90 protein-coding genes (1 of these 90 cut by a window edge) are annotated in these 96,310 nt (G+C 61.3%); 30 read left to right on the plus strand and 60 right to left on the minus strand.

What is annotated here, in order from left to right:
• Positions 1 to 1,066, minus strand: the 5' portion of a protein-coding gene (locus ACQ5BM_RS09470) for a carboxy terminal-processing peptidase (RefSeq protein WP_429810360.1). 1,052 nt of this gene lie to the left of the window's left edge; 1,066 of the gene's 2,118 nt are visible here — the first part of the coding sequence; its start codon is at positions 1,064 to 1,066; its stop codon lies beyond the left edge, outside the window.
• 438 nt (positions 1,067 to 1,504) lie between these two features.
• On the opposite strand from ACQ5BM_RS09470, the gene ACQ5BM_RS09475 reads away from it, so the two are divergent.
• Positions 1,505 to 3,622, plus strand: coding sequence for an NAD(P)-binding protein (locus ACQ5BM_RS09475; protein ID WP_429810362.1), 2,118 nt, complete (start codon positions 1,505 to 1,507; stop codon positions 3,620 to 3,622).
• Between the two features lie 221 nt (positions 3,623 to 3,843).
• Here the strand turns inward: ACQ5BM_RS09475 and ACQ5BM_RS09480 are convergent, their stop codons facing one another.
• On the minus strand, positions 3,844 to 4,146 hold the full coding sequence (locus ACQ5BM_RS09480) for an alkylphosphonate utilization protein (RefSeq protein WP_173515036.1): 303 nt from the start codon (positions 4,144 to 4,146) through the stop codon (positions 3,844 to 3,846).
• A 273-nt stretch (positions 4,147 to 4,419) separates the two neighbouring features.
• Between ACQ5BM_RS09480 and ACQ5BM_RS09485 the strand changes: the two genes are divergently transcribed.
• On the plus strand, positions 4,420 to 5,799 hold the full coding sequence (locus ACQ5BM_RS09485; protein WP_429810364.1) for an enoyl ACP reductase FabMG family protein: 1,380 nt from the start codon (positions 4,420 to 4,422) through the stop codon (positions 5,797 to 5,799).
• A 757-nt stretch (positions 5,800 to 6,556) separates the two neighbouring features.
• On the opposite strand, the gene ACQ5BM_RS09490 is transcribed toward ACQ5BM_RS09485, so the two are convergent.
• From ACQ5BM_RS09490 to ACQ5BM_RS09500, 3 genes are all read right to left on the minus strand, one after another.
• Positions 6,557 to 7,117, minus strand: a complete 561-nt coding sequence (locus tag ACQ5BM_RS09490) for a TetR/AcrR family transcriptional regulator (protein ID WP_429810366.1) — start codon at positions 7,115 to 7,117, stop codon at positions 6,557 to 6,559.
• Positions 7,118 to 7,120: 3 nt separating this feature from the next.
• Positions 7,121 to 7,465 (minus strand): DMT family transporter, encoded by a 345-nt coding sequence (locus tag ACQ5BM_RS09495; protein WP_429810368.1) that lies wholly within the window; start codon positions 7,463 to 7,465, stop codon positions 7,121 to 7,123.
• 366 nt (positions 7,466 to 7,831) lie between these two features.
• On the minus strand, positions 7,832 to 8,476 hold the full coding sequence (locus ACQ5BM_RS09500) for a glutathione S-transferase family protein (protein ID WP_429810370.1): 645 nt from the start codon (positions 8,474 to 8,476) through the stop codon (positions 7,832 to 7,834).
• A gap of 210 nt (positions 8,477 to 8,686) precedes the next feature.
• Between ACQ5BM_RS09500 and ACQ5BM_RS09505 the strand changes: the two genes are divergently transcribed.
• Entirely contained in the window at positions 8,687 to 8,935 is a 249-nt protein-coding gene (locus ACQ5BM_RS09505; protein WP_429810372.1) for a DUF982 domain-containing protein, read from the plus strand.
• Positions 8,936 to 9,134: 199 nt separating this feature from the next.
• Here the strand turns inward: ACQ5BM_RS09505 and ACQ5BM_RS09510 are convergent, their stop codons facing one another.
• From ACQ5BM_RS09510 to ACQ5BM_RS09535, 6 genes are all read right to left on the minus strand, one after another.
• Entirely contained in the window at positions 9,135 to 10,181 is a 1,047-nt protein-coding gene (locus ACQ5BM_RS09510; RefSeq protein WP_429810374.1) for an ABC transporter ATP-binding protein, read from the minus strand.
• A 13-nt stretch (positions 10,182 to 10,194) separates the two neighbouring features.
• Entirely contained in the window at positions 10,195 to 11,901 is a 1,707-nt protein-coding gene (locus ACQ5BM_RS09515) for a glycoside hydrolase family 32 protein (RefSeq protein WP_429810375.1), read from the minus strand.
• Between the two features lie 2 nt (positions 11,902 to 11,903).
• Positions 11,904 to 12,797, minus strand: coding sequence for a carbohydrate ABC transporter permease (locus ACQ5BM_RS09520; RefSeq protein WP_173515028.1), 894 nt, complete (start codon positions 12,795 to 12,797; stop codon positions 11,904 to 11,906).
• On the minus strand, positions 12,790 to 13,722 hold the full coding sequence (locus ACQ5BM_RS09525) for a carbohydrate ABC transporter permease (RefSeq protein WP_429810378.1): 933 nt from the start codon (positions 13,720 to 13,722) through the stop codon (positions 12,790 to 12,792). The genes ACQ5BM_RS09520 and ACQ5BM_RS09525 overlap by 8 nt, the downstream gene beginning before the upstream one ends.
• 66 nt (positions 13,723 to 13,788) lie before the next feature.
• Positions 13,789 to 15,081 (minus strand): ABC transporter substrate-binding protein, encoded by a 1,293-nt coding sequence (locus tag ACQ5BM_RS09530; protein WP_429810530.1) that lies wholly within the window; start codon positions 15,079 to 15,081, stop codon positions 13,789 to 13,791.
• 53 nt (positions 15,082 to 15,134) lie between these two features.
• Positions 15,135 to 16,133, minus strand: coding sequence for a LacI family DNA-binding transcriptional regulator (locus ACQ5BM_RS09535; protein ID WP_429810380.1), 999 nt, complete (start codon positions 16,131 to 16,133; stop codon positions 15,135 to 15,137).
• Positions 16,134 to 16,704: 571 nt separating this feature from the next.
• On the opposite strand from ACQ5BM_RS09535, the gene nuoH reads away from it, so the two are divergent.
• From nuoH to ACQ5BM_RS09550, 3 genes are all read left to right on the plus strand, one after another.
• A complete protein-coding gene (nuoH, locus tag ACQ5BM_RS09540; protein ID WP_429810531.1) occupies positions 16,705 to 17,691 on the plus strand; it encodes an NADH-quinone oxidoreductase subunit NuoH in 987 nt (328 codons plus the stop codon).
• Positions 17,692 to 17,822: 131 nt separating this feature from the next.
• Positions 17,823 to 18,389, plus strand: a complete 567-nt coding sequence (locus ACQ5BM_RS09545) for an NADH-quinone oxidoreductase subunit I (RefSeq protein ID WP_429810382.1) — start codon at positions 17,823 to 17,825, stop codon at positions 18,387 to 18,389.
• 35 nt (positions 18,390 to 18,424) lie between these two features.
• Entirely contained in the window at positions 18,425 to 18,865 is a 441-nt protein-coding gene (locus ACQ5BM_RS09550) for a CBS domain-containing protein (protein WP_429810384.1), read from the plus strand.
• 60 nt (positions 18,866 to 18,925) lie between these two features.
• Here ACQ5BM_RS09550 and nuoG read toward each other — a convergent pair whose 3' ends face one another.
• The 16 genes from nuoG to ACQ5BM_RS09630 form a co-directional block, all read right to left on the minus strand.
• Positions 18,926 to 21,499 carry an NADH-quinone oxidoreductase subunit NuoG gene (gene nuoG, locus ACQ5BM_RS09555; protein ID WP_429810385.1) on the minus strand — a complete coding sequence of 858 codons (2,574 nt, stop codon included), beginning with the start codon at positions 21,497 to 21,499 and terminating at the stop codon, positions 18,926 to 18,928.
• Positions 21,500 to 21,530: 31 nt separating this feature from the next.
• Positions 21,531 to 22,796 carry an NADH-quinone oxidoreductase subunit NuoF gene (nuoF, locus tag ACQ5BM_RS09560; RefSeq protein ID WP_429810387.1) on the minus strand — a complete coding sequence of 422 codons (1,266 nt, stop codon included), beginning with the start codon at positions 22,794 to 22,796 and terminating at the stop codon, positions 21,531 to 21,533.
• 4 nt (positions 22,797 to 22,800) lie between these two features.
• Positions 22,801 to 23,313 carry an NADH-quinone oxidoreductase subunit NuoE gene (gene nuoE / locus ACQ5BM_RS09565; protein ID WP_429810389.1) on the minus strand — a complete coding sequence of 171 codons (513 nt, stop codon included), beginning with the start codon at positions 23,311 to 23,313 and terminating at the stop codon, positions 22,801 to 22,803.
• Between the two features lie 16 nt (positions 23,314 to 23,329).
• Positions 23,330 to 24,544: an NADH dehydrogenase (quinone) subunit D gene (nuoD, locus tag ACQ5BM_RS09570; protein WP_429810391.1), complete on the minus strand. Its 1,215-nt coding sequence runs from the start codon at positions 24,542 to 24,544 to the stop codon at positions 23,330 to 23,332.
• Between the two features lie 92 nt (positions 24,545 to 24,636).
• Positions 24,637 to 25,173 carry an NADH-quinone oxidoreductase subunit C gene (locus ACQ5BM_RS09575; protein WP_429810393.1) on the minus strand — a complete coding sequence of 179 codons (537 nt, stop codon included), beginning with the start codon at positions 25,171 to 25,173 and terminating at the stop codon, positions 24,637 to 24,639.
• Positions 25,170 to 25,673, minus strand: a complete 504-nt coding sequence (gene nuoB / locus ACQ5BM_RS09580) for an NADH-quinone oxidoreductase subunit NuoB (RefSeq protein WP_173515017.1) — start codon at positions 25,671 to 25,673, stop codon at positions 25,170 to 25,172. The genes ACQ5BM_RS09575 and nuoB overlap by 4 nt, the downstream gene beginning before the upstream one ends.
• The gene (locus ACQ5BM_RS09585) at positions 25,661 to 26,026 is read right to left on the minus strand and encodes an NADH-quinone oxidoreductase subunit A (protein WP_429810395.1); all 366 of its coding nucleotides are present in this window, start codon (positions 26,024 to 26,026) and stop codon (positions 25,661 to 25,663) included. The genes nuoB and ACQ5BM_RS09585 overlap by 13 nt, the downstream gene beginning before the upstream one ends.
• A gap of 154 nt (positions 26,027 to 26,180) precedes the next feature.
• Positions 26,181 to 27,617, minus strand: coding sequence for an NADH-quinone oxidoreductase subunit N (locus ACQ5BM_RS09590; RefSeq protein ID WP_429810397.1), 1,437 nt, complete (start codon positions 27,615 to 27,617; stop codon positions 26,181 to 26,183).
• Complete coding sequence (locus ACQ5BM_RS09595; protein ID WP_429810398.1) at positions 27,614 to 29,089, minus strand: complex I subunit 4 family protein; 1,476 nt, start codon at positions 29,087 to 29,089, stop codon at positions 27,614 to 27,616. Before ACQ5BM_RS09595 ends, ACQ5BM_RS09590 begins: the two co-directional genes overlap by 4 nt.
• An 8-nt stretch (positions 29,090 to 29,097) precedes the next feature.
• Complete coding sequence (locus tag ACQ5BM_RS09600) at positions 29,098 to 30,858, minus strand: Na(+)/H(+) antiporter subunit D (RefSeq protein WP_429810400.1); 1,761 nt, start codon at positions 30,856 to 30,858, stop codon at positions 29,098 to 29,100.
• Positions 30,851 to 31,105 (minus strand): hypothetical protein, encoded by a 255-nt coding sequence (locus ACQ5BM_RS09605; protein WP_429810402.1) that lies wholly within the window; start codon positions 31,103 to 31,105, stop codon positions 30,851 to 30,853. Before ACQ5BM_RS09605 ends, ACQ5BM_RS09600 begins: the two co-directional genes overlap by 8 nt.
• Entirely contained in the window at positions 31,102 to 32,565 is a 1,464-nt protein-coding gene (locus ACQ5BM_RS09610) for a monovalent cation/H+ antiporter subunit D family protein (protein ID WP_429810403.1), read from the minus strand. Before ACQ5BM_RS09610 ends, ACQ5BM_RS09605 begins: the two co-directional genes overlap by 4 nt.
• 4 nt (positions 32,566 to 32,569) lie before the next feature.
• The gene (nuoK, locus tag ACQ5BM_RS09615) at positions 32,570 to 32,872 is read right to left on the minus strand and encodes an NADH-quinone oxidoreductase subunit NuoK (protein ID WP_077965613.1); all 303 of its coding nucleotides are present in this window, start codon (positions 32,870 to 32,872) and stop codon (positions 32,570 to 32,572) included.
• Positions 32,872 to 33,372 carry an NADH-quinone oxidoreductase subunit J family protein gene (locus ACQ5BM_RS09620; protein ID WP_429810405.1) on the minus strand — a complete coding sequence of 167 codons (501 nt, stop codon included), beginning with the start codon at positions 33,370 to 33,372 and terminating at the stop codon, positions 32,872 to 32,874. Before ACQ5BM_RS09620 ends, nuoK begins: the two co-directional genes overlap by 1 nt.
• 296 nt (positions 33,373 to 33,668) lie before the next feature.
• Complete coding sequence (locus tag ACQ5BM_RS09625; RefSeq protein WP_429810407.1) at positions 33,669 to 34,664, minus strand: ABC transporter permease; 996 nt, start codon at positions 34,662 to 34,664, stop codon at positions 33,669 to 33,671.
• A gap of 46 nt (positions 34,665 to 34,710) precedes the next feature.
• Positions 34,711 to 35,481 (minus strand): ATP-binding cassette domain-containing protein, encoded by a 771-nt coding sequence (locus ACQ5BM_RS09630; protein WP_429810409.1) that lies wholly within the window; start codon positions 35,479 to 35,481, stop codon positions 34,711 to 34,713.
• A gap of 172 nt (positions 35,482 to 35,653) precedes the next feature.
• On the opposite strand from ACQ5BM_RS09630, the gene ACQ5BM_RS09635 reads away from it, so the two are divergent.
• From ACQ5BM_RS09635 to ACQ5BM_RS09660, 6 genes are all read left to right on the plus strand, one after another.
• A complete protein-coding gene (locus tag ACQ5BM_RS09635) occupies positions 35,654 to 36,634 on the plus strand; it encodes an NAD-dependent epimerase/dehydratase family protein (protein WP_429810410.1) in 981 nt (326 codons plus the stop codon).
• A gap of 47 nt (positions 36,635 to 36,681) precedes the next feature.
• The gene (locus tag ACQ5BM_RS09640) at positions 36,682 to 37,674 is read left to right on the plus strand and encodes a sugar-binding protein (protein WP_429810412.1); all 993 of its coding nucleotides are present in this window, start codon (positions 36,682 to 36,684) and stop codon (positions 37,672 to 37,674) included.
• 184 nt (positions 37,675 to 37,858) lie between these two features.
• Positions 37,859 to 38,755, plus strand: a complete 897-nt coding sequence (locus tag ACQ5BM_RS09645) for an NAD-dependent epimerase/dehydratase family protein (RefSeq protein WP_429810414.1) — start codon at positions 37,859 to 37,861, stop codon at positions 38,753 to 38,755.
• A 131-nt stretch (positions 38,756 to 38,886) separates the two neighbouring features.
• Positions 38,887 to 39,582, plus strand: a complete 696-nt coding sequence (locus tag ACQ5BM_RS09650; protein ID WP_429810532.1) for a FadR/GntR family transcriptional regulator — start codon at positions 38,887 to 38,889, stop codon at positions 39,580 to 39,582.
• 140 nt (positions 39,583 to 39,722) lie between these two features.
• Positions 39,723 to 39,938, plus strand: a complete 216-nt coding sequence (locus ACQ5BM_RS09655; RefSeq protein WP_429810416.1) for a hypothetical protein — start codon at positions 39,723 to 39,725, stop codon at positions 39,936 to 39,938.
• On the plus strand, positions 39,935 to 40,189 hold the full coding sequence (locus tag ACQ5BM_RS09660) for a hypothetical protein (RefSeq protein ID WP_429810417.1): 255 nt from the start codon (positions 39,935 to 39,937) through the stop codon (positions 40,187 to 40,189). The genes ACQ5BM_RS09655 and ACQ5BM_RS09660 overlap by 4 nt, the downstream gene beginning before the upstream one ends.
• Here ACQ5BM_RS09660 and ACQ5BM_RS09665 read toward each other — a convergent pair.
• The 10 genes from ACQ5BM_RS09665 to ACQ5BM_RS09710 form a co-directional block, all read right to left on the minus strand.
• On the minus strand, positions 40,162 to 40,587 hold the full coding sequence (locus ACQ5BM_RS09665) for a DUF4168 domain-containing protein (RefSeq protein ID WP_429810419.1): 426 nt from the start codon (positions 40,585 to 40,587) through the stop codon (positions 40,162 to 40,164). The genes ACQ5BM_RS09660 and ACQ5BM_RS09665 overlap by 28 nt on opposite strands.
• A gap of 305 nt (positions 40,588 to 40,892) precedes the next feature.
• On the minus strand, positions 40,893 to 42,452 hold the full coding sequence (gpmI, locus tag ACQ5BM_RS09670; protein WP_429810421.1) for a 2,3-bisphosphoglycerate-independent phosphoglycerate mutase: 1,560 nt from the start codon (positions 42,450 to 42,452) through the stop codon (positions 40,893 to 40,895).
• Positions 42,453 to 43,406, minus strand: a complete 954-nt coding sequence (locus ACQ5BM_RS09675) for a LysR substrate-binding domain-containing protein (RefSeq protein ID WP_429810423.1) — start codon at positions 43,404 to 43,406, stop codon at positions 42,453 to 42,455.
• Between the two features lie 37 nt (positions 43,407 to 43,443).
• Entirely contained in the window at positions 43,444 to 44,949 is a 1,506-nt protein-coding gene (locus tag ACQ5BM_RS09680) for an ethanolamine ammonia-lyase reactivating factor EutA (RefSeq protein ID WP_429810425.1), read from the minus strand.
• A gap of 42 nt (positions 44,950 to 44,991) precedes the next feature.
• Positions 44,992 to 46,212 (minus strand): hypothetical protein, encoded by a 1,221-nt coding sequence (locus tag ACQ5BM_RS09685; RefSeq protein WP_429810427.1) that lies wholly within the window; start codon positions 46,210 to 46,212, stop codon positions 44,992 to 44,994.
• 235 nt (positions 46,213 to 46,447) lie between these two features.
• The gene (locus ACQ5BM_RS09690) at positions 46,448 to 47,302 is read right to left on the minus strand and encodes an NAD(P)-dependent oxidoreductase (RefSeq protein ID WP_429810429.1); all 855 of its coding nucleotides are present in this window, start codon (positions 47,300 to 47,302) and stop codon (positions 46,448 to 46,450) included.
• A gap of 118 nt (positions 47,303 to 47,420) precedes the next feature.
• Positions 47,421 to 48,425, minus strand: coding sequence for a Bug family tripartite tricarboxylate transporter substrate binding protein (locus tag ACQ5BM_RS09695; protein ID WP_429810431.1), 1,005 nt, complete (start codon positions 48,423 to 48,425; stop codon positions 47,421 to 47,423).
• Between the two features lie 40 nt (positions 48,426 to 48,465).
• Positions 48,466 to 49,470, minus strand: a complete 1,005-nt coding sequence (locus tag ACQ5BM_RS09700) for a Bug family tripartite tricarboxylate transporter substrate binding protein (protein WP_429810432.1) — start codon at positions 49,468 to 49,470, stop codon at positions 48,466 to 48,468.
• Positions 49,471 to 49,639: 169 nt separating this feature from the next.
• On the minus strand, positions 49,640 to 50,170 hold the full coding sequence (locus ACQ5BM_RS09705; protein WP_429810434.1) for a tripartite tricarboxylate transporter TctB family protein: 531 nt from the start codon (positions 50,168 to 50,170) through the stop codon (positions 49,640 to 49,642).
• Complete coding sequence (locus ACQ5BM_RS09710; protein ID WP_429810436.1) at positions 50,167 to 51,678, minus strand: tripartite tricarboxylate transporter permease; 1,512 nt, start codon at positions 51,676 to 51,678, stop codon at positions 50,167 to 50,169. The genes ACQ5BM_RS09705 and ACQ5BM_RS09710 overlap by 4 nt, the downstream gene beginning before the upstream one ends.
• A gap of 563 nt (positions 51,679 to 52,241) precedes the next feature.
• On the opposite strand from ACQ5BM_RS09710, the gene ACQ5BM_RS09715 reads away from it, so the two are divergent.
• From ACQ5BM_RS09715 to ACQ5BM_RS09730, 4 genes are all read left to right on the plus strand, one after another.
• Positions 52,242 to 52,829 carry a chromate transporter gene (locus ACQ5BM_RS09715; RefSeq protein WP_429810438.1) on the plus strand — a complete coding sequence of 196 codons (588 nt, stop codon included), beginning with the start codon at positions 52,242 to 52,244 and terminating at the stop codon, positions 52,827 to 52,829.
• Entirely contained in the window at positions 52,822 to 53,361 is a 540-nt protein-coding gene (locus ACQ5BM_RS09720) for a chromate transporter (RefSeq protein ID WP_429810439.1), read from the plus strand. Before ACQ5BM_RS09715 ends, ACQ5BM_RS09720 begins: the two co-directional genes overlap by 8 nt.
• A gap of 156 nt (positions 53,362 to 53,517) precedes the next feature.
• The gene (locus tag ACQ5BM_RS09725) at positions 53,518 to 54,384 is read left to right on the plus strand and encodes a phosphate ABC transporter substrate-binding protein (protein WP_429810441.1); all 867 of its coding nucleotides are present in this window, start codon (positions 53,518 to 53,520) and stop codon (positions 54,382 to 54,384) included.
• 42 nt (positions 54,385 to 54,426) lie between these two features.
• On the plus strand, positions 54,427 to 55,470 hold the full coding sequence (locus tag ACQ5BM_RS09730) for an amidohydrolase family protein (RefSeq protein ID WP_429810443.1): 1,044 nt from the start codon (positions 54,427 to 54,429) through the stop codon (positions 55,468 to 55,470).
• Between the two features lie 14 nt (positions 55,471 to 55,484).
• On the opposite strand, the gene ACQ5BM_RS09735 is transcribed toward ACQ5BM_RS09730, so the two are convergent.
• Complete coding sequence (locus tag ACQ5BM_RS09735; RefSeq protein ID WP_429810445.1) at positions 55,485 to 55,778, minus strand: hypothetical protein; 294 nt, start codon at positions 55,776 to 55,778, stop codon at positions 55,485 to 55,487.
• 148 nt (positions 55,779 to 55,926) lie between these two features.
• On the opposite strand from ACQ5BM_RS09735, the gene ACQ5BM_RS09740 reads away from it, so the two are divergent.
• The 3 genes from ACQ5BM_RS09740 (at position 55,927) to ACQ5BM_RS09750 (ending at position 58,707) form a co-directional block, all read left to right on the plus strand.
• Entirely contained in the window at positions 55,927 to 57,036 is a 1,110-nt protein-coding gene (locus ACQ5BM_RS09740; protein ID WP_429810446.1) for a zinc-dependent alcohol dehydrogenase, read from the plus strand.
• A 23-nt stretch (positions 57,037 to 57,059) separates the two neighbouring features.
• Complete coding sequence (locus ACQ5BM_RS09745) at positions 57,060 to 57,737, plus strand: RraA family protein (RefSeq protein WP_429810448.1); 678 nt, start codon at positions 57,060 to 57,062, stop codon at positions 57,735 to 57,737.
• A 109-nt stretch (positions 57,738 to 57,846) separates the two neighbouring features.
• On the plus strand, positions 57,847 to 58,707 hold the full coding sequence (locus ACQ5BM_RS09750) for an alpha/beta fold hydrolase (protein ID WP_429810450.1): 861 nt from the start codon (positions 57,847 to 57,849) through the stop codon (positions 58,705 to 58,707).
• 21 nt (positions 58,708 to 58,728) lie between these two features.
• On the opposite strand, the gene ACQ5BM_RS09755 is transcribed toward ACQ5BM_RS09750, so the two are convergent.
• Entirely contained in the window at positions 58,729 to 59,664 is a 936-nt protein-coding gene (locus ACQ5BM_RS09755; RefSeq protein WP_429810452.1) for a LysR family transcriptional regulator, read from the minus strand.
• A 167-nt stretch (positions 59,665 to 59,831) separates the two neighbouring features.
• Here ACQ5BM_RS09755 and ACQ5BM_RS09760 point away from each other — a divergent pair, with 167 nt between their 5' ends.
• On the plus strand, positions 59,832 to 60,428 hold the full coding sequence (locus tag ACQ5BM_RS09760; protein WP_429810454.1) for a HupE/UreJ family protein: 597 nt from the start codon (positions 59,832 to 59,834) through the stop codon (positions 60,426 to 60,428).
• Between the two features lie 143 nt (positions 60,429 to 60,571).
• On the opposite strand, the gene ACQ5BM_RS09765 is transcribed toward ACQ5BM_RS09760, so the two are convergent.
• The 7 genes from ACQ5BM_RS09765 to ACQ5BM_RS09795 form a co-directional block, all read right to left on the minus strand.
• Entirely contained in the window at positions 60,572 to 60,772 is a 201-nt protein-coding gene (locus ACQ5BM_RS09765) for a hypothetical protein (RefSeq protein WP_429810456.1), read from the minus strand.
• A 176-nt stretch (positions 60,773 to 60,948) separates the two neighbouring features.
• Complete coding sequence (locus tag ACQ5BM_RS09770; RefSeq protein ID WP_429810458.1) at positions 60,949 to 61,884, minus strand: ABC transporter substrate-binding protein; 936 nt, start codon at positions 61,882 to 61,884, stop codon at positions 60,949 to 60,951.
• Between the two features lie 232 nt (positions 61,885 to 62,116).
• Entirely contained in the window at positions 62,117 to 63,070 is a 954-nt protein-coding gene (locus tag ACQ5BM_RS09775) for a LysR family transcriptional regulator (RefSeq protein WP_429810459.1), read from the minus strand.
• Between the two features lie 30 nt (positions 63,071 to 63,100).
• Entirely contained in the window at positions 63,101 to 64,105 is a 1,005-nt protein-coding gene (locus ACQ5BM_RS09780) for an FAD-binding oxidoreductase (RefSeq protein ID WP_429810460.1), read from the minus strand.
• 2 nt (positions 64,106 to 64,107) lie between these two features.
• Positions 64,108 to 64,938: an IclR family transcriptional regulator gene (locus ACQ5BM_RS09785; protein WP_429810462.1), complete on the minus strand. Its 831-nt coding sequence runs from the start codon at positions 64,936 to 64,938 to the stop codon at positions 64,108 to 64,110.
• Between the two features lie 79 nt (positions 64,939 to 65,017).
• The gene (locus ACQ5BM_RS09790; protein WP_429810463.1) at positions 65,018 to 65,539 is read right to left on the minus strand and encodes a hypothetical protein; all 522 of its coding nucleotides are present in this window, start codon (positions 65,537 to 65,539) and stop codon (positions 65,018 to 65,020) included.
• A gap of 88 nt (positions 65,540 to 65,627) precedes the next feature.
• Positions 65,628 to 66,914, minus strand: a complete 1,287-nt coding sequence (locus tag ACQ5BM_RS09795; RefSeq protein WP_429810465.1) for a Rieske 2Fe-2S domain-containing protein — start codon at positions 66,912 to 66,914, stop codon at positions 65,628 to 65,630.
• Positions 66,915 to 67,142: 228 nt separating this feature from the next.
• On the opposite strand from ACQ5BM_RS09795, the gene ACQ5BM_RS09800 reads away from it, so the two are divergent.
• From ACQ5BM_RS09800 to ACQ5BM_RS09820, 5 genes are all read left to right on the plus strand, one after another.
• On the plus strand, positions 67,143 to 67,460 hold the full coding sequence (locus ACQ5BM_RS09800) for a non-heme iron oxygenase ferredoxin subunit (RefSeq protein WP_429810467.1): 318 nt from the start codon (positions 67,143 to 67,145) through the stop codon (positions 67,458 to 67,460).
• Between the two features lie 77 nt (positions 67,461 to 67,537).
• Entirely contained in the window at positions 67,538 to 68,311 is a 774-nt protein-coding gene (locus tag ACQ5BM_RS09805; protein ID WP_429810469.1) for a class II aldolase/adducin family protein, read from the plus strand.
• A 208-nt stretch (positions 68,312 to 68,519) separates the two neighbouring features.
• Entirely contained in the window at positions 68,520 to 69,269 is a 750-nt protein-coding gene (locus ACQ5BM_RS09810) for an IclR family transcriptional regulator (RefSeq protein ID WP_429810470.1), read from the plus strand.
• A 184-nt stretch (positions 69,270 to 69,453) separates the two neighbouring features.
• On the plus strand, positions 69,454 to 70,692 hold the full coding sequence (locus ACQ5BM_RS09815) for a cupin domain-containing protein (protein ID WP_429810472.1): 1,239 nt from the start codon (positions 69,454 to 69,456) through the stop codon (positions 70,690 to 70,692).
• Between the two features lie 3 nt (positions 70,693 to 70,695).
• The gene (locus ACQ5BM_RS09820) at positions 70,696 to 72,210 is read left to right on the plus strand and encodes an ethanolamine ammonia-lyase reactivating factor EutA (RefSeq protein WP_429810474.1); all 1,515 of its coding nucleotides are present in this window, start codon (positions 70,696 to 70,698) and stop codon (positions 72,208 to 72,210) included.
• Between the two features lie 67 nt (positions 72,211 to 72,277).
• Here ACQ5BM_RS09820 and ACQ5BM_RS09825 read toward each other — a convergent pair whose 3' ends face one another.
• Positions 72,278 to 73,891, minus strand: coding sequence for an FAD-dependent monooxygenase (locus tag ACQ5BM_RS09825; RefSeq protein WP_429810475.1), 1,614 nt, complete (start codon positions 73,889 to 73,891; stop codon positions 72,278 to 72,280).
• Between the two features lie 243 nt (positions 73,892 to 74,134).
• On the opposite strand from ACQ5BM_RS09825, the gene ACQ5BM_RS09830 reads away from it, so the two are divergent.
• The 3 genes from ACQ5BM_RS09830 to ACQ5BM_RS09840 all read left to right on the plus strand — a co-directional run bounded on the left by ACQ5BM_RS09830 (position 74,135) and on the right by ACQ5BM_RS09840 (position 76,963).
• Positions 74,135 to 75,124, plus strand: a complete 990-nt coding sequence (locus tag ACQ5BM_RS09830; RefSeq protein ID WP_429810477.1) for an ABC transporter substrate-binding protein — start codon at positions 74,135 to 74,137, stop codon at positions 75,122 to 75,124.
• A 97-nt stretch (positions 75,125 to 75,221) separates the two neighbouring features.
• The gene (locus ACQ5BM_RS09835; protein ID WP_429810479.1) at positions 75,222 to 75,914 is read left to right on the plus strand and encodes a class II aldolase/adducin family protein; all 693 of its coding nucleotides are present in this window, start codon (positions 75,222 to 75,224) and stop codon (positions 75,912 to 75,914) included.
• Between the two features lie 32 nt (positions 75,915 to 75,946).
• Entirely contained in the window at positions 75,947 to 76,963 is a 1,017-nt protein-coding gene (locus ACQ5BM_RS09840; protein ID WP_429810480.1) for an amidohydrolase family protein, read from the plus strand.
• A gap of 542 nt (positions 76,964 to 77,505) precedes the next feature.
• Here the strand turns inward: ACQ5BM_RS09840 and ACQ5BM_RS09845 are convergent.
• The 11 genes from ACQ5BM_RS09845 to ACQ5BM_RS09895 all read right to left on the minus strand — a co-directional run bounded on the left by ACQ5BM_RS09845 (position 77,506) and on the right by ACQ5BM_RS09895 (position 92,181).
• On the minus strand, positions 77,506 to 78,342 hold the full coding sequence (locus ACQ5BM_RS09845) for an ABC transporter permease (protein ID WP_429810482.1): 837 nt from the start codon (positions 78,340 to 78,342) through the stop codon (positions 77,506 to 77,508).
• 10 nt (positions 78,343 to 78,352) lie between these two features.
• Positions 78,353 to 79,162, minus strand: a complete 810-nt coding sequence (locus tag ACQ5BM_RS09850) for an ABC transporter ATP-binding protein (RefSeq protein WP_429810484.1) — start codon at positions 79,160 to 79,162, stop codon at positions 78,353 to 78,355.
• 24 nt (positions 79,163 to 79,186) lie between these two features.
• Complete coding sequence (locus ACQ5BM_RS09855) at positions 79,187 to 80,158, minus strand: ABC transporter substrate-binding protein (protein ID WP_429810486.1); 972 nt, start codon at positions 80,156 to 80,158, stop codon at positions 79,187 to 79,189.
• A gap of 210 nt (positions 80,159 to 80,368) precedes the next feature.
• A complete protein-coding gene (locus ACQ5BM_RS09860; protein ID WP_429810534.1) occupies positions 80,369 to 81,118 on the minus strand; it encodes an SDR family NAD(P)-dependent oxidoreductase in 750 nt (249 codons plus the stop codon).
• Between the two features lie 43 nt (positions 81,119 to 81,161).
• A complete protein-coding gene (locus ACQ5BM_RS09865) occupies positions 81,162 to 81,989 on the minus strand; it encodes an NAD(P)-dependent oxidoreductase (protein ID WP_429810488.1) in 828 nt (275 codons plus the stop codon).
• Positions 81,990 to 82,013: 24 nt separating this feature from the next.
• Positions 82,014 to 83,774 carry a hydantoinase B/oxoprolinase family protein gene (locus tag ACQ5BM_RS09870; RefSeq protein ID WP_429810489.1) on the minus strand — a complete coding sequence of 587 codons (1,761 nt, stop codon included), beginning with the start codon at positions 83,772 to 83,774 and terminating at the stop codon, positions 82,014 to 82,016.
• Entirely contained in the window at positions 83,761 to 85,833 is a 2,073-nt protein-coding gene (locus tag ACQ5BM_RS09875; protein ID WP_429810491.1) for a hydantoinase/oxoprolinase family protein, read from the minus strand. Before ACQ5BM_RS09875 ends, ACQ5BM_RS09870 begins: the two co-directional genes overlap by 14 nt.
• Positions 85,834 to 85,966: 133 nt before the next feature.
• On the minus strand, positions 85,967 to 86,947 hold the full coding sequence (locus tag ACQ5BM_RS09880; protein WP_429810492.1) for a LysR family transcriptional regulator: 981 nt from the start codon (positions 86,945 to 86,947) through the stop codon (positions 85,967 to 85,969).
• Positions 86,948 to 86,967: 20 nt separating this feature from the next.
• Positions 86,968 to 87,897, minus strand: coding sequence for a LysR family transcriptional regulator (locus ACQ5BM_RS09885; RefSeq protein ID WP_429810494.1), 930 nt, complete (start codon positions 87,895 to 87,897; stop codon positions 86,968 to 86,970).
• A 217-nt stretch (positions 87,898 to 88,114) separates the two neighbouring features.
• The gene (locus tag ACQ5BM_RS09890; RefSeq protein ID WP_429810496.1) at positions 88,115 to 90,493 is read right to left on the minus strand and encodes an OmpA family protein; all 2,379 of its coding nucleotides are present in this window, start codon (positions 90,491 to 90,493) and stop codon (positions 88,115 to 88,117) included.
• Positions 90,494 to 91,269: 776 nt separating this feature from the next.
• On the minus strand, positions 91,270 to 92,181 hold the full coding sequence (locus ACQ5BM_RS09895) for a LysR substrate-binding domain-containing protein (protein WP_429810497.1): 912 nt from the start codon (positions 92,179 to 92,181) through the stop codon (positions 91,270 to 91,272).
• Between the two features lie 121 nt (positions 92,182 to 92,302).
• On the opposite strand from ACQ5BM_RS09895, the gene ACQ5BM_RS09900 reads away from it, so the two are divergent.
• Both ACQ5BM_RS09900 and ACQ5BM_RS09905 read left to right on the plus strand, forming a co-directional pair.
• A complete protein-coding gene (locus ACQ5BM_RS09900) occupies positions 92,303 to 93,556 on the plus strand; it encodes an aromatic ring-hydroxylating oxygenase subunit alpha (RefSeq protein ID WP_429810499.1) in 1,254 nt (417 codons plus the stop codon).
• Positions 93,546 to 94,631: an FAD-binding oxidoreductase gene (locus ACQ5BM_RS09905; protein ID WP_429810501.1), complete on the plus strand. Its 1,086-nt coding sequence runs from the start codon at positions 93,546 to 93,548 to the stop codon at positions 94,629 to 94,631. The genes ACQ5BM_RS09900 and ACQ5BM_RS09905 overlap by 11 nt, the downstream gene beginning before the upstream one ends.
• A gap of 286 nt (positions 94,632 to 94,917) precedes the next feature.
• On the opposite strand, the gene ACQ5BM_RS09910 is transcribed toward ACQ5BM_RS09905, so the two are convergent.
• Complete coding sequence (locus tag ACQ5BM_RS09910; protein WP_429810503.1) at positions 94,918 to 96,045, minus strand: S-(hydroxymethyl)glutathione dehydrogenase/class III alcohol dehydrogenase; 1,128 nt, start codon at positions 96,043 to 96,045, stop codon at positions 94,918 to 94,920.
• Positions 96,046 to 96,132: 87 nt separating this feature from the next.
• The coding region (locus tag ACQ5BM_RS09915; RefSeq protein ID WP_429810535.1) for an electron transfer flavoprotein subunit alpha/FixB family protein at positions 96,133 to 96,310 on the minus strand (178 nt) is incomplete at its 5' end.

Consider the following 96,310-nt stretch of genomic DNA (forward strand, 5'->3'; position numbering starts at 1 on the left):
TGCGCGTGGTTTCCCCCACTTTCACAGGCAGCACCCGCTTCTGGGCCGCCTGCTTTTCGAGGCTGATTTTGTCACGCACCAGGGTCACCACGCGATGTGTGGCATCTGCTCCGGCATCCGCCGGCAGGATGTCCAAGCGCACGACGGATCCTTTTTTCCCGCGTATCATTTGCACGACTTCATCAAGGCGCGTGCCCACCACTTCTTTTATGGGCCCATCCCTGCCCTGGCCAACGCCGGTAATGCGGTCTCCGACCGCAAGCTTGCCGGACAATTGCGCCGGCCCCCCAGGCACGAGCTCACGGATGGTCGTGTAATCGTCGCGTTCCTGCAGAACCGCTCCGATACCGACCAGCGAAAGCTTCATTGCGATATTGAAATCGGCCGAAGCGGCGGCGCCGAAGTAGTCCGTGTGCGGGTCGACCGACGTCGTGTAGGCGTTCATGAACGACTGGAAGACGTCATCGCTCTTATACTTGTAGGCACGATCGAGAGCGTTTGTGTATCGTTTGGCGAGCGTCTCGCGAATAGCCGCATCGTTCTTGCCGCCCAGTTTCAACCGCAACCAGTCGCTTTTTACGCGTTTGCGCCAAAGCTCATTGCTCTCGGCTTCCGATTGCGGCCAAGGCGCGGTGTCGCGCATCACGGAATAGCTCTCCTGCGCGCTGAAATCGAAGTTCTGCTTAAGCAAGTCGCGCGCGTAGCTCATGCGGTCGACAACGCGCTTCTCATAGGCGTTGAAGATCTCAAACGGGATCGACAGATCTTTCTGCTTGATAGCGTCGTCGATCTCGCTGCGCTTAGACATGAACCTGTCGATGTCCGCTTGCAGGAAGAGCACGCGGTCCGGATCGAGTGACTTGATGAACCGATCCATGATCGTGGCCGACAAGGCGTCGTCGAGCGCAACCGGCTTGTAGCTGAAACGCGTAAGAAATTTCGCACTCAGCTGGGCAGCTTGTGCCTGTTGCTTAACCGGCTCCAAAACGGGCGGAGGGGCAACTTCGGCATAGGCGGACTGCACGAGTGCAAGAAATGCACCAAGGAAGACGTGTGATATGCGCATTCAGCGTTGACCCAATTCTTAAATGCCGAGTGTCGATGCCAATCTAGGTGAAACAATTATGGTTTTTTGGCAACCGGGTGGATCATATGCGGCAGCGAGTGTTCGACGCATGCGCGCGCAAACGCGCCATTAAGTCCGACATCGCAACCGAAATTCGACATCGGAGTGCGGTTTCCTGCTGCCGCAGGCAGACTTGAACGATTGCGACAGCTCCCTCGCCCGCGAGACAGGTTGCGTGCTTTCCCGGCTACAAATGAAGAGCCACGCCGCCTGTGCCGGGATCATGACGAAGCGAAATGACATCAAAACAATTTGCCATTGATGAAACTATACAATTGTATAGCAATGATCTTGCGAGGCGGCCGCGCCCGGTTAATCTGGGCTCGCCACGCTTTGCGGCTGGCCGCCGAAAACAAATTCTTACTCATGGTAGTGACGATGTCCCGAGACCCCCGCTTCGACATTCTCTTTGAACCCGTCAAGATCGGCCCCGTCACGGCGCGCAACCGCTTCTACCAGGTGCCGCACTGTTCCGGCATGGGCTACCGGTATCCGAACGCGGAGGCGCAACTGCGCGGTATGAAGGCCGAGGGTGGCTGGGCAGTCGTCTCTACCCAGGAGGCGGAAATCCATCCAACCTCCGACCTGACGCCGGCCAACGAAGCGCGTCTTTGGGACGAGGGCGACCTGCCCGCACTCTCCGCAGTCGCCGAGCGCATCCATCACCACGGCAGCCTGGCGGCCATCCAGCTCGTCCATAACGGTTTGCATGTCGCCAACCGTTTCAGCCGGATGATCCCGCTTGCCCCGTCGCACGCCATCACCGACAGCCTCGACCCCGTCCAGGCGCGCGCCATGGATAAGACCGATATTGCAGACATGCGCCGCTGGTATCGCAACGCCGCATTGCGTGCCAAGAGAGCCGGTTTCGACATCATCTATGTCTATGCCGGTCATGACATGAGCGTGCTGCAGCACTTTCTGTCGCGCCGCCATAACCAGCGCAGTGACGAGTATGGCGGCTCCTTCGAAAACCGGCTGCGGCTGTTCCGGGAGATCATGGAGGATACGCGCGAAGCGGTCGGCGATACCTGTGCGCTCGCCGTGCGCCTCGCAGTCGACGAATTGATGGGCCCCTCCGGCATCACCAGTGAAGGAGAAGGCAAGGACATCATCTCGGCGCTCGCCGATCTTCCCGACCTCTGGGACGTCAACCTTTCCGACTGGTCCAACGACAGCCAAACGGCGCGCTTCTCCGAGGAAGGTTACCAGGAGCCCTATACCCGTTTCGTAAAGTCCGTCACGACCAAGCCGGTGGTCGGCGTCGGGCGCTATACCTCGCCGGACAGCATGGTGCGGGTGATCCGCCAGGGCATTCTCGACTTCATCGGCGCGGCACGGCCGTCGATCGCCGATCCTTACCTGCCGAAGAAGATCGAGGAGGGACGCGTCGACGATATCCGCGAATGCATCGGCTGCAATATCTGCGCGTCCGGCGACAATACCAACGTGCCGATGCGCTGCACGCAGAATCCGACGATCGGCGAAGAGTGGCGCAAGGGCTGGCATCCGGAAATCATAGCGCCGTCACAGGCGCCCGAGCCGGCGCTCATTATCGGTGGTGGCCCGGCCGGCCTCGAAGCGGCGCGGGCTCTTGCTCAGCGCGGCGTCGACGTCGTACTCGCGGAAGGAAGCGGAGAATGGGGTGGTCGGGTCGCGCGCGAATGTCGCCTGCCTGGACTTGCGACCTGGGGCCGTGTGCGCGACTGGCGCGTCAGTCAGCTAAGCACGCAGGTGAATGCCCAACTCTATCTGCACAGCCCGTTGAGCGCCGACGACGTTCTGCAATACGGCATGCCTCACGTCGCGATTGCCACCGGCGCGCGCTGGCGATGCGACGGCGTCGGCCGCACGCACCGGCAACCCCTCGACTTCCTTTCGCAGGGCGCTCTCCTTTCGCCCGATGCCCTTCTTGTCGATCGCGCCGCGGCCGTGTCCGTCGATGGTCCGGTCGTAATCTTCGATGACGATTGCTTCTACATGGGCAGTGTGCTTGCTGAGCTGCTGGCCAGGGCTGGCCGAACCGTAACCTTCGTGACGCCCGAATCTCAGGTGTCACCGTGGAGCAAAAACACGCTCGAACAGGGAAGTGTGCAAAGGCGTCTCATCGAGCTTGGCGTGGACATCATGCCGACCATGGGACTTTCCGGCCGCACGAAGGACCGCCTGGAGCTTGCCTGCATCTACAGCGGAAAGACGCGACAGATCGACTGCGGTACACTCGTTCCGGTCACCGCACGGCTACCCGATGAAACCTTGTGGCATGAGCTGAAAGCGCGCGAATCGGAATGGGCCGATGCTGGCATCAAGACCGTTGTCCGGCTGGGCGACTGCCTGGCACCCGGTCTCATCGCTGCCGCCGTCTATTCGGGCCACGAATATGCCCGAACCTATCAGGAGCACGTCGACAGGGACATGGTCCCCTTCCGGCGCGAAGACATTGCAAGGCTTCACGGCAGGCTTGGCGAGATTGGAACCGTCGCTACGCCAAGATAGGACCTGGGCACTGGCGACGATCCGCCCCTGCGGTCCGTGCATGCAGTTCGGGAGTGCGAACCACTTCCCACCGGTCGATGTCCAGAGCGCCAATCCAAACGACCGTGTCGCGGCGCTTGCCGGATGAGCGCCGACATTCGGAATCTACCGGAAGGAACCGGCCGGTTGGCAGCAAAACGGCGCCGCGGTCACGGGACAGCAAAACGCCGAAAAGCCAACGCTCAGCGCTTGCGGACGAACTCGGTACGTAGCACAAGACCCTTGATCGTATCGTGGCGGCAGTCGACCTCTTCCGGGTTGTCCGTGAGCCGGATCGACTTGATGACCGTTCCCTGCTTGAGCGTCTGGCCGGCGCCCTTGACCTTCAGGTCCTTGATCAGGACGACGGAGTCGCCGTCTGCGAGAACGTTGCCCGATGCGTCGCGCACCTCGGCAGCCTTTGCCTTTTCTGCAGCGATTTCGGAGGCGGGTCGCCACTCGCCTGTTGCCTCGTCATACACATAGTCGTCGTTCTGATCGCTCATTTTTTCCCTGCATCGTATCGAATTGCGCCATGACCCATGGTCATGCGGACGGCTCCAACCGGAGCGGCTGGTGAGAGCCTCTACATCGGATGCAGCGCCGAGGCAAATCTCGGCCGAGTTGGCGTCAGATACCGGGAAGCTCTTCCGCGACTTCACGTTTTGAAATGAACGGTCATTTAAAATGACTTCCTATTGCGGGCTATTGTGGTCATGTGACGATCAAAGTTCGTCTGAGCCACCGCTCGACAACCAACGGACCGAAGAGCTGACCGCATGGAAAACCCGATCGCATTGAACCGCCTTGCCGAAAACAATGTCTTTCGCAAAGGAGATGTTTTCGTCCTCTTCGGCGAACTGTTCGGTCGCGGATACGCGACTGGCCTGCTCGACGAAGCCCGGCGGGTTGGAATGGAGATCGTGGGGATCACGGTCGGACGGCGCGACGAGAACAATGTGCTGCGCCCTCTTAACGCCGAGGAACTTTCCGCCGCCGAAGAGCGGCTGGGGGGCAAGATCATCAACATCCCCCTGATGGCCGGCTTCGACCTTGACGCTCCGGCCGGCGGCCCAACCCCGACCGACCTTCTCGCGGACATGACGCTGGAGAGCTGGCAAGACGACAGGCTCGACTGGGACTACATCAAGCAGTGCCGGGAGCTCGCAACTGCCCGGTTCACGAATTCGCTCAAACAGGTCATGGCCGTCCTCGACGGAATGATTGCCGACGGCCGCAACGTCTTTTTTGCCCATACGATGGCAGGCGGCATCCCGAAAGCGAAGGTCTTCCTGGTCATCGCCAATCGAATCTACAAGGGTCGCGGTGCCCGCCACATGTCGTCGCAAGCCCTGCTCGACAGCGACATGGGCAAGCTCATCCTTCAGAATTTCGACGAAGTTTCCGCGATCACCTTCCGCCATCTCATCGACTTCAGCACGGCGATCCGGGAGCGCATCGAGGCATCGGGCGGCCAGGTCCGCTATACGGCCTACGGCTACCACGGAACGGCAGTCCTGATTGATGGGAGCTACCGTTGGCAGACCTATACCAACTACACGCAAGGCTACGCCAAGATGCGGCTCGAAGGCATCGCGCAGGAAGCCTGGGCGGCGGGTATCAAGGCGACCGTCTACAACTGCCCCGAGATCCGGACCAATTCGTCCGACGTCTTCACGGGCATCGAGCTCCCGCTGATACCGCTGCTGCTTGCGTTGCAGAAGGAGAACGGCGGCCAGTGGGCAGAGTACCAGTGGCAGGCCTGCCAGCAGCTTCTGGCAGACGGCTTCACGATGAAGGATGTGTTCCAGAAGATTACCGACATGCAGGCCAACGAGGTCATGCGTCCCTTTTACGACTTCTCGGCCTGGCCCATGGCCAACAGTCAGGCACAGTCTGACCTGACCATCGGCACGTCCAACGAGATCACACAGATGCATCGCGACAGCAAGGTGATGATCAGCGACCACCTGAGTGCTCTGGTGGTGGAGGCGACGGGGCAGCTGATTTTCGGCGCCTCTTCAGAACCGTCCGGTCCCGTCCAGTGGCTCAACCACGATATCGTGGCGCGCAGGCTCAACGCTTCCCATCTGCAATGGGAGCCTTCGGCTCCATCGAATGCGCAGGAGGCGAAGGATACTCAGGTCGAGATGGCCTGATACCTTCCCAGCCTGGATCGGACGCCAATATCTCTCAGGAGGCTTCAAGAGCCCGAGATTGCACCTATTGCAGCAGTCTTCGCTTTGGCCTGTGATCGGTATGATCCACTTCGTCAGGATGTCCCGAAAAGATCGTTGTCTCTGAAGATCGGAGACGACTTCTCCATCGATTCCCTGGATTGCGCCGGCCGCGTGCATGATCCCTCCGCGCTACTTCGGAATGATTAAAGACCAGCCTCCTCTACCTGATGTAGAATCAGGGACTTCTAAAATATTGGAGGAGTGCAATATGCGGAAGAGTACCCTGTGCGCCTTAACGGCGCTGACCCTCTCCACATGTGCCGTTGCCCATGCGGAAACGAGTACCGGGCAGATTACGGGCCACAAATTTAGAACCACGGAGAATTGCGAGCGCCAGGCTCCCGTCGGCAAGTTCGATCAAAGATGCGACATCCCGGCTGCCGGATGGCGTGGAGCCGAGGGCATTTGGCTCCCAAATGTTTCCCAAGGTGCCGGGTAAACAAGCACCAAATCACAAGCGTCATCGTGCGCAGGGGCAGCCTATGCCGCCTTCCGGCTGGGTCTGAAGACCATCCGCTCAAAGCAAGCTTTACCTGGGCGAAGCCGTCGCTCCATCCTGGACGCGGACGGCCCGCCTGCACGGTTTGGGAGCCGCCGAGGCATCGAGACGGACAGCGGACTGACGTCAAAACTGTGGATCTTGCGGCTTCGATCTGATCCCAGAACTCCCGTGAGATCAGCGGGGCTTGGCGGTCAGCGACAGCAAGTGCTCCCTCAACCCGTCGAGCTCGAGCCCGCCGACCTTTGAATCGGCCGTCACGTAGGAGAGCCATGCGCCGTCGGCCGCCAGCCGGACCACATGAAGTGTTAGGTCGTCATCCGTGGCTCTGTGCCGCTCTAATCTTTCGCCGAACCATTCAGCCCATCGGCAGCGCAGCACCGAATCGCTTATCACCGCCACGAACAGGGTCGACCATGGAGTTTCGAAGCCAAATGCGTTTCCGACAAACACAGATTGCACATAGGCGCGTGTGAAGCTTCCGTAAGGGACCGGATCCTTCGCGATGGATGAATCTATTTCCGCGTCGAGTTTCTCAAGTAGCGCGTCGACCATGCCGTCCAGCAACGCCTGTTTCGACGGGAAATGGTGGAACAGCCCTCCCTTCGTGACCCCGGCACTATCGGCGACGGCCTGCACCGTGACGCCGGAAATTCCCTGATCCGCAGCGATCTTCGCAGCGCATTCGAGCAAGGCACGTTGCACCTGTTCCGGCTGCTTCTTTCGATTGTAGCTCATCGCCTAGTGCACCGTCGTCTGCGAGAATAGGTTGATCACGAAGACGCCAGAGACGATCAAGGCAATGCCGACGATCGCCGCGAAATCGAGAGCCTGCCTGAATATCACATAGCTGACCGTCGCCGTCAGGATGATGCCGGCCCCACCCCAGATGGCGTAAGCAATGCTCAGCGGGATCGCCTTGATCGCGTGGGTCAGGGAGTAGAACGACCCGGCATAGAGCGCCACCATCGCAACTGTCGGCCACAGGCGCGTGAACTGCACGGACTTCTGCAAGAATACAGATCCTGCAACCTCCAAGATGATTGCGAGCCCCAAAGCCGCATAGGCGAAGACGGCGGAGTTCATGGCCTGCCCCTTTTTTAACCGGATGCGATAAACATACCGCGCGGTCGGTTTCTTTGCAAGAGGTCGTTCTTTGCCGGGCATCCTCGAGACCTATCTCGGCAAACCGGAGATCGATCACAAGTTCGAGCGAGCGATCCGGGGCTATTCCCTTGCCTGTCTGGTGCTGGTCGGTCGAGGCAGCCTCGACCATGTCCTGAAGACGGTTACCGCCGACATCGGCGCCTACTCAGCGCGTGACCGACACGCCTTGCGACAGGGAAGTATCGCGCGCGGACATCGTCACCGAGACCGTCTGGGAGCCGGTGGCGCCGTATCAATGTTGAGGACCGAAGGCCCTGGGGGCACCCCTTCAACGCGCTCGCTGGCTTAAATCGTGTCGAAGTTGCGCGCCCATAGTTCGCGCAAGTCGGGATCCGCGTCGACACGCAGCGCTATACTGAGCAGCTTTGGGCAATTTGCCGCCAGCCAGTCACGTCCCGGTCGCCAGCGCGTCATCGCCGCAATCCAGATGTCAAGCGCCGAGAACGGCTCTCCTAGGGCCCATGGCGCAGGTGCAATCTCGTTCTCCCACTGTCGCCACAAGTCCATGCGGCGTTCGAGCACTCGGCGCCGCAACTCGTCAGGCATGCTCGGAGCCCAGCGTTCCGGGTAGTCGGCGTAGGTGAAGGTCCCATACAGGGCAGTCACGAGCCAGATCAGACGACGGAGAAAGACAGGGCGAAGGGGGTCGCCTACCGGCGGTGCAAGTCCGGCTTGCGGATAGGTCTCCGCAAGATGAAGTAGTATGGCCGCGCTCTCCGTCATCACCGTGCCATCGGGAAGTATGAGCACCGGCACCTGTGCGAGCGGGTTGACGGCGAGAAGGCGGTCCCGGGCCGATCCGGGCTTATCGAACCCCGTGACGTCCTCCAGCGTATAGGGCAGCCGCGCGCGCACCAGCACCGCTTCGACAAGAACGGAGCCCCAGCCCGGAACGCCGTAGAGGCGATAATGTGCTTGCGTATCGGCCATCGTCATTTTCCTCAAGGCGCAAGGTGCCATTTTGATCGCCACCCCGCAAGGTTGTGCCGGAAAATGCTCGAGCTTCCAGAATGCCTCAAACATCGGTGCATGCCAGGATTGAGATCAGAAGCGGTCGCGATCGAACTGCCGATCCTCTCCGCATGACCAAGGAACAAATTTCCAGGCCAGGCGTTCTGCGCCGAACCGGAGGTCACGCAAATGCAAGCTATGATTTGGGACCACCCCGTCAGGGTTGGCGAGAAAGGCGAGCGCTACATCAACGGGCCACAGGACGCGCTGCAATATCTCAGCGAAATGCCGCAAGGCGGATGGTTCTACGAGCGGGCAAGAAATCGCTGCCATGCTGCCCTGGAGCGCGGAGACGAGCTTCAACTCTCGCGGAAAGCCTTCATTGGCGCGGCCATCGAATCGTCGTTCCCGATCTCAGACGCCGACGTTCCATCCTAAGGCGCAACCTGGTCGCGCGAACGCCCTCCTCCCTGCATTGAAGCAGTCCCCCTTCGATCATGCACGTGACCTGAGCCCGCAGCCACACGGGTACCGCCGGATTGCCGCAGGCTCTCTCGCCTGCCGCCCACGCTATTGAACGCTTTGGGCCAGAACCGCGCCTACGGACAAACGCGGTGTGGCTGAAGGTCCCGGCGGGTCAATTGATCCGCGTGCCATCGGCGGCGAACAGATGGATCTTGTCCGTCTTTGGAGCGACGTGGATCTGCTGATCGGGTTCGAGGTCCACCCGGCGATGCAGTACGATCCCAGCCATCTGCGTGCCGATCCGGACCGAAAGATGCGTTTCTGCTCCCGTCGGTTCGACCGTGAGCACGGTTGCCGGGACTCCCGTTTCGGCAAGGTCGAGGTCTTCCGGGCGGATGCCGTAGGTGTGGGTGGCGCTGTGGCCGATAGGAGCCGGCAGCGGCAAAAAGAGCCCGTCCTCGATACGGAAGCCACCGTCGCTTATGGCGCCCTCAAAGAGGTTCATCGCTGGTGATCCGATGAAGGTGGCAACGAAGGTATTGCCAGGGCGATCGTAAAGCTCGAGCGGCTTGCCGATCTGCTCTATACGGCCGGCGCGCATGACGACGATCTTGTCGGCCATGGTCATCGCCTCGATCTGATCGTGCGTGACGTAGACGATGGTCGTCCCCAACCGTCGGTGCAGGTCCTTGATCTCGCTACGCATGGTTACACGCAGCTTCGCATCGAGGTTCGACAGTGGCTCATCGAATAGAAACACCTTCGGGTGACGCACAATAGCGCGCCCCATGGCGACGCGCTGGCGCTGGCCGCCGGACAGCTGCTTCGGTAGACGGTCGAGCAACGGTTCGAGGGCAAGGATGCCGGCAGCCTCGTTCACGAGCTTGTCGATCGTCGCCTTGTCGCGGCCCTGGAGTTTCAAGGCGAAACCCATGTTCTCCGCGACCGTCATATGTGGATAGAGCGCGTAGCTCTGGAACACCATGGCTATGTCCCGTTCCTTTGGCGCCACCTCGTTGACGACGCGCCCGTCGATACGGATCTCACCGCCGCTGATATCCTCCAGGCCGGCCAGCATGCGCAGAAGCGTGGACTTGCCGCATCCCGAGGGTCCAACGAGCGTGACGAACTCACCGTCCTCGATATCCACGGAAACGCCGTGGATGACGGAGGCTGCGCCAAATTGTTTCAGAACGCGATCGATCGCTACCGATGCCATTTTTCTTCCTCCCTCAAAGCTTGAGTTGCCAGATTTTTGCGCTCACCTCGGCAGCGGTCAGCGTTGCCGAACGCGCCACGGAAAAACCGGGGATACGCTTGGTGCCGGTCCAGTGCCCATTGTCGGCGAAAACTTCGATCGAGCCGGCGTCTAGGAAGATGCGCAACTCCGAAGGCTTGGCGCCGGAGGCGAGATAGCGCGGAGGCGCTTTCCCAGTACCGGCATCGAAGACGATCGCCAGACCATCGCCATCAAGCTTCACGCCGAGCTCGACGTCCGGATGATCGAAAGTGAGCGCAAACGCGGCACCGGGCTTGGGTAGCGAGAGCACGATCTCGACCGCGCCGTTGCCGAGCGGAACCGTCTCGCCGGCGCCAAGCGCCGTTTCATCGAGCAGCGTGTGGCGGAGGCTCTCGGCTGCTGCGACAGGCGGCGTCAGAACAGCCTCCCCATCGAGAAGCACACGACGCGGCAGGGTCATGGCCGTCGGAAAGTCGTCCTTCTTGGAAAAGTCCGTCCAGTTGGCGAGCCAGGCAATGCCGACCGGCTCGTCACCATCGACGAAGGCCTGGAAGGCATAGGCGTCAGAGCCGAAATCCAGTTCCTGCTCGAACTGTGCCGTGAAAGAACGGCCATCGAAGCGGCCAACAGTGACGGAGGTGAGGTTGCGGCGTCCGGTGGCGGGGTCCCGGCTCGTGAGCAAGCCGAAGATCAGCGCCCAGCGGGTATCCGGGTCTTCGGCCCTGCCGCCGACCGGCACCATGCAGGGGCATTCCGCCGCGGTCATACCGAAACGGTCCTCGCGATGAATGATGTCAAGGAACGTCCAGCCGACGGCACCGTCGGGGTCTGTCGTCTCATAGAGCAGGACGACGCCGCCCGCCCTGTCGCGGCTGCCGAGCAGCATCTTCCAGCGACCGTCCGGGCCCTTGAACACATAAGGGTCGCGGAAATCGGTGGTGAGGTTCAGGCCATCCGGACGCACTGGCAGGACCACCTCTGATGGACCGGCGACGATACCGTCGCGGCTGAGGGCGGAAAGCTGGATCTGTTCTTCCGGCTCGCGGTCACGGACATGCTCGGTGTAGAAGACACGGATCTCCTCCCCCTTTGAGCCGGAAATGGGGATGGCCGATCCGGAGAAGGCGCCGCCGCGGCCGTCGTCGGTCTCGGAAAGGTGGTCTGCCGGGAAGAGGAACATCGGCAGGTGCGTCCAGCGGATGAAATCCTTTGAGACGGCATGGCCCCAGTGCATGGTGTTCCAGCGCAGGCCGTGCGGATAGTGCTGGTAGAAGAGATGACCGCGGCCGGCAAATCGGCCAAAGCCGTTCGGGTCGTTCATCCAACCGAAGGGCGGCCGGAAGTGATATCCGGCCGGCAGCTGCGGCGGTGCCGTGCGGGCATCATGGAAGAGCACACGAATCCCCTCCTCCAGTACCATCTGCGGACGAAAGGCATAGGCGACGGAAACAGCCGTGGTGGTGGTGTCACAGGCGAGCACCGTGTGCCCGCCTGCCTCCAGCGCGACCGCGAAGAATTCGAACTCCGCTACGCGGTGGGTCGACGGAGAGGCAATGTCATTGCCGTCAACGGTGACGAAGAGCTTGGCCTCGCTGCCAGCCGCGCGCGCCTTCAACCAGAGATGCAACACCGTCCCGGCAGGAAGGTCGGCCTCTATGATTTCAAGTGCTGCGCTCACGGGTTTTGCTTGGAGAGTCATAGTCAACCTTTCACGGCAGAGCCGACGAACGAGCTTACGAACCAACGCTGGAATGCGAGGTAGAGGATGAGGACGGGGATCATCATCAGGACGGACGCGGCCATGGCCCGGTCCCAGTAGATGCTGTCCTGTCCGAAGAAGGTCGCAATCGCGACGGCAATCGGCCTTGCATAATCGGTCTGGGTGACGAGCGTCGGCCAGAGATACTGGTTCCAGCTTTCGATCCCCATGAGGATCGAAACCGTCGCAAGCGCCGGCAGGCTGAGCGGCATGTAGATCGAGCGATAGATGCGAAAGATCGAGGCCCCGTCCATTTCTGCCGCTTCGTAGAGTTCCTTCGGCAGTTGCGCGAAGAACTGATAGAAAAGGAAGACGTAGAGCGGGCTCGCCACCCAAGGCAGAATCTGTACGGCGAAAGTATCCGTCAAACCCGCCCGTGACATCATGACGACGAGGGGCATGATGATGCTTTCTTGCGGGATGACATAGAGCGCGACGACGAGCGCAAGCAGGATGGCTTTGCCGCGCAGTGAGCCCCAAGCCAGCACAAAGCCTGCCATGGAATTGATGATCAGTCCGGAAACGACCGTGACGACGAGGATCACCAATGAATTGAAGAGATAGCGGCCATAGGCGAGTTCGCCGGAGAAATTGGCGATCTCCCTATAGTTCGAGAGCGTCGGATCATTCACCCAGAAGGCTCGGAAGCTGCCCATGTCGGCGAGGATGCGGAAGCGATCATCTTTGAGGCTGGCGATGAGCAGCATGAAGAGCGGCGAGATCATCACCAGCGCGATAATGAAGATGCATACCGTCTGGACGATACGCAGGCCGGTCTTGCTGTTGCCCCGGGATATGGCCAGCGGGGCGGGCTGGCTGAGCACGAGATCAGACATCGAAGCGCCTCAGGAGTTTGCGCTGGACAAGCGCGATCAGGAGAACGATGACGAACAGGATGACGGAGACCGCGGACGCGTAACCGAGCTTCTGTTCCTCGAAACCGGCGCGCACCATGTAGTGCACCACGGTTTCCGTGCTTTCCTTCGGCCCACCCTGGGTGAGGATCGCCACCTGGGTGTAGAGCTTGAAGGCCTGGATCGTGGTGATGACCAGCACGAAAACATGGGTGGGGCGCAGCCCCGGCATGGTGACGTGCCAGAACCGGCGGAGCGCGCTTGCCCCGTCGATGCGGGCGGCGTCGTAAAGCTCTTCCGGAATGCCCTGCAGGCCGGCGAGGTAGATGATCATCTGGAAGCCATAGGCCTGCCAGGCGGAGAGCAACACGATCGAGAACATCGCCCAATTCGGGTCGCCAAGCCAATCGATCGGCTGGATCGCACCGCCGGAAAGGAAACCAACGATCTGGTTGAGAGGACCGCTCGGATACTGGAACAGCGTGCCCCAGATCACGCAGACCACCACCATGGAAGTGATCGCCGGCAGGAAGAACATGCCGCGCAAAAGATTGCGCATCGGCAGTTTCTGGTGCAGCAGCAGCGCTGTCAGGAAAGCAAGGCCGCATTGAACGGGCAGCACCCAGACCGTGAAGCGGGTGACGTTCCAGAGCGACGTCCAGAACAGCGGGTCGGTGAAGACCCGCTGAAAGTTCAGGAGGCCGACGAAGCGCACCGGCGTCGGACGCGGCACGAGCGGTTGGTTGGTCATCGCCGTCCAGAAGGACAGAAGGAACGGCGTGATCAGGAAGGTTGCGAGCAGCAGTACGGCGGGCGCGATCATGGCAACTTCCTGCCAGAACCGCTGCCGGTCGTGCCGCCTGCCCGTGCGCGGAATGACCGGCGCGGACGTCTGTTGCAAAGTCATGGTCTCCTCCTCAATCCTCCCGAGTGGCTGCGAGGCCGGCCAACTCATCGGCCCCGCGAAAGCGCCTTAGTGCTGTTCGTCGAAGGGCGGATAGCCAGCGTTGTCCTCGATATCCTGGTCGATTTTCTTGGCTGCCGCCGTCAGGGCTTCCTGCGCGTCGCCACCGTTGAAGATCTTGTCGACCGCCTGCATGAAGGCCGAGGTAATCGTCGGATAGGCCGGGTGCGGCGGACGCGCGACCGCCGTCTTCGAGGCCTGTTCGAAGGCCACCGCAAGCGGTCCGCCTTCTGCGTAGAGTGGCGATTCCGCCGCGAAGCTCTTGAGGCCCGGGTAGGCCGACTGGGTCTTGGCGTAGTCGCGGTATCCCTTGTCCTTCAAGAGGAAACTCAGGAACTTGCCGGCAGCCTCGGGGTTCTCGGACGTCGCCGAAATGCCCCAGATCCAGGTACCATTGGGGCTGACGCCCTTGTTGCCAATCTTCGGCAGCGGCATGACGACGATATTGTCCTTCATCGCCGCGGCGGCCTCGGCGTAGAACCAGTGCCCGCCCATCGCGAGTGCGGCCGGCTGACCTTCGGCATAAAACTGGTTGGTGCCGGACGACGTGGGAACGACCCAGCCATTTTTCACCCAGGTTTGCATCATGGTGAGCGCCTTGACGCAGGCTTCGCTATCGAGCGTGCCGCTCGCCGTCCAGGACTTGCGATCGATCAGATCGCAGCCGGCGCTTTCGAGGAGCGGGCCGTAAGCATAGGTAATCCACTCTGTCTTGATGCCGTAACCGCGAAACGTGTCGATCGGCCACTTCACGCCTTCGAGCTTGGAGAGTTTTTCGAGATAGCCTTCGAACTCCTCGCGCGTCCAGGCGTCATCGACGGATTTTGGAATGCGCGCGCCGATGGCCTCGAGGTATTTCTTGTTGCCGTAGAGGACGACCGAGGAATCGGTGAGGCCGATCGCATAGAGATCCTTGTCGATCGGATAGGTACCCTGCGAGATGTTCGAGCTCGTCATGTCATCGAGGAGATCCTGATCAACGAGCGGCTTGATCGGCTGCAGATAGCCAGACCAGACGTAGTTCGCCAGGAACGGCGCGTCGAGTTCCATTACGTCCGGAAGCTGCTTGGCCATTACCGCGGCGCTGAACTTTTCATTATAGGCGTCGTGCGGTGCGTAGATCATCTCGACGTCGATATCCGGATTTGCCTCCTCGAAACGTTTGGCGACATCGCCGTAGGCTTTCACCCAGCCCGGATCGCCCTGGTGCATGACATGAATGACACTCTTTGCCTCGGCCATACCGGCAGCGCCAAGGAGCGCCGCAGTGGCAAGAAGCGTGCTAAGTAAACGATTACCCAATTGCGCAGTCATGAAAGTTCTCCTCCGTTTGAATGCGATTGAAACGCTGATTCCTAGACTGATGCCCGTTCGACCAGATGGAAGGGCAATTTCCGCAGATGCGGCGGTTCAGGTTGCCCCGCCAGGAGGATCTCCATGGCGAGGCGCCCCATGGCGCGGTGCGGCAGGGCCATCGTGGTCAATGGCGGATCCAGCCGGGAGGCGAGTTCGACCTGGTTGTCAAAACTCGCCACTGCAATATCGTCAGGAATGCGGCAGCCAGCGCGGGCAAGCGCCGCATAGACTTCCATTGCCACGCGATCGTTGCCGCACAGTATGGCGTCCGGCTTTTGACCGGAAGCAAGCAGCGCGTCCACATGTGAAGCAACAAGACTTGGCGCGCGGTCGCTGTAGACGCTGCGGCGCACGGCCGGGAACACACCGAGTGGCTCAATGCTCGCCTCCTCCAGCGCATCGCGAAAGCCCTTCTCGCGCAGCGTGCCAGCGAGAATGCCGGGCAGGTTGATGAAGGCGATGCGGCGTCGGCCGGCGGCCAACAGATAGCGGATGATTTCGCGCGCCCCACCCTCTTCGTCGGGGACCAGCGACGTCACTCGCCCCTCAGCCTCACGGCAATTGATCATCACGCCGACTGTGCCGGCCAGTGTCCCGGGTAAATCAACGTCCTTGTGGTACATGGCGGCGTAGGCGACGGCGCGCGGCCGAAATTGCTGCACTTCGTCGAGCACCGAGCCGATCGACTGTCCGGTGCTGTGATTGACCGCGAAGACGGCCATGCCGGCGCTGCGGGCCGCGCCGTCCAATCCGCGAACGATCTCGGTGGCAAACGGCGAGGTAATCAGCCCATCGGAAACGACGCCGACGAGCGGCAGCCACCCCTGCCGGACGCCACGAGCGGCGAGGTTCGTGACATAGCCAAGTTCCTCGGCAATCGCCTTGACCTTCTGGCGTGTTTCATCCGACATGCGGGCGGAGCCGCCATGCAATGCGCCGGAAACCGTCTTCACCGAGACGCCCGCACGCTCCGCAATGTCAGAAAGCGAGATTGTCACCTTGGCTCTTTCTGCTGGGTTATCGATTACCCAATAATCCAGACATGTGGTCATTGTCAAGCACCACGCACGGAACCGGCAGGCTTTGGACGCATCCGTCGCCGCTGGGCTCGATGCTCTGGGACGAGGCGGCGGCGTAAAAGGAAGAAAGACCAAAGCCGGCGGCCCACCAAGAACACGATCGCGACGAGCAGCAACAGGCTCGCTCGACGGCGGCTTTCACCGTCAAGCACACGACCGGAAACGCGCTTGTCCACGGCCGCTGTTTCGTGAGAAAATCGAAAAAGCTGGAAGCGCCCGAAGCCCTCAACGGGGAAGTTGGGCCAACTCCAGTCGCATATCAGCCTGTTGACCACAGCGCCGCGCGTCTTATCAGACGCGCAAAGGTCGCTGTAGCATTTTGAATTGCTGCATGTTCTTGTCCTTTAATCGGGACGATAAAAAGAAACATGCAGTAGAGCGCGTCGCGATCCTTCAAATTCGCTTCTTGCGCTTTAAGGTTTTGATATTCCGCATGTCGTGGGCGCAAAATCGCTGCGCATGCGCGACATGCTCAAGATGGCCGCGGAACATGGAAGTTCTCTTAGCCCTTGGCCTGATCGCCATCAAGATCGCGTTGCTGATCGCAATGCTGCTTCTCCTGCCTCTGCCTTTGACCTGGCTTGAACGCAAGATTGCCGGCCACATGCAGCAGCGGATGGGTCCCATGCGCGTCGGGTGGCATGGGCTGCTGCAGCCCGTGGCGGACGGGATCAAGCTCCTGACGAAAGAAGACCACATTCCCGCAGAGGCCGACCGTTTCCTGTTCAAACTGGCGCCAATCCTGGCGCTCGCGCCACCCTTTGTCGTCTTCGTCGCCATTCCCTTCGGCGAGACCATCTCAGTGCTCAATGCCGAGATCACCCTCTACGTTTCCAACCTGAACGTGGCGCTGCTTTTTGTGTTCGCGGTGATCGGGCTGGAAGTCTATGGCGTGATCTTCGGAGGCTGGGCCGCCAACAGCAAATACGCGGTCCTGGGCAGTCTCAGGACCTGCGCCCAGATGATCAGCTACGAAATCCCCATGGGTTTCGCGGTCATCGGTGTCGTCATGCTGGCACAGTCGATGAGCCTCGTGGACATCGTGCGCGCCCAGAGCAACCTCTGGAACATCGTCTATCAGCCGATCGGTTTTTTCGTCTTCTTCGTCGCGGGATTGGCCGAAGCGCAGCGCATTCCCTTCGACCTGGCCGAGGCGGAAGGGGATCTCGGCGCCGGGTTCCACACCGAGTACAGCGGTATCCGATTCGCGTTCTTCATGGTCAGCGAATACGTCATCGTGCTTTTGGTATCGGTCCTCTCCGTCATCCTGTTTTTCGGCGGCTGGAACGGCGTCTTGATCCCATTGCCACCGCTTCTGTGGTTTGCGCTCAAGGTGGCATTCTTCATTTACGTATTTATGTGGTTCCGCTTCACCTTGCCCCGCTATCGTTATGACCAACTGATGGCGATCGGATGGAAGGTCTTGCTTCCTCTGTCGATGGCGAACATAATTATCACTGGTATTGCTTTTGCTTAGGAGCCGTGGCGGCTTCTCCGCGTGCTTCCCCGGATCGGTGTCGATCCCAGGAAAGAACGCGCAGCAATCGAAGGGACTACAGCGACCCTGCTGCGGTGGAATAACGCACGCCGCTGTAGAACGACGCGACGATGTCACGCGTAGTCGACAGAGCTGGAACATGGATCGGCTGGGCCCTTTTTGGCGATCTGGCAAAAGCCTTCATGCTGACCTTTGGCTATATGTTCTCCAAGCCGGTGACCATGCAGTATCCGGATAAGGAGAAATGGCTCCCCTACTCGCGCTATCGCGGCCATCACTTCCTGAAACGCGATGAAGAGGGCGAGATCAAATGCGTCGCGTGCGAACTTTGCGCTCGCATCTGCCCCTGCGATTGCATCGAGGTCGTCCCCTATGAGGACGAAAACGGCAACCGCCACCCGGCAAAATTCGAGATCGACACGGCTCGGTGCCTGTTTTGCGGCCTATGCGAGGACGCCTGCCCGGCGGACGCCATCGCGCTTGGCCAGCAGTATGAGTTCTCGAGTTTCTCGTCACGGGACCTCGTGATCGGACGTGACGATCTGCTTGGCAAACCCGGAAAAGCAATGACCGGCGGTGGCGTCGTGGCCGCACGTCTGAATACAGAAGAGGACGTGCTGGTCGAGACGAGCGAGCCGCATGGCTACAACTGGTGGCGCAACATCCGGCGAACGTGAAGGATTGAACCGGGGCGCGAAGATAGGAGGCTCACATGTTTGTCGGTGAAATCGTGAAGGACAAGGGCGTCGGCGTGATCGCAGTCGCTCCCGACCAGACGATGGTGGAGGTCCTGCGGCTCTTTCGTGACAACAATATCGGATTCGTTGTCGTCAGCCACGCGCCCGGAAGGTATCTCGGCACGCTGTCGGAGCGGGATTGCTGCAACGCGCTTGCGGAATACGGCCCCGAGGCAGCGCTGATGCCCGTTGCCGACATCATGAACCGCAATGTGGCGATCTGTTCGGCTCTCGATGGCCTGCCCCTGGTAATGTCGATCATGACCCAGCGGCGGACGCGTCATGTGCTGGTGATGGAGGAGGACGCCATCGTCGGCGTCGTCAGCATCGGCGACGTGGTCAAGCATCGGCTGGATGAAGCGCAGCGCACGGAGCGGCACCTGCACGAATATATTGCCGGGGCCGGCTATCATTGATGAAGCTTCGCGCCGGCTGGATGAAGACGCTGCGCCTTGCGGGCGCTTCGTGACCAACCCTCATGCTCCGCGCCAGATCCGGGTCCTACCGTCGGCTTCGCGCGCAGCTTGCGCCCTTTGGACCTCGACCGGACACGGGTATTCGCCTCGCCGCATCAAGCTGTTGAGGCGCAAAGACCGATAGTTTTCGGGAACGAAGACAAGGCCCGTGGGAAACGCCTTCTCGACTTTGAGCTGCGCCGTCAGCGCACCGCGGGGCGAACGAACGACCACCTGATCGCCATCCGAAAGGCCAAGCTGCGCAGCGTCCTCGACGCTCAACGCGACATAGGGATCGTTCGCGACCGTGTTCAGGATCTCCGAGCGCTGTGAAAGATAGCCATTGTGGAACAGGCAGTTGCCCGTGATGAGCATGAGCCCGTCGCCCTTCCGCGAGACAGGTGGCGGAACGCGGAAAGCACCCGCCGGCGGTGGCGGGCCCGCCTTGGTGAAGGCGCCGTCGGCGCCAAGCCCTGGCCAAGTCAACGCCTGATAGGCCGGAATCAGCCGGGCGATCTCTTCGAAAACCTCGACCTGCGTCGAATGCTGCAATGTTTGGCCGCGCAACGCTGCGACAAAATCGAAGATCGCGAGATTGCCTCGCGCCTCGAAGACCGGTTCCCGGAACTTACGCACCTGCTGGACGCGCCCCTCATTGTTCGTAAAGCTGCCCGGTTCTTCACCGTAGCCCGCCGCCGGCAAGACGACTTCGGCGAGACCCGCCGTCTCCGTCAGGAAACTGTCCTGCACGATCAGCAGATCGACGGCAGCGAGTGCCCGGGCGACGAACTCCCGGTCCGGATAGGCGATCATTGGGTCGGTTCCGACGAGATAGAGCACGCCCATCTGCCCAGCGGCGCAGAGATCCAGCATCCCGTCGAGATCAGCGCCCTGTTCAGGGCGGATTTCGGCCGCCCAGTTCTGGGCAAGAGCGGCCCGCACCGGGTCGTCGGCGACCGCCTGCAGCCCCGGCAAGGCCCCCGCTACGGCGCCCATGTCCCACGCGCCCAATTGGTTGGCGCGGTCGAACAAAATCTGCAAAGCCGAGGTCTTGCCGAGGAGACGGAGAAGTTGCAACAGGTTGCTGAGCTGCTGCAACGACGCGGGCGCTTCGGACGACCTCAGGAGGTCGACACTGACAAGCACCGTGACGGTGCCGCCTTCGTTGAGCGCGGCGGCCAGACGATCCGGTCCGTCGCTGCCATTGCTCGCCGGCCGGCCGTTTGTCGCTCCGAGCTCGTCAAGAGCGTCGCCCGGCAGTTTCTCACCGGCCGCCACAGCAAGTCGAGCGACCACGGCCGCAATGTTCGCGGCCTCTCCGCCGGGGGGCACGCGAACCACTACATCGGCATCGGCGTCGAGACGCGACGGCCGCGTTGTGAGCATGAGCAATCCGGTGCGCCGCCGCCGGGCAGCATCCCGCAGCAGATATTCGGTAACCGGATTTTCCTCCGTCACATTGCCGCCGATGACAAGCACGCGGTCGACGCCGATCACCTCCTTCAGCGGCGCACGCGTGTAGTTCGCCATCAGCGGGGCGAGCGCATCGAAGGGAGTGGACCAGCGCGACGAGCAGTCGATGTTGTTGGTTCCAAAAACCGTGCGCATCAGTTTCTGGAACTGATAGAGCACCTCGTTCGGCAGGCGCGGCGAGACAATTCCGCCAGCCGCCTTGCTTTCGACCGCTGCCAGCCGCCGCCGCAGATAGGCTCCTGCTTCATCCCAGGAAACTGGAACCAGGATGCCATCGCGGCGGATCATCGGTCGCTTGATCCGATCGTGTCCCTCGATGAAGTCGAGGCCGAAGCGGCCACGCACACAGAGCGTTTCGCGGTTGACGCCGTGCTCCTCCTTGGAGCGGACCCGCATGAACTCGCCTTTGCGCGCCCCGACGGTCAACTGGCAGCCGGTGCCGCAATGCGGGCAGACGGTGTCGGTCTCGGCGAGGTCCCAGGGGCGTGCCTTGTAGCGATAGGGGAAACTCATCAGTGCGCCGACCGGGCAGACCTCGATGCAGTTGCCGCACTGGTCGCAGCTGGCGAGACTGCCCTCGAACCCGGTGACGGCCGTATCCATGCCTTTCTCGACGGTGCCAAGGGCGACCGCGCCGACGACTTCCTCGCACATGCGCACACAGCGCTGGCACTGGATGCAGCGGTTGACATTCATGATGACGACTGGGCTCAGCCGAATGTCGCGGGAGTGGAAGACACGCTTGGGATCACGAAAGCGGCTTTTCCCCGGACCATAGGCCATCACCATGTCCTGAAGTTCGCATTCGCCGCCCTTGTCGCAGATCGGACAGTCGAGCGGGTGGTTGGCGAGCAACATGTCGAGCATGGATGAACGCGTATCATCAATCAGCGGCGTGTCGGTTCGCACGACCATGCCGTCCGTGACCGCGGTGGCGCAGGAAGGCTGTAGCCGGCGCAGTCCCTCGATCTCGACGAGACACATGCGACAGGAGGCGAGCGGCGGCAGGCGTTTCAAGTAGCAGAAGGTCGGAATCTCTATGCCCAGTCGCTCCGCGGCCTGCAGCACCGTCGTGCCGGCATCAACGTCGAGTGTCTGTCCATTGATCGTAACGCTTACCATGACTTACTCGCGCCCTCGCCGAGGGCGTCCCTCAAACAAACGGGCAGCGCCGCTCCTCGATATGGGCGACGAACTCATCGCGGAAGTGCGTCAGCGAGGCCCGCAGGCCCATCGCCGCGCCGTCACCCAAGGCACAAAAGGTATTGCCGAAAATGCCCTTGCAGAGCATGTCCAGCTGCTCCATGTCGCCGGGCGCGCCCTCGCCAGCTTCGATCCGGCGAAGCACTTTCACCACCCAGTTCAAGCCCTCGCGGCAGGGCGTGCACTTGCCGCAGGACTCGTGGTGAAAGAACTCGATGATCCGGGTGGCGACCTTGACCATGCAGGTCGTGTCGTCAACAACGATCACCCCGGCCGAGCCGAGCATAGAGCCAACAGCGGCAAGCGAGTCGAAATCCATCCCGACATCCAGGCCCTGCTCCGGGATCACCGGCGCGGAAACCCCGCCTGGTATCACCGCCTTGATCTTGCGCCCGGTCAGTGGCCCGCCGGCATGGTCCTCTACGAGTTCGCGAAGCGGAATTCCCATCGGCAATTCGTAAAGCCCCGGTTTGCGCACATGCCCGCTGACGCAGTAAAGCTTCGGGCCGGGGCTCTTCTCGGGTCCGATGCCACGGAACCAATCGGCGCCGCGCGCCACGATATGCGGCACACAGACCAGGGTCTCGACATTGTTGATGACCGTCGGGCTGGCATAGAGCCCCGCGACCGCCGGGAACGGCGGCTTCAACCGCGGCTGCGCTCTCTTGCCCTCAAGCGAGTCGAGCATCGCAGTCTCCTCGCCGCAGATATAGGCGCCCGCGCCGCAGTGGACGTACACGACGAAATTGAAATCCGACCCGAATATCCGCGCCCCGAGATACCCCTTGGCCTCGGCCTCTGCGATCGCCTGTTCCAGGCGTCGGATCGCCAGCACGTACTCCCCGCGGACATAGACATAGGCGACCTCGGCCCCGATCGCGTAGGCGCTGATGGCCATGCCTTCGATCAGTTGGTGCGGGTCCCGCTCCATGATGAGTCGGTCCTTGAAGGTGCCGGGCTCTCCCTCGTCGGCGTTACAGCAGAGATATTTCGGCTTGTCGGCCCGCTTCGGCACGAAGCTCCATTTCATTCCCGTAGGAAAGCCGGCTCCGCCCCTGCCCCGAAGATTCGATCTTTTTATGAGCTCAATGACGTCGTCGGGCGTGTATTCCTTGAGCGCCTTCTCCAGTGCCCGATAACCGCCGCCAGCCTCATAGGTGGAGAGGAGATATCCATCCGGCACGTTCACGTTTTTCAAAAGGACCGGCTCGAACATGATGCTATTCCCCCGGTGGTTCCGCAGCAGCAAGATCGGCGCCGATCGTGCGGGGCACCGTCGCGCGCAGCCCGGCGAGGAGCGCATCGATCCGCGCAATGTCGAGATTGCCGTGATAGTCGTCGCCGACTTGCATCACCGGGGCCATCTCGCAGGCCCCGAGGCATTCGACGGTCGAGAGCGTGAACAGGCCATCCTGTGTGGTGCCGCCCTTCTCGATCCCGAGAACGTCCTCCAGATGCCTCAGCAGATCCTCCGATCGCCGCAGCATGCAGGAAACATTGTCGCAGAGTTGCAGATGAAACTTCCCCACCGGCTCAGTGTGGAAAAGCGTGTAGAAGGTCGCAAGCTCGTAGACCCAGATCCGCTCGACGCCGAGGATTTCTGCCACCTCCTCCAGCACCGGCCCAGGCAAATGACCATGTTCCCGCTGCGCGATCAGAAGCGCGGGCATGATCGCCGAGCGCCGATCGGGGTACCGCGCCGCCGCCTGTTCGATCTTTTCGCGTATCGTCATCACGTCCAAATCCCCGCTACTTGTCCACCTCCGCCATCACGGGATCGAGGCTGCCGAGCACGGCGATCATGTCCGCCAGATAGCGGGCGTTCGTCACCCCGAAGACTGCCTGGAGGTTGACGAACGAGGGCGCCCTGACCTTCATGCGGAACGGCTTCGGCGAGCCGTCGCTGATGATGTAGAAGCCGAGCTCGCCTTTGGGCGCCTCGATTGCCGAATAGACCTCGCCCTTCGGCACGTTGAAGCCATAGGCCGACAGGTCGAAATGCTGGATCAACGCCTCCATCGAACAATGTACGCGCTCCTTGTCGACGGGGAAGGCGACGGTCGGCATGTCGATCTGGAACGGTCCCTCGGGCATCTGCTCGATGCATTGTTCGATGATCCGAATGCTTTCACGCATCTCATCGACCCGGCACCGCCAACGGGCATAACAATCGCCCTCCTCGCGGGTGACGACATTGAATTCAAGCCGGTCGTAAATCTCGTAAGGCTCGTCACGGCGGATGTCCCAATCGACGCCGGAGGCCCGCAGGTTGGGGCCACTCAGGCCGAGATCAATGGCGTCCTCGGCAGCGATTACGCCGATGCCCTGAGTGCGTTGGAGGAACACCCGGTTGTTCTCGAGCAGCCGCTCGTAGTCGCGGATCCGGTTCGGGAAGATGTCGCAAAACTCCCTGATCTTCGGAAAGAACCCCTCAGGCAGGTCCTCGCGCACGCCGCCGACCCGACAGAAGGAGGTGTGCATGCGCGCACCGGTGATCATTTCCAGGAGATCCATGATCATTTCGCGCTCGCGCATGACGTAAAGCAGTGCGGTCATGGCGCCGAGATCCATCGGCAGCGCACCGGTGATCAACAGATGACCGGAGATGCGCGCGAGTTCTGCCATCATCACGCGGATATATTGCGCCCGGATCGGCGCCTCGATGCCGAGCAGCTTCTCGACCGCGAGCGCGAAGGCCAGGTTGTTCGACGGTGGACAGAGATAGTCGAGCCGATCGGTCAGCGGGAAGATCTGGGTATAGGTAAAGCTCTCCGCCAGCTTTTCGGTGCCGCGATGCAGGTAGCCGATATGGGGATCGACGCGCTCGACATACTCGCCGTCCAACTGAAGGACGAGCCGGAGGACCCCATGGGTGCTGGGGTGCTGGGGTCCGAGGTTGAGAAGCACTTCCTTGCTATTGAGCGCTTCACCTTCCGGTCTCGTGAGCTCGGTGACTTCGGTCATCTCAACTTTCCGGCGTCGATCGGCTTGCGTAGTTCACGATGATTTCGGATCCGTCCAAACCGCAAACCGCGCACACCTTGCCTTCTCCCTCCCTATGGTATGTCCCGGGTGGAGAGGTCGGGCTGTGTCGGCGGCGGACCTTCGGCACCAAACGGGTTCAGCTTGTCCTTGTAACCCCTGAGTGGGAAATCCTTGCGCTGGGGAAAGCCCTCGAAGCCCTCCCACATGTAGATCCGGCGCAAATCGGGATGTCCCATAAATCGGATGCCATACATGTCCCAGGCCTCGCGCTCGTGCCAGTTGGCGGTGCGCCAGACCCCGGTGACAGAGGGGACTTCGGGCGGATCGCCAAGCTGACACTTGATGCGGACCCGCCAACGATTGGGCAGTGAATAGAGGTGGTACACCGCCTCGAAGCGCGGTGTTTCGGGATAATGGTCAACCCCGCAGATGTCGGAAAGGAAGTTGAACCGGAGCTCCGGCTGGTCTTTCAGGAAACGGCAGAACTCGACGATCTTTTCAGGCGGAACGGCAAAGACATCGATGTCATGCACGGTGCCGAGATCCTCGATCGCTTGCCCGAAGCGCTCCAGGATCGGAGCGCGATTGAGAGACGGCTCCACACTCATGATGCCGCAGCCCGATCGAGAGGCGTTCCGGCGAGCGCGCGGGACCTCTTGATCTTCTCTTGCAGCAGCAGGAAACCGTGCATCAGCGCCTCGGGGCGCGGTGGGCAGCCAGGCACGTGCACATCGACCGGCACGAAGGTTTCAGAGCCTTGCACGACGGCATAGGTGTTGTAGACGCCGCCCGATATGGCACAGGTGCCCATGGCGATCACCCAGCGCGGCTCCGGCATCTGGTCGTAGAGCCGGCGCACGACAGGAGCGAATTTTCGGGTGACGGTGCCGGCGATGATCATCACGTCGGACTGCCGCGGCGAAGGGCGGAACACCACACCGAACCGGTCGAGATCGTAGCGCGCGCAACCCGCCGAGATCATTTCGATGGCGCAGCAGGCGATCCCGAAGGTTTCGGGCCACAGGGCCGATCTTCGGCTCCAACTGATGACGCTGTCGGCCGTGGTGAACAGGACGCTATCCTGGATCGTGTTTCCTATTCCTCCCATTCCAGCGCTCCTTTCAGCCAGGCATAGGCGAAACCCACGAGAAGCAGCACGATGAAGACGAACATCTCAAGATAGCCGACGATACCAATCTCTTTGAGGACGACCGCCCAGGGGAAGAGAAACATCGCCTCGACATCGAAGACGACCAAGAGGATCGCGAGGATGAAGAACTGCACCCTGAATCGCCCACCGGCTGCCTCGCCTGATGGGTCCATGCCGCATTCATAGGGCATGTTCTTTTCGGGGTAAGGATTGGACGGCCGCAACAGCGAGGAAACAAAAAGTGTTCCCCCCGCCACCAGAACAATTCCGGCGATCATGATAAGAACCGGCAGGAAATCCGCTGCAGACATGGCGCGCAGCCCTGTCATCTGTCGGGGGGCGTTGCACAAGCCGCGATCGGCTCCTTCGGGCCGGTAACGCGGTCGCCCCAGGAAGCGACGAAGGGCATTCCTTTCCTAAACCGCTAGTTTATTCCGTCGGATAGGCCAATGCAAATCCGATCGCTCAGCCGCCGAAAGCTGACTGCTGCGCCAGCCTCAGGAACCACGCAGGAAACAAACCGATGCCGACAGTGCCGGCGGCGGTGACGGCGAGAGCGGCGCCGACCAGGGGCGTCAGCGCCGGCTCGAACTCCCGCGCCGGCTCGCGCATGAACATCACCATCACGATACGGATGTAGAAATAGGCGGCAACGGCGCTCAAGAGCACTGCGATCACGGCCAGCAAGACGAAACCACGTTCGACAAGCGCCACCAGCACATAGAACTTGGCGAAAAATCCGGCTGTCGGCGGAATGCCCGCGAGCGAGAACAGATAGAGCAACATCAACAATGCCAGCCCCGGATGCATCTTGGCGAAACCCGCGTAGTCGTCGATAACCTCGCCCGAGAAATTGCCGTTCCGCATCATGATGACGGCACCGAAGATACCGAGATTCATGAAGGTGTAGATCAGCAGGTAGAGCATCACGCTGGCGATCCCGTCGGCACCGCCGGCCACGATGCCGAAAATGGCAAAGCCGGCATGGGCGATGCTGGAATAGGCGAGCAGGCGCTTGAAATTATCCTGCACCAGCGCCACGAAACTGCCGAGCGCCATCGTCACCACCGCGATCACGGCCAATATGATCCAGACGTTGGAGCCTGCAACCAGCGGGTTGAGGAACACTCTGAGGATCACCGCGAAGCCCGCCGCCTTGGGCCCGACGGACATGAAGGCGGTTATCGTCGTCGGTGCGCCCTCGTAGACATCCGGCACCCACATGTGGAACGGCACCGCGCCAATCTTGAAAACCAGTCCGGCGACGATGAAGACCACCGCCAGCAGCAGGCCCGGATCGAGCGGATCGGCGGTGACGGCCGCCGCCATCCGGTCCAGTTGCGTCGTGCCGGTGAGGCCGTAGACCAGCGAGACGCCATAGAGAAAAATCCCGGTCGAGACCGCGCCGAGGATCACGTATTTCAGCGCCGCCTCGTTTGACCGTTGTTCACGCCGCAGGAAGCCGGTCAGCACGTAGGTGCAGAGCACCATCAATTCGAGGCCGACATAGATCGACAGGAGATCGATGGCCGAGGCCATGATCATCATTCCAGAAAGTGCAAGGAGCAACAGGACGTAGTATTCGCTGCCGCCGATCCCCTCAATGTCGGCATAATTGCGCGAGAGCAGAAACGTCAGGACGATCGCCAGGTAGAACAGCGATTTGAAGAAGACGGAGAACGGGTCGGCGACGAACATGCCCGCATAGGCCGAGGGCCCGCCCGACAGCGTGAATGTTGCCAGGGCGGCAAAGAGCACGACTGCGACCGAGGCCCAGACAAGGGTGGCTTCCTGTCCCTTCGGCACCAGTTGTCCGACGATCAGCAGGATGCAAGCTCCCGCAACCACGGTGATTTCGGGCAGGCTCGCGAGGATCGAGGAAAGGAGCGCTGCGGCGGTCATGGGGCGCTCCCCTTGTCTTGGACCTGCTGCAAGAGATGCATCGCCGAGCTATCGATGATGGCGAGAAAAGGCTTCGGGTAGAGCCCGACCCAAAGCACGAAGACGGCAAGCGGCAAGATCGCTGCCATCTCGCGGCCATTGACATCGCGGACCTTAAAGCGCGCACCGACGCTCGCCGGGCCAAGCGCTACCCTCCGATACATGCCGAGCAGATAGGCCGCACCCAGCAATGCGCCCAAAACCGCGACCGCGCCAAGAGCAAGGTTGGCCGCAAACCCACCCGACAGCACCAGCAACTCGCCGACGAACGCGTTCGTCCCCGGCAGTGCCATCGAGGACAGCACGAACAGCGCCAGAAATCCGGTGTAGACCGGCGCCACCTTCATCAAGCCGCCATAGTCGGCGATGCTGCGGGTGTGGGTACGCTCGTAGATCAGGCCAACGAACAGAAACAGCGCGCCGGTCGTCACGCCGTGATTGAACATCTGCAGGATGCTGCCCTGGAGCCCGAGCGGGTTGAGGGCAAAAATCCCAAGCGTCACGAAACCCATGTGGCTGATGCTGGAATAGGCCACCAGTTTCTTCAGATCGTCCTGCGCCAGCGCAAGCAGGCCGCCGTAGACGATCGCGAGTGCCGAGAGCGCCATCATCAGGGTCGAATAGTATACCGAGGCCTCCGGCAGCATCGGCAGCGAAAACCTCAAGAACCCGTAGGCGCCCATCTTCAGAAGCACGCCGGCGAGGATGATGCTGCCCGCCGTCGGAGCCTGCACGTGGGCGTCCGGCAGCCAGGTATGGAGGGGAACCATCGGCACCTTGACCGCAAATGCCACGAGGAAGGCGAAGAACAGCCAGGACTGGACGCCGAACGGCAGGTCAAGCGCCATCAAGGCGAGGATGTCGAAGGTCCTGCCGCCCTCGAAATACAGCACGATGATGCCGACCAGGAACAGGAGGCTGCCCGCCAAGGTGTAGAGGAAGAACTTGAACGCCGCATAGACCCGACCGTCGCCGCCCCAGACGCCGATGATCAGATACATCGGGATCAGCATCGCTTCCCAGCAGACGTAGAACAGAAAGAGGTCAAGGGCCGAAAACACACCCAGCATCAGGGCCTGCATCGCCAGCAGGCTGATCGTGAACTGCTTCACCTTGCGGTCGATGGCGATCCATGAGGCGAGCACCGAGATCCAGCCCAACAGCGCCGTGAGAAACACGAAGAGCGCGCTGATTCCGTCGATGCCGAGCGCAAAGGTAATGCCGAGCGCCGGCACCCATGGCCGCCTCTCGACGAATTGCATCCCGGAGGTCCCGGTGTCGAAACCGGCAAGCATCGCGATGGTGAGCGCCAGGTCGAGGAAAGTAACGGCAAGTGCCGCCCATCGGACGAGATCATCGCTGCGTAGGAACATAACGACCGCTGCCCCGGCGGCGGGTACGAAGACGATCAGGCTGAGCAGAGGGAATGCCATCACACCCCCTACTGCCACACGACGGCAAAAACGGCGACCGCCGCGATCACACCGGCGATCATGGCCAGCGCGTAGTGCGTGACGACGCCGGTCTGCAGACGCCGGAGTGCGCCACCGCCAACAAGGATCGCGCGGGCGAGGCCATTCACGGCGGCATCGACGCCATTGAGATCGACCCGCAGTCCGGCCCGCGCCGTCCCGTGCAGGAGCGGCAGCGCAACGGAGTCGGACACGTTGCTCACCGCCTTTTCATAGCGCGCCACCGGCTTCTCGGCGAACCACAGGAAAGCCTGCGCGCCCTTTCGGTAGAACCAGTCCGTGTCGATGCTAACAGTGTTTTCCGGATCGAGCGCTTTCAGGAACAGGACGAAGCCCAGAGCGGTAAACATCAGCAGAGCGAGGCTCTCGGTGACATGAGCGCCGGTATAGGGCTCGAAGGCGACAGGATAGGGAAGGAGCGCGTAGAGCGGTTCAGGGAACACGCCAATCACGATGCAAAACGCCGCGGCAATAGCCATGGCAACCAGCATGTTGCGAGGCGGCTCGCGCCCTCCCAGCTTTCGATCGTGTCCGAAAAACATGTAATACGGCAGCTTGAGGCCGGTGTGCAGGAACGTCCCCGACGATGCCATCGTGAGCGCCAGAACCACGAGCGCCCGGTGGTCCTGCCCGGCGGCGGCTATGACCATCGACTTGGTGACGAAACCCGAAAAGAACGGAAAGGCCGAGATCGCGAAGGCACCGACCATGTAGAGGGCAACCGTCAGCGGCATGGTCTTGTAGAGCCCGCCCAGTTCGGTGAGCTTGCGCCGCCCAGTGACCTCGATCACCGCCCCTGCCCCCATGAAGAGAAGCGCCTTGTAGAGGATATGGGCGAAGGCGTGGCTGGTGGCGCCGTTCACGGCCATCTCGGTACCGATACCGATGCCCGCCACCATGTAACCGACCTGGCTGACGATGTGATAGGCGAGCAGCCGCCGACAGTCGTTTTCCAGCACCGCATAGACGACCCCATAGAGCGCCATCACCGTGCCGAGCCAGACGAGAAGCTCGGTCCCCGGGAACGCGCGCGCCAGCACGTAGACGGCCGTCTTGGTGGTGAAGGCGCTCATGAACACCGCCCCCGTGACGGTCGCTTCAGGATAGGCGTCGGTCAACCAGGCATTGAGCGGCGGCACCGCGGCATTGAGGAGGAAGCCTGCAAGGATCAGATAGCCGCCGGTATCCATCGTTCCCGCAATCGGGCCGAAGAGCAGCGAGCCGGCGGCGAACCCGTGAAGCACGATGCCGCCGAGCAGAACGACACCACCCGTGACATGAACCATCAGATAGCGGAAGGCGGCACGGATCGCCCGTTCGCCCCCTTGCGCGAAGACCAGATAGGCCGAGGCGAGCGCCATGCCCTCCCAAAAGAGGTAGAGCGTCAGGTAATCGCCGGCGAAGACCACGCCGAGCGCGCCGCCAACATAGACGAAGGCTGCCACATGCTGGCCCGCCGTGGGCAGATGCAGCGCGTAGATCGTGCCGATCAGCGCCATGATGGTGAAAACGGTGGCAAAGACGATGCTGAGCTTGTCGACCTTTGCAAACAGGATTTCCTGCCCGATGAATTGCCCCGCGCCATGACTGCCTGGCTCCATCGTGAGGACCGCGACGATCGCCAAAGCGGGAACCAGCACCAGATAGGCCTTGCGGATCGCCCCCTTCAGGAACGGGATCGGCACGGCGCCGAGAATGAACAGAAGGGCGGGATGGACAAAGTCAATCATAATAGTCCTCACGCCGCATGAGCCCGCCCTGATGGCCGAGGAACTTGGAAACGAAAATGAGCAGCACGCAGGAACCGAAGCCATAGGCGGCAGACCAGCCAGGCAAGCGGTCCCAGAGATATTCGGCATGTTCGCGCGGAACCAGAAGATCGGCGACGACGACCAGAACGAGCACGAGATAGAACAATCGGCGGCGTGACCTCGCGTGGCCCTCGTCGCCAAAGAAATCGACGATACGCTTGATCATCTGACCACTCCTTCCGCCAATGCGAGGAAGTAACCGGGGAAGATGCCCATCAGCACCGACAAGGCGGCGGTCGCGACCAGCGGGATCGTTACCAGCGGAATTTCACGGACCGGCTCCACCGCTCCCGGTGCCTCCGCTTTGAAAAAAGCGATATAGCTCACCGGCAGGAAGTAGGCGGCGTTGAGGACCGAGCTCGCCAAGAGGACGGCCAGGAAAGCCATTTCGCCCGCTTCGACCGAGCCGAGCGTCAGATACCACTTGCTGACGAAACCGGCGGTCGGCGGCACCCCGATCATGCTGAGTGAAGCGACGAAGAAGGCCCCCATCGTCCAGGGCAGCCGGCGGCCAATGCCGGCCATGTCGCTGATGTTTCGTTTTCCCGAGGCGCAGTAGATCGATCCGGCGCAGAAGAACAGCGTGATCTTGGAGAAGGCGTGCACCGCGATATGAAGGATACCGCCGACCATCGCGATGGGGGATAAAAGCACAGCGCCCAGCACCACGTAGGAGAGCTGGCTGACGGTAGAATAGGCGAGCCGCGCCTTGAGGTCATCCCGCGTCAGGGCGTAGATCGACGCCATCAAGATGGTGAAGGAAACGAGATAGGCGGTTGCAATTCCGAGCCCCAACCTGCCGACCAGATCCACGCCGAAGACATGGAACACGACCCGCAGCACGCAGAACACACCCATCTTTACCACCGCCACGGCATGCAAGAGCGCACTGACCGGCGTCGGTGCAACCATTGCAGCAGGCAGCCAGGCATGCATCGGCATCACCGCGGCCTTGGCGAAGCCGAAGAGGTAGCAGAAATAGATAATCGTCAGCAGCGGCGCCGAGGCATCGGCCTTCGCCAACAACCCTCCGGGTAGAAAGTCGAGTGATCCGGCGATTTGGTAAGTCAGCGCCAGCGCAGCGAGAAGCACGCTCTTCGACGCCCCCATCAGGTAGACGAGGTACTTGCGGCTTCCTGCCCAGGCCTCTTCGTCCTCGTGGTGATAGACGAGCGGATAGGTTACGAGGCTCAGCACTTCGTAGAAGATCACCAGCGTGAACAGATTGGCGGCAAAAGCACCACCGACTGCCGCCGCGAGACTGGTTGCAAAACAGGCGAAGAAGCGGGTCTGCGCGTGCTCGTTCAGGTGCCGCATGTAGCCGATGGAATAGACCGCCGCGACAATCCAAAGGAGCGACGAGACGGTGGCAAACACCATGCCGAGCGCATCGACCCGGAAAGCAAAGTCGATCCCCGGCAGAATCTCGAACAGGCGCAGTTCGACGGTGCCACCCGCGAGCACGGTGGGCGCCATCGAGATCACGATCGCGAACATGGCGACCGCAGCCGGAGGCGAGACAGCGTCCCGGATTTTCTCATGCTTGTTCAGAAGGAGAACTGCAAGCGCCGCCAGCCCGGCGATGGCGACGGCAAGTAGCGGCCGGACTGATAGCACCGGTTCCAAGCCGCTATCCTTTCATCGTCGTCACGTCGTCGATCTTGAGGGTGGACTTGTTCCTCACGAGGGCGACCAGAATGCCGAGGGCGACGGCAACCTCCGCCGCGGTGATGGCGATGACAAAGATCGCGAATATCTGTCCGCGAAAATCATCGTAGTAACGTCCGAAGGCGATGAAATTGATGTTGACCGAGTTGAGCAGCAATTCGAGCGACATCAGAACGACTAGGATATTGCGCCTGAGCAGCACACCCGCTGCTCCGATCACGAACAGGACCACTGCGAGCGAAATGTACCACCAGAGCGGAACCATCACCCGGACTCCTTACGTGCCAGTACGATCGCGCCGACAAGTGCCGCGAGAAGGATGACGGAGGCGACTTCAAACGGCAGGAGATAGTCGGCGAAAAGTGTTGTGCTGAGTTGCCTGACCTGGTCGCCGCCGCGTGGCGCGATCGGCTCAGCCGCCGAAAAGCGGCCACTCCAGAACACCAGCGCAAGCATCTCGCCCCCAAGCAGGACGAGCAGCGCCAATGCAGGCAGATTTCGCCCCGGCAGAAACCGCTGCAGCACCGCTTCGCGCACATCGATCATCATGATCACGAACAGGAAGAGGACCATGATGGCGCCGACATAGACGAAGATCTGCACAACCGCGAGCAGCGGCGCCTCGAGCAGGACGAAGATTGCCGAAATTTGCAGGAAACATGCCATCAGCGCCAATGCGCTGTGAACAGGGTTGCGCGCCAGGACGACTGTCAGGGCGGTGATCACGGCCCCCGCGGCAAACAGAAGGAAGAACCCCTGGCCCATTGACGCAGCCTCTCCCGCGCGAACTATTCCGCGGCGCGTGACGGCCGGAATTCAGATAGCGCCGCACTTCAGTTGCGTTCATAAATTGTGCCTTAGGGAAGGGTTTTTCACAAGAATATTGTCGGCAACATAATTGACTGAGTCCGCACCGAGCCCAAACCGGCTTCGCATGGGCGATTTGCCGGTGCGCGCCCCTCAAGGCGACTTGCCTCTTGGCCAGTCTGCGCCCACTCGGAAACGAACGCTTTCATGAGCCCACGGACAATTTTGCGGTCCCTTTCGCCGGAAGGCTGATGCTACTCGCTCTGGCGGAAATTGCGGACACGGTCGAAAAGGACCGCGAGTACCGTGGCACTGCCGATGAACGTCCCCTGCCAAAAGGCGCTGATGCCGAGAAGCCCGAGACTGTTGCGGATCACCTCGATCAGTGCTGCACCGACGAGCGCACCGAAGGCAGTGCCGACGCCGCCGGCGAGATTCGCCCCGCCGATCACGGCGGCGGCGATGACCTGCAACTCCATGCCGGCGCCGATATTGGTTGTCACCGCCCCGAGCCAGCCGGTTTGGATGATGCCGGCGATGCCGGCCGAGAGCGCCGAGACCATGTAGACACAGACCTTGATGGGCAGCACCGGGAGGCCCGTCGCAACGGCCGCCTGCTCGTTGCCGCCGATGGCGTAAATGTAGCGGCCAATCCGCGTCCAGCGCAGCACGAACCCGGTCAAAAGTGCCAACACGATCATGTAGATCACCGGGTTGGCGATACCGAAGACGGACCCGCCACCGAGCGCCAGCAGCTTGTCGTGGTCCGGGCCGAACTCGAAGACCACGGTATTGTTGGACGCGACCATCGCCAGGCTCCGGGCAATCGAGAGCATGCCGAGCGTCACGACAAAGGGCGGAAAGCCGAGATAGGCGATGAGGATGCCATTGAACGCGCCTATCACAAGCGCCGTTGCGACAGAGACGGCAATCCCCGTCTCGATGCCGTATCCCGCGTGCATCGTGACCGCGAGCACCATGCTGCACAGGCAGAGAACCGAGCCCACCGAGAGGTCGATCCCACCGGTGATGATGACGAGCGTCATGCCGAGTGCGATGATTGCGACGAAGGTGACGTTGCGGGTGATGTTGTAGAGGTTCTTTGCCGTCGCGAAGCTGTCGGTGGCAAAGGACAGAAAAATGCAGGCAAGGATGACAGCGACCAGAACCCAGAAGGTCTGGTTGCCAAGGATCGTACCTCCGAGCGTGCGCTGCCTGCGGGCGATCGTCTGGTCCAGCGTCGTTGCCATCGTTCCTCCCGTTCCTCCGGTGCAGACGATTGAGTTTGCCTGCCCCTCATCCCCCCTCGATGGCGCCAGTAATCAGCCCCGTCACCTCCTCCGGCGAGGTCTCTGCGATCGGCTTGTCCGCCACCTTGCGGCCCCGGCGCATGACGACGACGCGATCGGCGACCTCGAAGACATCGGGCATGCGGTGGCTGATGAGCACCACCAGGATGCCGCGATCGCGCAGTTCCCGGATCAGGTGCAGCACTTCGGCCACCTGACGCACAGATATTGCCGCTGTCGGCTCGTCCATCAAGACGATCTTCGCCTGCGAGATCATCGTACGCGCAATCGCCACAGCTTGCCGCTGCCCACCCGACATCTGCCGCACGAGGTCGCGTGGCCTGGTCTCAGAGCGGAGTTCTTTGAAGATCTCCCCGGCGCGGCGGTACATTGCCTTGTAGTCTAGCACGCGCAAGGGGCCGATACCGCGCCTCAGTTCGCGGCCGAGGAAGACATTCGCGGCCGCGGAGAGGTTGTCACAAAGGGCGAGATCCTGGTGAACGATCTCGATGCCGAACTGCCTTGCCTCGATGGGGCGATGCAAGACGATATCGTTGCCGTTAAGACGCATGGTTCCGTGGCTCGGACGGAAATTGCCTGCGATCATTTTGACAAGTGTCGATTTGCCGGCGCCATTATCGCCCATCAGGCCGACAACCTGACCGGCCGCCAACGACAGCGAAATGTCGTTCACGGCCTGTATGGCCCCGAAGTGCTTGGAAATATTGCTGAGTTCTAGCAGCACGACCAGCCTTCCAGACTCGCCAAGACGCGCCAATCCGCCCGGACGCCTCGCCGCATGCCCGCCTCCTCGCGAGCAAGCGGCTGCTTATTTACGCAAATCGTCATGAACGCGTCAATGATCTCGCACCCGATAAACCTGTTTTGTATGACAAATAGACATTGACGGGCGGAGCGATCATATATTAGCTAATGCTTGGGAGATGAGCATGCTTATCCTTGTCACCGGAGCAACTGGCAAGGTCGGGCGGCACCTCATAGCAACGCTGCTTGATCGGCCACGTTTTTCACAAGCGCGCATTCGCGCGCTCTGCCACAACCGCGTGCTCGATCCCACCGAGCGGCTTGGCATCATCCGCGGCTCCATCGCCGATCGCGCGGTCGCAGAAACTGCGATTGCCGGTGTCAGCCACGTCGTGCATCTCGCAACCTGCAAGGAAACACCCACCGACGTCATGGATGTGACGGTCAAGGGCCTCTTCTGGCTGCTTGAAGCGTTCAGAATGAGCCCAACGGCCCGGCAGTTCATTCTGATCGGCGGCGACGCAGCGGTCGGCCATTTCTTCCATACTCATGACGGACCGATAACCGAGGCGACACCGCACCGCGCCTATCCTGGCTGCTACGCGCTCTCGAAAGTGCTCGAGGAGGTGATCGTCGAGCAGTACGCAATCCAATACGGGATGAACGTGTGTTGTCTTCGGGCGCCGTGGATCATGGAAAAGGACGACTTCAAGTATTCGCTTTCCTTCGGCGACGACGTGTTCGGTGGACCCGACTGGAAGACTTATTTTGCGCCCGACGAAGCCAAGCGTCACGCAGAAGCCGGAACGGTGCCGCTGCTGCGCGATGCCGATGGAAGGCCGCTCAAGCGCAACTTCGTCCACGTCAGCGACCTCGTGTCGGCAGTGCTTAGCGCGATCGACAATCCGCGCGCAGAGCGCCAGCGTTTCAACATCGCCATGGACCGCCCGGTGGATTACGGCGAGGTTGCAAGCTACCTCAAGCGCTCGCGCGGCTTGCCGTCCGTCGACGTTCCAAGCCATTTCCACTCAAACTGGATGGACAACAGCAAGGCAAAATACCTGCTCGACTGGCAGCCAGAATACGATCTCGAAAAGCTTATCGACCAGGCCTGGCAATACGAGCGTCCGCAGAACGATCCTCGCATCGTCTGGTATCCGGGTTGATTGGTGCCGCGGACGGATGGTGTCCGCTTGTTCAACGGGAGGATAGAATGAGGAAAGCATTGGTGCTTGCAGTTGCAGCTCTCGCGCTGGCCACCGGCCCCGCCGGAGCCCAGTCAAAGAAGCAGCTCGTCATCGTCGTCAAGGGCCTCGACAATCCGTTCTTCGAGGCAATCAATCAGGGATGCCAGAAGTGGAACAAGGAAAACACAAGCTCGGAATATGAGTGCTTCTATACCGGCCCGGCGTCTACCTCCGACGAAGCCGGCGAGGCGCAGATCGTCCAGGACATGCTCGGCAAGTCCAGCACGGCTGCGATCGCCATTTCGCCATCCAACGCCAAGCTGATTGCCCAGACGCTGAAGACGGCCAACCCGACCATCCCTGTGATGACGCTGGATGCCGACCTCGCCAAGGAGGACGCGGGCCTGCGCAAGACATATCTCGGGACCGACAACTACATGATGGGGTCGCGGATCGCCGAATACATCAAGAAGGCCAAGCCGAAGGGCGGCAAGATCTGCACGATCGAGGGCAATCCAGGTGCCGACAACATCCTGCGGCGTGCCCAGGGCATGCGTGACGTGCTCACCGGGAAAGAAGGCCTGACCGAACTGAAGGGCGAAGGCGGCTGGACGGAAGTCGCGGGTTGCCCGGTCTTTACCAATGACGACGGCGCCAAGGGCGTGCAGGCAATGACGGATATCCTCGCTGCCAATCCCGATCTCGATGCCTTCGGCATCATGGGCGGTTGGCCGCTCTTCGGCGCGCCGCAACCCTATCGCGACCTGTTCAAGCCGATGGCGGACAAGATCGCGAAGAATGAATTCGTCATCGGCGCGGCGGATACGATCGGCGATGAGGTGGCGATTGCCAAGGAAGGGCTCGTAACTGCGCTCGTTGGCCAGCGCCCGTTCGAAATGGGCTACAAGGCGCCGTCAGTCATGCAGGACCTGATCGCCGGCAAGCCGGTGGAGGATCCGGTATTCACGGGCCTCGACGAATGCACCAAGGACACGGCGGACACCTGCATCCAGAAGTAAAACGGTGGCTGAGCGCGCTTTCTCGAGCTCTCCGGTGTCTCCGCCCTCTCCGCTACGGCGGTGGTCAGCCCGCAGTCTTGCCGGCTGACCACGGCACCCTGCAACGACCTCGCTTGGAAGATCCCCCTGACGAACTATCATCGATCAAGGATCATCTCCGATCTTGCGGAACATGGAGGACACAATGACCAAGCGGATCATCTTCACCGGAGGTAGCGGCAAGGCTGGCCGCCATGTCGTGCAATACCTCGTCAATGAGGGCCACCAGGTGCTCAACCTCGACACGAAACCCCTCGACAACCCGAAAGTACGCACGCTGATCACCGACATCACAGACAGCGGCCAAGTGTTCAACGCCCTGTCAAGTTACACGGGCCTGCACGAATTCGACCCGTCACTGGCACCGCAGCCAATCGATGCTGTTGTCCACTTTGCCGCGATCCCGCGCATCCTGATCGCCCCTGACAATGAGCTCTTCCGCGTCAATGCGATGGGCACCTACAATGTCATTGAGGCGGCGGTGAAGCTTGGCATCCGCAAGATCGTGATCGCATCGAGCGAAACGACTTACGGCCTCGTTTTTGCCAACGAGCCGCGAAATCCGCGCTATTTTCCTCTTGATGAGGACTATGACGTCGACCCGATGGACAGCTACGCGCTCTCCAAAGTGGTCAACGAAAAAACCGCGCGCGCCTTTGCACTCAGGAGCGGCGCCGACATCTATGCCTTGCGCATCGGTAACGTCATCGAGCCGCACGAATACGATCTCTTCCCAGCCTGGTTCGCCGATCCGGGCTTTCGCAAGCGCATTGCCTGGAGCTATGTCGATGCACGCGACCTCGGTCAGATTACGCTCAAGGCCGTGGAGACCGATGGTCTCGGGTTCCAAGTGTTCAACGCGGCCAGCGACGATACCTCCTCCGACATTCCGACCCTGGAACTGATCGACCGTTTCTATCAAGGCGTTCCGGTCAAGGGACCGCTTGGCGAATACGAGACGCTCTTATCAAACCGCAAAGCACGCGCGTTGCTCGGCTTTCTGCCGCAGCACAGCTGGCGGGACTATGTTGATGCCAGGTGACGCTATGGGCGGCTGGGCGGCACAGATGCGAGAAAATGACGAAAATGGCTGAACGACGATCAGGAAAAGTCTCCACCGGAGCGGTCACGGTGGAACCGGCGCGTGCGAGCCGGCGCCTCGACGCGCCGCGCATGTCGGGACCCAGCGTTCACATGTCGCTTGCCGATGACATAGGGCTCAAGATCGTGCGTGGCGACTATCCGCCCGGATCGATCCTGCCGAACGAGGCGCAATGGGCGGAAAACTTCGACGTCAGCCGCACTGCCGTCAGGGAGGCGATCAAGATATTGATGGCTAAGGGGCTACTTGCCTCGCGCCCAAAAATCGGAAGTTGGGTCGAGCCGAAGGAGCGTTGGAACCTGCTCGATCGCGACGTGCTGAGCTGGTACGCGGCCTCACCGGACCGACTGCAGTTCCTCAAGACCGTGCAGGAGTTTCGCCACATCCTGGAGCCGGAAGCGGCGGCGCTTGCTGCCAACCGCCGAAGCAGCGAGCAGATGGCCGAAATCAACGCGGCATTGAGAGACATGCAACAGGCGTCAACGCTGCAGAGCCGCATCCAGGCTGACACGCGCTTCCATCTTGCAATCCTGCATGCCTCCGGAAACGATCTCCTGGTACCACTGGGGGCGCTGATCGAATCTGCGCTCAACCACCTTTTCCAACTGGTGACTCGGGAGGACAGCAGCTCCGTCCATGCCCTGAAACTCCACGAGGACATCGAGAAAAGCATTCGCCTTCGACGCCCGAACGCGGCCCGCAACGCCGTGCGGCGACTTCTGGCCAATACCGACGAACTCATTGCGCAGCCGGAGCGCAAGGCGTGATCGTGAGCTCATGCGGCAGGGAGGCGTGAACGCCTGGTCTTGCCGCTTGCTCACGGTCGACATCGAGACGCGCCCAAAATCCCCTTCAGTTCGATCCCAAATATATTATAATCTACTTATATAAACTTGGAGAGAGAACCATGAAGGACATTGGGATCACAATGAACGCCGAGTTCCATGGCAGCGCCGTCAGCGTATTGTCGAGCGACCCGCTTTTGGGCACTTTCGAACTCGCCGGCTCGACAGGCGAAACAATCGAGGTATTGCTCGATCGCTACAGTGCGGAGGCATTGCTTTCGGCCCTGGCACAATTCCTCGCTCATGACGAGGACGCACGGGCATCCTGGTTGCAATGAAAGACTTGTTGGATTGGCTGAACAAGCAGGTTCAACTTTTACACCCATCGAACGTTTTTTACGCTCCGGACGCCGTTCCCCCCCTTTCGGATCATAAAAAGGCAGTCACCGATAGCGAAGCCGGTCATCGCGTTCGCATCCAGCATCTGGCGGCGGGAGGCCCGCAAGTTGATCCCGCGGGCCACACGCAGAAATCCGGCAATCCGATTGCCGCTGACGTCATCTATTGCTGTGCCGGGGCCGTCTTTTGAAGTTCTGCCTGAACCTTCTTGGCGACTGCCGGGTCACTCTGCGCCGCGGTCAGGATCGCCGAATATTCTTCAACCGAAATGGAGGGCGAGGCTTTGACGGCTTCGACCATTTTCTTGCTGCCTTCGGTCTCCAGCGCCTTCTTTGCGTCCGCGTCCGAGGTTGCTTCTATCTTTGCGGAATATTCCTGCCTGACCTTGTCGACCTGCAGATAGGCAACCGCGAAGGCTTCGATCTTTTGGTCGCTGATCGCGGCGCCCGTACCCTTGTTGTCGGTCTGCCCCTGCGCCGGCTGGGCCGGTTGCGCCTGAGCAACTTCAAGGGCAGATGCCGGAGTGAAGGCCATGACGCTGAAGATGGCAGCCGTCACCGACGCAATGGATGTGTAACGAGTCATCATATTCGTTCCTCTGTGATGTGCATGACGTGATCGGCAGCGGCACTGCCTTCAATCGCCCCTCACGTCGGCCGGATACCGAACGCGGCGGGAACGATGACGCCCTCGCAAGGGCTCGCTGCGGCGGTACCGGGGTAATTTGCTGACCATTGAACGGCAGCATTGTGGCTCACGGGGAGAGCCAGGTCCGACAAGGCGGGGTGGACCGGCATTTACCACCGGTCTGCGAGTGATTTTGCAGAATTCGTTGCCGACGGTAATCCGACCCGCCAAAAGCGGCAACTCTTGAGGCCGTCACGCCACCGGCATCACTTCTTGACACCCGACGTTGCCGCTTGCTCTCGGCTGCTGGTCGAATAAAGCGGCTGCCCGGTCATGACGGCCGGCTGCTCGATGCCCATGAGCTTAAGAATGGTCGGCGCAACATCGGCAAGGATCCCGTCGCGCAACGCAAGCACATCCTCGCGACCGAAAAGGATGGCCGGTACCGGATTAAGCGTATGCGCCGTATGGGGCTCATGGTTGGCAGGATCGATCATCATTTCGCAATTCCCGTGATCGGCAATCACCAGCAGGCAACCACCGGCGCCATCCACGCTATCTGCGATTTTGCCCAAGGCGGTATCCACCGTTTCGACCGCTGCGATTGCTGCTTCGAGACTACCGGTATGTCCAACCATGTCGGGGTTGGCGAAATTCACCACCACGAGGTCATAGGCACCGCATTCGACCGCTTCGACGACCTTTTCCATCAGCTCGGGCGCCGACATCTCCGGTTGGAGATCATAGGTCGCAACCTTGGGCGAAGGCACGATGAGGCGGAACTCCGACGCAAATGGAGCTTCGCGGCCCCCGTTCAGAAAATAGGTGACATGCGGATATTTTTCCGTCTCCGCCATATGAATTTGCGTGCGGCCCGCCCTGGACACGGTTTCGCTAAGGCCCTCCGTGACGGATTGCGGCGGGAACAGGGTATGCATGACCGCGTCGAGGTCTCTCCCGTAGGAGACCATACCGATCGCGCTCGCCAAACGGGGCAGGTGTTGCCTCTGAAATCCCGAGAATTCCGGAAGAAGCAGCGCGGCCAGAATCTCACGGACGCGATCTGAGCGGAAGTTGGCGCACAGAATGGCATCCCCCTCCTTGATGCCGGTATAGGTGCCGATCACCGTCGGAACTATGAACTCGTCCGTCTCGTCGCGTTCGGTAGCGTCGTGAACGGCCATCTGCACAGTTTGAACCACATTGCCGCGGCCGTGCACGATTGCCTGATAGACACGCTCGACGCGATCCCATCGCGAGTCCCGGTCCATGGCGTAGAAGCGTCCGCTAACGGTTGCGATCGTGGCGCCGACGGGCAGTTCCTTGGAGAGCCTATCGAGATATTCTGCAGCTGTTCCAGGCTGCGTATCCCGGCCATCGGTAAAGGCGTGAATGATCGGCTTCATACCAAGGGTAACGAGGGCTTGCGCAAGTGCGGCAATGTGGTCCTGATGAGCATGAACGCCGCCCGGAGAAACAAGCCCCAGGATATGGCAGACCCCGCCGGATTGTCGCAGCCGTTCGGCAAGGCCGCTTTCAGCAAGACGTTTGTCGAGGCTCCCATCCGCCACTGCGGCATCGATGCGCGGAAGGTCCTGCATCACGATACGGCCCGCGCCAATGTTAAGATGGCCCACCTCGGAATTGCCCATTTGCCCGTCAGGAAGACCGACCGAAGGGCCATGCGTCGTCAGGAACGCGTGCGGACAACAAGACCACAAGCGATCGAAATTGGGCGTCGAGGCCAGGAGGACGGCGTTTCCATGGGACGCCTCACGCCAGCCCCAGCCATCCATGATCATGAGAACTGTCGGCTTTCTGGTCATCTATTCTGGCACCGTTTCCTTCAGGCGCGCTTCGAGGATTGCAAGGAACGCGCGGAGCTTTTTCGGGACAAACCGGCTTTTCGGATAGAAGGCTTTTATCACCCGCCGCGAAATGATCTGACTTTCGAAGAGCGAGACGAGCTCGCCTGAGCGGATCTCCCGCGCAACACTATAGAGCGGTAAGCGCGCGACGCCCGCTCCCTGGACGGCTGCAAGGACGATTGCGCTTTCGAAATTCGAATGGAAAATGCCATCCACCTGCACCGTCACATTCTCGTCGCCGAGACGGGCGCTCCAAAGTCTAGGGTCCGGCTTCTGCGTGGTGTGAATCAGGCAATTGTGGTGCTGCAAATCGCTGGGCTGTGAGGGGCGCGGATGTCGTTCCAGATAGGCGGGCGCAGCGCAGATAACATAGGGCGCGGGTCCGAGTTTGCGCTCGAACAGGCCGGTATGAAAGGAATCGTCGTCGTCGAAATCGCGACTGCCGATGACCACGTCGACGCCACGTTCCATCAGGTTGACCGAACTCGCCGAAACGGTCAACTCGACCTTCACGGACGGATAGAGCGCATTGAAATCAATGATCGCCGGCGCGACCAGGGCCTGGCCGACGCCGGGAGTGGAGTGAACCCGCAAGGTGCCGATCAGCTCGCTCCCGAGCCCGCTCGCATCGGCCTTGGCCGCCTCGATCTCCGATAGGATGCGCACACAATGATCGAAGAAGACGGTGCCCGCATCGGTCAGGAACACGTTGTGCGTCGAGCGGTTGAGCAATGTCAGCTTCAAGGCGTTCTCAAGCTGTGTGACATGCTTGCTCATATAGGACGGAGACTTGCCGAACAGCTTGGCCGCCGCGGTAAAGCTGCCGTGCTGCACCACGCGGGAAAAGATGACGATATCGTTCAGATCGAGCCCGTCGAAGCTCGATCGCGTTGCATCGGAAGAACTGACCATTGCCAACGTATTGGCACAAGCCGACGCCTCCGGCAATTCAGGAGAAGAGAAGGGATTTGATGACAACAGGGATAACGCCCGGCGGGTTCATGAACTCTCCCAGATCGACGAAATCAAGGTCCTTCAAGCGGACGCCGTCTACGGAGATCAGATGCGTGTGGATGCCGAGCTCCCGGTCGAGGATGCGACCGATTGTCTGGCCGACATCCCCGTCGATCATCAGGACAAGGGGTTCCTCTCGCGGTCCGTCCGGCGCGGCCACCGCCTTGATCCCCTGCGCAACAGCCAGGAGCCGATGATATTCGGGCGCCCCTGTCCAGGTGAAGGCGAATGCAATCATCGCCGCCGTGTCGCGGTCCTGTCGATCGGCGCTTTGGCGGAAGGCCGCGGCGATTTCTTCCGGGTTGATCACCTCCGGTAGCTCACGGCCGAGATGGATCACCGGAATATTGTGCTTCGGCAGCACGTCGGCACCGTTCATGTAGAGCGTCTTACCACTCACCTGCACGGTGAACTGCGAGGCGCCGATGACGGTTGCGCGGATGCGCTGTCCGGCGTCGACGATGGGGATGGCAACGCACGGCGTCAGCTGGGCAACGATCTCGTCTGCCAGCAACCGGGCGATATCGCCATGGTCTCGCTCTTCGTAGCCGAATATATACTCCGACACGCCGCCCGAGAAGGTGATGTAGCTTGGTTCGACGCGTCGCTCGAGCGGCTCGGTGAGAAGGAAACGGCGACCGAGATCGTCAAGCGGCTCGCCCAGGATTTCGTCCACGGCGAGGCCCGCAAGGCGTTTGGCGATCGCCGCACGGTTGGCTGGGTCTGCCATCGCCGCGGGACTGGTAGAAATTCCCAGTCCCTCGGCGACGATGCGCGCGGAATCATCGAGCCTCGACCAGACGCCCTGCTTGTCCTGGGCAACGAGCCGGCCGCCGACTGCGAAAGCGGCCACGCTGACGATCTCGCCATTGTCGACCAGGGCAAGTTTCGTCGTGCCACCGCCGATGTCGACATGCAAGCCGCAGGCGCCGCGCTTCTTCGAAAGCGCCGAGGCACCGGAACCATGCGCCGCCAGCATGCATTCCAGTTTGTGGCCGGCCGTCGCGCAGACGAAACGACCAGATTCGTTCGCGAAGATCTCGTCAATCGCGCGCGCGTTTGTCTTTTTGATCGCCTCGCCCGTCAAGATGACGGCACCGGTATCGATATGGCTGCGGCGATAACCGGCGTCCTCGTAGCAATGCTGGAAGAAATGACGCAACTCTCGCGCGTCGATTGTTCCGTCGGCGAGGAAGGGGGTCAGCAGGATGGGCGAGCGCCAGACGATCTGGCGGTCGATCACCACGAAGCTGCTGGAGAGATCTTCGGTCTCGCGTCGCAGCACGACCCGAGCGAAGAGCAGATGGGAAGTGGAACTGCCGATATCGATACCGACGGTCAGAAGCTCGACCGTCTCCTGCTTCCACAGCCAGTCGGCGATTTCCTGACGCTCGTCTTCAGAAATGTCTTCGTGTTCGTGTTCGAAATCGAGATCGTGCACGGACCCCTCACCTCCCTTGTTACATCCTGCCCATCGGTCCGCTCAGCTTGCTGGGCCTGCGAGGATTGGCGTCTTGATGACACCCGTCAGGCTTTCCGGCGGCAGCGCCATCACCGCGTCCTCGTCGAAAAGGTCGCCCATGGCAGAGGGAACGCCGGTCTTCTTCAATTCCTCCAGGAACTTGCGATGAACGCGCGGATCCTGATCCTCGTATTCGATTTGGCGACCACCGTCCTTCACCGATGTGGCCCCGCCACCCTCCGCACTCTTGCGGCGCAGCGAGATGAACGGATAGCGGCGACTGCCCAGGCTGCAGGCAACGTAGCGCGCCGGCTGGTCGCAGGTGTTGAAGTGCTGGTGGTACATCCAAAACGGCGGCGTGTACATGAACCCGTGTCGCCATGGGATTTCCTTGAACTCAGAATCGCCTTCGTACCACATCAGCGAATAGCCCTCGCCGTCGACGGCGTGAACGTGGGTGCCGGCGGCGTGGCGGTGGGCCTTCTTGTAGCGGCCGACCGGCATCTGCGACACATGGGAGTGCATGGTGCCGTCGGCGAGCACGAAGTTGACGTTGAGGGAACCCTTGCCGCGACCTTCGAACTCGTAGAGCTTGAAGCTTGTCAGGTCGTGGACGAAGTTCGTTTCCCAGATGTTTTGCACCTTGCGGGCAGATTCCAGGCCGTAGGAATAGAGCGAGCCGTCGCCATCGAAGTGCTTGGCGCCGCCAATCCTGTCTTGAAAGACGAAATCGTTGGCGAAGACGAAGTCGAGGTTGTGATAGAGATTGATGGTGAGCGGCGCGTTGTTGGTGCACGAAAGGCGCACCGCGTCGATACCGGAACCGTTGTTGAACTGGTACTTACAGTTGAGCGGGATCGCGAATAGCGCCTTCGGGCCCCACTCGAAGGTGCGGGTCTCGCCGCTCGGCAGCCACACCGTGGTCGAGCCGTAGCCGGACAGAACGTAGAAAAAGGCTTCGTAGAGGTGCTTGACCGGCCGGGTCTTCTTGCCAGGAAGAATTTCGATCACGTAGTTCGCCATGAAATCACCCATGCCGTGGGTATGGGCAAAACATCCGCGCGCCTCGTAGCGGTCCCATTCGGCGGTTTCGAGTGCCAGCAGGTCGTGGCCAAGATCGAGATGGATCGGAATGCCTTCGTCCTGAGACCAATCCTTGTAGGGATCGACCAGGAACTTGCGGTTTTCCGGATCAGGCGTCACCGTCGGCTCGAGAGGTGATGTGCTTGGAGTGCTGGTCATCTCATTCACTTTCGCTGTGTTCTTTTCTGCTCGCTGGCAGGCGAACTATGGAATCTTGGATCGGACACCGGTAGTGCGTTTTCGGAAAAGGCATTTTCCCAAGGTGGCGATCCGCGACCGCGCGTCTCCTTAAACGGACCTCGATTTGGGACGAAGACAGGCGGCAAACCAAAGGGCGACAGCGACCTCTGCGCGTCCGACAAAACGCACGGTGCCGTAGAAGAACGGGCTGGTATCAAGCGAGACCGCCTTCGCCTGCCGTCAGCGGCCGCACCGTGCGGCCGAGATAGGTCGCCTCCGGGCCGTAGAGCAGCTCCTTTACGTCTGCCGCCTTCAATGTCTTGATGATCTGGTCCACCTGCCCCGAGAGTGGCAGCATCAGCCCGGCCTTCTGGGCGAGATCCATGGTCACGTCCATGTCCTTTTCCTGCCAGGTGAAGCGTGTCGTATCCCAGCGCGAGAGCGTGCCGTTGGTGCCGGGGCAGGCGAGCAAGATCTCACGCATGCGCTGTGCATCGAGCCCATACCGTTTGGCGATCAGTAACGTCTCGAAATTCGCAACGCAGTGGATCCAGTGAAGAAGATTGTTGCAGGACTTGGCGATCTGCCCGGCGCCGAGTGGCCCCACATGCACGACGTCGCGACTGTAAGAAGCCAATGCCCGGCGAACATGCTCGACGTCTTCCGCCGTGCCGCCGCACAGCGACAGCAGCGTGCCTTCGCGCGCGCCGGCGGCGCCGTAAACCACCGGTGCATCGACAAGCCGCTGCCCTCTTTCCGCAATACGCGGCTTCAGCGCCAGCATAGTCTCGGGACTGATCGTTGAGGCCACCACGATCGTTGCACCTTCGGTACTGGCTAGCCCTTCGCATACGTCGATCACCTGCTGGTCCGTAGCGACGGCCAGAAGGAACATCTCTGCCGAGCGCGCTGCATCGGCCAGGCTTTCCCGCGGTGTCAGCCCCTGATCGGCGGCCTGCCGAAGCCGTTCGGCGCTGATGTCGAAAGCCGAAACGTCGAATCCCTTCGCGCGCATGTGGCTGCCCATCGCAAGCCCCATCTCGCCCGCGCCGATGACTGCAATTCTCATTTTAACCTCGAAACGTCACGGCCCGGCCGGACGCTGTTTGCATCCGGTCCGGTCCTGCCAAGAATGATTATGGCAGCAGGAGGTCCCGGAAGAGACCGCCTGCTGCCCGTGATCAAGTTCAATCGGTCTTCAGCGTTTCCTTCAGGAACGATACGATCTCCGGCGACTGTTCGAGGGCGACCTTGACGACGTTGGCGACGTCGTCGCCGACCTTCGGGTCGACCGGCAGACCGAGCGCCTTGGCCTTTTCAAGAAACTCCGGATCGGAAACGGCCTTGGCATAGGCGTCACGCAGCGCCTTCAGGCGATCTTCAGGGATACCGGCGGGGCCCGCCGTCAGGCGCGAGATGTTGCTCTGCGATGCGACGAGCGCGATCACTTTCTGCGCGTCGGCGTTGTCGACCAAGGAAGAGAGCTGCGGGACATCGGTTTGCGAACCACCGATCTGTGCGATGATCTTGGCATTGCCCTCGTCGACGAATTGCTGGAAGGACGAGCGCGAAGCGATGATGCCCTGCACTTCGCCGCGCCGCATGGCCAGCTGATCGTCGCTGCCGTTATAGCCGGAAATGATCTCGACCGGCAGGCCGAGCGCCTTGACGAGCATGGTCGTCTCGACCGTAGAGGCACTGCCGACACCAGCGGATGCGAACTTTACCGGTTCCTTGCTGTTCTTCAACTGTTCGTAGTTTTCGATGCCGGATTCCTTGGTGACCACGATGACGCGAGGATCGGAAGCGACCTTGCCGATCCACGACATCTTCCCGAGGTCGAACTTGATGCCCGGATCGCCCGCAAGCTGGCCGTATACAAGGCCGGTATTGAACGTGCCGAAGGTAAGACCATCCGGCTCGGAGGCATAGACATAGTTGGTACCGATCAGATGGCCGGCGCCGGGCATGTTCTGCACCACGAACGTGGAGCCCTGCAGGTATTTCTGCATGAACTGTGCGACCAGGCGGGCATTGGTGTCATAGCCGCCGCCAGGGGCGGTCGCGACGACATAGTTGACCGTCTTGCCGTTGAAGAACGCGGCCCCCTCCTGGGCAAATGCCGGTGAAGCGGCCATGGCGGCGATTGTCGCAGTGCCGAAAATGGCCTTGCGGATAAAATGCATGTTCATTGGGTTCCCTCCCTGTTGCAGTCTCTGTAAAGAGCGAGCCTCAGCTCTCGCTCAAAGCTTCCTTCAGTGCTTCGATTACCGCCGGTTCCTGATCGAGCGCCTTCCCCACTAGGGCGCTGACGTCGTCACCGACGAGCGGCTCGACCGGCAGACCGAGCGACTTGGCCTTCTCGATGAATTCCGGGTCGGATGTGGCGGCAACATAGGCATCGCGAAGCGCCTGGAGGCGGTCTTCCGGGATGCCCGCAGGGCCAGCGGTCAGCCGCGAAATGCCGCTCTGGGATTCGATCAGGTCCACGACCTGTCGAGCGGTGTCGCCGTCGATCATCGAAGAGAGCTGCGGCACGTCCGTGTCGTTGCCTCCCACCTGGGCCAGGATCCGGCCCTTGCCCTCGTCGACGAATTGCTGGAACTCCGATCGCGAACCGATTACACCCTGGACTTCGCCACGCATCATCGCGAGCTGGTCCTCGTTGCCGTTATAGCCCGACACGACCTGGATCGGCAGCTTCAGCGCCTTTACGAACATCGTCGCCTCGATCATCGAGGCGCTGCCCTTTCCCGCCGTGGCAAATTTGATCGGCTGCTGCAGGGATCGAAGCTGCTCGAAGCTCTCGATACCCGATTCCTTGGTTACGATGATGACTCGTGGGTCGGAGGCGACCTTGCCGATCCAGGACATCTTCGTGAGATCGAACTTGATGTTCGGATCGCTGCTGAGCTGGCCGTAAATGAGGCCGGTATTGAAGGTGCCGAAGGTCAGTCCGTCCGGCTCCGATGCATAGATGTAATTGGTTCCGATCAGATGGCCGGCACCCGGCATGTTCTGGACCACGAAGGTCGAACCGGGCAGATGCTTCTGCATGTACTGCGCAACCAGCCGGCCGTTCGTGTCATAGACGCCGCCCGGCGACGTCGCGACGATGTAGGTCACGGTCTTGCCGTCGAAGAAAGCCTTCCCATCTTCCGCCGCGGCGATCCCCGATCCGGTCGCGAGAAGCGCCGCTGAGAGCGCCCATATCGAACCCCATCCATTCATCTGCATATTTTCCTCCCAGTTCAGGGCCGTCCAAGCGGGCGGCGCCCCCGGATCTTCCGGGTAGGAAACATCGCTCACCGTTGGTCGAGCCAACCTGCGCCTCGATGTTCCAGTTTCCGTTTTTTCGTTGTGACGCCCCGCTTTCGGGACGTCCTGTGCTTGGCTGCTGGCTTCTTCAGACCGCGCCCATACCAATCCACCTCAGCAGCCACGGCGTAACGAAGCCAGGGAACAACTGGATGTGCAGCAGCGCACCGAACAACAGGTAGAGGACGATGGTTGCACCGGCGGCAAGCGAGATGCTCACCCTCCACGAAGCCTCAGCCTGCCGGCGCAGGAACGTCACCAGCATGATCGGGGCGCTCGTATAGAAACCGAAGGTCACGATGCCGGCCACGAAGACCACGAAATAGGTCCACATGGTGATTTCCTGGCGCACCGTGTGAGGGCCGAACTCGGGCAATTCCGGCTCCATGCCGGGTACCTCATGGGCGATGCCGGCACGCGGCGCCCCGTGGAAGGCGCTCTTCGGCGAATGGAAGAGATCGATTGCCAGCTGAATGAGACAAAGGGCAATGCCGGGGATACCGACGATCAGTGGCATGAACCGGGCCTTTGCCGGGAACTCCATCGAAAGCCCCACCATCACGCAGAAGAAGATGAGCATGATGATCGTGAGCCAGGTGCTGAAGGAATAGTGTCTCATGTGTTGAACTCCACGCTGGCATGGGACTTGGCTGGCCGGAAGTTACGGTAGAAGGCATAGACCATCAGGCCGACAATCATGCTGATCAGGACGAGGGACAACGGACGCAGGAAGAAGGAGTACCCCCACAGTTGTAGCGCCTGATGAAGAGAGGCTTCCGCCTGTCCGCCCAGCACGAGGCCGATGACGAAGGGCGAGCGCGGCCAGCCGGCGCGCTGGAAGCCGTAGCCGAGTATGCTGAAGAGCACGAGAACGACCAGATTCTGCCATTGCACATCGCTGACGAAACAGCCGATCGTCACGAAGATCAGGATGAACGGGGCGAGCATGCGGCCGTTCACGAAGGTCAGCACCGCGATCCAGCGACAGGAGACCAACAGAATGCCGACGGCGATCAGGTTGCCGACCACGAGCGCCCATATCAGGGTCCAAACGAGGTCGAGATGCTTGGTCACCATCATCGCACCCGGCTGGATGCCGAGGATGAGGAAGGCGCCGAGCAGAACCGCCATGCCGGAGCTGCCGGGAATGCCGAAGAACAATGTCGGAAGCAGCGAGCCCCCTTCTTTGCCGTTACTGGCGGTTTCCGGAGCGATGACGCCTTCGATCGCGCCCTTGCCGAAGCGTTCCGGCGTCTTCGAGCTCTGCACGGCGTGGCCGTAGCAAAGCCAGGCAGCCGTCGAGCCGCCAAGACCCGGGATCATGCCGATGACGGCGCCAATGACCGACGTGCGGATGACAAGCCACCAATGACGCGGCACTTCCATGACACCGGAAAAAAGCTGCCGGTAGGAAAAAGCCTTGTCCATGGCAACGGCGGAGATCGAGCCGCCCTTGGTAGCGAGCGACAGCATTTCCGGCACCGCGAACATGGCAAGCACGGCGGTCACGAGGCTGACGCCATCCCAAAGGAATAGCATATCCCCTGCATAGCGGGGCGTACCGGTGATCGGGTCCATGCCGATGGTTGACAGCATCAGGCCATAGAAGCCGACGATGAGGCCCTTTACGATCTTGCTGCCGCTTGCGAGGAAGGCGATGAAGCTGATGCCGAGCAGGGCGATCAGGAAGAACTCGGCCGGGCTGAACATCAGGATGACCGGCTCAAGCACCGGTATCATGATGGCAAAGACGACTGCGCCGATGATACCGCCGACGCCCGATGCCGTGATGCTGGCGCCGAGCGCGCGGGCTGCCTGCCCCTGCTTGGCAAGAGGATAGCCGTCGAGCGTTGTTGCGGCGTCATCGCCGTCGCCCGGAATGCCGAACATGATGCTGGATATCTGACCGCTGGTGCCGTTGACGGCGTGCAGCGTCAAAAGAAAAACCGCACCGGCCACCATATCCATACCGTAGACGAACGGAATTGCCATGGCGATGGAGAGCTTTCCACCGATGCCGGGCATCACGCCGACAAGCAGGCCGCACACGACCGCTATCAGCATAAGACCCATGATGTGGGGCGTGCTCACAAGATTGAAGAGCGCCCCGAACATAGTCTCAATCATTTCTGGTTCCAATCCTCCCTTAGAGCGGAAGTGCCGCCCTGAAGGCAACTCACCCCGCCGGCAACCGCTTGCGATCTCCTCCCGCAAGCTGGGTGATTGCCGCATTTTGCGTCGGCTTCCTGCCTTTCGCCTTTGTCAATTAGCGCCACCACCCCGATCTTTGTCCAAAGCAAAAAATTATGCTTAGTCCAGCAGTTTTTGCGCGGACAGCCGTTTCCAGGCGATCGAAGCCCTGGCCAGCTACGCCTCCGGCAAGAAGCTATCTAATTGATATCTCTAATGAGCTCCGCAGCGTGCCGGCGACGAGCACCCGCTGCCTTTACGGGGCGACTTTCGCGCAATGATCTGTTGGCAGACTTGCGGACTGCGCAGCGCAGGACGATGCGCATTAAGTTTTTCTTACTTCGACGCTAAGGCGAAATGGCGTGGACTTCGGCAGCACCTGCCCCATAGCATCCGCTTCGTCGCGCAGCGAAGCAGATGCTGCGCCTTTCCGGCCATGATTACGCCTGCTGCCACCCACCCGGTCCGCAGCCGACGCACTTGCGCCGTTCGGAGGAGAGATGGACCAACCCGTAGACAAGAGTGAAATCGCCGAACTCCAACGGGTTCGGGCGCTGGACTTGCTCACGTCCTTCCTGCGACTCGGAGCGTCGTCCTTCGGCGGCGGGATGACCGGCTGGACGCATCGCGAGATCGTCGAGCGCCGACGATGGCTGACGGACAACGAGTTTCTCCAGACGCTGACGATTGCACAGATCATGCCCGGGGCCAATCCCGTCAACCTGGCCGTCTACATCGGCCTGAAGCTCGCAGGCTTGCGAGGCGCCACGGTTGCGCTCTTCGGCATGGTCCTACCGGCCTTCGTGGCCATTCTGGTCCTGAGCCTCGCCTACCAGCAGCTACGATCCTACCCCGAAGCGCAGGCGGTGCTGCGAGGGCTCGCCTGTGTCGGTATCGCCTCCAGCCTGAGCATGGGGATCAAGACGGCACGACGGCTGAAGGCGCATGTCGTGCCGATCGGCATCGCTGTCAGCGTGTTCCTGACCGTCGGCGTACTGCGCTGGCCGCTCGTGCTGGTCGTCGTCGGCGCCATACCGCTGAGTGTCGCTGCCACTTTTTGGCTTGAAAGGAGGAAGATCCGTGGATGACGGCAAGCTCCTCAACTTGATCATGCTGTGCATTCCGCTGTCGCTTGTCTCTTTCGGCGGCGGCCAGACGATCATAGCCAGCCTTCAGCATCAGACCGTGGACGTGCAGCACATGCTGACCGGCGCACGCTTCACCGATCTCTATGCGATTTCGCGGGCGGCTCCCGGTCCCGGTACGATGATCGTCTCGCTCATCGGCTGGGAGGTGAGCGGGCTCTGGGGCGCGGCCCTGGCGACGCTTGCTATCTTCCTGCCGTCTTCGCTCCTCATCTGCGCGGTCGGCAGCTATTGGCAGCACCATCGCGGACGGCCCTGGGCCGTCGCCGTTGAGCGCGGTCTTGCTCCAGTCGCCGTCGGGTTGATTTTTGCCGGCGCCTTCGCCGTGGGCCGTTCCGCGCAATTTTCGGCTCTCGAGATCACAACGGCCTTGGTGGCGGGGACCGTTCTGCTGCGAACCAGCATCGGACCCTACCCGCTGCTTGCCGCCGCGGGTGCGCTCTATCTCCTCTTGAGCAAGATCGGGCTGCTTTGAGACCCGAGTGCGCTGGCGGCAACCACCGTCACCACCCCCTTCGTCACACCAGACAAATTTCACGGGGCGATTGACCCCGCACCGATTCACAGTATTATTCTTAAAAAAGAACGATGTTCCATATACAGGAACATAGTCGCTTGGGAGGTAAATTGGATGGCCCAGCCCCTGGTGCTCAAAACGGCGCTCGGAAAACATGACCACGTCCAGCCGCTGAAGGACGGACGGGTCCGATCGAGCCGCGTGGAGTTGCGATTCGAGGACTTCGAACCGCTGCCGAAGGCATTCCGCACGATGGTGCGCGGCGGCGATCTCGACATTTCGGAAATGGCGATCGTCACCCATCTGCTGGCACATCATTACGGCAAGCCGATCACCGGGCTTGCCATTCCGCTCTGGAGCCGGCTGCCCCATACCAACCTCGTTTGTGCCAGTAATTCTTCGTTGACGGGCCCACGGGATCTCGCGGGAACGAAGGTCGGGGTCAGGGCCTATGCCCAGACTTCAGGCGTATGGGTGCGCGGCTTCCTGCAGCACGAATACGGTGTCGATCTCGACGGCATCACCTGGGTCACGATGGAGGATGCCCATCTCAGCGAATACGACGATCCGCCAAATACGACACGCAACCGCAGCGAACTTGCCCTTCGTCCGCTGCTGCTGTCAGGGGAACTCTCCGCCATCATGGGGGAGCGGGAGGTCGATCCCTCCGGCATCCGAACCGTTATTCCCGAAGCCGAGGCAACCGCCAAGGCCTGGATCGCCCGCACAGGCATCGTGCCGATCAACCATACACTGACCGTCAAGACGGCGCTCGTCGAGGATCATCCCTGGCTTGCCGGCGAACTGATGGAAATGTTCGAGGAAGCGCGCCGTATTGCCATTGAGGATGGCGCCGCGCCGCCGCCGGCCTACGGGCTCGAGGCAAACAGGGCCTCGCTGCAGCTCGCCTTCGCCTATTCGGCCGAACAGCGCATCACGCCGCATGCCTATGACGCGAACGAACTCTACCCCGCGATCTGAAGCCAGGCTTCACTGCGTGCGCTGGCATTCAAGGATAACGCCATGATCATCGACATTCACGGACACTACACCACCGAACCGCAGGCGCTGCACCAATTCCGCGATCGGCAGCTTGCCGGCCTCGCCGATCCCATGCGCCGCCCGCTCACCACCGATCTCGGCATCACCGACGAGATGCTGTTGAAATCGGTGGAGCCGCAGCTGGCGTTCCAGAGAGAGCGCGGAAGCGACCTGACGATCTTCTCGCCGCGCGCCGCCGGCATGGCGCACCACGTCGGGACGGAAGCCGTCAGCATGCAATGGTCGGCGATGTCCAACGACCTGATCCACCGCATCTGCACCCTGCTGCCGGACAACTTCGCCGCCGTCGGACAACTACCGCAGCATCCAGGCGCTCCGCCGAAGAACTGCATTCCGGAGCTCGAGCGCATCGTCAACGAACTTGGCTTCGTTGGTGTCAATCTCAATCCCGATCCATCTGGCGGCTATTGGACCGACCCGCCGCTGACGGATCGCCAGTGGTATCCGCTCTACGAAAAGCTCTGTGAACTCGATGTGCCGGCGATGATCCACGTCACCTCGTCGTGCAACCCCTGCTTCCATCATACCGGTGCGCACTATATCAATGGCGACACGACGGCCTTCATGCAGTTGATCCAGGGCGATCTTTTCAAGGACTTCCCGACGCTGAAGTTCGTGATCCCGCACGGCGGGGGCGCCGTTCCCTTCCATTGGGGGCGGTATCGCGGCCTCGCTCAGGAAATGAAGAAGCCGTTGTTGACCGAGCATCTCCTCAACAATGTCTTCTTCGACACCTGCGTCTACCACTATCCGGGCATCGAGCTGATGGCCAAGGTCATTCCGGTGGACAACATCCTGTTCGCCTCCGAAATGCTCGGCGCGGTCAAGGGCATCGATCCGGAGACCGGCCACCACTACGACGACACCAAGCGCTACATCGACCAGCTGACGACACTGGACGAGGTCAGCTGCTACAAGATCTTCGAAGGCAATGCGCGCCGTGTCTATCCGCGGCTCGATGCACAGCTTGCCAAGCGTGGTCGTCCCGGCCGGGCGGGGATCTAGCCGTGGCCACCGTTCTAGCAGCAGGAAATGTCGCCGTCGGAAATGATCGCTTCCTTCATCCAGTAGGGTGGCAGGTCGTCTTCCACGACCTCGGCGATGCGCTTGAAAACCTTGAACTGGTGGCGGCGGTCAGGCGCGGTCCAGAAGGCGACGATGGTCTCCAGCGGCGGACATCCGGGCAGACCACAGGCAACTTCCGAAACCATGATGGCCACGTCCTCGGCCAACGAAAAGCGCGCGCGCGTCCAGGCCTTGACCTGGCGGACGGCGGCGACGGCTTCAGAGCGGGCGGCGGGCGACTTGAGCATGGTTTCGATCCTGGCCTGGCGGCATCGCGGCCGGCTGCACACCGATACTTAAGGGGCCTGCATTCGGCCTGTCAAAAACCAATTCGGAAAAACCAACCGTGCGGAAACGGCATGCCGGCCGGCGGTCAGCACTCGAAAGGATGAAGAGATGACGCAACAGGTTCTCGCGGCGGTCCGCACTGGCCCCGGCAAAATGGAGATGCGGGAATTCCCGATGCCCGACATCCCGGAAGACGCAGCCCTGCTGAAAATGGAAGTCGCGGGGATCTGCGGCACTGACGTCAAGCTGTTCAAGAGCCCGCCCAACAATGCGCCGACCATCATGGGCCATGAGAACATCGGCTATATCGCGAAGGCCGGGCGCGAATTCACCCGGCGCAAGGGCTTCAAGGAAGGCGACCTCGTCTTTGTCGAACATTATGTCATGTGCGGCAAGTGCCAGTGGTGTCACCAGGGCCAGTATCGTCACTGCGAAAACACCGACTGGCGTAACAATCCCGAAGGCATCCGCTACGGCTATACGTCCGCTGAACGCGCGCCGCACCTGTGGGGCGGCTTTGCCCAATATGTCTATCTGCCGTGGAATGCCGTGGTTCACCGTGTTCCCAAAGGCGTCACCCCGGAACTCGCCGGCCTTGTCACTCCGATGGCTAACGGTGTCGAATGGTCGCTCTTCGATGCCGGCGTCGGCTACAATTCCACTGTGCTGATCCAGGGGCCGGGTCAGCAGGGCTTGTCGCAGACCGTCGTCTGCAAGCAGGCCGGCGCATCGCTGATCATCGTGACGGGGACGACAAAGGATACGGCCCGCCTGGAGGTCGCCAAAGCACTCGGCGCGGACTATGTGATCGACGTGCAGAAAGAAGACCCGCTCGCCCGCATCATGGAGATCACCGGCGGTAAGGGCGTCGACATCTCGCTCGACTGCACCGCCGGTGCCGGCACCATACCGATTCTTCTCGGTGTCGAAGCCCTGAAGCGCAAGGCGGGAACCATCCTCGTCCAGGGCGAGATGAAGGAGTTCCCGAACTTCCCATTGGAAAAGGTCACCACCAAGGCGATCACCATCAAGAGCGCCCGCGGCCACAGCTATCTCGCCTGTGAGCTTGCGCTGGAGCAGATCGCCTCCAACCGCTTCCCGCTGGAAAAGATCACGACCCACCGCTTCGGCCTTGCGGATGCGGATCTCGCGATCCGTTCTGTCGGTGGCCAGGGGGTTCCGGACGTGATCCACGCATCGCTGATGCCGTGGATGTGAGAGGCTTGGAGGGAGGACGAAAAATGACGCTTGGATTCAGGATTGTCGAACGGCGGCGCAAGGTAAGCGCAGAGACGATCGAGAAGTTTCGCGAAATTCCCGTCGCCAATGTCAGCGACGTCATGTCTCGCATGGTGGCCGCCGGCCCTGCGCTTCGGCCGTTGCATGCCGCGGGCGTGCTTGCCGGGGCGGCCTTCACGGTCAAGACGCGACCAGGCGACAACCTGATGATCCACAAGGCGCTGCTGCTGGCCGAGCCAGGAGACGTGATCGTCGTCGATGCCGGGGGCGATCTCACCAATGCGTTGATGGGCGAATTGATGCTCTCCCATGCCCGCGCCATCGGCACTCATGGCGTCGTCATCAACGGTGCGGTACGTGATTACGGCTGGATCAGCAGCAACACATTCCCAGTCTTCGCCGCCGGAATTACCCATCGCGGCCCATACAAGGACGGCCCCGGCGAGATCAACGTGCCAATCTCGCTCGGCGGCATGATCATAGAGCCGGGCGATCTCGTGCTGGGCGACGAGGACGGATTGGTCTGCGTTCCCTTCGAGGAGACGGACAAGATCCATGCGCTCGCAAAGGCCAAGAACATAGCCGAGGCAAGAACCTACGAAAATACGCTGGCCGGCAAGCTCGACCCGAAGCTCTGGGTCGACGAAGCCCTGCGCAAGCTCGGCTGCGAAGGCGTGTAGCAACAGACCGGCCGCAGGGGCCGGTTTCGATAGGATACCCGGAGGGATAGGCGCCGGCCGGTTTACCCGCGGCCCGACGGCCGCGCTTAACAGAATGTGAGGTTTGATGATGGCAACGACGACGATCGATGGAATTGTGACCCGCTACGAGGTGCTCGGCTCGGGACCGCCGCTGCTGATGTATTCGCCCGGTGGCTTTGACGCGACGCTGGAGAAATGGCGAACCCAGGGAATCTATGCCGAAATCCAGTTTCTCGACCAGTTGCCGAAGCATTTTACCTGCATCACCTTCGACAGGCGCGAAACTGGGCAGTCCGGAGGGCGTGTGGAGCGGGTGACCTGGTCGGATTATGTGCGCCAGGGCAAAGGCCTTTTGGATCACCTCGGCTTCGACAAAGCCTTTTTGATGGGGGGATGCATGGGCTGCAGCGTCGTAGCAGCCTTCGCCGTCGAACATCCGGAAACGACGCTCGGCAACGTTCTGTTCTGGCCGGTAGGCGGAGCGCGCTATCGCATGACAGGACATCAGCGCTTTGCCGAACACCTCGCCTTCGTCCACCAGAACGGCCTCGAGACGGTGGTGAGGCTCGCTGGTGAGAGCAACAAGCCCTTTGGCTCCGATCCGCGCGGCGGTCCGTGGGTTTCGGTGCTGCGCCACGACAGCGAATTTGCGGCTCGCTACGTCCGCCAGAACGTCGACCATTACAAGGCGATCATCGCCGGCATGCCGCGGACTCTGCTCGACCGCGACACGGCCCCCGGTGCAGAACCGGAGGACTTACTGCGGCTCGATAGCCCCACCCTGATCATCCCGGGTGCCGATGCTTCGCACGCCACCTCGGCCGCACGCTACTTCCACGAGTGCATTCCGGGTTCCGACTATTGGGACGTTCCCGTTTCCGCCCAGACCTCGGCGGCCACGAATGCGCGCGTGATCGAGTTCCTGCGCAAGGTCGCCGGTACGGCCTGATTGCAGAAGGACGCATCCGCCTCAGGCGGATGCGTCATCCGGCCCGACGAAGTCCGGCAGGAATTTCCTTCCCTCACTGGAGAGGAAAGTCTCGAACGCCGCCATCAGCGGCGTCATGGCCCGATCCGTGCGGCTGACGGCAAACCACTGCCGACGGATCGGCAAGCCCACGACATCGAGAATTGCAAGCTTGCCGGCCTGCACCTCAGCCGCCACGCTATGGGCGGCGAGAAAGGCGATGCCGTTGTCCGACATGATCGCCTGCTTTATGTCCTCGATCGATTCCATCTCGGTGTTCGGACCATCCGCCCGCCCGGGGATATCGCTCATGAACCGATCGAAGAACACACGCGTGCCGGAATCGGGACTGCGCAGATAGAAGTGCTCGCGGGCTATTTCCGCCTTGGAGATCGATTGTCGGTGAACGAGCGGATGATGACGCGAGCTGACAGCGACCAGCGAGTGCTCGCCGAAGATGGCGGCACGAACGGAAAACTCGCGCGGTGGGCGACCGAGCAGGGCGACATCGATCGTACGGTTGCGCAAGCGCTCGACCGTTTCGGCGCGCCGCTCAATGAAGAGCTCCAGGTCGATGTTCGGATAGACGGTTGCGAAGGCGGCCATCATCGGCTGGGCAAAATACTTCACCGTCGATACGGCGCCGACTGTAATGCGGCCGCGCTTTACGCCCTTGAAGGCGTCGAGCTCCTCCTCTAGCCGAGCCAGCCGCTCTTCGATATCGCGCGCAGCCGAGAGGACCGCGTGACCGGCTTCGGTCGGCGACATGCCGTGCGCCATCCGGTCGAAAAGCGGGAGGCCAGCCTCGGCCTCGATCTGCTTGAGCTGCAGTGTTACCGCCGGGGCAGTCAGTCCGAGCACTTCCGCCGCACCGACGACCTTCCCTTGCTTCTCGATCGCAAGAACAGACTTCAGCTGACGAAAAGTGATGTTTTTCATAGAGCAACGATAGAAAAACTTAATGCGCAGGTAAAGAGATTAAAATTTACTTTCGTGCTCGGATCGTTGATTTTCATTCTCAGCAGGCGAGCCACCTCAGGCAATCCGCGCTGGTAACGGGCGGTCGGTATCTGCACAGTTGTCCGAAACATCAAGGGAACAGAGAAATGAAAGCAGCAATCAGGAGCGGTCTGCTGGCCTTGGCCGCCGCGTCTCTTCCAGCTGTCGCCAACGCCCATACCGGAGTTGGTCCGGCGGGCGGTCTTGCACACGGATTCATGCATCCGATCGGCGGCCTCGATCACGTTCTGGCCATGGTTGCGGTGGGCATGTTCGCTTCGATTCTCAACGGACGCGCGCTCTGGCTCGTTCCGACCAGTTTCGTCGTGATGATGGCGGCCGGCGGCCTCCTCGGTATGAACGGCGTCCACGTCCCGTTCGTCGAAACCGGAATTGCGGCATCCGTCGTCGTGCTTGGTCTCGCTGTCGCGCTGCGCTGGAGCCCTTCGACTGCGGCAGCCATGGGCCTCGTCAGCGTCTTTGCAATCTTCCACGGTCATGCGCACGGCGTGGAAATGCCCCTCGATGCCTCCGGCGTGCAATATGCGCTTGGCTTCATGGCTGCGACTGCAGTGCTGCACACCGTCGGCATCGCCGTCGGCCTCGCGACCGGTCGTGCTGGTGCGAACGCGGCAACCGCCATGCGTTTCGGCGGCGGCGCCATGGCCGTTGCCGGCGCTGGCCTTCTTGCCGGGCTTATCTGAGTATCCGGAACGCAGAAGTCCTGACAGGACGTCTTCCTGCGCCGAACTGAAAACTGAAAAAGGCCGCCCCTCGGCGGCCTTTCGTATTCCTGGATCATCACGCCTTTGGACAAAACAAAGACGCAGCCCAGCCCGCAAATCGCTCAGCGACGCTTGATCGCCCGGCGGAAGGCAGCTTCGTCGATGCCAAGCGTGTGGAGGGCATCCGCCGAAGGGCTGCGGCGCTCGCGGGTGGCTGCGGCGCACTCATGGGCCGCGCTGAACAGGCTCATGCCGTCCTTCAAGCCACCGAACATGCTATTGATCCAGTTCGGGTTTGCGAAGCGCACCGCAAGCGTCGTCATCTCTCGTCTCTCCGTTCTATATGCAGGGCATATAATGCTGCATCGCAGCAGAAAGAAGAGCCAAGCGAACACATCTGCCATGCGGAACCCGCATGGCAGTTCGGCGGACCCCGTTTATGGCCCGAACACAAGTGAAACGTGTAAGGCCGGCCACAGCGTCCGCGGTGCCTTTGGCGTCAGATGACGAAGCTTTCCATGGTTTCCGGCGCGAAGATATCCTCAGCGCGCAACCGTCGTTTCGACAGGCCCTGCTCGTGGGAATAGCGCAGGAATGTATCGAGCGTTTCCCGGTTCTGGTTGAAACCGTAGCTCCAGTAGTCATCGCCCATGATCCGCCTCGCCTCCTCCACATGGGCGCTGAGCCACGGCAGCATGACCTTCAGGGCAGCTGTTTCCTGCAGTTCGCGGTAGGCGCGCCGCTGTGCTTCGACAAAGGCTTTGTAGAGCGACTGAGCGACCCAGCGGTGCGCCTCATAGATCTCGCGCCGGATGACGATCGTGTGCATGATCGGGAAGATACCGGTTCTTCGGAAATAGGCGCGCTCGACCTCCACGAAATTCTCAAACAGCCGCCGTACCCGCCCCGACGGACCGTCATAGGACGAGGGCTTGCGTGCGGTGTAAAGCGCATCGATCTCGCCATCCCTGATCATCGCCGCGAGGGTTTGGCCCGGCCCCAGTCTGTTCAGGCGAATATGGCCTGGCAGGTCGAGCGGCAGCTTCTCTGGCCTGTTGGGCTGTTCCTCGCCGCCGGCATAGTAGGTCACGTCATCGACCTTCACGCCGTATTCGTCCGAGAGAATGCCCCTGATCCAGACCGGTGCCGTCATCTGATATTCCGGCGTGCCGACCCGCTTGCCGATGAGGTCGCGCGGTTCCTCGATGCCGGCGCCCGCATTCACATAGATCGAGGAATGGCGGAAAAAGCGTGACGGAAACACCGGGATGGCCACGAATGGCGGGCGCTCGGAGAAGCACGACATGACGTAGGAGGAAAGGGACATCTCGGCGATGTCGAACTCCCGATGACGCAGCATGCGAAAAAAGGTTTCTTCGACCGGCATGTTCAGGAAGACGAGGTCTATGCCGTCAGGGGCAATCGTCTTGTCCATAAGGGGGCGCATCCGGTCGTAATCCCAACAACCGAACGACAAACGTAGCAGCGAACTCAGAATCGTCTCCCTGGTATTTCCGAGAACGGAGAGGCCAATCCCCTGCAACTTCCCCTTCCGGGGTCGCTTGCAAACGGTTTCCTCGCGGCCTCCTGTCCGTCCTTCCGTTTTCACATGGCGCGATCATCGAACGGGGGGGAGCGAATGTCCAAGATAAAACCTATAGGCTTGCTCAAACAAAATTCGCTTGCTCGAGCGGAATGAGCCTGTCGATTGTATGCGCATAGGGTCCGACTTCCGTCGTCAGCCGGTCTACCATGCGGTCAATGAAGGTGAGGAACGGCTTTTCGTCAGCAAAGCTACGATGACTGGGATGCGCGAGGAACAGCGTGCGCTTCACCGCCGGCCGCCCGATGCGGCGGGCGACGATCTGGCCCTTCTTCACCTCCTCGGCAACGATCCCGTAGGGCATGATGCTCTGGGCGACTCCGTGCAGCACTAGAGCCTTGATCGCCTCGTTGGACTGCACCTGGTAGGTGATCTTCACGTCGAGGGAGAGCCGGGACGCCGTCTCCTGTACTCGCTTCCAGATAATGTCGCGGTTGGAGACGAGCGCAAGGTCGCCCACGACGGCCTGGCGGAAGGAAATGTCGCCCTCCTGCTGCTGCTTGCCGTTCGGAGCGGAGACATGCAAAAGGTCCTCCTCGAGCAGCGCAATGCGGCGGATTCCGGGATTGTCTTCAATGTCGTAGGCGAGCACATAGTCGAGTTCGCCCCGCTCGAGCGCATCGGTCAGCACGAAGCTCAGTTCCTCGACCACTTCCAAGGCGATGTTGGGCAGTTGGGCATTCGCCGCGACCAGCAGTTCGGTACCGATCAGCTTCAAGATGCTGGGCGTCGCGCCGAAGCGGATGCGAACCTTCTCGCCTCCCAAGGCGATCAGGTCACGTCGTGTCTCCTCGATGCGTTGCAGGATCTCGATGGCGCGCTCATAAAGCAGCTTGCCGGCCGGTGTCGCGCTGACGCCGCGCGAATGCCGGTCGAGAAGCTGGATCTGGAGGCTGTCCTCCAGATTGCGGATCTGGATGCCAAGTGCCGTCTGCGCGAGGTTGAGCTGTTCTGCCGCGCGCGTAATGTTGCCGACTTCAACGACTTTAACGAAATAGGCGAGCTGACGCAGCTTCATTGCATGTCCCAGCATCTGGTTGTGCCGTCCTCAGTAGAACTGATCAAAATGAACCTGGGCCGATGGCACACCCAGGTCAACCAGCATCTTCTGAACGGCCTGCCCCATCAGCGGCGGGCCGGCAAAATAGATCTCGCAATCGCGCAACCGTGTGGAAAACAGTCGTTCCGCCACCTCATGCACGAAGCCGCGGTGACCTTGCCAACCGTCCTCCTCGATGGCCGAAACGACCGGATGGTAGCGGATATGGGTGCCATAACGCGGCAGTTCCGTAAGCATATCTTCGCCGCAGATATCCCGTGGCGTGCGCCCGCCATAGACGAAATCAATAGTGCGGCCTGCCAGACGCGACGAGGCGGCGGCGGCACGAGCGACCGAAATCATCGGCGAAAGCCCCGAACCGCCGGCAAGGCAGACGATGTCGCGCTCGGCCTCCTCGCGCAAATACGCCATGCCATAGGGGCCGTCGACACCGATCCGGTCGCCGACGGAAAGCGCGTCGAAAAGCTTGCCGGTCGCCGCCCCGTTCGGCACGCGGCGAATCTGGAAATGCCATTCTCCAGCGTCGTTGTCGGTGTTCGCCATGGAATAGGCGCGGCTGCCCGTTACGCCAGGCAGGTCGAGCAACGCATACTGGCCGGCCAAAAAGCGGACTGGCCGGTCGAGCTTGAAGCGAAACTCGCGAATATCGTGGGTAATGTCGCGCACCGCCGCGAGCGCGGCGGATTGGCGAACCGGCGGAACCCGGCTCACATATTGCGGTATGAACCGCAGCTTGACCAAACAGTCGCCGATCGGGCGGGCCTGGCAGCCGAGACGGCGTCCCCGCTCCCGGTCGCGCTCGCTCAAGCCTGGCGCATCGACGCGCAATTCCTCGATCTCGCCTTCCAGAAGGTCGAAGCGGCAATTGCCGCAGGAGCCGACGTTGCACTCATAGGGGAAACCCAGTCCGGCCCTTAAGGCCGATCGCATGATCGTATCGTCATCTGCGCATTGCCACTGGATATCGCTTCCCTTGACTGCAATCGTCGGCATCTTCAACTCCCTAGGTCATGCTGGTAGGCCGCCGTGTATCCAAGGCGGGATGAAATGGTGGCAACCGCCGCAAGCAGCGGCTGTGAAAAGGCCTCGAGCGCCTCCATCGACAGCCGCTGGAGGGGCCCTGCTATGCCCACCGCGCCGATCACGGCGCCGGTGGAATCGCGTACCGGCGCCGCGATGCCGCGGATGCCCGGTTCGTTTTCCTCGTCCTCGAATGCAAAGCCGCGATCTCGGACCTCGGCAAAGATCGCCCTCAGACGATCAGGATCGGTGATCGACTTCGGCGTCCGCCGCTTGAGCGGGGCAGCCAGCATTTCGTTCACCACCGCCTCCGGCGCGAAAGCATAGATCGCGCGGCCGACGGCACTGCAGTAGGCGGGCTTGCGCGCGCCGAGATCCGACTTCATCGCGAGCGCCTGCGGGCTCTCGAGATCGTAGATGTGCATGACCTCGCCATCGGAGGGGATGCCGAGGATGATCGTCTCTCCGGTCAGCTTGCGCAATTCGAAGAGATAGGGGCGCGCCTCATTGGGCAGGTCCATGCGCCGACGCACCAGGGTACCGAGCGCGAAGAGCCCGACGCCGAGACGGTAGCGCTCCGTTTGCGGGTTCTGTTCGAGTAGTCCTTCGGCCACCAGCGTCTGGGCGAGCCGGTGGACGGTGCTCTTTGCAACCTTCAGCTTTTTTGCCAGTGCGCTGACACCGATCTCCACCTCGTTCTCGGAAAAGGCCTTGAGAAGGTGAATGGCGGTCGCAACTGACGAGAGGCGATTGCGCGTGGCGGGGCCTTTTTTTTCCTGCGAGGTCTGCTTTCTGGGTGCATTCATGGTGAGGTCATCCATTGCTTGGCTCATGCCTCGTCCATAACACAGTTACGCCGGTTTCCCATCCGCACCCGGAGCCGCCTCAAACCCTCAGGGCGCTGAGCATTTCGCTCACATATTCGCCTCCGTTCGAGATCACGAGCATGCCCGCATAGGGGCGCATCGTCGCAAGCGTGCGCGCGAGCACCTCGCAGGGCACGTCCGGCGAACTCAACACCAGACCGGTCGCCAGCTTGTGGCGGACGAAACAAGCATTGCCGATGACTTCGGCAGGCTCGGCGACGACACCCGCGGTCGTGACCATCACGATCACGTCGGCATCCGAGATCTCATCGACGAGATTGGCCCGCTTGCCGTCCATGTCCTCGAGCACGGCATCGACGGGCAGCATATGCAGCGTGTCGCTGACGGTCTTGGGCTCGACATAACGCAGGAAATGCGCGTCGTTCCAGGTCCGACCGGAAAGATCACGCAGGGCCTCGGCGCTCGCCGCGTCGAGCGCGATGATGCGTGATTTGCGCGGCCGAGAATTCGGATAGGCGATGCGGAAACGGGCCTCCTCCGCGGTGCTGAAACGGGCACTTTCACTCATTCCGAGCTGCATGAGATGATTTCCTCCAATTCGAGATCCAGTTGCCTTGCGCGGCCGCTGCCGGCCCCCCCCGTCGAAGGACGGGCCGGCATCGCTTTCGTCAAACGCTCGTGGGCGCCTTGCCCTCGACAACGACAAGAGCCTCCTCGGCCACGTCGACATAGGACTTGTCGACCGGCAGGACGATCGCCGCGGAGCGTACCCGGTGATGGGCCGGATCGACGCCGGGAGGCGTGGTGCCCTTGTCCCGAAGCGCCCTCGCCGCCTTCATCAGACGATGGCGGGCCATGATGATGCCATTGTCGGTCGAGACCAGGTTCTCCTTGGATCTGTCGACGATCGGCCCCATGCTCTCCTGCAGGGACGCATCCTGCATCGCGATGCCTTCGACGCCGGAATAGGTGGTTCCCTTGCGCTGAGCCTCACGGTCCATCAGATAATCGTTGTCTTTGTTGGCGAGCGGACGGTAAGTGCCCGGCACGTAGGCGACATGAATGCCCTTGCCGTCGATCATCGCCTGGCGCTCCTGCGTGGTCAGCGCACGTTCCGGACGATAGTCGAAGCTCCAGGCCCAGCAGTTTTCGTCATCGATCGGGATCCAGAAATGGCCGTGGACCGGATGGTTACCGCGTGGCGGAACCATGGTGAAGGATGGCATGACCCAGGGCGTTACCCGCCAATAGTAATGCCCCTCCTCGGCATTGCGACGCGCACCGATATAGAGGCCGCCTTCGCTGTCGGTCACCTCGAAGAAGGGACGAGCGTCCGACATGTTGTACTTGTTGCCGCGCGCGCCCTTGAAGAGAGGATCGCTGTTGAGGCTGCCGCTGTGCAACCAGGAAACGTGGCTCGAGTCGATGCCGCCCTCCATGGCCTGCAGCCAATTGCATTCCTGCCAGCGCTTCGAGGTGAAGGTCTGTTCGGAGGGAACGAGAGAGAATTCCCATTCCGGATGCGGCGGCTGCTTCTCGGACGGCCCCATGTAGGTCCACAGGATGTCGCCGATCTTGATCAGCGGGTAGGACTTCAGCTTGATCTTGCCGCAATAGCCGCTCTCCTTCGGCTCCGAGGGAACCTCCGTACACTGGCCGTTATGGTCGTATTTCCAGCCGTGGTAGGGGCACCTTAGACCGCCTTGCTCATTGCGACCGAACCAGAGCGATACGCCACGATGGGCGCAGAATTCGTCGATGAGCCCGTAGCGGCCCTCGCTGTCGCGAAATGCCAGAAGCCGCTCACTGAGCAATTTGACACGCACGGGGGCGCAATCGTTGTCCGGCAGTTCCTCGGCAAGAAGCGCCGGGATCCAGTAGCAGCGGAACATGTCCCCCATGGGCGTGCCCGGACCCGTTTGCGTCAATAGATCGTTTTGGTCCTTCCTCAGCATTTCTCTTCCTCCAGATCGAGGCTGCCAACGGCAGCACTCCCTTTGCCTTGCCACCCTCCCCGGAGCGCGAGCCGCGGGCCGCGGGCCGGATTTACGGGTTGACGTTCTCGAATGATCGGCTATCCTTCAATTCGTTCCTTTATGTGGAACGATGTTTCTTATCAAGGAACGTACTCGCTGATAGGGGCGTCGTCAAGCGCTCCGAAAAACTCGAAGGAGGAACCGGGAATGGCCGAGGCATGCACCAGGATTAGAGTGTGTTCGACGAACGACGTGGATTGGGACAGCGCCATCCGCGTCGAAGAGGGCGACCTCGTACTCGCCGTGTTCAACGTCAACGGCGTGTTCTATGTGACCGACGACCTGTGCACCCACGGGCCCGGTTCATTGTCGGAAGGCTACCTCGAGGGCCACACCATCGAGTGCGATTTTCATAACGGCTCCTTCGACGTGCGCACCGGCGAAGTCGTCGCCCCACCGTGCATGCTGCCTGTTAAGACCTACAGGGTCACCGTGGAAAACGAGCAGGTGCTGATCGATATCTAGCTTCCGCGACCGGACGGCCCTCTTGAGGGATGTAGCTTTTCGTATAATGTGGGATTCATTCAACGCGGAGGAATGAAATGACACTGCACAAACATGCGGAACACGTGCCGGAGGCATCGGAAGTCCTTTCGGAAGAAGCGCTCCGGCTCGACGTATCCATGAGCACGCGGCTGCTCAACAGCATGAAGATCCTCGAATATAGCGGGCATGTGTCGGCACGACTGCCCGGCGGACGGACGTTCCTCGTCCAGCCGCAGAACAAGAGCCGCGCAGAGGTGGCCCCCGATGATCTGCTGGTCTGCGATCTCGACGGCCGCTTGATTGCCGGAACACCGGGCGTGAAGCCGCCATCAGAAGTTTTCCTTCATTGTGAGATTTACCGAGCGCGCACCGACATCAACGCCATCGCACACTTCCACCACGACGTGACGAATGTTTTCACCCTCGTCGAAGACGTCCCGCTGCTTGCCTTCAAGAATCACGCCATTCGCTGGAAAAGCGGCATTCCGGTGCATCCGGATCCGGCTCATGTGGACGATGCGGAGCGCGGCCGGGCAATCGTAAGCACACTTGGACCGCACCATGCGATGCAGATCCGCGCCCATGGGCAGATCGTCACGGCCGAGACGGTGAGAGGCGTGTTCATCGATTCCGTCCATCTCGTGGAGAATGCGGAAGCTGCCTATCGCGCCTGCGCGCTTGGAAAGGCCAAACCTTTGACCGAAGAGGAGATCGAATCCTTCTCCCACGGCTTCCGCCGCGGCCATCATATTCGCAAGCTCTGGAGCTACTACACGCTCGGAGCGGTGCGCGACGGCGTCTTCCCTGAGGACTGGACGGCGGCGGCATAGGGCTCGCCTCTCGAAACCGCTTGATGACGACGTCCCCCTGACACACAATGCAGCTGCTTCGGCCAATCCGTCCCCCGGGTGGCCGGCGTGGCGGCGGTTCTCGCCGCTTGCAGATCAAGCCGAGAGAAATGCGTTTGCCCGACAAACTCCTGCATCGTCATGCCGACACCCAACGTGCCGCCGTAGCGTCACCGAGGAGGCATCTCGCTTGAACAGCCACGAAAAAATGCTCGGCCTCCTCGACCTGTTCGACAGCGAGGACAATGCGGTAAGCGTTACCGTGGAGGAGATGCACGACAGGCTCGGCTATACCCGCTCGACGCTTTATCGTTACCTCAAGACGCTCACTGACGCGGGATTGCTGACGTCCCTACCCTCCGTCGGTTACATGCTGGGCCCGCGCATCGTCGAACTGGATTACAAGATCCGCACGGGGGACATCTTGATCCGCGCCGCCCGCCCCGTGATGGAGGGACTGGCAAGCCAGTTCCGCGGTATTGCGCTTCTGTGCCGCCGCTACCGTTTCGATGTGCTTTGTGTCCATCAGGAAAGTGGCACGGATGCGATTCATTCCGGCTACGAACGCGGTCGCCGACGGTCGCTCCTGCACGGTGCCGCATCCATCGCCATCCTTTCCTATCTGCCGGATCACCAGCTGCGCAAATTCCATGGCGAGGCGAAGGAGCAGTTCAAGCAAGCGGGATTCGGCGAAACGTTGAGGGATGCCAAGGCATTGCTGCGCGAGCACCGGCAGCGAGGCTGGGTCAGCACGGCAGGTGATGTCACCCCCGGATTGACTGGCATTGCCGCCCCGGTTTTCGATGCGCGTTCGGAGATCATCGGCAGCCTCAGCCTCACTCTTCCCGACAGCCAGCTTCACGCAAAAGCTCTCGGCGACATCGCTGAACGCGTGACATTCTGCGCCAACGTGATCTCGAAGACGATCGCCTATAGCTGATCTCGTCTTCCGGCGTTGCTTCCGGTCCAGAAAGAAGCCCTTTCCGAAATCGCACTACCGCGCTTTGGAGCGTCTGTTAGCCTCTTCGACAGCTGGGAGAGAGCACAGGCGCACGCCTGCGGTTACGAAGCTGTGGCTTCGATTGCGTCTCTCCCGATCTTTCGAATTTGAGAGGAGACGAGCGATGCACCAGGACCCACTCGGCGGCGGCACCGGTACGCACTGGCACGAGCCGGCCGGCAACAAGAAGGCGGGCTTCGGGGAGTTCAAGAAGCAGCCCACCCCCTATGACCAGTTCATGGTCGATGAGGGGATCCCGATCTTCCGTGACCTTGGCATTCCAAACGTGCGCGACCTACCGCTTGCACCCTGGAAGCGCACCGGCGGCCGCGGCTCCTATATCCAACTCTACGGCACTGAAACCAAATGGGGCCACCACGTCGTGGAAGTCCCCGCCGGCGGCGCCCTCAATCCCGAAAAACATATCTACGAAGAAATCTACATCGTGGTCGAAGGACGTGGCTCCACCGAGGTGTGGCTGGAGGGAGAAGGCAAGAAACACGTCTTCGAATGGCAGCAGGGTTCCATGTTCTCGATTCCGATGAACGCCTGGCACCGCATCGTTAATGCCACAAACAAACCAGCCCTGCTGATGGGTGGCACGACGGCACCGAACGTCCTCAATCAGATCAACAACGTCGAAGCCGTCTTCAACAATCCCTTCGTCTTCCGCGACCGTTTCTCCGGCGCCGACGACTTCTACAAATACCGTGAGGAGATCGAGCCGGATCCGGTGCGCGGCCTTGCCATGCGCCGCACCAACTTCCTGCCGGACGCGGTCAATTGCGACCTGCCGCTCGACAATCGCCGCTCACCCGGCTACCGCCGCGTCGAGCCCTTTATGACCAACAACCAGTTCTACTTCTGGATCGGACAGCACGAGAACGGCCGCTACTCCAAGGCCCACGCCCACACCTCCGCGGCAATCCTGATCTGCCTCAGCGGCTCGGGTTACACCTATACCTGGCCGGAGGAATGCGGCGTCAACCCCTGGCGGGACGGCCATGCCCATCGCGTCCGGCGCCTCGACTACGGCCAGTTCGGCATGGTGACTGCGGCACCGGGCGGCGCCCGCTGGTACCATCAGCATTTCAGCGTCTCAAAGGAACCTTTCCGCCTGCTGGCCTGGTTCGGTCCCCATAATCCGGGCCGCGATCCGGGCGCGCCGGGCGAAAAGCATACCGACTACACCGCCATCAACGTCAATGAAGGCGGTACGGCGATCCCCTACTGGATGGAAGACCCGCATATCCGCCAGGAATACGAGGCGCTCCTGAAGAAAAACGGCGTGGAAGTGCGGATGAAGCCGGAATGGTACGAAAAGCCGGCGGACACCACCTCCAAGATGTCGACCGTCGTCTGACCCATGGCCGACGACGAGGAAGAACAGGGCGGCCGGATATTCTTCTCGAATATCGGCCGCAGCATGGAGCTGGAAGACGAAATCATGCTGACAAGCGTCGGCATCGATATCGGCTCCTCCACCTCCCATCTCGCCTTCTCGCGCATCGTGCTCGAGAGGCTCGATACGCGTTATATGGTGGTCGAACGCACCTTGCTGCACCAGTCGGACGTGCTGTTGACGCCCTATAGCGGCAACGACGAAATCGATGCCGAAGCGCTTGGCGCCTTCATCACGCAACAATATGCGGCGGCCAACCTGAAACCCGAAGCCATCGACACCGGTGCGCTTATCCTGACGGGCGTCGCGGTGCGCAGGAAAAACGCCCGCGCCATCGGCGACATCTTTTCGGCCCAGACTGGAAAGTTCGTGGTCGTCAGCGCCGGCGACGGACTGGAAACCACGCTTGCTGCTTTCGGCTCCGGCGCCGTCACACGATCAGCGCAGCAAAATATACGCGTCCTGAACGTCGATATCGGTGGCGGCACCTCCAAACTGGCGCTCTGCGAGGGAGGCGCGATCCGCCACATCAGTGCCATCGATATTGGCGCCCGCGTCATCGCCTTCGACGAAGCCCGCCGCGTCACCCGCATCGAGGAAGCCGGTCACCATTTCGCGGGCCGCGCTCAAGTTCCGATCGCGCTCGGGACTGTCCTCACGCAAGCAGATGCACGCAGGATCGCCGATACCATGGTCGATTGCCTGTTCGAGGCCATGCAGGGCGGCACGATGCCGCCGCAAACTGCGGCCCTGCACCGCCTTCCGCCTCTGCCGGCAGGGCCGCTTGCCGATGTCGTCACAATCTCCGGAGGCGTATCGGAATTCCTCTATGCCGAGCAGCAGCAAAGCTTCAGCGATCTCGGCCCGTTGCTCGCCGAAGCGCTGCGCGCCAAGCTCGCGCGATGGCCTCCTCGGCTGGAAGTGCCACAGCAGGGTATTCGCGCCACCGTCGTCGGTGCCTCCCAATATACGGTGCAAGTCAGCGGAAGCACGATCTATGTCGAACCCTTGGGGTTGCTCCCGATCCGCAACGTGCCGGTGATCAAACCACCGATCGCCTTCGAGGAGGATATCGACGCGGGGGCCGTCGCCGAAGCAGTGCGCGACGCGCTATCGCGTCTCGATCTCATCGACGGCGAAAGCCCGGTCGCGATCTGCTACGAATGGCAAGGATCGGCGAGTTACCGGCGGCTCGACGACTTCTGCCGGGGGATTATCGAAGGCTTTGCACCGATCCTCGCCCACGGGCATCCACTCATCCTCGTCGGAGAGGGCGACATCGGGGGTCTTGTCGGCATGCATTGCCGGGAGGACGCGGGAGTTGCGAAGGTCGTCTCGATCGACGGCATCAAGCTGGACGAGTTCGATTTCATCGATATCGGCGCCATGCTCGAAACCTCCGGCGCCGTGCCGGTCGTAATCAAGTCGCTGGTGTTTCCGAGCCTCGGTCTCGGCCATGAAGCTTTCGAGAAACAATAACGTCCATCCGCCACTGACGGTGCCTTTGCAGGCCGCGGCCCCTTCGGCGAGCCGCGGCCTTATGTCATCAGTGTCCAGTCACCATGGCAACCAGCGCGGCGGCGTCTTCCGGCGCCTTCCTTCCGCGCCAGGTGACATGCATGTCCGGCCGCAGCAAGATCAGGTCGTAGCCATAGATATCGCGTGCCTTCTGTTCGCAGATATCGAGTGCCGTGAACGGGACGCCGCGCGCGGCGAACGCCTCGGCGAGCTTCCCGTCGTCGGCACTGGTTCTACCAAGCCGCAACAGGGTGTATCCCTGTCCAATGAGGTCCTGCACCGCCAGCCCGTTCTCAAGCCAGATATGAGGCAGGCGCGCACCCGGCCAGGTCGTCGGGTGATATTCGCGGAAGAGGTGCTCCGGGCCACCGGGTTCATCCATTATGACGGGCGAACCGACATAGCGATAACCGAGCTCCGCACCGATCATCTCGTTGGTCTTACGTTGTTCGACATCGGCCACACGCGCAAGATTGTCACGCGTCTCCTGCCCCTCAACCGTCGCGTCGCGAATGTTCGAGCGATACTGAGAGCGCCATTTGCGCCGCCCGAGGGATGCGTAGCGGGATGCGCCAACATTCCTATCGCCGACCTGCCGCCGTTCGATCTCGTAGGAGGCGAGGAGATTGGGCCCGCCCCAGCCTTGCAGCGTGGCGGCAAGCTTCCAGCCCAAATCGACCGCATCGCCGACACCGGTGTTCATGCCGAGTCCGCCGGTCGGTATGACCAGATGGGCGGCATCCCCGGCAAGGAACACCCGGCCTGCGCCATAGTGGTCGGCGAGAAGCAGGTTCTGCCTCCACTGCCCGACATAGAGCATGGTGTAGTCGACCGGCGTCCCGACTGCCTTTTCGAACTGGGTGGCCATGTCCTCGTCGCGTTCGACCACCGCATGCAGCGTCCAGTGCCTGGTGGAATCCTGCATGATCAGGAACGTCGCCTGTCCGTCCGCCACATGATAGTGCCGGCCCCGGCCCGGGCCGTCACCGATCGGAATGCGATCGTAAAGCGTTTCGCTATAGTAGAGCGCCTGACGCAGATGCAGCAGATTGCCCTCGCCGCGCAGCTTGATGCCGAGCTCCTTGCGAACCGGGCTTGCCCCGCCGTCGCAACCAACGAGGTACGTCGCCCGGATCTCGCTGGTATTTCCCTTGTCATCCAGAACCCTGGCGGTTACCCCATGGGCGTCCTGCCTCAGCGACAGGAATTCGCAGCCATAACGCACCGTGACCGTCGGAAGCTCCTCGGCAACCGATTTCAGCAGCGGCTCCAGCGTGTATTGCGAAATGAGCTGATAGGCCTCGAGCGGAAGCGACGCATCCTGGGAGCGCGCAATCTCCTCCTGCGCCTGTGCGACCGAGGCATAGGGGAGCCTGAGGAGCGGCGGCTCGTTCATCGCCAGCACCACATAGACATCCATCGGCACGGAAGCGTCGAGCCCTGCCGTCCGTATCTTCTTCGAGAGGCCCATGCGCCGGAATATCTCCATGGTGCGCGCATTGCAGCGCTCCATTTTCGGCAGGAATTCCGGACTCGCCTTCTTCTCGATCAGAGTGCAGCGCACGCCTCGCTGCCCAAGGTCGATCGCCAGCGTCAGCCCGACGGGGCCGGCTCCGACAACAATGACATCCGTCTCATCCATTATGGGATTCCATCTGGTTATGTTGATCGCGCCGATCGAGACCGCGGGACGCATTTGGGTGGAAACGCCAGCAAAGCGCGGCTCTTTGGCCTCCTGTGCAGTATTGCGAGGCGATTTTTTTCGTCAATCACAAAAGTACATAAATCTCATATTTTGAGATTTTGTAAAATTTCCTGGACAAGCCAACACGGCTGAAGCATGGTGATGAAGCGGCCTTCGAGGGGACGGCTGCGGGAGGAGAACATGACGAAAAAGCTGGAACTGACACTGGCATGCGGCGACTACGAGATCGTGCGCGCCTTGAAGGAAGGTACGGTCAAGCCGGATGGCATCGATCTCACCATCCTGACGGAAATGGACTCCACCACCCGGCACTGGCGTTTTTTGAGAAACCGCGAATTCGACGTGGCCGAGGTTTCGCTTTCTTCCTACATGGCTGCGAAGGCCCGCAACCTGCCCTTTGCTGCGATCCCCGTCTTCCTGCATCGCCGCTTCCGCCACGGCTTCATCTTTACCAATACGGCGAGCGGCATCCGCGAGCCGAAGGATCTGATCGGCCGCAAGGTCGGCGTGAAGAATTACCTCGTGACCGCCACCCTCTGGCAACGCGGCCTGCTCGAAAGCGAATACGGAGTGCCGCACACGTCCATGGACTGGTATGCCGAGCTCGACGAGGACGTTGATTTCACACCGCCCGCGGGCCTCAGGCTCCATCGTTTGCCAGACGACAAGTCCGTCGAACAGATGCTGGTCGATGGCGAGATCGATGCGCTGCTGCATCCCGACCTGATCGAGCCGATCTTGCGGAAGGACCCACGCGTCGGCCGACTGTTTTCCGACTACAAGCGCGAAGAAATCGACTATTTCGCACGAACCGGCATCTTCCCTATCATGCACGTCCTGGGCATTCGCCCCGAGATCGTCGAGCGCCATCCCTGGGTGCCGATCAACCTTTACCAGGCCTTTACGGAAGCAAAACGCATCGCCATGGAGCGCATGGAAAACCCACGCATCGTGCCGCTCGCCTGGTATCGCGAGGCCTGGGAGGAACAGCAGGCGATTCTGGGTGACGACCCCTGGGCCTACGGACTTGGTAACCAGAATCGCAAGACCCTCGAAACGGCGGTTGGTTACGCCCTGGAGCAAGGGCTCATCGGTCGGAAGGTCGAGCTCTCCGAGCTGTTTCTGGATCTTTCGCAGGGCCGCAAGCGAGGCGAAAAGCACCGTGTGTAGCGCCTGCGGCACGCCCGCCGGGGCCATCGAAGATTTCAAACACGCCTGGCAGACAACGGACCGCGAGTGGCCGGCAAGACAATCGGAGAACACACGGATGGACGAAGACCTGAAGCGACGCATGATCGAGGCCGGCCGAATTCTCGAACAGGCAGGCCAAGGCGACTGGACGCGCGGGCACCTGTCCGTGCGCGTCCCGGGGGCCGCGGACCGCTTCTATATGAAGGCGTCGAAGATCGGCCTTGAGGAGATGACCCTCGACAACATCATCACCGTCGGCCTCGACGGAGAAAAGATCGAGGGAGAACACGGCCGCCACAACGAGGTCTTTATCCACTCGGAGCTGCTGCGCGCGCGCCCCGACGTCAACGCAGTCGTCCATACCCATGCGCCGCATGCCGTGAGCTTTTCCGCGCTCGGCAAGCCGCTGCAGGCCATCGGCCATCCCGGCGCAATCTTCGCCGAGGGTCTTCCGGTGTTTTCCGAGACAACTGAGCTCATCACCACGTCCGAACGCGGCCGCGCCGTGGCCGCCGCACTTGGGGCGCATGGCGCCATGCTGCTGCAGAACCACGGCCTCGTCACCGCCGCACCGACGATCGAGCAGGCGGTCTATCTCGCCCTGTCGCTGGAAAACGCCTGCATGATGCAGCTGTGGGTGGAGGCGGCGGGTGGCGCCAAGGCACTCGGCAAACCCGACGACATCAAGGCAAAGCGCAAGCACATGTTTCGCGAAGAGATGTTCAAGGCGACGTTCGCCTATCTCGTGCGCCGCCTGACACGCGGCTGATCCGCGTCATCTAAAAGTACCGGAGAAGATCCATGCACTATATCGACGCATTCAATCATTTTTTTCCGAAGGCCCTGTGGCAGCGGATCCAGCAGCTGGACGGTGCCGGCAAGGATATCGGGCGGCGCATGCAGGGTATTCCTTGTATTTACGATCTGGAGGCCCGCTTCCGGGTAATGGACGAATTCCGCGACTATACCCAGGTCCTTTCACTCGGCATGCCGCCCCTGGAAGCAATGGGCGGGCCGGAACTTTCGACCGATTTCGCCCGCCTCGGCAACGACGGCCTGGCAGAGCTCGTGCAAAAGCATCCCGATCGTTTCGCCGGCTTCGTCGCCGCGCTGCCGATGAACGCGCCGGAAGCGGCGGCGAAGGAGGCCGAACGTGCTTTTACCGAGCTTGGCGCCAACGGCCTGCAGATCCACAGCAACGTCAACGGCGCGCCGCTTGACGAGGAACGCTTCTTTCCGATTTTCGAAACGGCGGCGCGCCACGGCAAGCCGGTGCTCCTCCACCCCTCACGTACGGCCTCCATGCCGGACTACGCAACTGAGGACAAATCGAAATATGAGATCTGGTGGACCTTCGGTTGGCCCTACGAGACCAGCGCTGCGATGGCCCGCCTCGTCTTTTCAGGCTTCATGGACCGGCTTCCCGCGCTCAAGGTGCTCGCCCACCATATGGGGGCGATGGTGCCGTTCTTCGAAGGCCGTGTCGGTCCAGGCTGGGACCAACTCGGCAAACGAACTTCGGACGAAGACTTGACCCTGGTCTTGAAACGGCTGCAGAAGCGTCCGCTCGACTACTTCAAGGAATTCTATGCCGACACGGCCGTCTTCGGCTCGCGTGCCGCCACGCTTTGCGGCCTGGAGTTCTATGGCACCGACCGCATCCTTTTCGCCTCCGACTCTCCGTTCGACCCCGAGAAGGGCCCCGGTTACATCCGCGACACTCTAAAGATACTGAACGGCCTCGACCTCGCGAAAGAGGATATGGAGAAGATCTGTTTCCGTAATGCCGAAAGCCTGTTCGGATTGAAGACGAACTGAGGCGGCACCCGGGCGGCAGCCACCGGAAACGCGCATTCCGACGCGGCCCCGCAAGCGTCACGATACGGTTCCAGGGCTGTCGTCACAGTTGCTGCCGGATTGCTGTAGGCGCCGTTTCCTACGGCGGCCTATCGCCTCGGTCTGCGCCCGTCCGCCCGAGAGGCGGCTTTCATCATCGGCCCGGACAGGCACGCCATCGAAGCGACTTGCCACAAAGCTACGAGGCCATCTCCCCTTTAAAGAGAACGCCTGGGTTTTGCCACCGGTGGCCGGCCTGCGTCATCGGTTGCACCGCATCCGGGGCCGCCACGGCGATCGGATATCGAGCCGGTCGTCGGGCACGCGGCCGGCGCCGAGCATCGGCAGCGAGCGGCCCTTGCTCCCGGAAGAAAAATCAGGGCGGGATCTTCTCCAACCGTGCGCAGACCGACCATCAGCGGAGGATCGGCGATCTTTCGATTTACCATTTGAAAACAACCCGCGTGAATTTCACGCGGGTTGCTGGGGCCGGAACGCCTTGCAGGAGGGAAGCGCAGGCATTCCTAACGGCTGGTCTGCGGCGGACGCCAGCGGTCGAAGCGGCGTTCGACCATGCGCAGAATATTTGTCAGGATAACGCCGGTGGTCGCGATCAGGATGATGCCGAACATCACGCGATCGGTCTGGAACGTCGCACCTGCCATGGAGATCAGATAGCCCACTCCCGCCTGTGCGGCATACATCTCGCCAACGACAATGCCGATCAGGGCATGGCCGAGGCCGAGCCGGAGACCAGTGAGCAGGAACGGCACCGCGGCGGGAACGGCGACCGTCACGAATAGCTGACGGTCGTTGGCACCGAAGGATTTCGCGACCTTGACGTAGTCCCGCTCAACCGTCTGCACGCCCGAGATCGTGTTGATCAGGATCGGGAAAACCGCGCTCAAGAAGATGATGGCAAATTTCGAGCCGAGGCCGATACCGAACCAGATCATGATCAACGGAAGGAGCGCGATACGCGGTGTGGCGTAGAGTGCGGAGATGATCGGATCGAATGCAGCCTCGAGCCGGCGATACCAACCGAGGATGACGCCGAGCGGAACGCCCACGATGATGGCCAGGCCATAGCCCACCGCAAGCTCAAGCCCGCTGATGGCAAGATGCGGATAAATGCTGCCATCGGCAAACATGGCGTAGCCGGTGACGATGATCCGGCTCGGCGAGCTGGTGAAGAGCGGGTTGACCAGCCCAAACAGGACGGACGCTTCCCAGACGAGCAACGCGACGATAGTCGCGGCGGCGCCCAGCAACGCGTTTTCATGGCGCACCAGAAAGCCGTAGACCGTGCTCTCCCAACGCCGGCGAACGGAGACGGGACTGTTTTCAAATGTCGTGGTCATCATCATCTCCTTATCGAACCCTGAGAAGACCCATGCGCGTGCTTTCTTCCTCGATCAGCCGCCAGATGTGGCGGTAGATCTCCATGAAGCGCGGCGTATGCTTGAGGTCGAGCGTGCGCTCCTTCGGCAGATCGATCTCGACCACCTCCTTCACGCGCGCTGGCCGAGCCGAGAAGACCACGACACGGTTGGACAGAAAGACCGCCTCGTCGATCTGATGGGTGATGAAAATCGCCGTCTTCTGCGCGCGGTCAAGAATGCGCAGAAGCTCGAACTGCATGAATTCACGCGTCTGAGCGTCAAGGGCGGCGAAAGGCTCGTCGAGAAGCAGCAACTGTGGATCGACGGCCAGTGCCCGGGCGATGTTCACGCGCTGACGCATGCCACCGGAAAGCTCACTTGGATAGTTTTCCTCGAAGCCGGCAAGGCCGACGAGTTCGACGTATTTCAGCGCGCGCTTGCGGATTTCTTCCTTACTGTAGTTCTTCTGGAGCTCAAGCCCATAGGCGACATTCTTGACGACCGTGCGCCACGGGAAGAGCGAATCCTGCTGGAAGACGAGACCCCGATCAGGTCCTGGCCTCGTCACCACCTTGTCGTCGATCATGATGCGCCCGTCCTGGATGGCAATCAGACCGTCAACGGCGGCAAGGAAGGTCGACTTGCCGCAGCCGCTCGGGCCGACAATGCTGACGAGTTCGCCTTCGTGGACCGTGAAGTCGATTCCGTCGAGCACCTGCAGGTCCCGTTTGATACGGTCGTTGTAGTAGTTGAGCTTGACGCCATCGGCTCTGAGCTTTGTCGGTGTTTTCTGCAGCATGACTAGCCTCCCGTGGCCATAGCGTCAGTTGAGGGTCTCGAAGAAGCCGTCCTTCTCGAGCGCGTCGAGCGCACCGGTGTCGACAAGCGATTCAGGCTTGATTGAGGCAGCCGCCGGCAGCGTATTGGACAGTTCCGTCAGCACCGTGGCGATACCGGGAATGGAAGGGCGAAGATCGGCCGGATAGACCCGCTCGGAATAGAAGCGGAATGCCTGCTCCACCGCCGGCCCTTCCTTCATTTTGAGGAAAGACGACGTGACCTCCATCGCGTCCTGCGGGTTCGCCTTGAAGCCGCGCAGTCCCTCGCCGACGGCCATCAGGAAGCGTTTGACGACATCCGGATGCTCCGCAAGATAGGTTTTGGACGTGACATAGGCAGTGTTGGGATAGTCCTTCACGATGTCGGTAACATCGACAAGCAACTTCGAGCCTTCGTCGACCATCTCCTGAGTGCGGGGATATTGTACCATCAAGCCCTGGACCTGCTTGGTCTCAAAGGCGGCCGCGCGGGTTCCTTCGCCGCCGAGTTGCAGGATGTTGACGTCGTTCTGCGTCAGCCCCAGGGATTTCAGTGCGAACTTCGCGGCCGTATCCGTCGAGGAGCCGAACTTGCTGATGGCAATGCTCTTGCCACGCAACTGCTCGGCGTTCTGGATCGAGGCATCGACCACCAGCTGGAACGGCAACTTGTTGGCCATACTGCCGATGATGACGACATCGGCACCCGCCACCGCTGCGGCGATCGAGGGGGTGTAGCCGTTCTGGGCGATGTCGATTGAGCCGCCGACCAGCGCCTGGGTGAGAACCGAGCCGCCTTCGACATAGACCAGATTGACGTCGAGCCCGTGTTTCTTGAAGAGCCCCTTCGCCAGCGCGTACTGCATCGGCGCTGTCGTCATGGTGAAGCCGTCATAGGCGACGTTGACCTTGACGGCCTCGTCTTCGGCCATCGCTGGCGAAGCTGTCGCCGCCGCAAGACCGATTGTGAATGCCAAGCATGCCTTCCAGAACAATTGCATTTTTTCCTCCCTAAGATCTCGCGCCCCGAGCGTCCTCCACGCTCTTGGGCGTCCGCTGAATTCATGAAGCCCGCCCTGATCGTTCTCCGAACCAAACCACTGAAAGCAAAAGCCTAGGAGCGTGCGCCCTGCCTGTCCAAGACGGTTGGATGTGGTGAGGTATAAGTTTTTCGCTATGGCTGATCTTCATTCCGAACCGGGCATCAGGGCAGAAACGCCGCCATCGACGAAGAGCGTTGTTCCGTCGATGAAATCGGATGCCGGCGACACGAGGAACAGGATAGCGCGCGCGAGATCGTCCGGCACGCCGGGCCGGTCGCGCAGGTTCACCACAGGCCGGCTCGGGTCGAAGCTGTCCTTACCCACTGGCGAGCCGATCTTGTTTGGCACCACGCAATTGACCCGAATATTATGCTTCGCCAGCTGAACCGCAAGCGAGCGGCTGAGATTGGCAACCCCCGCCTTGGCAGACGTGTAGGCGATGGCGCGAGGTCGACCATAGAAGCCAGAGGTCGAGCCGATGTTGACCATCGCGCCGCCGTGGCCCTGGGCCACCATCTGCGACGCGACATGTTTCGACATCAGGAAAGTTCCGGTCAATGTGACGGCGATCACACGGTCCCACTCTTCCTTGGTCACATCGAGAATGTGCTTGTTGTCGCTGATGGCGACGTTGTTGACGAGGATATCGATCTTGCCGAAGCGGCCGACGACATCTGCGACCAGTTTTTTGACGTCCGCCTCCTCGGCGACATTGGCCGTGAAAACCTCGGCCGATCCATCTTGCGCGCGGATGTCTCCGGCGACGTTACCTGCAAGCTCGCGGTTGATATCAACGAGCGCCACATGCGCCCCTTCTGCCGCCAACAACCTGGCCGTCGCTTCCCCGATATTGCGACCGGCACCCGTGACGATGGCAACCTGGCCCTCAAGCATTCTTGTCACTGTTCTTCTCCCTCGAAATTCTGTCGGCCGCGTCTCACGCCAGCAGGCTCTGCATCTTTTCGCGGTTCATCGATTTCATCAGCTGGTCCACGAGACCGTTCAGCGGCAGCGACAGCTTGCACGACTGAGCAAGGTCGAGCGCGACATCCATGTCCTTTTCGGCCCATTTGCCGGTGCTCTTGCCCCAGCGTGACAGCGACCAGTTCGCTCCGCTGGAATGGGTAAGTGCGGAAACGAGCGTGGGTACATCCGCACCGAGTGCTCGGGCCAGGCTCAGTGCCTCGTAGTTGGCGCAGATGCAGGCCCACAACAGCATGTTGTTGGCGGTCTTGGCGATCTGCCCTGTACCGCTCGGGCCGATATGGAAAATGTCTCGGCCGAAGGCGCAAAGCACCGGCCGTGCCTTTTCCAGCCATTTCGCCTCACCGCCGACGAAGACGGTCAGCGTGCCGTTGTTCGCTGCCTCCTGGCCAAGCACGACTGGCGTATCAAGCACGCCAACGTTCTTTTCGGCCGCCTGCCGTTCGAGCTCCTTACAGGTCTCCGGCGCGATCGAGCTGGCGATGCAGATGACGGAGCCGGGCTTCATCGCCGAAAGCAGGCCACCCGGACCGATGACGTCGACCACTTGCTTGTCGGTCTGTACCATGACGATGACGACATCGGCATGGCTGCCGACGGCGGCGATGTCATCGCCGACCGCAATTCCGATCTCCCGTGAGGCGGCGACGGCCTCGACGGAAATGTCGTAGCCGGTGACGGCAAAGTTCTTTTCCTTCAGATGGCGGGCCATTTGGTAGCCCATCGCACCGAGGCCGATCACGCCGGCCGCAAGAGATGATTGGGTAAGTTTGGCGTCCATTGGTGTTTCCTCCCGTTTCGGCCATCAGGCCACTGTCTTTTGCGAGCCCCTGAGGCGCTCCGTAGCCTGTCTGTCTATGGCCAGGCCGGTTTCGGTTTCCACGAGCGCGACGCCGTAGAGCTCACGGGCGGCATCGGGCGAGACATAGCCCTCCCGCACATCGGCAAGCACCTTTGCGGCATCGCGCATCCGCGGGTCGCCGTAGCCGCCGCCGCCAGGCGTCTCCAGCTCGAAGACGTCGCCCTCCATCAACGGATAGTCGGCACAACGCGTCGGCAAGCGCTTGGCGTCCGCGTCGTTCGGATTGACGCGGATATCGCCGGTGCGGCCGGGCAGACCGCCGCTGTACCCCTCGGCGGGGATGACGTGCTTGGTCGAGCGGATGGAGAAGCGCGCATCGGCGAGGTTCAGATATTTCCGGCGAATGCCGAGACCGCCGCGGAATTGTCCCGGGCCGCCGGAATCCCGGATCAGTTCGAAAGCGAGCAGTCGCGTCGGGAACTCGCTCTCGATGATCTCGATCGGCGCGATCTTGGCATTGCTCTGGTTGACTGTCGTACCAGAAGCCCCGTCGCCGCTCGCTTTCGCGCCCGCGCCGCCGCCGACGATCTCGTATTGCACATAGCCCTTGCCGGTGTTGGTATTACGTCCGCCGAGAATGATCGAACGGCTGCCGCATCCGTCGGCCCGCGACCGTTCCGGCACGACATGAGCCAGCGCCGCAAAGACGGCGTCGACGATCGCATGCACGGTCGGATTGTAGGTGTTGACTGGGGCGGGATAGCGGGGATTGACCACGCTTCCCAGCCGGGCCGTCAACGAAAAGGCCTTGAGGATGCCACTAGCTATGAAGATCGAAGGGTCGACCATCGAGATCAGCGCATAGGCACAGGCGGCTTGCAGCAGCGGTGGGCGGATGTTGGCCGGCCCGCGCGTCTGGTCGGCCGAGCCGCTGAAGTCGAAATGCAGCGTGTCACCCTTCTTATCAACCTTCACATAGATGCGCACCGGCTTGCCGAGCTCGATGCCGTCGTCGTCCACGAAGCGTTCAGCCTCGAAGAGGCCGTCGCGCCAAGTTTCAACCACGGCCCGCATCCGGCGCTCGGAAATGGCGTCGAGTTCGTCGAAGGCAGCGAGGCATTTCGCCAACCCGAATTTCGCAAACAGCGCGTCGAGACGGCGCTCGCCGAGCCGGGCGGAACCGAGTTGACCGCGGATGTCGCCCAGCACCAGCGTGGGCGTCCGGCTGTTGGCGGCGATGATGCGCTCTACATCCCCCCATGGCTTAAAAGCGCGCTGGTAACGAACGGGCGGCAGTTGCAAGCCCTCATTGAAGACTTCGCGCGCCTGGCCGGAGCAACTACCAGGAACCGGGCCGCCGATATCGCCCTTATGTGCGATGCTGGCGCAGAAGCCGGCAAGCGTACCTTCGAAGAAAACCGGCGTGATGACCGCCATGTCCGGCGCATGAGGACTGCCGCCCTCATAGGGGTCGTTAATCAGGAAGGCATCGCCAGGGGCGATATCATCGCCGAAGGCGCGCAACACCGCCGCCGTGCAGGCTGGGAAGGCACCGATATGGAGCGGTAGCACCACATGCTGCGCCACCACGGCGGCATTGGCGTCGAGCAACGCGCAGGAAGCATCCTGGGATTCGCGGATGATGGTCGAAAAGCCGGTCCTGAATAGTGAATTCTGCATTTCGAGAACGATGCCGCCGAGGCTGGCGCGGATGACCTCGAGTTCGATTGCCGTCGGTTTGGCCGAAAGATCACGCTGCAGCATTGTCTGCTCCCATCACCACGAGGTTCTTGAACTGATCGACATGGACGCTCTGACACGGCATCACGACGGTCGTGCAGTCGAACTGCTCGATTACCGCCGGCCCATCGAAGCGCACGCCGACATCGAGCTTCTCCCGCTGGTAGACGGCGCAACGGATGTCCTCGCCGTCCATCCGAACGAGCCTGTGCCCAAGCAGCGCGTCTTCTACCGTGCCGCCCATCGGCTCATAGCACTTGGCATTCACCGGCGGGACGAGCCCCACCGCCTTGATACGGTAGGAGATGATCTCAACGGATTCGCCCGCCGCGTTGTGGCCGAACATCAGTTCATGCTCGTCATCGAATTTCCTGCGTACCGCCTCCAGCGCTTCGGGACTTGCGACGTCTTCCACTGTGATGGTGAGTTCGTAGCCCTGACCGGCATAGCGCAGGTCGAGGGCGCGCATGAGGCGGATCTGGCCCGCGCCGAAACCTTCCTCCGCCAATTCCGCCAAGGCCTCCGCCTCCATCTCGACAAAGACGCTCTCGACCGCTTCAGGCAAGACCGCGTCGAGCCGGGCAAGCCGCGAGCGAACATAGTCGTGGGCGACGTCCGACATTATGAGGCCCATGGCGGAGAACACGCCGGCATGGAGCGGCACGACCACTCCGGCCATGCCGAGATCACGGGCGATGCGGCAGGCATGCAGCGGGCCTGCGCCACCAAAGGGCAGCAGCATGAAGTCGCGAAGATCATGCCCGCGCATGGTGGAAATGGCCTTGATCGCCTCTTCCATCTTCACATCGATGATCTTGATGATGCCTTCGGCGGCCTCGCGATACTCCATGCCGAGCGGGGCTGCGACGGCAGTGTCGACCGCATGGCGCGCCATCGCCGTATCGAGCCGCATCTGGCCGCCGAGGAAATTGTCCTCCGAGAGGTAGCCGAGCAGGAGGTTGCAGTCGGTGATCGTCGGCTTCGTGCCGCCACGGCGGTAGCATGCCGGGCCGGGCACGGCGCCCGCGCTTTCCGGTCCAACCTGCAGCACGCCGAAGCGGTCGACTTCAGCAAGCGTGCCGCCGCCGGCGCTGACGGTATTGATGTCCATCATCGGCATGGCGATATCCCGGCCCTCGACCTTGCCACGGTTGCTGATAACCGGCGCTCCGCCCTTGATCAGCGCGACGTCACACGACGTGCCGCCCATGTCGAAGGTGACAATATCCTTCCAACCCGTAGCGCGCGCCATCGCAACGCTCGCGGTGACGCCCCCGGCTGGGCCGGAGAGCACGGTTGTTACACCCTTGCGAGCGGTCGTCGCAAAGGTCGCCATGCCGCCGTTGGACTGCATGATGAACTTCTGTGGCGTCTTAACGCCGATGGAGGAGAGCTTGTCGGCCAAGCGGTCGATGTAGCGCGCCAGTATCGGCTGCAGGTAGGCGTTGACGACGGTCGTGCTGAGGCGATGATACTCGCGGATCTGCGGCACGATGTCGGAGGAGAGCGAAACTTCGCAGCTCGGAATTTCCTCGCGGATGATCTCGCGGACACGATGCTCGTGGCGCGGTTCGAGGAAAGAGAACAGCAGGCAGACGGCGATCGACTCGATGCCTTCCCTGCGCAGTTCGCGTAGCGTCCGCCGCAATTGGTCCTCGTCGAGCGCCTCCAGCACGCTGCCGTCGGCGATGACGCGCTCGCGCACCTCACCCGTCGTCGAGGGGTGTACGATCGGCGCAGGGCGTTCATACATCACGTCGAAGATCGCAGGGCCGTGCGGTCGCGCCTGTTCGCCGACCTCGTAGATGCCACGGAAACCCTCGGTGACGAGCAGACCCGTGCGCGCGCCCTTGCCTTCCAGAAGCGCATTGGTGCCGACCGTGGTGCCGTGGCAGAAGTAGCTGATGCCGGACGGTTTCACGCCCTTGCCGAGGAGGAGCTCGATGCCTGAAAGGATCGCCCTGGATGGATCGTCGGGCGTCGAGGGCACCTTCGAAATCGATGTTTCGCCGGTCTCCTCGTCCATGTAGACGAAGTCCGAGAAGGTTCCGCCGGTATCGACGGTTACCCGGTAGGCTCCCATTTTTCTCCTCCTGAATCAAAGACTTGCAGACCGGCAGCGAGGCGGGTCGCGTTTCGTTTGTTCTGGGAGGAAGGTAGTTTGGCCGCAAAAGACTGTCCAAGACCGTTGAAAGCGGCGAGGTATAAGTTTTTTGCTATGGCGTCCCTGCGTTTCCAATTTCGAAACGCCCGACATCAAAGCGTTTGTCTATGATCCTGGCATAGGGCTTCGCGGCCGCACACATATGCTGCACCACTTCGTGCACGAAGGGGGCGAGCGCGACATCGTCGAGCGGCGAGCGCTCTTCGCTGCGCCGGATCATGTAGAGCGTACGGCTGAGAACGGGTTGCTCGACGCGGCGGATCGCAAACAGGCGGCGCTTCACGCCGTCGGCGACGGTGCCGTAGGGCAACAGGCTCGCCCCGCCTTCGGCAATGCGCGAGCGGATCGCCGGCACGGATTGCATATCGGAGCGGATCTTTGGCTCGAGCTCCATCTGCTGGGCGGTGGTGCGGACAAAGGCGACAATGCCTTTCTCTCCGGCGAAGAACAGTTCGTGGGCAAGCGCGTCGGAAAAGGAAATCGGTCCATCTCCGGTGCTGTTTTCAGGAGTGGTGACGAAGAGCAGCTCGTCCTCGATCACCGCTTCGCGTGTCAGTCCGGCGCGGGGCTCGACGTCGTAGGCAAAGGCGAGATCGAGTTCGCCGCGGCGCACAGCGCCTACCAATGCATAGCTCAGTTCCTCCACCAGCTTGACCTGGATCGAGCCGAGGCGCTGGCTCGCCGAAAGAAGGATATCGGCGCCAACGAGCCGCATATGACTGGGCGTCAGGCCGATCAGGAACGGTCGGATGGATGCCTGTCCGGCAAGCCGGACCTCGCTCAGGGCCTGGCCGAGCAGACGCTCGATCTGGTGGAACCGCTCGAAAAGCACCTGGCCGGCCGCTGTCGGGGCGACGCCGCGCGAATGGCGATCAAGGAGCTTCACGCCCACGGCTCTTTCGAGATCGCGGATTTGGAGGCTGATTGCCGTCTGGGCGAGGCCCAGGCGCTGGGCGGCGCCCGACATGCTACCGATCTCGACGACGGTCGCGAAATAGCGAAGCTGCCTCAGATTGATGGTCGTATCATCCATCGGTGTTTCCGCGGCTCATCCTAGAGGGGCGTGTCGGTTACCTTACCGATCAACGTGCCATGGGGCCCCATGCTTTCGGCGAGTTGGGTGACAATCGTATCGAGAAAGACGATCAGCGAATGCTCGTTGATCAAAGGCTTATGGTCTAGCGGCCTGGTGAGATAAAGCGTGCGCTTGATGGCCGGTTCGCAGATCGGACAGGCGGTGACCAGGCCCTGCTGGATCTCATCGGCCATCAGACCGAAAGGCACGACGGTGGTCGCCGCGCCGCGTGCTACCAGCGCCTTGATGGCCGGCATCGATTGGACTTCGAAGGCGACGTTCATGGTGATCCGGAGGCGCCGAGCCTCCTCATGCATCCGCCGCCAGATGATATCGCGCTCGCTGACCAGCGCCAGATTCGTAGCGGCGACTTCGGCGAAAGTAATCGAGGCCCGCCGCGCCTGGCGTTCGCTGCTCGCGACGAAAAGCAGCTCTTCCTCGATCAGCGGCGTCACCATCAAATCCCTGCGACGATCCAGTTCATAGGCGAGCGCGAGGTCGATTTCACCGCGCAGCAGGGCGTCGATCAGAACGAAGCTCAGTTCCTCGATGATCCCGAGCGAAACCCGCGGCAGCTTCGCGGCGGCAACTTTCAGGAGTTTCGTGCCGATCAGCGCCTGGATGCTTGGCGTGATCCCGAGGCGGATTGCTTCCTTCTTGCTGTCGCTAAGAGCCGTAACCTCTCGACGGGCCTCCTCGATCGCGCCGAGGATGTTCTTGGCATGCCGATAGAGCAGTTCGCCTGCTTCGGTGAGGGAAATGCCGCGGGAATGACGTACGAAAAGCCGTACACCCAGCGATTCCTCCAGATGTCGTATCTGTTGACCAAGGGCCGTTTGCGCGACATTCAGACGCTCTGAAGCGCGTGTGATGTTGCCGATCTCGGCAACTTTGACAAAATAGCGCAACTGCTTGACGTTGATGGCTCAGCCCTCGATGAGGCGATTTGTACCTCTGGTCTATAGGGCAACGGCAAAGCGATGTATAGGCGGCGATCGCGGCGGGTGCATGACCGCGAAGAAGGACAGGTCGGCGGCGGCTTGCTGTCAGCAGAGGCGAGCAAACGGAAACTCAGTTTTGCATCGCCATGCGTCGTCTTCAAACGCATGGCGATGCAGGTTTCCTTTACCGTTGCGCCACCGGGCGCACCAGCGGGGTCACGCGGCGGATGGTCACGCGGCGGTTTTGCTCTTCGGGCTCCTGTGTCCGAATCTTCAGGAAGCGCTCACCATAGCCTTGAGTGACCAGGTTTTCCGCCGGGATACTATAGACCTCGGTCAGGAGGACTGCGACGGACTCGGCGCGCTCGTCGGAGAGCACCAGGTTCGAGCGGTCGGAGCCGACAGCGTCCGTGTGCCCTTCGATGAAGAAGGTTTCACCGGGATCCTTGTCGAGGATCTTCCGCATTGCGTCGGCAACCGTACGCAGTGTCTTTGCCTGGGACATCGACACTTCGGCACTAGCCGTCGCGAAGTGGATCGTGTCGAGATCGATGCGCCGGACCTTGTCGCGGAGGCGGGCCGAATTGCGGACCTCATCGATCGTATAGACTCGCTCGACCTGTTCGACTGGCGGCTCGGACAGGAATTCGTAGTAGTCCCGATCCGGTTCTTCCGAGTAATCGACGATGTAGTCGTCGACCGGAACCGTCAGGCGCATCGGCGGCAGCTCGTAACCGACGTCGACGATCGCCGGACGTTCCTCCTGATAGTCTGGTGCGTACATCAGCACATATTCGTTGCCGTCGCGGTCGACGCGCGAGCGCTGCAGGATGTTGCCGTACCGGTCGTAGACCGTGACGATCTGGTAGCCGCCCGGGCGAACGATCGTTTCGCGAACGCGGCCGCGCGACAATTGATCGTAGTAGCTCTCCTCGGAATCGCGGCGCAGCCTCGGCCGATCGTCGCCACGCACGAAGATCTGGTCACCGACGCCGAGGACGACGCGATCGTCGACCCTTTCGACCACCTGCACCGCTGTCACATCGTTGTTCGTCGTGTTGTTGACCGTCGTGTTGTTGATCACCGTGTTATTGATGACCGTGTTGTTGACGATGTTCGTCGTCTCCGGGACGGCGAAGGCAGGCGCCGCTTCGACGCGTTGGCCTTCTTCCTTGATCGCGGCCTCGACCCTCTTCGGCACCGCCTGCCGCACCTCGGCCGGAATCTCCGCCTGGGCTGCGGCGTCGTCGGTCGGCGGCGCTATGTTCTTCTCCTGAGCGCGCAGTTCTTCGCGCTGCTTGCGCCGGGCCTCACGCGCCCGCTCGCCACCGGTATTGTCGGCGTCCTTGTCGCTGTCGAGCACAGCCGCGCCGTTATCGACGGGAAGCACCACGGTTTCGTCGGTCGCTGCAGGATCCTTGGCGATCTTGCGCTTCTCTTCCTTCGTGCGCTTGTCGACGACGATCGGAGCGGGCTTGGCCTGAGGTTCCTCACCCTGTCGCTGTTCAGCCGTTGCGGGTTGTTCGGTTCCCGGAACCGGCTGCTGCTTACCCTCGCCGGTCTGCGGCGTCGGCTGCTCGGCGGAGGGTTGACCGGTTGCGCCTTTCGGTGAGGCACGCTGTTCGAGGGCCTTCTGCTCCTCGGGCTGTTGTCCTTCAGCCTGCTGCTTGCGCTTTTTGGGCACAGGTACCTGCTGTTCCTCGGCCTTCTGAGGGGTGCCTTCCTCTGCGCCAGGCTGCTGTTCCTCAGCCTGCTGCTTGCGTTTCTTCGGCACAGGAGCTTGTTGCTCCTCGGCCTGCCGCGGAGCACCTTCCTCGACACCAGGCTGCTGCCCTTCGGCCTGCTGCTTGCGCTTCTTCGGCACAGGAGCTTGCTGCTCCTCGGCCTGCCGCGGAGTGCCTTCCTCTGCGCCAGGCTGCTGCCCTTCGGCCTGCTGCTTGCGCTTCTTCGGCACAGGAGCTTGCTGCTCCTCGGCCTGCCGCGGAGCGCCTTTCTCGGCACCAGGCTGCTGCCCTTCGGCCTGCTGCTTGCGCTTCTTCGGCACAGGAGCTTGTTGCTCCTCGGCCTGCCGCGGAGCGCCTTCCTCTACGCCGGGCTGCTGTTCTTCGACTTGCTGCTTACGCTTCTTGCGCACAGGTGCTTGCTGCTCCTCAGCCTGCCGTGGAGCGCTTTCCTCTGCGCCGGGCTGCTGTTCTTCGGCTTGCTGTTTGCGCTTCTTGCGAACAGGTGCTTGCAGTTCTTCACTCTGCCGCGGTGCGCTTTCCTCTACGGCGGGCTGCTGCTCTTCGGCCTGCTGTTTACGCTTCTTGCGCACTGGCTCTTCTACCTGGCGCTGCGGCTCTTCGGCCTTTGGCTGCTGCTGTTCTGTCTGCCCTTCTTCGGCAGCACGCTGCTTCTTGCGCTTCTTGAGCAGCAGCAAGTCCTCGGGCGACTGCTGGTCAGCCCCTTCCTGCGCTATCTGGAACGGCGCCTTCAGGCTCTCAGCCAGCGCCGGCTGAATCGCGAATGATACGGCGAATAAGGGCCAGGCCACCGTTGCGAAAAGTTTGGATGGAATCGACATGAACTTTCTTCCTCTTATTCTGACGTCCCCGCGCCAGTTGTGCTTATCGCCCGCACCAAAGCCGGGTCGAGCGGCGCGCCTGTCGCGCGTCCCCAAGGGGGCCATGACCCGCGGCTCCGACTTTTTTGTGTCGGACAAAGGCTAATCCCAACGCCGCAGTTAGCGATCGGTTCCGCTTGCAGGCCGATCTCGTACCTGCAGACAGCAGATCGCTTTGTCCGTTGTATTGATCGAAAAGGCGAAAATGCGGAGCTGCTGGCCAGGCGCGCGAGCGGTTCGGCCCGGCCCATGTTTTCGATCCCCTCGAAGCCGCCAGCGAGCGATCGGCGGCATACAATCCGCTTGATAGGCTCGATCCGGATGGCCTCAATAATACCAAGGACGCCAACACGCTCATGCACTTTTCTATGGCGAACCCGGCACAAGGAGAAGCGCACTGGAACGAAGAGAAAGCCACCGACAGACGCAAGATCTGCGGTCCATTGACGCCAAGGGATCGTTTACCCAGTTCTCTGGCGCGGTGACCTCTGAACGTGATTAGTCGCAATCAGCACGGATCATCGAGAAGTAGTCGTCGCCGCCCACCTGGCCGCCCTTACGGAAACTCTTTGCTCTCCGACCGCCTTCTCCTCGACGCGGCAAAAGTGCGTCGCGGCCATTCGGAGTCGCTCCTAGTGCTACAGGTTTTCGATACTTCGCATGTCGCGCAAAACCGCTTGCGCACCTTTGTGCGACGGGCTTCAGGAGCGCGACGAGTACCGAGAGGCTTTGAATTGTCAGTCGGCCAGAGCGGAAACCTGGCGCAGCCACTCTATGAACAGCCGCCCGCTTTCCTTTCGTGGCCTCCTTGTTGGTACAACCACGAAGTAGGCCGCCCTGGTGCGAATAGATGCATCCGTAACACGAACAAGGCGCGTTTGCTTTATAAGGTCACCGACGAGGCGGTTCCAACCGAGCGCGATACCTTGGCCGTTCAACGCTGCATAAATGGCCTCCGTGTAGAAGCTGCATCGCAGGCCTCGGGCCTTTTTCGGCGCCTTCACGAAAAAGGCCGCGAGCCACTCGTCCCAACCTGTCCATGTCGGGTCGTCCGTGTCGCTCGATATGAGCGGATGACCAACGAGATCATCCACCGTGCGGATTGGGCCGGCCGCGACCAGATAGTCGGCGCTGCAAATCGGGAAAACTTCGTCCTCGAACAAAAGCTCGGCCTGACCGTCCGGCCAGGTACCGGTCCCATAGCGGATCGCCAGATCCACATCGCTTGCTTCGATGCTCGTCCGGGCATCCTGCGTAATGATGCGAAGCTTGATTTCGGGATGGGCGCGAGAAAATGCGGCGATCCTTGGAAGCAGCCAGAAATGCGAAAAGGAGATAGTCGCCGAAATCGCCAGTTCGTCATCGGCGCTCTCCGACCGGAGCTCGGCGACGGTGTCGGCAATGAGGTTGAATGCGTCGCCCGCCGCCGCGGACAGCAGCCTGCCCTTCTCGGTCAGTTCGATCTTGCGGTGGAGCCGCCGAAACAGGGGGAAGCCGAAATCCTCTTCCAACAAATGGATTTGCCGGCTTACGGCAGCCTGGGTCACACCGAGTTCCGTCGCAGCGCGCGTGAAGCTGGACAGGCGGGCCGCCGCTTCAAAGGCCGTCAAGGCAGTGAGTGGCGGAAGTTTCTTCCTCAGGTTCGCCATCTTTGTTCCATTACATTTGGTAATGTCATACGCGCATATTTATGCCGTTGAGTGACCAGAATAGCTGAGCGATCCTGCCTCTGGAACCGTCGACCTTTCGACCGGAACATAAGGTGGAATTATGCTGCAGACATTTGCTTCTCCCATATCGTCGCTCCTTGATGCAAGAGCCGAGGGATACTCCCTTCCCGCCGGTCTTTATACGCGAGAGGACGTCTTCGAGGCGGATCTCGAGGTCTTTTTCCGCCAGCACTGGATCTGCATCGGCCTTGAATGCGATGTGCCTGAGCCGGGTGACGCAACGGTCGTCGATATCGGCAAGACGAGTCTCATCCTCCTTCGCGACGATGACGGCGAGATCCGCGTCATGCACAATGTCTGCCGCCACCGCGGCGCGCGCCTGCTCGATGCCGGAAAGACGATCGTTTCGAAGCTCGTCTGTCCCTACCATACCTGGACCTATGAGCTGACCGGCGAGTTGAGCTATGCCCCCCACATGGGCAAGGGCTTCGACAAGGAATGCCGCAGCCTCAAACCCGTGACGTTCAAGTCGGTCAGTGGTCTCATTTATGTCTGCCTTTCCGACAATGCCCCCGAAGACATCGACCGCCTTGTCGACGTCATGGCCGAACGCCTCGCGCCCTACGACATCCGCAACGCCAAGGTCGCCTACGAATCCGATGTCATCGAACAGGGCAACTGGAAACTCACGATCGAGAACAACCGTGAATGCTACCATTGCTCCGCCAACCACCCCGAGCTCTGCGTCTCCTTCGTCGATCTCGATTTCGGCTTCGACCCGGACGCATTGAGCCCGGAAGATCGAGCCCAGGCCGAGGAGCATTTTTCGCTTTATGAGGAACGGACCAAGCTGTGGGAGGCCGACGGCTACCCGTCCGCGGCGGTCGAGCAACTGGTGGACTGCAGCACAAATTTTCGCACACAGCGGCTGATCATTTCGGGTGCCGGCGAATCCCAGACGCCCGATGCGACCGCCGCATCGGCAAAGCTGCTCGGTACGATGTCGCGCAAGGACCTCGGCGACATGCATCTTTGGGGCCACAACAGCTGGAACCACTTCATGGGCGACCACGCCATCGTTGCGATCGTCATACCTCTTTCGGCGAATAGAACGCTCTTGCGGACGAAGTGGCTCGTGCACAAGGATGCCGTCGAAGGCGTCGACTACGACCTCGAGAAACTGACCAACGTCTGGCTTGCCACGACCGATCAGGACGCCCAGCTCGTCGCCCGGTCGCACGCCGGTGTCGAGGATCCGGCTTACGTGCCGGGTCCCTATTCACCCTTCTCCGAAACCAACCTCGACAAGTTTGCGTCGTGGTACATCGACCGGATGCGCGCCCATGGATACTAAGAGCACTTTTTCTCCGGCAGAGCGTACTGACCTTGGCGATTTGTGGAACCGCAATTCGGACGAGGACCTGGTCTGCGTCGATGTCCACCAGGAAACGCACGATGTGAAGACATTCACCTTCGCGTGCCCAAAGGGCAAGCGCTTCGCGTTCGAAGCCGGTCAATACTTCCTGTTCGACCTTGATGTCGAGGGCGAGCCGGAAAGCCGGTGTTATAGCATCTCGTCCTCCCCGAAGCGCAGCAATGCGTTTTCGGTCACGGTCAAACGCGTAGCCGGCGGCAAAATCTCAAACTGGCTTCACGACAGCCTGACCGCCAACGCCAAGGTCAAGGCAAACGGTCCCCTCGGCCACTTCATTCGGCCGAACGCGAGGAAATATTTGTTTCTTTCCGGCGGTTCGGGGATCACCCCGCTCATGGCGATGGTCCGCGAGATCGCCGATACATGCGAGCCATCCGATGTCGTCTTCATGCACGCAGCGCGAACCCCGAAGGACCTCATCTTCCGCGACGAACTTGCCAACCTGGCCAATCGGGTGAAGGGGCTCCGGCTTCAGTTTCTTCCGGAAGTCGTTTCCGGTGAAGCCAACTGGTCCGGACTGACGGGGCGCATATCGGCAGCCTATCTGAAGCTTGCAGTTCCCGACATTGCCGAACGCGTCGTCATGTGTTGCGGCCCGGCGCCGTTCATGGCGGCAGCGCGCACGATCTCTGCCGAACTGGGCGTTCCCCCGTCAAACTACATCGAGGAGAGCTTTGACGCGGCCGTGATCGATGACGTCGATACCCCTGCCGTCGAGCAACCGGCCACCCGAAGGTTCCAGGTGGAGTTCTCCAAACAGGCCCGCAAGATCGAGGTTGCAGAGGAGCAGACCGTGCTCTCCTGCGCAAAGAAGGCAGGGGTGAAGCTCCCCTCGTCCTGCTCGAACGGCGTCTGCGGCACCTGCAAGTCGAAGCTCGTCTCCGGCTCGGTCGAGATGAAGCACAATGGCGGCATCCGACAGCGAGAGATCGATGCCGGTCTCTTTCTGCCCTGCTGTTCGAAACCGCTGAGCGATCTCGTCATCGATCGCTAGGTCCTGGCAAATGATCCCGGCCCGACCATTGGTCGGGCCGGACCATCTCAGGCCGTCCTGAGCGCGCTGCTCTTCTTCGCCGTCCATCTGGCCGGGATTGAGACAATCAAGGGCTCCATGCCCGGTTCGCGCAGCCGGGCACGCACGCCCTCCATCGCGGCCGGAACGCTGGCATTCCCCTCCTTTGGCCGGGGCCGAGTGCCCGGCGGTTCATTGGTATCGCCGGCCGCTGACGCGGTGGTGCGAGACAGGCATTTTCCGTCTGCAGGCGGGGTTGGCCCCCGGTTCAGTAAAGAACGACCGAGCGGATGCTTTCGCCGGAATGCATCAGCTCGAAGCCCCTGTTGATGTCTTCGAGCGGCATCACGTGGGTGATCATCGGGTCGATCTGGATCTTGCCCTGCATGTACCAGTCGACGATCTTCGGCACGTCGGTGCGGCCGCGGGCGCCGCCAAAGGCGGTGCCCATCCACTGACGGCCGGTGACGAGCTGGAATGGCCGGGTCGAGATCTCCTGGCCGGCGCCGGCGACGCCAATCACGACCGACTTGCCCCAGCCGCGGTGGGCCGATTCCAGCGCCTGGCGCATCACCCTGGTGTTGCCGGTGCAGTCGAAGGTGTAGTCGGCGCCGCCGATCAGGTCGCCATTGCGTTTCGTCATGTTGACGAGATAGGGCACGATGTCGTCGCCGACCTCCTTGGGGTTGACGAAGTGGGTCATGCCGAAGCGTTCGCCCCAGGCCTTCTTGTCGTTGTTGAGATCGACGCCGATGATCATGTCGGCGCCGGCAAGCCTGAGACCCTGGATGACGTTGAGGCCGATGCCGCCGAGACCGAAAACGATCGCGGTCGCGCCGATCTCCACCTTGGCCGTGTTGATGACCGCGCCAATGCCGGTGGTGACGCCGCAGCCGATGTAGCAGATCTTGTCGAAGGGCGCGTCCGGGTTGACCTTGGCGACGGCGATCTCCGGCAGCACCGTGTAGCTGGCGAAGGTCGAGCAGCCCATATAGTGGTGGATCTTGTCCTTGCCGATCGAGAAGCGCGAGGTGCCGTCGGGCATCAGGCCCTGGCCTTGCGTCGCGCGGATCGCCGTGCAGAGATTGGTCTTGCGGCTAAGGCAGGAATAGCACTCGCGGCACTCGGGCGTGTAGAGCGGGATGACGTGATCGCCCTTCTTCACGCTCGTGACGCCCGGGCCGACGTCGACGACGATGCCGGCGCCCTCATGGCCGAGGATCGCCGGGAACAGGCCCTCCGGATCGGCGCCCGACAGGGTGAAGTCGTCGGTGTGGCAGATCCCGGTGGCCTTGACCTCGATCAGCACCTCGCCGGCCCGCGGGCCGTCGAGCTGAACCGTCATGACCTCGAGCGGCTTGCCGGCCTGAACGGCAACGGCGGCGCGTACGTCCATTGTCGGATCCCTTTACATTGTTGGCTTAATCAATTGAGAGGCCGCATTTCGACCAGCCAGCCGTCAAATCGGATAGCTTGGAACGCTTCAGAAAGCCTTCTGCAACTCCGGCAGGGCGTCGAAGAGATCGGCAACGAAGCCGTAGTCGGCGACCTGGAAGATCGGCGCCTCCTCGTCCTTGTTGATCGCGACGATGACCTTGGAGTCCTTCATGCCGGCAAGGTGCTGGATCGCACCGGAGATGCCGCAGGCGATGTAGAGGTCG

Origin of the sequence: Ensifer sp. B1-9 (genome assembly GCF_050474445.1) — a bacterium.
GTDB lineage: Bacteria > Pseudomonadota > Alphaproteobacteria > Rhizobiales > Rhizobiaceae > Ensifer.

Excerpts from the sequence above, each read along its gene's own strand:
- ACQ5BM_RS09745 (WP_429810448.1), top strand. The coding sequence starts at position 57,060 with ATGACGCTTGGATTCAGGATTGTCGAACGGCGGCGCAAGGTAAGCGCA.
- ACQ5BM_RS09775 (WP_429810459.1), bottom strand. The coding sequence starts at position 63,070 with ATGAAGCTGCGTCAGCTCGCCTATTTCGTTAAAGTCGTTGAAGTCGGC.
- gpmI (WP_429810421.1), bottom strand. The coding sequence starts at position 42,452 with ATGACCAGAAAGCCGACAGTTCTCATGATCATGGATGGCTGGGGCTGG.
- ACQ5BM_RS09525 (WP_429810378.1), bottom strand. The coding sequence starts at position 13,722 with ATGACTTTGCAACAGACGTCCGCGCCGGTCATTCCGCGCACGGGCAGG.
- ACQ5BM_RS09590 (WP_429810397.1), bottom strand. The coding sequence starts at position 27,617 with ATGACCGCCGCAGCGCTCCTTTCCTCGATCCTCGCGAGCCTGCCCGAA.
- ACQ5BM_RS09480 (WP_173515036.1), bottom strand. The coding sequence starts at position 4,146 with ATGAGCGATCAGAACGACGACTATGTGTATGACGAGGCAACAGGCGAG.
- ACQ5BM_RS09690 (WP_429810429.1), bottom strand. The coding sequence starts at position 47,302 with ATGAGAATTGCAGTCATCGGCGCGGGCGAGATGGGGCTTGCGATGGGC.
- ACQ5BM_RS09735 (WP_429810445.1), bottom strand. The coding sequence starts at position 55,778 with ATGCTCAAGTCGCCCGCCGCCCGCTCTGAAGCCGTCGCCGCCGTCCGC.
- ACQ5BM_RS09700 (WP_429810432.1), bottom strand. The coding sequence starts at position 49,470 with ATGCAGATGAATGGATGGGGTTCGATATGGGCGCTCTCAGCGGCGCTT.
- ACQ5BM_RS09520 (WP_173515028.1), bottom strand. The coding sequence starts at position 12,797 with ATGTCTGATCTCGTGCTCAGCCAGCCCGCCCCGCTGGCCATATCCCGG.
- ACQ5BM_RS09805 (WP_429810469.1), top strand. The coding sequence starts at position 67,538 with ATGACACTGCACAAACATGCGGAACACGTGCCGGAGGCATCGGAAGTC.
- ACQ5BM_RS09815 (WP_429810472.1), top strand. The coding sequence starts at position 69,454 with ATGCACCAGGACCCACTCGGCGGCGGCACCGGTACGCACTGGCACGAG.
- ACQ5BM_RS09725 (WP_429810441.1), top strand. The coding sequence starts at position 53,518 with ATGGCCCAGCCCCTGGTGCTCAAAACGGCGCTCGGAAAACATGACCAC.
- ACQ5BM_RS09780 (WP_429810460.1), bottom strand. The coding sequence starts at position 64,105 with ATGCCGACGATTGCAGTCAAGGGAAGCGATATCCAGTGGCAATGCGCA.
- ACQ5BM_RS09665 (WP_429810419.1), bottom strand. The coding sequence starts at position 40,587 with ATGATGACTCGTTACACATCCATTGCGTCGGTGACGGCTGCCATCTTC.
- ACQ5BM_RS09500 (WP_429810370.1), bottom strand. The coding sequence starts at position 8,476 with ATGGCCGATACGCAAGCACATTATCGCCTCTACGGCGTTCCGGGCTGG.
- ACQ5BM_RS09710 (WP_429810436.1), bottom strand. The coding sequence starts at position 51,678 with ATGATTGAGACTATGTTCGGGGCGCTCTTCAATCTTGTGAGCACGCCC.
- ACQ5BM_RS09800 (WP_429810467.1), top strand. The coding sequence starts at position 67,143 with ATGGCCGAGGCATGCACCAGGATTAGAGTGTGTTCGACGAACGACGTG.
- ACQ5BM_RS09675 (WP_429810423.1), bottom strand. The coding sequence starts at position 43,406 with ATGGTCAGTTCTTCCGATGCAACGCGATCGAGCTTCGACGGGCTCGAT.
- ACQ5BM_RS09645 (WP_429810414.1), top strand. The coding sequence starts at position 37,859 with ATGACCAAGCGGATCATCTTCACCGGAGGTAGCGGCAAGGCTGGCCGC.
- ACQ5BM_RS09755 (WP_429810452.1), bottom strand. The coding sequence starts at position 59,664 with ATGAAAAACATCACTTTTCGTCAGCTGAAGTCTGTTCTTGCGATCGAG.
- ACQ5BM_RS09495 (WP_429810368.1), bottom strand. The coding sequence starts at position 7,465 with ATGAACTCCGCCGTCTTCGCCTATGCGGCTTTGGGGCTCGCAATCATC.
- ACQ5BM_RS09870 (WP_429810489.1), bottom strand. The coding sequence starts at position 83,774 with ATGCTGCAGCGTGATCTTTCGGCCAAACCGACGGCAATCGAACTCGAG.
- ACQ5BM_RS09695 (WP_429810431.1), bottom strand. The coding sequence starts at position 48,425 with ATGAACATGCATTTTATCCGCAAGGCCATTTTCGGCACTGCGACAATC.
- ACQ5BM_RS09905 (WP_429810501.1), top strand. The coding sequence starts at position 93,546 with ATGGATACTAAGAGCACTTTTTCTCCGGCAGAGCGTACTGACCTTGGC.
- ACQ5BM_RS09485 (WP_429810364.1), top strand. The coding sequence starts at position 4,420 with ATGGAAAACCCGATCGCATTGAACCGCCTTGCCGAAAACAATGTCTTT.
- ACQ5BM_RS09705 (WP_429810434.1), bottom strand. The coding sequence starts at position 50,170 with ATGAGACACTATTCCTTCAGCACCTGGCTCACGATCATCATGCTCATC.
- ACQ5BM_RS09545 (WP_429810382.1), top strand. The coding sequence starts at position 17,823 with ATGTCACGCGTAGTCGACAGAGCTGGAACATGGATCGGCTGGGCCCTT.
- ACQ5BM_RS09575 (WP_429810393.1), bottom strand. The coding sequence starts at position 25,173 with ATGAGTGTGGAGCCGTCTCTCAATCGCGCTCCGATCCTGGAGCGCTTC.
- nuoB (WP_173515017.1), bottom strand. The coding sequence starts at position 25,673 with ATGGGAGGAATAGGAAACACGATCCAGGATAGCGTCCTGTTCACCACG.
- nuoD (WP_429810391.1), bottom strand. The coding sequence starts at position 24,544 with ATGACCGAAGTCACCGAGCTCACGAGACCGGAAGGTGAAGCGCTCAAT.
- ACQ5BM_RS09845 (WP_429810482.1), bottom strand. The coding sequence starts at position 78,342 with ATGACCACGACATTTGAAAACAGTCCCGTCTCCGTTCGCCGGCGTTGG.
- ACQ5BM_RS09895 (WP_429810497.1), bottom strand. The coding sequence starts at position 92,181 with ATGGCGAACCTGAGGAAGAAACTTCCGCCACTCACTGCCTTGACGGCC.
- ACQ5BM_RS09740 (WP_429810446.1), top strand. The coding sequence starts at position 55,927 with ATGACGCAACAGGTTCTCGCGGCGGTCCGCACTGGCCCCGGCAAAATG.
- ACQ5BM_RS09715 (WP_429810438.1), top strand. The coding sequence starts at position 52,242 with ATGGACCAACCCGTAGACAAGAGTGAAATCGCCGAACTCCAACGGGTT.
- ACQ5BM_RS09840 (WP_429810480.1), top strand. The coding sequence starts at position 75,947 with ATGCACTATATCGACGCATTCAATCATTTTTTTCCGAAGGCCCTGTGG.
- ACQ5BM_RS09865 (WP_429810488.1), bottom strand. The coding sequence starts at position 81,989 with ATGGACGCCAAACTTACCCAATCATCTCTTGCGGCCGGCGTGATCGGC.
- ACQ5BM_RS09585 (WP_429810395.1), bottom strand. The coding sequence starts at position 26,026 with ATGTCTGCAGCGGATTTCCTGCCGGTTCTTATCATGATCGCCGGAATT.
- ACQ5BM_RS09860 (WP_429810534.1), bottom strand. The coding sequence starts at position 81,118 with ATGCTTGAGGGCCAGGTTGCCATCGTCACGGGTGCCGGTCGCAATATC.
- ACQ5BM_RS09685 (WP_429810427.1), bottom strand. The coding sequence starts at position 46,212 with ATGACCAGCACTCCAAGCACATCACCTCTCGAGCCGACGGTGACGCCT.
- ACQ5BM_RS09785 (WP_429810462.1), bottom strand. The coding sequence starts at position 64,938 with ATGAATGCACCCAGAAAGCAGACCTCGCAGGAAAAAAAAGGCCCCGCC.
- ACQ5BM_RS09830 (WP_429810477.1), top strand. The coding sequence starts at position 74,135 with ATGACGAAAAAGCTGGAACTGACACTGGCATGCGGCGACTACGAGATC.
- ACQ5BM_RS09910 (WP_429810503.1), bottom strand. The coding sequence starts at position 96,045 with ATGGACGTACGCGCCGCCGTTGCCGTTCAGGCCGGCAAGCCGCTCGAG.
- ACQ5BM_RS09835 (WP_429810479.1), top strand. The coding sequence starts at position 75,222 with ATGGACGAAGACCTGAAGCGACGCATGATCGAGGCCGGCCGAATTCTC.
- ACQ5BM_RS09730 (WP_429810443.1), top strand. The coding sequence starts at position 54,427 with ATGATCATCGACATTCACGGACACTACACCACCGAACCGCAGGCGCTG.
- ACQ5BM_RS09600 (WP_429810400.1), bottom strand. The coding sequence starts at position 30,858 with ATGATTGACTTTGTCCATCCCGCCCTTCTGTTCATTCTCGGCGCCGTG.
- ACQ5BM_RS09890 (WP_429810496.1), bottom strand. The coding sequence starts at position 90,493 with ATGTCGATTCCATCCAAACTTTTCGCAACGGTGGCCTGGCCCTTATTC.
- ACQ5BM_RS09550 (WP_429810384.1), top strand. The coding sequence starts at position 18,425 with ATGTTTGTCGGTGAAATCGTGAAGGACAAGGGCGTCGGCGTGATCGCA.
- ACQ5BM_RS09850 (WP_429810484.1), bottom strand. The coding sequence starts at position 79,162 with ATGCTGCAGAAAACACCGACAAAGCTCAGAGCCGATGGCGTCAAGCTC.
- ACQ5BM_RS09795 (WP_429810465.1), bottom strand. The coding sequence starts at position 66,914 with ATGCTGAGGAAGGACCAAAACGATCTATTGACGCAAACGGGTCCGGGC.
- ACQ5BM_RS09650 (WP_429810532.1), top strand. The coding sequence starts at position 38,887 with ATGTCGGGACCCAGCGTTCACATGTCGCTTGCCGATGACATAGGGCTC.
- ACQ5BM_RS09635 (WP_429810410.1), top strand. The coding sequence starts at position 35,654 with ATGCTTATCCTTGTCACCGGAGCAACTGGCAAGGTCGGGCGGCACCTC.
- ACQ5BM_RS09595 (WP_429810398.1), bottom strand. The coding sequence starts at position 29,089 with ATGGCATTCCCTCTGCTCAGCCTGATCGTCTTCGTACCCGCCGCCGGG.
- nuoE (WP_429810389.1), bottom strand. The coding sequence starts at position 23,313 with ATGACGATACGCGAAAAGATCGAACAGGCGGCGGCGCGGTACCCCGAT.
- ACQ5BM_RS09820 (WP_429810474.1), top strand. The coding sequence starts at position 70,696 with ATGGCCGACGACGAGGAAGAACAGGGCGGCCGGATATTCTTCTCGAAT.
- nuoH (WP_429810531.1), top strand. The coding sequence starts at position 16,705 with ATGGAAGTTCTCTTAGCCCTTGGCCTGATCGCCATCAAGATCGCGTTG.
- ACQ5BM_RS09660 (WP_429810417.1), top strand. The coding sequence starts at position 39,935 with ATGAAAGACTTGTTGGATTGGCTGAACAAGCAGGTTCAACTTTTACAC.
- ACQ5BM_RS09625 (WP_429810407.1), bottom strand. The coding sequence starts at position 34,664 with ATGGCAACGACGCTGGACCAGACGATCGCCCGCAGGCAGCGCACGCTC.
- ACQ5BM_RS09605 (WP_429810402.1), bottom strand. The coding sequence starts at position 31,105 with ATGATCAAGCGTATCGTCGATTTCTTTGGCGACGAGGGCCACGCGAGG.
- ACQ5BM_RS09640 (WP_429810412.1), top strand. The coding sequence starts at position 36,682 with ATGAGGAAAGCATTGGTGCTTGCAGTTGCAGCTCTCGCGCTGGCCACC.
- nuoG (WP_429810385.1), bottom strand. The coding sequence starts at position 21,499 with ATGGTAAGCGTTACGATCAATGGACAGACACTCGACGTTGATGCCGGC.
- ACQ5BM_RS09825 (WP_429810475.1), bottom strand. The coding sequence starts at position 73,891 with ATGGATGAGACGGATGTCATTGTTGTCGGAGCCGGCCCCGTCGGGCTG.
- ACQ5BM_RS09515 (WP_429810375.1), bottom strand. The coding sequence starts at position 11,901 with ATGACTCTCCAAGCAAAACCCGTGAGCGCAGCACTTGAAATCATAGAG.
- ACQ5BM_RS09655 (WP_429810416.1), top strand. The coding sequence starts at position 39,723 with ATGAAGGACATTGGGATCACAATGAACGCCGAGTTCCATGGCAGCGCC.
- ACQ5BM_RS09765 (WP_429810456.1), bottom strand. The coding sequence starts at position 60,772 with ATGACGACGCTTGCGGTGCGCTTCGCAAACCCGAACTGGATCAATAGC.
- ACQ5BM_RS09875 (WP_429810491.1), bottom strand. The coding sequence starts at position 85,833 with ATGGGAGCCTACCGGGTAACCGTCGATACCGGCGGAACCTTCTCGGAC.
- ACQ5BM_RS09490 (WP_429810366.1), bottom strand. The coding sequence starts at position 7,117 with ATGAGCTACAATCGAAAGAAGCAGCCGGAACAGGTGCAACGTGCCTTG.
- ACQ5BM_RS09510 (WP_429810374.1), bottom strand. The coding sequence starts at position 10,181 with ATGGCATCGGTAGCGATCGATCGCGTTCTGAAACAATTTGGCGCAGCC.
- nuoK (WP_077965613.1), bottom strand. The coding sequence starts at position 32,872 with ATGGTTCCGCTCTGGTGGTACATTTCGCTCGCAGTGGTCCTGTTCGTG.
- nuoF (WP_429810387.1), bottom strand. The coding sequence starts at position 22,796 with ATGTTCGAGCCGGTCCTTTTGAAAAACGTGAACGTGCCGGATGGATAT.
- ACQ5BM_RS09770 (WP_429810458.1), bottom strand. The coding sequence starts at position 61,884 with ATGGACAAGACGATTGCCCCTGACGGCATAGACCTCGTCTTCCTGAAC.
- ACQ5BM_RS09760 (WP_429810454.1), top strand. The coding sequence starts at position 59,832 with ATGAAAGCAGCAATCAGGAGCGGTCTGCTGGCCTTGGCCGCCGCGTCT.
- ACQ5BM_RS09620 (WP_429810405.1), bottom strand. The coding sequence starts at position 33,372 with ATGGGCCAGGGGTTCTTCCTTCTGTTTGCCGCGGGGGCCGTGATCACC.
- ACQ5BM_RS09790 (WP_429810463.1), bottom strand. The coding sequence starts at position 65,539 with ATGCAGCTCGGAATGAGTGAAAGTGCCCGTTTCAGCACCGCGGAGGAG.
- ACQ5BM_RS09505 (WP_429810372.1), top strand. The coding sequence starts at position 8,687 with ATGCAAGCTATGATTTGGGACCACCCCGTCAGGGTTGGCGAGAAAGGC.
- ACQ5BM_RS09750 (WP_429810450.1), top strand. The coding sequence starts at position 57,847 with ATGGCAACGACGACGATCGATGGAATTGTGACCCGCTACGAGGTGCTC.
- ACQ5BM_RS09475 (WP_429810362.1), top strand. The coding sequence starts at position 1,505 with ATGTCCCGAGACCCCCGCTTCGACATTCTCTTTGAACCCGTCAAGATC.
- ACQ5BM_RS09900 (WP_429810499.1), top strand. The coding sequence starts at position 92,303 with ATGCTGCAGACATTTGCTTCTCCCATATCGTCGCTCCTTGATGCAAGA.
- ACQ5BM_RS09880 (WP_429810492.1), bottom strand. The coding sequence starts at position 86,947 with ATGGATGATACGACCATCAATCTGAGGCAGCTTCGCTATTTCGCGACC.